The sequence below is a fragment of the Citrobacter sp. MGH104 genome, from assembly GCF_001034485.1.
Classification (GTDB): Bacteria; Pseudomonadota; Gammaproteobacteria; order Enterobacterales; family Enterobacteriaceae; genus Citrobacter; species Citrobacter freundii.
In genome coordinates, this window is sequence record NZ_KQ089819.1 from 518,361 (window position 1) to 633,703 (window position 115,343).

100 protein-coding genes, 5 tRNA genes and 3 rRNA genes (2 of these 108 cut by a window edge) are annotated in these 115,343 nt (G+C 52.6%); 61 read left to right on the plus strand and 47 right to left on the minus strand.

The genetic code is table 11. The annotated features are described in order from the left end of the window. The 17 genes from SK34_RS20800 to nnr form a co-directional block, all read right to left on the minus strand. Nucleotides 1-278 carry the beginning of a YjfK family protein gene (locus SK34_RS20800; protein ID WP_048234110.1) on the minus strand. Its footprint begins 382 nt before the window's first position, so the window shows 278 of its 660 coding nt (coding positions 1-278); it begins with the start codon at nt 276-278; the stop codon falls past the left edge of the window. Between the two features lie 58 nt (nt 279-336). Then, nucleotides 337-1,035, minus strand: coding sequence for a PspA/IM30 family protein (locus SK34_RS20805; RefSeq protein WP_048234111.1), 699 nt, complete (start codon nt 1,033-1,035; stop codon nt 337-339). A 15-nt stretch (nt 1,036-1,050) separates the two neighbouring features. Then, complete coding sequence (locus SK34_RS20810; RefSeq protein ID WP_003025618.1) at nt 1,051-1,455, minus strand: YjfI family protein; 405 nt, start codon at nt 1,453-1,455, stop codon at nt 1,051-1,053. 115 nt (nt 1,456-1,570) lie between these two features. Next, nucleotides 1,571-2,302: a 23S rRNA (guanosine(2251)-2'-O)-methyltransferase RlmB gene (gene rlmB / locus SK34_RS20815; RefSeq protein ID WP_003025615.1), complete on the minus strand. Its 732-nt coding sequence runs from the start codon at nt 2,300-2,302 to the stop codon at nt 1,571-1,573. Between the two features lie 70 nt (nt 2,303-2,372). Next, nucleotides 2,373-4,835 carry a ribonuclease R gene (rnr, locus tag SK34_RS20820; RefSeq protein WP_046670813.1) on the minus strand — a complete coding sequence of 821 codons (2,463 nt, stop codon included), beginning with the start codon at nt 4,833-4,835 and terminating at the stop codon, nt 2,373-2,375. A gap of 156 nt (nt 4,836-4,991) precedes the next feature. Beyond that, complete coding sequence (gene nsrR, locus SK34_RS20825; protein WP_003025609.1) at nt 4,992-5,417, minus strand: nitric oxide-sensing transcriptional repressor NsrR; 426 nt, start codon at nt 5,415-5,417, stop codon at nt 4,992-4,994. Nucleotides 5,418-5,633: 216 nt separating this feature from the next. Next, nucleotides 5,634-6,932, minus strand: coding sequence for an adenylosuccinate synthase (purA, locus tag SK34_RS20830; RefSeq protein WP_003025606.1), 1,299 nt, complete (start codon nt 6,930-6,932; stop codon nt 5,634-5,636). Nucleotides 6,933-7,034: 102 nt separating this feature from the next. Continuing rightward, nucleotides 7,035-7,232: a DUF2065 domain-containing protein gene (locus SK34_RS20835; protein WP_003025602.1), complete on the minus strand. Its 198-nt coding sequence runs from the start codon at nt 7,230-7,232 to the stop codon at nt 7,035-7,037. An 82-nt stretch (nt 7,233-7,314) separates the two neighbouring features. Continuing rightward, nucleotides 7,315-8,319 carry a protease modulator HflC gene (hflC, locus tag SK34_RS20840; protein WP_003025595.1) on the minus strand — a complete coding sequence of 335 codons (1,005 nt, stop codon included), beginning with the start codon at nt 8,317-8,319 and terminating at the stop codon, nt 7,315-7,317. A 2-nt stretch (nt 8,320-8,321) separates the two neighbouring features. Beyond that, nucleotides 8,322-9,575: an FtsH protease activity modulator HflK gene (gene hflK, locus SK34_RS20845; RefSeq protein WP_003025593.1), complete on the minus strand. Its 1,254-nt coding sequence runs from the start codon at nt 9,573-9,575 to the stop codon at nt 8,322-8,324. A gap of 189 nt (nt 9,576-9,764) precedes the next feature. After that, the gene (hflX, locus tag SK34_RS20850; protein ID WP_003025589.1) at nt 9,765-11,045 is read right to left on the minus strand and encodes a ribosome rescue GTPase HflX; all 1,281 of its coding nucleotides are present in this window, start codon (nt 11,043-11,045) and stop codon (nt 9,765-9,767) included. 74 nt (nt 11,046-11,119) lie between these two features. Next, nucleotides 11,120-11,428: an RNA chaperone Hfq gene (gene hfq / locus SK34_RS20855; protein WP_003025584.1), complete on the minus strand. Its 309-nt coding sequence runs from the start codon at nt 11,426-11,428 to the stop codon at nt 11,120-11,122. Between the two features lie 84 nt (nt 11,429-11,512). Continuing rightward, nucleotides 11,513-12,463 carry a tRNA (adenosine(37)-N6)-dimethylallyltransferase MiaA gene (gene miaA, locus SK34_RS20860; RefSeq protein ID WP_003839486.1) on the minus strand — a complete coding sequence of 317 codons (951 nt, stop codon included), beginning with the start codon at nt 12,461-12,463 and terminating at the stop codon, nt 11,513-11,515. Continuing rightward, nucleotides 12,456-14,321, minus strand: a complete 1,866-nt coding sequence (gene mutL, locus SK34_RS20865; protein ID WP_048234113.1) for a DNA mismatch repair endonuclease MutL — start codon at nt 14,319-14,321, stop codon at nt 12,456-12,458. The genes miaA and mutL overlap by 8 nt, the downstream gene beginning before the upstream one ends. Before the next feature lie 9 nt (nt 14,322-14,330). After that, a complete protein-coding gene (gene amiB / locus SK34_RS20870) occupies nt 14,331-15,662 on the minus strand; it encodes an N-acetylmuramoyl-L-alanine amidase AmiB (protein WP_016149446.1) in 1,332 nt (443 codons plus the stop codon). A gap of 16 nt (nt 15,663-15,678) precedes the next feature. Continuing rightward, nucleotides 15,679-16,140, minus strand: a complete 462-nt coding sequence (gene tsaE, locus SK34_RS20875) for a tRNA (adenosine(37)-N6)-threonylcarbamoyltransferase complex ATPase subunit type 1 TsaE (RefSeq protein ID WP_003025570.1) — start codon at nt 16,138-16,140, stop codon at nt 15,679-15,681. After that, complete coding sequence (gene nnr / locus SK34_RS20880; RefSeq protein WP_048234114.1) at nt 16,112-17,659, minus strand: bifunctional ADP-dependent NAD(P)H-hydrate dehydratase/NAD(P)H-hydrate epimerase; 1,548 nt, start codon at nt 17,657-17,659, stop codon at nt 16,112-16,114. The genes tsaE and nnr overlap by 29 nt, the downstream gene beginning before the upstream one ends. Here nnr and queG point away from each other — a divergent pair. Then, nucleotides 17,658-18,797: a tRNA epoxyqueuosine(34) reductase QueG gene (gene queG, locus SK34_RS20885; RefSeq protein ID WP_044699183.1), complete on the plus strand. Its 1,140-nt coding sequence runs from the start codon at nt 17,658-17,660 to the stop codon at nt 18,795-18,797. The genes nnr and queG overlap by 2 nt on opposite strands. Before the next feature lie 269 nt (nt 18,798-19,066). Here the strand turns inward: queG and SK34_RS20890 are convergent. The 4 genes from SK34_RS20890 to orn form a co-directional block, all read right to left on the minus strand. Then, a tRNA-Gly gene (locus tag SK34_RS20890) sits at nt 19,067-19,142 on the minus strand. Nucleotides 19,143-19,297: 155 nt separating this feature from the next. Continuing rightward, nucleotides 19,298-19,373, minus strand: a tRNA-Gly gene (locus SK34_RS20895). Nucleotides 19,374-19,410: 37 nt separating this feature from the next. Beyond that, nucleotides 19,411-19,486 (minus strand) — tRNA-Gly (locus tag SK34_RS20900). 185 nt (nt 19,487-19,671) lie between these two features. Continuing rightward, a complete protein-coding gene (orn, locus tag SK34_RS20905) occupies nt 19,672-20,217 on the minus strand; it encodes an oligoribonuclease (RefSeq protein ID WP_003839477.1) in 546 nt (181 codons plus the stop codon). A 105-nt stretch (nt 20,218-20,322) separates the two neighbouring features. On the opposite strand from orn, the gene rsgA reads away from it, so the two are divergent. From rsgA to mscM, 3 genes are all read left to right on the plus strand, one after another. Further along, nucleotides 20,323-21,375, plus strand: coding sequence for a small ribosomal subunit biogenesis GTPase RsgA (gene rsgA, locus SK34_RS20910; protein ID WP_003025561.1), 1,053 nt, complete (start codon nt 20,323-20,325; stop codon nt 21,373-21,375). 92 nt (nt 21,376-21,467) lie between these two features. Further along, complete coding sequence (gene asd, locus SK34_RS20915; protein WP_003839474.1) at nt 21,468-22,436, plus strand: archaetidylserine decarboxylase; 969 nt, start codon at nt 21,468-21,470, stop codon at nt 22,434-22,436. Between the two features lie 17 nt (nt 22,437-22,453). Further along, nucleotides 22,454-25,768 (plus strand): miniconductance mechanosensitive channel MscM, encoded by a 3,315-nt coding sequence (mscM, locus tag SK34_RS20920; RefSeq protein WP_048234116.1) that lies wholly within the window; start codon nt 22,454-22,456, stop codon nt 25,766-25,768. Between the two features lie 65 nt (nt 25,769-25,833). Here mscM and yjeM read toward each other — a convergent pair whose 3' ends face one another. Further along, nucleotides 25,834-27,336 (minus strand): glutamate/gamma-aminobutyrate family transporter YjeM, encoded by a 1,503-nt coding sequence (gene yjeM / locus SK34_RS20925; protein WP_048234118.1) that lies wholly within the window; start codon nt 27,334-27,336, stop codon nt 25,834-25,836. Nucleotides 27,337-27,550: 214 nt separating this feature from the next. Then, nucleotides 27,551-28,528: an elongation factor P--(R)-beta-lysine ligase gene (gene epmA, locus SK34_RS20930; RefSeq protein WP_016149440.1), complete on the minus strand. Its 978-nt coding sequence runs from the start codon at nt 28,526-28,528 to the stop codon at nt 27,551-27,553. 324 nt (nt 28,529-28,852) lie between these two features. Between epmA and frdA the strand changes: the two genes are divergently transcribed. The 4 genes from frdA to frdD are packed head-to-tail and all read left to right on the plus strand — an operon-like array spanning nt 28,853 to nt 32,143. Then, complete coding sequence (gene frdA, locus SK34_RS20935) at nt 28,853-30,643, plus strand: fumarate reductase (quinol) flavoprotein subunit (RefSeq protein WP_003025543.1); 1,791 nt, start codon at nt 28,853-28,855, stop codon at nt 30,641-30,643. Continuing rightward, a complete protein-coding gene (frdB, locus tag SK34_RS20940) occupies nt 30,636-31,370 on the plus strand; it encodes a fumarate reductase iron-sulfur protein (protein ID WP_003025540.1) in 735 nt (244 codons plus the stop codon). Before frdA ends, frdB begins: the two co-directional genes overlap by 8 nt. Nucleotides 31,371-31,380: 10 nt before the next feature. Continuing rightward, on the plus strand, nt 31,381-31,776 hold the full coding sequence (gene frdC, locus SK34_RS20945) for a fumarate reductase subunit FrdC (protein WP_003025537.1): 396 nt from the start codon (nt 31,381-31,383) through the stop codon (nt 31,774-31,776). Between the two features lie 10 nt (nt 31,777-31,786). Then, nucleotides 31,787-32,143 (plus strand): fumarate reductase subunit FrdD, encoded by a 357-nt coding sequence (gene frdD / locus SK34_RS20950; protein WP_003025535.1) that lies wholly within the window; start codon nt 31,787-31,789, stop codon nt 32,141-32,143. 42 nt (nt 32,144-32,185) lie between these two features. Here the strand turns inward: frdD and ampR are convergent, their stop codons facing one another. Further along, nucleotides 32,186-33,061, minus strand: a complete 876-nt coding sequence (gene ampR, locus SK34_RS20955; protein ID WP_003025533.1) for a LysR family transcriptional regulator AmpR — start codon at nt 33,059-33,061, stop codon at nt 32,186-32,188. A 131-nt stretch (nt 33,062-33,192) separates the two neighbouring features. Here ampR and blaCMY point away from each other — a divergent pair, with 131 nt between their 5' ends. Both blaCMY and SK34_RS20965 read left to right on the plus strand, forming a co-directional pair. Continuing rightward, entirely contained in the window at nt 33,193-34,338 is a 1,146-nt protein-coding gene (gene blaCMY, locus SK34_RS20960; RefSeq protein ID WP_048234119.1) for a CMY-2 family class C beta-lactamase, read from the plus strand. Between the two features lie 92 nt (nt 34,339-34,430). Next, nucleotides 34,431-34,964: a lipocalin family protein gene (locus SK34_RS20965; protein WP_003025522.1), complete on the plus strand. Its 534-nt coding sequence runs from the start codon at nt 34,431-34,433 to the stop codon at nt 34,962-34,964. Here SK34_RS20965 and sugE read toward each other — a convergent pair. Continuing rightward, nucleotides 34,961-35,278: a quaternary ammonium compound efflux SMR transporter SugE gene (gene sugE / locus SK34_RS20970; protein WP_000118520.1), complete on the minus strand. Its 318-nt coding sequence runs from the start codon at nt 35,276-35,278 to the stop codon at nt 34,961-34,963. The two genes, SK34_RS20965 and sugE, sit on opposite strands and share 4 nt — an antisense overlap. A gap of 256 nt (nt 35,279-35,534) precedes the next feature. Between sugE and SK34_RS20975 the strand changes: the two genes are divergently transcribed. Further along, the gene (locus tag SK34_RS20975; protein WP_003025485.1) at nt 35,535-36,134 is read left to right on the plus strand and encodes a helix-turn-helix transcriptional regulator; all 600 of its coding nucleotides are present in this window, start codon (nt 35,535-35,537) and stop codon (nt 36,132-36,134) included. A gap of 30 nt (nt 36,135-36,164) precedes the next feature. Here SK34_RS20975 and ecnB read toward each other — a convergent pair whose 3' ends face one another. From ecnB to efp, 3 genes are all read right to left on the minus strand, one after another. Beyond that, nucleotides 36,165-36,311, minus strand: a complete 147-nt coding sequence (gene ecnB / locus SK34_RS20980; RefSeq protein WP_003025482.1) for a lipoprotein toxin entericidin B — start codon at nt 36,309-36,311, stop codon at nt 36,165-36,167. A 107-nt stretch (nt 36,312-36,418) separates the two neighbouring features. After that, nucleotides 36,419-36,526 (minus strand): entericidin A/B family lipoprotein, encoded by a 108-nt coding sequence (locus SK34_RS24285; RefSeq protein WP_376741890.1) that lies wholly within the window; start codon nt 36,524-36,526, stop codon nt 36,419-36,421. Between the two features lie 84 nt (nt 36,527-36,610). After that, on the minus strand, nt 36,611-37,177 hold the full coding sequence (efp, locus tag SK34_RS20985; protein ID WP_003025478.1) for an elongation factor P: 567 nt from the start codon (nt 37,175-37,177) through the stop codon (nt 36,611-36,613). Between the two features lie 41 nt (nt 37,178-37,218). Here efp and epmB point away from each other — a divergent pair, with 41 nt between their 5' ends. Then, nucleotides 37,219-38,247, plus strand: a complete 1,029-nt coding sequence (gene epmB / locus SK34_RS20990; RefSeq protein ID WP_016149436.1) for an EF-P beta-lysylation protein EpmB — start codon at nt 37,219-37,221, stop codon at nt 38,245-38,247. A 184-nt stretch (nt 38,248-38,431) separates the two neighbouring features. Then, nucleotides 38,432-39,295: a YjeJ family protein gene (gene yjeJ / locus SK34_RS20995; protein WP_048234120.1), complete on the plus strand. Its 864-nt coding sequence runs from the start codon at nt 38,432-38,434 to the stop codon at nt 39,293-39,295. A gap of 179 nt (nt 39,296-39,474) precedes the next feature. Here the strand turns inward: yjeJ and SK34_RS21005 are convergent, their stop codons facing one another. From SK34_RS21005 to SK34_RS21015, 3 genes are all read right to left on the minus strand, one after another. Beyond that, nucleotides 39,475-39,828 (minus strand): DUF4156 domain-containing protein, encoded by a 354-nt coding sequence (locus SK34_RS21005; RefSeq protein ID WP_003025468.1) that lies wholly within the window; start codon nt 39,826-39,828, stop codon nt 39,475-39,477. A 134-nt stretch (nt 39,829-39,962) separates the two neighbouring features. Next, nucleotides 39,963-41,609, minus strand: a complete 1,647-nt coding sequence (gene groL, locus SK34_RS21010; protein WP_003025464.1) for a chaperonin GroEL — start codon at nt 41,607-41,609, stop codon at nt 39,963-39,965. Between the two features lie 43 nt (nt 41,610-41,652). Further along, nucleotides 41,653-41,946, minus strand: a complete 294-nt coding sequence (locus SK34_RS21015; RefSeq protein ID WP_000027827.1) for a co-chaperone GroES — start codon at nt 41,944-41,946, stop codon at nt 41,653-41,655. Nucleotides 41,947-42,221: 275 nt separating this feature from the next. Here SK34_RS21015 and yjeH point away from each other — a divergent pair, with 275 nt between their 5' ends. Next, a complete protein-coding gene (gene yjeH / locus SK34_RS21020) occupies nt 42,222-43,487 on the plus strand; it encodes an L-methionine/branched-chain amino acid transporter (RefSeq protein ID WP_044699201.1) in 1,266 nt (421 codons plus the stop codon). Nucleotides 43,488-43,536: 49 nt separating this feature from the next. On the opposite strand, the gene SK34_RS21025 is transcribed toward yjeH, so the two are convergent. Beyond that, complete coding sequence (locus SK34_RS21025) at nt 43,537-44,013, minus strand: FxsA family protein (RefSeq protein WP_003025457.1); 477 nt, start codon at nt 44,011-44,013, stop codon at nt 43,537-43,539. 338 nt (nt 44,014-44,351) lie between these two features. On the opposite strand from SK34_RS21025, the gene aspA reads away from it, so the two are divergent. From aspA to SK34_RS21060, 7 genes are all read left to right on the plus strand, one after another. Further along, a complete protein-coding gene (aspA, locus tag SK34_RS21030; RefSeq protein WP_003025452.1) occupies nt 44,352-45,788 on the plus strand; it encodes an aspartate ammonia-lyase in 1,437 nt (478 codons plus the stop codon). Between the two features lie 115 nt (nt 45,789-45,903). Next, nucleotides 45,904-47,205, plus strand: a complete 1,302-nt coding sequence (gene dcuA, locus SK34_RS21035) for an anaerobic C4-dicarboxylate transporter DcuA (protein WP_003025449.1) — start codon at nt 45,904-45,906, stop codon at nt 47,203-47,205. A gap of 128 nt (nt 47,206-47,333) precedes the next feature. After that, the gene (cutA, locus tag SK34_RS21040; RefSeq protein ID WP_003025447.1) at nt 47,334-47,681 is read left to right on the plus strand and encodes a divalent cation tolerance protein CutA; all 348 of its coding nucleotides are present in this window, start codon (nt 47,334-47,336) and stop codon (nt 47,679-47,681) included. Next, nucleotides 47,657-49,366, plus strand: a complete 1,710-nt coding sequence (locus tag SK34_RS21045; RefSeq protein WP_048234125.1) for a protein-disulfide reductase DsbD — start codon at nt 47,657-47,659, stop codon at nt 49,364-49,366. The genes cutA and SK34_RS21045 overlap by 25 nt, the downstream gene beginning before the upstream one ends. A 36-nt stretch (nt 49,367-49,402) precedes the next feature. Beyond that, a complete protein-coding gene (locus SK34_RS21050; RefSeq protein ID WP_003844992.1) occupies nt 49,403-49,978 on the plus strand; it encodes a transcriptional regulator in 576 nt (191 codons plus the stop codon). A gap of 152 nt (nt 49,979-50,130) precedes the next feature. After that, nucleotides 50,131-50,206 (plus strand) — tRNA-Phe (locus tag SK34_RS21055). Nucleotides 50,207-50,644: 438 nt separating this feature from the next. Continuing rightward, nucleotides 50,645-52,306, plus strand: coding sequence for a fatty acid--CoA ligase (locus tag SK34_RS21060; protein ID WP_048234127.1), 1,662 nt, complete (start codon nt 50,645-50,647; stop codon nt 52,304-52,306). Between the two features lie 219 nt (nt 52,307-52,525). Here the strand turns inward: SK34_RS21060 and SK34_RS21065 are convergent, their stop codons facing one another. The 5 genes from SK34_RS21065 to SK34_RS21085 form a co-directional block, all read right to left on the minus strand. Next, complete coding sequence (locus SK34_RS21065) at nt 52,526-54,247, minus strand: SulP family inorganic anion transporter (protein ID WP_053064292.1); 1,722 nt, start codon at nt 54,245-54,247, stop codon at nt 52,526-52,528. Nucleotides 54,248-54,549: 302 nt separating this feature from the next. Beyond that, nucleotides 54,550-54,665: ribosomal RNA gene (gene rrf, locus SK34_RS21070) — 5S ribosomal RNA — on the minus strand. A 95-nt stretch (nt 54,666-54,760) separates the two neighbouring features. Further along, nucleotides 54,761-57,666 (minus strand): 23S ribosomal RNA (locus SK34_RS21075). A 221-nt stretch (nt 57,667-57,887) separates the two neighbouring features. Continuing rightward, nucleotides 57,888-57,963 (minus strand) — tRNA-Glu (locus SK34_RS21080). Between the two features lie 85 nt (nt 57,964-58,048). Beyond that, nucleotides 58,049-59,590: ribosomal RNA gene (locus SK34_RS21085) — 16S ribosomal RNA — on the minus strand. The 16S, 23S and 5S rRNA genes sit together here with 1 tRNA gene alongside, the layout of an rRNA operon. A 596-nt stretch (nt 59,591-60,186) precedes the next feature. Between SK34_RS21085 and SK34_RS21095 the strand changes: the two genes are divergently transcribed. The 5 genes from SK34_RS21095 to SK34_RS21115 all read left to right on the plus strand — a co-directional run bounded on the left by SK34_RS21095 (nt 60,187) and on the right by SK34_RS21115 (nt 67,106). Then, complete coding sequence (locus SK34_RS21095) at nt 60,187-61,818, plus strand: sensor histidine kinase (protein ID WP_003841154.1); 1,632 nt, start codon at nt 60,187-60,189, stop codon at nt 61,816-61,818. Next, on the plus strand, nt 61,815-62,534 hold the full coding sequence (gene dcuR / locus SK34_RS21100) for a two-component system response regulator DcuR (RefSeq protein WP_003031875.1): 720 nt from the start codon (nt 61,815-61,817) through the stop codon (nt 62,532-62,534). The genes SK34_RS21095 and dcuR overlap by 4 nt, the downstream gene beginning before the upstream one ends. Before the next feature lie 717 nt (nt 62,535-63,251). Next, a complete protein-coding gene (gene dcuB / locus SK34_RS21105) occupies nt 63,252-64,592 on the plus strand; it encodes an anaerobic C4-dicarboxylate transporter DcuB (RefSeq protein ID WP_003031873.1) in 1,341 nt (446 codons plus the stop codon). Between the two features lie 96 nt (nt 64,593-64,688). Then, entirely contained in the window at nt 64,689-66,335 is a 1,647-nt protein-coding gene (gene fumA / locus SK34_RS21110) for a class I fumarate hydratase FumA (RefSeq protein ID WP_048234129.1), read from the plus strand. A gap of 147 nt (nt 66,336-66,482) precedes the next feature. Further along, on the plus strand, nt 66,483-67,106 hold the full coding sequence (locus SK34_RS21115) for a DUF2238 domain-containing protein (protein ID WP_003031870.1): 624 nt from the start codon (nt 66,483-66,485) through the stop codon (nt 67,104-67,106). A 20-nt stretch (nt 67,107-67,126) separates the two neighbouring features. Here SK34_RS21115 and SK34_RS21120 read toward each other — a convergent pair whose 3' ends face one another. From SK34_RS21120 to melA, 3 genes are all read right to left on the minus strand, one after another. Further along, on the minus strand, nt 67,127-67,381 hold the full coding sequence (locus SK34_RS21120) for a SemiSWEET transporter (protein ID WP_003031867.1): 255 nt from the start codon (nt 67,379-67,381) through the stop codon (nt 67,127-67,129). A 2-nt stretch (nt 67,382-67,383) separates the two neighbouring features. Beyond that, nucleotides 67,384-68,814 carry a melibiose:sodium transporter MelB gene (melB, locus tag SK34_RS21125; protein WP_003844787.1) on the minus strand — a complete coding sequence of 477 codons (1,431 nt, stop codon included), beginning with the start codon at nt 68,812-68,814 and terminating at the stop codon, nt 67,384-67,386. Between the two features lie 92 nt (nt 68,815-68,906). Continuing rightward, nucleotides 68,907-70,262, minus strand: coding sequence for an alpha-galactosidase (melA, locus tag SK34_RS21130; RefSeq protein WP_003031864.1), 1,356 nt, complete (start codon nt 70,260-70,262; stop codon nt 68,907-68,909). Nucleotides 70,263-70,531: 269 nt separating this feature from the next. On the opposite strand from melA, the gene melR reads away from it, so the two are divergent. The 7 genes from melR (at nt 70,532) to pmrB (ending at nt 80,048) form a co-directional block, all read left to right on the plus strand. Then, on the plus strand, nt 70,532-71,464 hold the full coding sequence (gene melR, locus SK34_RS21135) for a transcriptional regulator MelR (RefSeq protein ID WP_003841146.1): 933 nt from the start codon (nt 70,532-70,534) through the stop codon (nt 71,462-71,464). 237 nt (nt 71,465-71,701) lie between these two features. Then, nucleotides 71,702-73,969, plus strand: coding sequence for an arginine decarboxylase (adiA, locus tag SK34_RS21140; protein ID WP_008321469.1), 2,268 nt, complete (start codon nt 71,702-71,704; stop codon nt 73,967-73,969). 311 nt (nt 73,970-74,280) lie between these two features. Beyond that, the gene (locus SK34_RS21145; protein ID WP_044702149.1) at nt 74,281-75,042 is read left to right on the plus strand and encodes an AraC family transcriptional regulator; all 762 of its coding nucleotides are present in this window, start codon (nt 74,281-74,283) and stop codon (nt 75,040-75,042) included. A 127-nt stretch (nt 75,043-75,169) separates the two neighbouring features. Further along, nucleotides 75,170-76,507, plus strand: a complete 1,338-nt coding sequence (gene adiC / locus SK34_RS21150) for an arginine/agmatine antiporter (protein WP_003031853.1) — start codon at nt 75,170-75,172, stop codon at nt 76,505-76,507. Nucleotides 76,508-76,654: 147 nt separating this feature from the next. After that, nucleotides 76,655-78,292 (plus strand): phosphoethanolamine transferase EptA, encoded by a 1,638-nt coding sequence (gene eptA, locus SK34_RS21155; protein ID WP_048234132.1) that lies wholly within the window; start codon nt 76,655-76,657, stop codon nt 78,290-78,292. Between the two features lie 4 nt (nt 78,293-78,296). After that, nucleotides 78,297-78,965: a two-component system response regulator PmrA gene (pmrA, locus tag SK34_RS21160; RefSeq protein WP_003031849.1), complete on the plus strand. Its 669-nt coding sequence runs from the start codon at nt 78,297-78,299 to the stop codon at nt 78,963-78,965. After that, complete coding sequence (gene pmrB / locus SK34_RS21165) at nt 78,966-80,048, plus strand: two-component system sensor histidine kinase PmrB (protein WP_003844779.1); 1,083 nt, start codon at nt 78,966-78,968, stop codon at nt 80,046-80,048. Here pmrB and pmrR read toward each other — a convergent pair. Both pmrR and proP read right to left on the minus strand, forming a co-directional pair. Further along, complete coding sequence (pmrR, locus tag SK34_RS21170; RefSeq protein ID WP_008321468.1) at nt 80,042-80,131, minus strand: LpxT activity modulator PmrR; 90 nt, start codon at nt 80,129-80,131, stop codon at nt 80,042-80,044. The two genes, pmrB and pmrR, sit on opposite strands and share 7 nt — an antisense overlap. A 157-nt stretch (nt 80,132-80,288) precedes the next feature. After that, on the minus strand, nt 80,289-81,791 hold the full coding sequence (gene proP / locus SK34_RS21175) for a glycine betaine/L-proline transporter ProP (RefSeq protein WP_044702152.1): 1,503 nt from the start codon (nt 81,789-81,791) through the stop codon (nt 80,289-80,291). A 698-nt stretch (nt 81,792-82,489) separates the two neighbouring features. On the opposite strand from proP, the gene kdgT reads away from it, so the two are divergent. Continuing rightward, on the plus strand, nt 82,490-83,488 hold the full coding sequence (gene kdgT, locus SK34_RS21180) for a 2-keto-3-deoxygluconate transporter (protein ID WP_003031841.1): 999 nt from the start codon (nt 82,490-82,492) through the stop codon (nt 83,486-83,488). Nucleotides 83,489-83,518: 30 nt separating this feature from the next. Here kdgT and SK34_RS21185 read toward each other — a convergent pair whose 3' ends face one another. After that, nucleotides 83,519-84,412: a diguanylate cyclase regulator RdcB family protein gene (locus tag SK34_RS21185; protein ID WP_032941067.1), complete on the minus strand. Its 894-nt coding sequence runs from the start codon at nt 84,410-84,412 to the stop codon at nt 83,519-83,521. After that, a complete protein-coding gene (crfC, locus tag SK34_RS21190; RefSeq protein WP_032938139.1) occupies nt 84,409-86,766 on the minus strand; it encodes a clamp-binding protein CrfC in 2,358 nt (785 codons plus the stop codon). The genes SK34_RS21185 and crfC overlap by 4 nt, the downstream gene beginning before the upstream one ends. A gap of 539 nt (nt 86,767-87,305) precedes the next feature. Between crfC and SK34_RS21195 the strand changes: the two genes are divergently transcribed. From SK34_RS21195 to phnP, 16 genes are all read left to right on the plus strand, one after another. After that, nucleotides 87,306-87,641, plus strand: a complete 336-nt coding sequence (locus tag SK34_RS21195; RefSeq protein ID WP_003031835.1) for a zinc ribbon domain-containing protein YjdM — start codon at nt 87,306-87,308, stop codon at nt 87,639-87,641. 139 nt (nt 87,642-87,780) lie between these two features. After that, nucleotides 87,781-88,230 (plus strand): VOC family metalloprotein YjdN, encoded by a 450-nt coding sequence (gene yjdN, locus SK34_RS21200; RefSeq protein WP_003031832.1) that lies wholly within the window; start codon nt 87,781-87,783, stop codon nt 88,228-88,230. A gap of 132 nt (nt 88,231-88,362) precedes the next feature. Then, nucleotides 88,363-89,151 (plus strand): phosphonate ABC transporter ATP-binding protein, encoded by a 789-nt coding sequence (phnC, locus tag SK34_RS21205; protein WP_048234134.1) that lies wholly within the window; start codon nt 88,363-88,365, stop codon nt 89,149-89,151. Nucleotides 89,152-89,306: 155 nt separating this feature from the next. Then, entirely contained in the window at nt 89,307-90,323 is a 1,017-nt protein-coding gene (gene phnD, locus SK34_RS21210) for a phosphonate ABC transporter substrate-binding protein (RefSeq protein ID WP_003841122.1), read from the plus strand. A 104-nt stretch (nt 90,324-90,427) separates the two neighbouring features. Continuing rightward, the gene (phnE, locus tag SK34_RS21215) at nt 90,428-91,207 is read left to right on the plus strand and encodes a phosphonate ABC transporter, permease protein PhnE (protein WP_048234135.1); all 780 of its coding nucleotides are present in this window, start codon (nt 90,428-90,430) and stop codon (nt 91,205-91,207) included. A 20-nt stretch (nt 91,208-91,227) separates the two neighbouring features. Next, a complete protein-coding gene (phnF, locus tag SK34_RS21220) occupies nt 91,228-91,953 on the plus strand; it encodes a phosphonate metabolism transcriptional regulator PhnF (protein WP_003031826.1) in 726 nt (241 codons plus the stop codon). Next, complete coding sequence (phnG, locus tag SK34_RS21225) at nt 91,954-92,406, plus strand: phosphonate C-P lyase system protein PhnG (RefSeq protein ID WP_003031825.1); 453 nt, start codon at nt 91,954-91,956, stop codon at nt 92,404-92,406. It begins immediately after the preceding gene. Further along, the gene (gene phnH / locus SK34_RS21230; protein ID WP_048234136.1) at nt 92,403-92,987 is read left to right on the plus strand and encodes a phosphonate C-P lyase system protein PhnH; all 585 of its coding nucleotides are present in this window, start codon (nt 92,403-92,405) and stop codon (nt 92,985-92,987) included. The genes phnG and phnH overlap by 4 nt, the downstream gene beginning before the upstream one ends. Continuing rightward, nucleotides 92,987-94,054 (plus strand): carbon-phosphorus lyase complex subunit, encoded by a 1,068-nt coding sequence (locus SK34_RS21235; protein WP_003844770.1) that lies wholly within the window; start codon nt 92,987-92,989, stop codon nt 94,052-94,054. Before phnH ends, SK34_RS21235 begins: the two co-directional genes overlap by 1 nt. Before the next feature lie 46 nt (nt 94,055-94,100). Beyond that, a complete protein-coding gene (phnJ, locus tag SK34_RS21240; protein WP_224774781.1) occupies nt 94,101-94,892 on the plus strand; it encodes an alpha-D-ribose 1-methylphosphonate 5-phosphate C-P-lyase PhnJ in 792 nt (263 codons plus the stop codon). Next, on the plus strand, nt 94,889-95,647 hold the full coding sequence (gene phnK / locus SK34_RS21245) for a phosphonate C-P lyase system protein PhnK (protein WP_003844769.1): 759 nt from the start codon (nt 94,889-94,891) through the stop codon (nt 95,645-95,647). Before phnJ ends, phnK begins: the two co-directional genes overlap by 4 nt. 89 nt (nt 95,648-95,736) lie before the next feature. Continuing rightward, nucleotides 95,737-96,417 carry a phosphonate C-P lyase system protein PhnL gene (gene phnL, locus SK34_RS21250; protein ID WP_003841104.1) on the plus strand — a complete coding sequence of 227 codons (681 nt, stop codon included), beginning with the start codon at nt 95,737-95,739 and terminating at the stop codon, nt 96,415-96,417. After that, on the plus strand, nt 96,414-97,550 hold the full coding sequence (gene phnM / locus SK34_RS21255) for an alpha-D-ribose 1-methylphosphonate 5-triphosphate diphosphatase (protein ID WP_048234137.1): 1,137 nt from the start codon (nt 96,414-96,416) through the stop codon (nt 97,548-97,550). The genes phnL and phnM overlap by 4 nt, the downstream gene beginning before the upstream one ends. Before the next feature lie 2 nt (nt 97,551-97,552). After that, on the plus strand, nt 97,553-98,107 hold the full coding sequence (phnN, locus tag SK34_RS21260) for a ribose 1,5-bisphosphokinase (RefSeq protein ID WP_003841102.1): 555 nt from the start codon (nt 97,553-97,555) through the stop codon (nt 98,105-98,107). After that, nucleotides 98,094-98,528, plus strand: a complete 435-nt coding sequence (gene phnO, locus SK34_RS21265) for an aminoalkylphosphonate N-acetyltransferase (protein ID WP_003031809.1) — start codon at nt 98,094-98,096, stop codon at nt 98,526-98,528. The genes phnN and phnO overlap by 14 nt, the downstream gene beginning before the upstream one ends. 8 nt (nt 98,529-98,536) lie before the next feature. Next, nucleotides 98,537-99,295 (plus strand): phosphonate metabolism protein PhnP, encoded by a 759-nt coding sequence (phnP, locus tag SK34_RS21270; protein ID WP_048234139.1) that lies wholly within the window; start codon nt 98,537-98,539, stop codon nt 99,293-99,295. A gap of 201 nt (nt 99,296-99,496) precedes the next feature. On the opposite strand, the gene yjdP is transcribed toward phnP, so the two are convergent. Together yjdP and SK34_RS21280 are read right to left on the minus strand one after the other, a co-directional pair. Further along, nucleotides 99,497-99,826, minus strand: a complete 330-nt coding sequence (yjdP, locus tag SK34_RS21275) for a DDRRRQL repeat protein YjdP (RefSeq protein ID WP_003031807.1) — start codon at nt 99,824-99,826, stop codon at nt 99,497-99,499. A 69-nt stretch (nt 99,827-99,895) separates the two neighbouring features. Continuing rightward, nucleotides 99,896-102,160 (minus strand): hybrid sensor histidine kinase/response regulator, encoded by a 2,265-nt coding sequence (locus SK34_RS21280; RefSeq protein WP_048234140.1) that lies wholly within the window; start codon nt 102,158-102,160, stop codon nt 99,896-99,898. Between the two features lie 114 nt (nt 102,161-102,274). On the opposite strand from SK34_RS21280, the gene SK34_RS21285 reads away from it, so the two are divergent. The 6 genes from SK34_RS21285 to SK34_RS21310 all read left to right on the plus strand — a co-directional run bounded on the left by SK34_RS21285 (nt 102,275) and on the right by SK34_RS21310 (nt 108,496). Next, nucleotides 102,275-103,798, plus strand: coding sequence for a sugar ABC transporter ATP-binding protein (locus SK34_RS21285; protein WP_003844755.1), 1,524 nt, complete (start codon nt 102,275-102,277; stop codon nt 103,796-103,798). Next, nucleotides 103,791-104,786, plus strand: coding sequence for an ABC transporter permease subunit (locus SK34_RS21290; RefSeq protein WP_003031803.1), 996 nt, complete (start codon nt 103,791-103,793; stop codon nt 104,784-104,786). The genes SK34_RS21285 and SK34_RS21290 overlap by 8 nt, the downstream gene beginning before the upstream one ends. 88 nt (nt 104,787-104,874) lie before the next feature. After that, the gene (locus SK34_RS21295) at nt 104,875-105,816 is read left to right on the plus strand and encodes an ABC transporter substrate-binding protein (protein WP_003826688.1); all 942 of its coding nucleotides are present in this window, start codon (nt 104,875-104,877) and stop codon (nt 105,814-105,816) included. 120 nt (nt 105,817-105,936) lie between these two features. Continuing rightward, the gene (locus tag SK34_RS21300; protein ID WP_003031789.1) at nt 105,937-106,620 is read left to right on the plus strand and encodes a D-lyxose/D-mannose isomerase; all 684 of its coding nucleotides are present in this window, start codon (nt 105,937-105,939) and stop codon (nt 106,618-106,620) included. A gap of 14 nt (nt 106,621-106,634) precedes the next feature. After that, complete coding sequence (locus SK34_RS21305; RefSeq protein WP_016149417.1) at nt 106,635-107,495, plus strand: ketose 1,6-bisphosphate aldolase; 861 nt, start codon at nt 106,635-106,637, stop codon at nt 107,493-107,495. Then, nucleotides 107,492-108,496: a carbohydrate kinase family protein gene (locus SK34_RS21310; protein ID WP_101740001.1), complete on the plus strand. Its 1,005-nt coding sequence runs from the start codon at nt 107,492-107,494 to the stop codon at nt 108,494-108,496. The genes SK34_RS21305 and SK34_RS21310 overlap by 4 nt, the downstream gene beginning before the upstream one ends. Nucleotides 108,497-108,544: 48 nt before the next feature. Here the strand turns inward: SK34_RS21310 and SK34_RS21315 are convergent, their stop codons facing one another. Continuing rightward, nucleotides 108,545-109,276 (minus strand): response regulator, encoded by a 732-nt coding sequence (locus tag SK34_RS21315; protein WP_003844752.1) that lies wholly within the window; start codon nt 109,274-109,276, stop codon nt 108,545-108,547. Between the two features lie 292 nt (nt 109,277-109,568). On the opposite strand from SK34_RS21315, the gene SK34_RS21320 reads away from it, so the two are divergent. The 5 genes from SK34_RS21320 to SK34_RS21340 all read left to right on the plus strand — a co-directional run. Further along, a complete protein-coding gene (locus SK34_RS21320; protein WP_044714894.1) occupies nt 109,569-111,554 on the plus strand; it encodes an alkyl/aryl-sulfatase in 1,986 nt (661 codons plus the stop codon). 216 nt (nt 111,555-111,770) lie between these two features. Further along, nucleotides 111,771-112,046: a YtcA family lipoprotein gene (locus SK34_RS21325; RefSeq protein ID WP_003844749.1), complete on the plus strand. Its 276-nt coding sequence runs from the start codon at nt 111,771-111,773 to the stop codon at nt 112,044-112,046. A 19-nt stretch (nt 112,047-112,065) separates the two neighbouring features. Next, nucleotides 112,066-113,100 (plus strand): multidrug transporter subunit MdtN, encoded by a 1,035-nt coding sequence (gene mdtN, locus SK34_RS21330; RefSeq protein ID WP_048234142.1) that lies wholly within the window; start codon nt 112,066-112,068, stop codon nt 113,098-113,100. Beyond that, nucleotides 113,097-115,136 (plus strand): multidrug efflux transporter permease subunit MdtO, encoded by a 2,040-nt coding sequence (gene mdtO / locus SK34_RS21335; RefSeq protein ID WP_048234143.1) that lies wholly within the window; start codon nt 113,097-113,099, stop codon nt 115,134-115,136. Before mdtN ends, mdtO begins: the two co-directional genes overlap by 4 nt. Next, nucleotides 115,133-115,343 carry the start of an MdtP family multidrug efflux transporter outer membrane subunit gene (locus SK34_RS21340; protein ID WP_048234144.1) on the plus strand. It continues 1,250 nt past the right edge of the window, so the window shows 211 of its 1,461 coding nt (coding positions 1-211); it begins with the start codon at nt 115,133-115,135; its stop codon lies off the right edge, out of view. Before mdtO ends, SK34_RS21340 begins: the two co-directional genes overlap by 4 nt.

Consider the following 115,343-nt stretch of genomic DNA (forward strand, 5'->3'; position numbering starts at 1 on the left):
ATATCATCAATGTCTGAGCCGCCCGTGGTATTGATTTGCAGAAACTCTTCTCCGGACGTGTAGTAGCGAAAAATCTGGCTTCCGCCGCCTAAATCGATGTGGCTAATCGCGGCGACGGTGTACTCTTCGCCGGGAAATTCGATCAATAAAGCCTCTTCTAACAGGCGAAACGCCAATGTATTGAGCGTAAACCCGGCATTCAGATGTAACCCCAACGGCCCGCGAACTGGCGCAGCAACATCCGCTTTACCAAATAAACGCTGGAAAAAACTCGTCATCATTTATCCTTAATGATGTGCCAGCCTCCGGTCGATGCTGGCATATATCGCCGTATGATTACTCGCCTTGCTGGCGCTGCAATCGTGCCAGCACATCCTGAGCAGAACTTTTATTGCTTGCGCCAATACCTGCTTCGGCCAGCTTCTCGTCAAGGTCACGCCCATCCGCAACTTTTTCCAGCTGTGCGGCAGCATCCAGACGCGCCTGACGCTCTGCCTGGCGCATTTGCAAACGCTTGAGCGACTCCGCGGCGGTAGACACGCTGGAAGACGCGCCCACAGTTGATGTGGTCACGGCCTGTTGGGCGCGCTGCATCGCTTCTGTCGCCTTTACCACCTCCAGCTGCTGCTCAAACTGCGCAATCCGTTGTGTGGTTGCACTAACCGCTTTTTCGACGCCATCACGAGAGCTCTCAAGGTTAGTGAGCACTTGCTCCTCGGCACTTATGGCATTCTCCAGACGCGCAATTTCTTCTGCAACTTCGTTAATCAGAGACGGGTTAGCGTTTTTACTCAGAGCTTCCAGCGCTCGCGTTTCCAGACTACTTTTGCGTGCCTGCAGATCGCTCAACTTGTCATGACTCAGTTTCACGCGCGCCAGCAGGTCAACCCGCGATTTTCCGGCTTTATCCAGTTCACCCTTCGCATCACGAATATGTTGTTCCAGCATCCGCACACCCTGCGCTTCTTCAATTGACTCTTCCGCCTGAGAAAGTACGGACTTGCCGAGGGTAAACAGGCTTTTTAAAATTCCCATAAATAGCGTTCCTTGTTATTCGTGAGTGTATTCTTCAGTGATTTCAGCCAAATCCAGAGCGTTATCCGCAAGCGTCGTCATCTCCAGGACCACATCATCCAACGATGAGTTCAGGGAAAGCGCCCCAAATGCGACGTAATATTCATCATGCTGAACGCGTGAAATCCCCACGGAAGACAGAGGAAGGAGTTTCTGATTACGCAATAAGAAAACATTAAACTCATCTTGCTGATGAATACTGCTGACAGGACAAATAATGGTTTCAATAATAATCTGGCGGGATGTAAATAACACACTGAGCGGCAAATCGCCATAATCATTCATTTTAATAATTAATGACCGCTCATTATTTTCAATATCTATATTTAATTCTTGAAGAGTTTGTAGTGCTTCAGCAAGCACCTGCGGATTCCATGCCATATATTTCCCATATATTAGTTAATTAGAAATAAATATCATTTTTCAGCCTTTATCATACTTGTTTAAGATAAAAAAAAGCCATCCGAATCAGGATGGCTTTTTCCGAAAATTAAGCTTAGCTGCGCTGACGGACTGCTTCAAACAGGCAGATGCCCGTCGCAACTGAAACGTTCAGCGACGAAACGCTACCTGCCATCGGGATGCTGATGAGTTCGTCACAGTGTTCACGGGTCAGACGGCGCATACCTTCACCTTCTGCGCCCATCACCAGCGCCAGACGTCCGGTCATTTTGCTCTGGTAGAGAGTATGGTCGGCTTCGCCAGCGGTTCCGACGATCCAGATATTCTCTTCCTGCAGCATACGCATGGTGCGCGCCAGGTTGGTCACGCGGATCAGCGGTACGCTTTCTGCCGCACCGCAGGCCACTTTTTTCGCCGTAGCATTCAACTGAGCGGAACGATCCTTCGGTACGATTACAGCATGTACGCCAGCGGCATCGGCGCTACGCAGGCATGCCCCCAGGTTATGCGGGTCGGTGACGCCATCGAGGATCAAAAAGAACGGCTGATCGAGCGTAGCAATCAGATCCGGCAGATCGTTTTCCTGATACTGACGCCCAGGCTTCACGCGAGCAATAATCCCCTGATGTACCGCACCCTCGCTTTTCTCATCCAGAAACTGACGGTTAGCCAGTTGAATGACAACACCCTGTGCTTCCAGTGCGTGGATCAGCGGCAGCAGGCGTTTATCTTCACGACCTTTGAGAATAAAGACGTCCTGGAAGCGCTCAGGCGCACGTTCCAGCAGAGCCTGCACCGCATGGATGCCGTAAATCATTTCACTCATGAATGTACTCGTTAATAGTTTATGCATAACGCGGGCAACACGAGATTGCCCGACTTACTGTTTATGGCAGTTATTGTGCGGCTTTCTTTTTCGCCGCACGTTTAGCTTTGGTGGCGGCAGCGATTTTAAGCGTTTTTGCCGATGGCTTTTTCGCTTTTTTGTCGCCTTTCTTCTCAGCCGCATTCTTTTCCGCCTGAGGTTTGGCTCTGCCTTTTTTCTCGCCGCGGAAAGCGCTGTCCGGCTCGAAATTCACCTTTTTGCCCATCTGACGACGTTTACCGGTATTTTTACCCGCATCGCTTTTTTTGGCTTTTTCGCGCGCAGTTTTACCTTCATTACGCGGCGCACGTTCGCTGGAGATCAAGCTAAAGTCGATCTTACGCTCGTCCATGTTGACTGCTTCCACGCGAACTTCCACGCGATCGCCCAGGCGATACATCTGACCGCTGGATTCCCCCGTCAGGCGCTGCCCAACCTGGTCGAAACGATAGTAGTCGTTATCCAGGGAGGAGACATGCACCAGACCGTCGATAAACAACTCATCAAGACGGACAAAGAAGCCAAATCCGGTGACGCTGGCGATCACGCCTTTGAAGACATTCCCTACCTGATCCAGCATGAAGTCGCACTTCAACCAGTCAGAGACATCGCGCGTGGCTTCGTCAGCACGGCGCTCGGCCATCGAACAGTGCTGACCCAGTTGCAGCATCTCTTCCATCGAATAATGGTAGCCACCCGTTTCCGTGGTGTTGCCTTTATGACCCTGCTCCTGCGCCAGCAGATACTTAATCGCCCGGTGCAAGGAGAGATCCGGGTAACGACGGATCGGTGAAGTAAAGTGTGCATAAGATTGCAGCGCCAGGCCGAAGTGACCACGGTTTTCCGGATCGTAAATCGCCTGCTTCATCGAACGCAGCAGCATGGTTTGCAGCATTTCTGCGTCAGGACGGTCAGCAATCGACTCCAGCAGTTCAGCGTAATCGCGCGGCTCAGGTTTGTTGCCACCTGGCAGCTCCAGTCCCAGCTCTGCCAGGACGGAACGGAACGAGTTAATCGCTTCGGTCGTCGGCTTATCGTGAATACGGAACAGCGCGGGCTCTTTGGCTTTCTCAACGAATCGCGCCGCTGAGATGTTCGCCATGATCATGCACTCTTCAATCAGCTTGTGCGCGTCGTTACGCTGCGTCTGCTCAATACGCTCAATACGGCGTTCAGCATTGAAGATAAACTTCGCCTCTTCACTTTCAAACGAGATACCGCCGCGCTCTTCGCGGGCTTTATCCAGCACTTTGTAGAGGTTATGCAGCTCTTCAATGTGTTTGACCAGCGGTGCGTACTGCTCACGCAGCTCCTGGTCGCCCTGCAGCATGTGCCAGACCTTGGTGTAGGTCAGACGTGCATGGGAACTCATGACCGCTTCGTAGAATTTAAAGCCGGTTAAACGGCCTTTCGACGAAATGGTCATTTCACAGACCATACACAACCTGTCCACCTGCGGGTTGAGCGAACACAATCCATTAGAAAGCACTTCCGGCAGCATCGGGACAACCTGCGACGGGAAGTAAACGGATGTGCCACGGCTGCGGGCTTCCTGGTCCAGCGGAGTCGGCGGGCGAACGTAATAGCTTACGTCGGCAATCGCCACCCATAAACGCCAGCCGCCGCCGCGTTTCTTCTCGCAGTAAACCGCATCGTCGAAGTCACGCGCATCTTCGCCATCGATAGTCACCAGCGGCAGGTCGCGCAGATCGACACGTCCTATTTTCGCCTCTTCCGGCACTTCTTCTTTCAGTCCGGCGACCTGTTTCTCAACAGCCTGCGGCCAGATATATGGGATTTCATGAGTACGCAGGGCCATATCAACAGCCATGCTGGTTCCCATGTTGTCACCCAGCACTTCAACAATTTTACCCACCGCTTTGGTGCGGCGAGTAGGACGTTGGGTCAGTTCAACGACGACCACAAAGCCCATACGAGCGCCCATCACCTCTTCCGGCGGGATCAGGATATCGAAACTCAGACGGCTGTCGTCAGGGACGACAAACCCAACGCCAGCATCGGTGAAGTAGCGACCGACAATTTGGCTGGTTTTTGGCACCAGTACGCGCACAATACGCGCTTCGCGACGACCTTTACGGTCCGCGCCCAGCGGCTGCGCCAGCACCTGATCGCCATGAATGCAGGTTTTCATCTGCTCGCTGGACAGGTACAGGTCATCTTTGCGGCCTTCAACGCGCAGAAAGCCGTAGCCATCACGGTGGCCAATAACGGTACCTTTCAGCAGGTCGAGACGCTCCGGCAGCGCATAGCACTGACGACGGGTGAAGACCAGTTGTCCGTCACGCTCCATCGCGCGCAGACGGCGGCGCAGTGCTTCCTGCTGCTCTTCACCTTCAATGTTGAGTTCAGCGGCCAGCTCATCGCGGTTGGCCGGTTTTTCACGTTTAGTTAAATGTTCGAGGATAAATTCCCGGCTTGGGATAGGATTCGCGTATTTTTCAGCTTCGCGTTCCTGGAAAGGATCTTGTGACATTGAGGTTCCTCCATTGTCAGCTCTGATGGAATTCCTTCGTCTTTCACGACGCCTCTTTGTTGGCTGCCTTTGCTCCCACCAGTCACTTACTTTTGTAAGCTCCTGGCGACTCGCTCAGTTGCCGCCGCGATGCGACGCGAAGTACTTTGGACTTCATTACTCCACCAGCAATAATTTATAAAGCGGTTGATTCTCTTCAACCAAATCAGCAAGTGTGTAGTTGTCCAGCTCCGTGAGAAAACTTTGCACTGCCTTAGAAAGCGCCTGTTTGAGTCGACAGGCCGGGGTAATGTGGCAAAACTCGCTGCTACAGTTGACCAACGATAAGGGTTCCAGCTCGCGAACCACATCACCAATACCAATATCCTTAGCGGGTTTACCCAAGCGGATACCGCCATTTTTTCCTCGAATAGCAGTAACAAAGCCCGCCCGGCTAAGTTGATTGATTATTTTGACCATATGATTACGGGACACGCCGTAGACTTCTGTCACCTCAGAAATACTGGTCATACGTCCTTCGGGAAGTGACGCCATGTAGATTAGCGCACGTAATCCGTAATCGGTGAAACTTGTTAACTGCACATCAACCTCAGGAAAAGGGATAAAACGGATAAACCTGGTGGTATTAATTGTATTGATGATAAACCAGCCACCAGCCAGGTCGCTAATTTATTTCAGTTCGGGAAGGAAAAAAGCGAGGAACTTACGTGATTTCAAGCCGGATTCTGATGCAAAGCACCTTATCCGGCTTGAGATATTGCAAGCGCAGCGCCATTCGACGCCACGCTATAACCAGAATTATGCGTCGAACGGGTCGCGCAGGATCATGGTTTCAGTACGGTCTGGGCCAGTTGAGATAATATCAATCGGCACACCGGTCAGTTCTTCAATACGCTTGATGTAGTTCAGTGCAGCCTGCGGCAGACCGCTACGTTCCTTCACGCCGAAAGTAGATTCAGACCAGCCCGGCATGGTTTCGTAAATCGGCTCGATACCTTTCCAGTCGTCTGCTGCCAGCGGAGTAGTCGTTACTTCACGGCCATCCGGCATACGGTAAGCGACACAGATTTTCACCTCTTTCAAACCGTCCAGTACGTCCAGTTTGGTCAGGCAGAAGCCAGACAGGGAGTTAATCTGTACTGCACGGCGTACAGCAACGGAGTCCAGCCAGCCGGTACGACGACGACGACCGGTGGTCGCACCATACTCGTTACCTTGTTTGCACAGGAACTCGCCAACGTCATCAAACAGTTCAGTCGGGAACGGACCCGCACCTACACGAGTAGAGTAAGCTTTGATGATACCCAGAACGTAGTCCACATAACGTGGGCCCAGGCCGGAGCCGGTTGCCACGCCACCTGCGGTGGTGTTGGAGGACGTTACGTACGGATAGGTACCGTGGTCGATATCCAGCAGCGTACCCTGCGCACCTTCAAACATGACGAAATCGCCACGCTTACGCGCCTGGTCCAGCAGATCGGAAACATCAACAACCATCGAGGTCAGGATGTCGGCGATAGCCATCACATCATCCAGCACTTTCTGGTAGTCAACTGCTTCAACTTTATAGAAATTCACCAGCTGGAAGTTGTGATATTCCATCACTTCTTTCAGTTTTTCAGCGAAGGTTGCTTTATCAAACAGATCGCCAACACGCAGACCGCGACGAGCTACTTTGTCTTCATAAGCCGGACCGATACCACGACCGGTAGTACCGATCGCTTTCTCGCCACGCGCTTTCTCACGAGCGTTATCCAACGCAACGTGATAATCAAGGATCAGCGGACAAGCTTCAGACAGCAGCAGGCGCTCGCGAACCGGGATACCACGATCTTCCAGTCCTTTCATTTCTTTCATCAGCGCGGACGGAGACAGAACAACACCGTTACCGATGATGCTGATGACATTCTCGCGAAGAATACCTGATGGAATAAGATGGAGGACGGTTTTTTCACCGTTGATTACGAGAGTATGGCCTGCGTTGTGACCACCCTGGTAGCGCACAACATATTTAGCCCGTTCAGTCAGAAGATCGACGATCTTCCCTTTACCTTCGTCACCCCATTGGGTGCCCAGTACGACGACGTTGTTACCCATTTTTCAAAATCACCGTTTGCTTAAAAATGGATTCTACCACCGCTTTTTCAGATATACAGCACTTTTTGCATGCGAAAATCCGCAAATTAGTCTACTAATTAATCAGCCAATCGTTTTCCTCAACATGTAGTAGACCACAACGCCCGCAACCACAAGACCGCCACCAAAACGACGCAAAATATTTTCGGGAAGTTGCGCCATTGCAGAGATCATTTTCTTCCATGCGCTGGGATAAAGCATCGGACCCAGCCCTTCCAGCACCAAAACCAGCGCGAGCGCCAGCAAAATTGTTGAATTCATCCATCGCCCTTATATAAAAAGAAAACCACCGCATCCCTGGAGATGCCGGTGGTTTTGCTGCTTTAAAACCGCTGGAACGCGATTAGCGTGTCGCGGAACTCGGTGTCTTCATGTAGCGGAAGAAATCGCTGTCCGGACTCATGACCATCACGTCCTGGTTGCCTTCGAAGCTCTTCTCGTAAGCACGCAGGCTACGGATGAAGGCGTAGAAGTCAGGATCCTGACTAAACGCATCGGCAAACAGCTTAGCGGCTTCTGCATCGCCTTCACCGCGCATGATACGACCCTGACGCTCAGATTCTGCCAGCGTTTTAGTGACTTCATAGTCCGCCGTTGCACGCAGTTTTTCCGCCTCTTCCTGGCCTTGTGAACGATGGCGACGTGCTACCGCTTCACGCTCAGCGCGCATACGGTTGTAGATAGCCTCGGACACTTCAGCAGGCAGGTTGATTTGCTTAATACGCACGTCAACCACTTCGATGCCCAATGCCGCCATACTGTTCGGGTTGATGACCGGTACTTTACCGTTCGTTTCAGCCTGAACACGTTCAGCCGCTTCGGCAATCGCGCTATCTGCTGCCGGAGTCGCCACTTCATCTTCCGTGCCAGCAGAACCGGAGTTCAGCGCGTCACGGACTTCCAGGGTCAGACGACCGCGGGAATCGGTAACGATGTCCTTCACGTCCAGACGACCAATTTCAGAACGCAGACGGTCAGAGAACTTACGTTTCAGCAGGACTTCCGCCTGAGAAACATCGCCACCGCCCGTTGCCAGGTAGTAACGGCTAAAGTCACTGATGCGCCACTTAATGTAGGAGTCAACGATCAGATCTTTCTTCTCTTTGGTAACAAAGCGATCGGCCTGGTTGTCCATGGTCTGAATACGCGCATCGAGCATCTTCACAGATTCAATAAACGGAATCTTGAAGTGCAGGCCTGGTGCAACGACCAGCGGCTTGTTTTCATCGTCACGCAGAACTTTACCAAAGCGCAGAGTAATACCGCGCTCGCCTTCTTTGACCACAAAGACAGACATGAACAGAACTACCAGAACGATGATGATAATCGCAATAACTGACTTACGCATCGTTATTCCCCCTGACGCTGGTAGTCGTTACGCTGCGCATTCGCGCGGCGTTGGTCCATAATATCGCCCTGACTGGTGGACGATGTATTGCTTGCTCCAGTGCTGGAAGTCGTTGCTGGCGGCAGACGCAACAGGTTTGAACTGCTGTCAGTCTTTGCTGCTGGCGCACTACCACCTTTCAGCATTTGATCCAGCGGCAGAACCATCAGATTGCTGCCTTTATCGTTAACCAGGACTTTGCGGGTATTGCTCAGCACTTTTTCCATGGTTTCGATATACAGACGCTCGCGGGTAATTTGCGGTGCGGCTTTATATTCCGGCAGAATTTTTGCGAAGCGAGCCACTTCACCCTGTGCTTCCAGGATGGTCTGAGTCTTATACGCACGCGCTTCTTCCAGAATACGCTGAGCCTGACCGTTTGCACGCGGCTGAACTTCGTTGGTGTACGCTTCTGCTTCACGGATGTACTGCTGTTCGTTTTCACGTGCTGCGATAGCATCGTCAAACGCGGCTTTTACTTCTTCCGGCGGACGTGCAGCCTGGAAGTTGACGTCCAGCAAGGTGATACCCATGTTGTACGGACGGATCGTTTCTTCCAGTTCACGCTGGGTATCGCTACGAATAACGGTACGCCCTTCGGTCAGGATACGGTCCATGGTGTATTTACCGATAACCCCACGCAGGGCGCTGTCAGTTGCCTGACGCAGACTGTCATCCGCACTGGTTACGCTAAACAGGTAACGCTGCGGATCGGTCACGCGGTACTGTACGTTCATTTCGACGCGTACGACGTTTTCGTCAGAGGTCAGCATAACGCCGGATGCGGCAAGTTCACGCACGGCTTCAACGTTGACCGGTGTCACTTCATCGATAAAGGTCGGTTTCCAGTTCAGACCCGGTTCAACCAAATGGCTGAATTTACCGAAGCGTGTCACCACGCCACGTTCCGCTTCTTTAATGGTATAGAAACCGCTAGCCGCCCAGATAATGACGATGGCGGCCGCTGCGATAGTAAAGACTCGACCGCCCAGTTGCGGACGCGGGCCTTGCGATGAACTACCGCCGCCAGAACCAGTACCTTTACCGCCACCCAGACCACCGAGCTTTTTACTCAGTTTGCGGAAGATATCGTCCAGATCGGGAGGTCCCTGCTCGCGACCACCTTTGTTTCCATTTCCCTCAGGGTTGCCGCCAGGTTTGCTGCTTCCCCAGGGGTCGCGGTCTTGTCCGTTATTACCGGGCTGATTCCACGCCATTTTTGTGCTCCATATTTGTTATGCGATGCTATACCTGCGTCTTTTGCGCTGCCGATGCGTTGGCTGCGTCCCTCAACTCCAGTCACATAGTTGACTATGCTCCTGGAGATTTCAGGACTTGCCGCCTTCCTGCCGCACAAAATCCACAAGGTATAGAGGCGAAAAAATCTTCAGGCCATATCCGTCAGATCAGACAACATAGTCTTCCAGTGCCGGTTCTTGTTTACAGAGGCGACGCCAGTCTACGATCGGCATACGAACCTGCAGACCTACGCTGCCGTCTTCCTCCATCCACTCTTTTTCTATTGCCTGAAGTTGATAAAACCGGCTTCTCAAACGCCCTTCCTGCGGCGGCAAACGCAACGTATGCTGCGCCACCTCACCGGAAAGTCGCTCAGTCAAAGCCTGAAAAAGTTGTGGTATACCAATCCCCGTTTGCGCAGATACCCAAACGCGAATGGGTTTATTCTCTTCATCTCTATCGATACGCGGCTCAAAGTCATCCAACATATCGATTTTATTCATCACCAGCAGGGTCGGGATCTCATGTGCATCGATCTCTTCGAGCACCGTGTCGACTGCCTCGATGTTTTCCTGCACACGAAAATCTGCAGCATCAATAACGTGCAGCAGCAATGTCGCCTGACGTGTTTCCTGCAAGGTGGCTTTAAATGCCGCCACCAGGTCGTGCGGCAAATGGCGTATAAACCCTACGGTATCCGCCAGCACGGTCTCACCCACGTCCGCCACGTCTATGCGGCGCAGCGTTGGGTCCAGGGTCGCAAACAGCTGGTCCGCTGCATAAACCCGGGCTTCGGTGATCTGGTTGAACAGGGTGGATTTTCCGGCGTTGGTATATCCCACCAGTGATACGGTTGGGACATCCGCTTTCTTGCGCGACTGCCGCCCCTGCTCACGTTGCTTTTCAACTTTTTCCAGGCGCGACTGTATTTGCAAAATGCGATTACGCAGCAAACGACGGTCGGTTTCGAGCTGGGTTTCACCCGGACCGCGCAAACCAATCCCGCCCTTTTGCCTTTCAAGGTGGGTCCAGCCACGGACCAGACGCGTAGCCATATGGCGCAACTGCGCCAGCTCAACCTGCAACTTACCCTCATGGGTGCGCGCACGCTGGGCAAAAATATCTAAAATAAGACCGGTCCTGTCGATTACAAGACACTGGCACAACTGTTCCAGGTTACGTTCCTGGGCGGGGCTCAGAGCATGATCAAAAATCACCACCGCAGCGCCAGTCGCTTTTACGGCTTCGGCAATTTCGATGGCCTTACCTTCACCAACAAAATACTTCGGGTGCGGTGCTTTACGGCTCCCGGTAATCACCTGCATTGCTTCGACACCGGCGGAAGAAACCAGAGATTCAAACTCCTGGAGGTCTTCCATATCTTTGTCTTGCGAAAAATAGATGTGTACCAGTACCGCCTGCTCACCGGCATCATAACGGTCAAACAAGCGTCAACCCCTTAATATAAATCAACGGGGAACGCAGGATCGCTGGCTCCCCGTATGTAAAACAGCTAATAACCTTATTCGGTTTCTTCGCTGTCCTGTTGCGCAGATGAACCTTGCGCGTTGCTACCGTGATGGTAGTTGCTGCCAGTGCCGCCGGTGGCATTATTGCTGTGATGAGAAACCGGACGAGACGGGACAACAGTAGAAATCGCGTGCTTATAAACCATCTGGCTGACCGTGTTTTTCAACAGGATCACGAACTGATCAAAAGACTCGATTTGACCTTGCAGCTTAATACCATTCACCAAATAAATAGAAACTGGAACACGTTCCCGACGCAATGCGTTCAGGAACGGATCTTGTAAAGATTGCCCCTTAGCCATTCTCTCTTTTCCTTATATGCTTATTTGTACTTTGAACCTTTCGATTCTGAAAAATTGCGCACGATACGTTTCAATTGTACACATTCAGTTCGCGATAGCACCAACAACCTGTAATACTTCGTTTCGCGCCTGGTCAGGCTTTTCACTGTCAAGCCAGTGCACCCCTTCCCAACCACGCAACCAGGTTACCTGTCGCTTCGCCAACTGCCTCGTGGCGCAAACACCTCTATAAACCATTTCATCGTATGAAATTTCACCTTCAATGTATGACCACATCTGGCGATACCCTACACAACGAATGGAAGGCAAATCCGTATGCAAATCTCCACGGGCAAAAAGCGCCCGGACTTCTGCTTCAAAACCTGAAGCTAACATCTGATGAAAACGCTGCTCAATTCGCTGATGGAGCAGTTCACGGCTCGCCGGGGCGATTGCAAACTGATGCACCTGATACGGCAAAGCATCTCCTGACGTTTGCGTCAGCTCCGTTAAAGTTTTACCCGAAATGAAAAAAACTTCCAGTGCCCGGGAAAGTCTTTGCGGATCATTTGGATGAATACGCGCCGCAGCCACCGGATCGATGTCCTGAAGCTGTCGGTGTAACGCGTCCCAACCCTGCTCTGCCGCCTGCTGCTCAATTCTGGCCCTGACTTCCGGGTCCGCCGACGGTAACGGCGACAGCCCTTCAAGCAAGGCTTTGAAATATAACATTGTGCCGCCCACCAGCAACGGGATACGCCCCGCGGCGGTGATATCGGCCATCTCGGCTAACGCATCGCGACGGAAATCCGCAGCGGAGTACGCTTGCGACGGATCGCGAATATCCAGTAATCGGTGCGGCGCGGCCTGTAATTCATCTGCATCGGGCTTGGCTGTACCGATATCCATCCCCTTGTAAATAAGGGCGGAATCAACGCTTATCAACTCTATGGGCAAAACTTTACGCAATTCAATTGCGAGTGCCGTTTTACCGGAGGCCGTTGGCCCCATCAAAAAAATCGCCTTTGGCAGGCTCGCCTTACGGGTATCACTCATGTTTCAGGGCATTCATTACCGAATGTAAATCAACAGGTTGTAACAAACCACCCGGCGGTGCCTTCACGAGTTGTGGGCAAAGCCGCTCAACATCCGCTAACAGCGTAATCGCCTGTGCCATACTCCACTGTGGATGCTCGCTAATCAGGTTACGTGCGATCCACTGCGCAATATTGCCCGGCTCGAATACGGATTGCTGCGCCAGGTAGCCTATCAGTTCAGGAATCAAGATTTGTAAATTTTGTTGGCGTAAGGGTAAAGGCACCGCCCGGATGGTCACATGCTGCGCATCCAGTTGAAATTCAATGCCCAGCTCAGCCAGTTGGCTCTGTCCTTTTTGCAGCGCCGCTTTTTCATCGGCGTTGACTTTTAAACGTAAAGGGATCAGCAACGGCTGGGCGCAAACGGTCCCCTGGTCCGGCGTTAATTGCGCCTGACGCAGCCAACGCTCAGCCACCGGTAATGCCAGCAACCGAATATGGCCATCGCACTCGAGTAACGCGCAGTCTGCACCGACAATCGTTAGCACCCGGCCAAAGCCCTGACTACTGCCACTCAGAGGTACCGATGATGTTTCAGAGACCGGCGTTTTACGCGTTGGAGCCGGCGTCTGCATCAGTTTCTGATAAATTTCGCCCTGCTGCTTTTGGTATCCGGGTTGGGCATGAGGCCAACTAGCCCCCGCCTGACGGCCTGCGCCACTACTGCCGTTTCCAGCGACAGCTGAGTACTGCGGTGTCGCAGGTTCACGCGCGGGAGCCGGCTCGGCAAAATGGTTACGTCCGGCAGCAACGCGGTTTTCCGGGATGTGCCTTGGGGCAGGTTCGTCGTCATCAGCCAACGGCAGCGGCGTTTCAAGCTGCTGTTGCAGGACGCTCAACACGCCCTGGTAAATAAAATCGTGCACCAGGCGGGATTGATGGAAACGGACCTCATGTTTAGCTGGGTGTACGTTGACATCCACTTGATGCGGATCGATTTCCAGATATAGCACAAAAGCGGGTTGTTGATCGGCTCCCAGCTTATCTTCACAGGCCTGGCGGATAGCATGGTTGATCAGCCGGTCTCGCATCATCCGACCATTCACGTAGCAGTACTGGATTTCTGCCAGTGCTGCCGTTGTATGGTTAGGATCGGCCACCCAGCCGCGCAGCGTTAAATCACCATGCTGCCATTCAATCGCCAGCGCATGCTCCAGAAACGGCGTGCCGCAAATCGCGCCCAGCCGGCGCTCTTTCTGCCCATCCACGGCCACTGCCCGGTACTGACGCACCACTTTGCCGTTGTGAGACAAATTAATCGTCACATCAAAACGCGCCAGCGCAATGCGGCGAATAATCTCGTCGATATGATTAAATTCAGTTTTCTCGGTGCGCATAAATTTGCGCCGCGCCGGGGTGTTATAGAACAGATCTAACACCTCCAGTGTGGTTCCCACTGGATGCGCAGCAGGTTTTACCGTCACATCCATGTCGCGCCCTTCAGCATAGGCTTGCCAGGCCTCAGGCTGCTCTTGTGTGCGCGATGTCAGGGTTAAACGAGACACGGAGCTGATACTTGCCAGCGCTTCGCCACGAAATCCGAGGCTCACGATGGCCTCAAGATCGTCAAGCGAGGCTATTTTACTGGTGGCATGACGCGCCAGCGCCAGCGCCAGCTCGTCTTTTTTAATCCCGCAGCCGTTGTCACGAATACGGATAAGCTTCGCGCCGCCGCGCTCAATATCGATATCAATGCGCGTCGCACCGGCATCGATGCTGTTTTCCACCAGCTCTTTCACCACTGACGCAGGCCGTTCTACCACCTCGCCTGCGGCAATCTGGTTCGCCAGCTGTGGCGGTAGAACCTGAATCGGCATGGCTAATCCTTAATTTGTTAACGTGTTACCCGGCGATATGGCGCTGGCGGTTTGCGCCGGCGCGCCCTGCGGTCCGGTTTGCATCGGGTGCGCCTGGAAATAGTTACGCAATCCTTTGTATATCGCCTCAGCCAGTTGCTGCTGGTAATCATCGCTCGCCAACAGACGTTCTTCGCTGTTGTTACTGATAAAGCCAGTTTCAACCAGCACAGACGGGATATCAGGCGAACGCAGTACGCCAAGACTGGCGTGTTCCGGACGGCGCTTATGCATCGAACCAATACGTTCTAACTGGCCGATCATGCTGGTCGCCACATCATACCCGACGCGCTGCGAATGACCGAACTGCAGATCCAGTACGGCCTGGCTGAGATAAGGATCGGACTGGCTGTTTGCCAGCACATCGCCCGCGCCGCCCAACAGCTCCGATTGTTTTTCGTGCTGTTCCAGCCAGCCGGCCATCTCACTGTTCGCCCGACGGTTCGACAGCACCCAAACGGAAGCACCTGTGGCATCACGGTTTGGCGCGGCATCCGCGTGAATAGAAACCAAGAAATTGGCGTTTTGTTTACGTGCGACGTCTGAACGCCCCATCACCGAGATAAAGTAATCGCCATCACGGGTGAGTACGCCTTTAAACATTGGGTCATCATTGAGCAAGCTGCGCAGTTTACGCGCCACGGCAATCGTGACGTTTTTCTCACGCGTGCCGCCAGGGCCAATCGCCCCCGGATCCTGCCCGCCGTGTCCGGCATCAATGGCAATAACCACTTTTTCACCGCTGCCGGTGCTGGCGCGCGCCGCAGGTCGTGTGGAGGTATTACTGTTGGTCACCATCGTGGTGCGATCGTTCTCTGCTTTAAACGGGTTACGCGCAGGCTCGGCAGGACGAGGGGCGACAACCGGCGTTTCAACACGCTTAACAACCACTGGAGGTGGAGGCGGTGGCGGTGGCGCATCAGCTTTGATGGTAAACACAACTGTATAATTGCCGCCGTTCTGTCGTTTAACGGCTTCGGCCTTGCCGTTCTCGGTTAAATCCACCACCAGACGCAAGGACTGCGCATCTTTTGGCGTGCCGGAGCGGATAGATTTCACCAGATTATTGCCGCTAAACAGCAGCGGTAATCCTTGAATCACTCCGGTTTGTTTTATATCCAGCGCGACGGTGCGTTTCCCGTCCTGGCTCACGGCGTATTCAGGCTCGCCAATAAAGCTCAGTGTAATCCGCGCCTGTTGATTGCCATTGGAAACCTGAAGATCGGAGAGGCTGGCGGCCCCTGCCTGCGCGCACAGCAGGACCAGGGTTGCCATCAGCCAGTTTCTGATGCGATAAATCATCCCGCCACCCTTAAGGTTATTCGGCTAAACGCGCCAGCAATAATTCACCCGATGAGGAGACTGCGCTTACGCGCGCCTCTCGACCTTGCGCCTGATATTCAATGTGTATTTCGACGTCCGGGTCTGGCAGTACACCTTTACCTTGTTGCGGCCATTCCACCAGGCAGATGGCATCATTGGCAAAATAATCGCGGATCCCCATAAATTCCAGCTCCTCCGGGTCCGCAAGTCGGTATAAATCGAAGTGATAAACCATCAAGTTATCGAGTGAATAGGGTTCAACCAGCGTGTAGGTGGGGCTTTTTACATTACCTTTATGACCTAACGCTTGCAGAAATCCCCGGCTGAAAGTGGTTTTACCCGCCCCCAGGTCGCCGTACAAATATATAACCGTCGCGCCGTCACAGGCTTTGGCTACCCGCAGTCCCAGGTCTAAAGTTGCCTGCTCATCAGGTAGTGGAATTACTCGATTCATCATGATAAACGTCAATCACATCAGGGTTAACAATACGCTGTAGCGTGGTAAAGAGATCTGTCGCCAGCATGCCGCGCGTACCAAAACGCGCCGCCAGCACATCCGCCGCCGCTCCGTGCGCAACACATCCCGCACATGCTGCATCATACGGGGTAAGCTTCTGTCCGAGCAATGCGCCAATAATACCGGAAAGCACATCCCCCATTCCGCCGCTGGCCATCCCTGCATTGCCAGTATCAATAATACCTAACTCAGCTTGTTCAGCAGCAACAACCGTACCCGCGCCTTTCAGCACTACTACGCCTCCGTACCGTTTTACCAGACGTTGTGCACAAAGTAAGCGATCGTCTTCAATTTCTGCAATGGAACAGCCCAGCAGTCGCGCGGCTTCACCTGGATGCGGCGTGATCACGCGATTGTGACGTTTATCGGGGTTGATTGCCAGCAGGTTCAGCGCATCCGCATCCCAGAGCATCGGTTTGCGAAAATTCTCCACTTTTTGCAGCGCTTTTTTGCCCCACTCCTGCTGACCAAGCCCTGGTCCTATCACCACAACATCCGCCCATGCCAGGCTCTCTTCCAGAGTCTGCGGCGTCAGCGCATCGACCATCAGTTCTGGTCTGGCAGTCAGAACAGGCGCAATGTTCTCACTGCGCGTCAATACTTTGACCAGCCCGGCTCCCGCACGCAACGCCGCTTCACCGGCCATACGTATTGCACCTGCCGTGCCGTGGTCGCCGCCGATAATCACCAGCCGACCGTGGGAGCCTTTGTGTGAGGTGGGCCTACGCGGCGTTAGCCAGTGCGCAAGCTGTTGAGCATCAAAACGTTGCAGCGGCGCGTTCTGCCCCGCCAGCCAGTCGTCCAGCCCGAGTGCGTTAACATGCAGACGTCCGGTGACATCGCGTGCTTTACCGGTGAGCAGACCTGGCTTGAGCGCAATAAAGGTAACGGTATGCGCAGCGTTGATGACTGCCCCCGGCGTCGCCCCCGTCTGCGCAAGCAGGCCGGAGGGAATGTCGATTGCAATTGTAGGGGCTGGGTGGCTATTGGCACGTTCGATCAACGCCGGGAGAGGTTCACGCGGCGCGTTTTTTAAGCCAGTACCTGACAGCGCGTCGATAATGACGTCCACACTGTCTGGCCAGTTAATATCAGCAGCATGAATAACGCCACCGGCGTTAAGCCAGGCGTCGTGCGCCTGCTGCGCTTCCTCGGGGAGCGGTTTATCACTCTCGTGCGTCAGCAACGTAACATTAAAACCCTGCGCTTTGGCAAGTCTTGCCACCACGTAACCATCACCGCCGTTGTTGCCGTGACCACATAGCACCAGCCAGTGTTGGGCGTTCGGGTAAGCCTCACGGGTGACCTGAAACGCCGCCTCTCCCGCCCGTTGCATCAGCTCATACAACGTCAGCCCTAAACTGTCTGCCGCCTCTCGCTCCATCCGCCTGATATCATCGGCGTGCCAGATGGAGTGTGGTATACTTGCGGGGTTTTTCTTCATTGTATGGTCCGTCATGTCAGAGCCCCTCGATCTCAATCAGTTAGCGCAAAATATTAAGCAGTGGGGGCTGGAGCTTGGCTTTCAGCAGGTCGGTATTGCCGATACCGACCTCAGCGAAGCAGAGCCCAAACTGCAGGCCTGGCTGGATAAACAATACCACGGCGAGATGGACTGGATGGCCCGTCACGGCATGATGCGCGCCCGCCCCCACGAATTGTTGCCCGGTACGCTACGTGTCATCTGCGTACGTATGAACTATCTTCCTGCCAAAGCGGCCTTTGCCAGCACGTTGAAGAACCCTTCTCTGGGTTACGTCAGCCGTTACGCGCTTGGCCGCGACTACCATAAGCTGCTACGTAACCGCTTAAAAAAGCTGGGAGAGATGATTCAACAGCACTGCGTTTCGCTGAATTTTAGACCTTTTGTCGATTCTGCGCCCATTCTTGAGCGTCCTTTGGCGGAAAAAGCCGGGCTTGGCTGGACAGGTAAGCACTCACTAATCCTCAATCGCGAAGCCGGTTCATTTTTCTTCCTCGGGGAATTACTGATCGATTTACCCTTGCCGGTCGACCAACCAGCAGAAGAAGGATGCGGGAAATGCGTCGCCTGCATGACAATCTGTCCCACCGGGGCCATCGTTGAACCCTACACCGTAGATGCGCGCCGCTGTATCTCTTATCTCACTATCGAACTGGAAGGCCCGATACCGGAAGAGTTTCGTCCATTGTTGGGGAATCGAATTTACGGCTGCGATGATTGCCAGCTCATTTGCCCGTGGAACCGCTATTCACAGTTGACGACAGAGGATGACTTCAACCCGCGCAAGCAGCTTCATGCTCCGGAGTTAATAGAGCTGTTTAGCTGGAGCGAAGCGTGGTTTTTAAAAGTCACGGAGGGGTCTGCCATTCGTCGTATTGGCCACCTGCGCTGGCTGCGAAATATCGCCGTTGCGTTGGGTAATGCTCCCTGGAATGACGCTGTTATTCTCGCGCTGGAAAGTCGCAGAGGTGAGCACCCACTTCTCGACGAACACATAGACTGGGCGGTTGCTCAGCAAATCGAGAAGCGAAATGCCTGCGTAGTTGAGGTGCAGCTACCGAAGAAACAACGTTTGGTCAGGGTCATTGAGAAGGGTCTGCCGCGCGACGCTTAAGTCATCCACAGCTTGTGTATAAAAATAAAAACACATTGATATTCAAGAAGGAAAAAATCGTCAAGTGATCGCATTAACAATTTGAAATGATAATTAAGTCAATAATTTCAATTAATTAAAATGATACTATTTACCCGGCGAAGCTTTTTGCATTCCAGGAATAATACCCGAACCTGTGGATAAGTCTGTTTACAAGAGTATGTCAATGACGAAACAAAACGTCCCCAACGCGATTATTCGTTGTGGATATTTTTATTGAGGTAAGAATTTGGAGCGGGAAACGAGACTCGAACTCGCGACCCCGACCTTGGCAAGGTCGTGCTCTACCAACTGAGCTATTCCCGCATAATCTTCGTCTTTCGAACCGCTACTGCGTTGGCTGCCTTCATTCGCCTGAGTCACTTACTTCAGTAAGCTCCTAAGGACTCATTCAGTTGCCGCCTTGTCGCAATTCGAAATCCTGCGATTGGTGGTCTGTGCTTATAAGCACTTTCAAATTTTGGAGCGGGAAACGAGACTCGAACTCGCGACCCCGACCTTGGCAAGGTCGTGCTCTACCAACTGAGCTATTCCCGCTTGGGTGTGTCTTTGCTTTACAAGCATTTTCAAATTTTGGAGCGGGAAACGAGACTCGAACTCGCGACCCCGACCTTGGCAAGGTCGTGCTCTACCAACTGAGCTATTCCCGCAAATTTGTTGCTGTCGTAATTCGCATTTCTGCGTCGTTACGGGAGGCGCATTATACGAGAAATCCGTTTAGCTGCAACCCCCTTGAATACGTTTTTTTCGAAAATTCGTTCAAGTGATTACTTTGCAATCAAGCTGAACAATTTAGCGTCAAAAAGCCGGTGACGCAAGCCACCGGAGAACAAAATCAAAGCTTAATAAAATGTTCGCGATAGTAAGCAAGCTCAGCAACAGATTCACGAATGTCGTCCATCGCCTGATGTGTTCCCTGCTTGGTGAAGCCAGCCAGGATTTCCGGCTTCCAACGACGCGCCAGTTCTTTGAGCGTGCTGACGTCCAGATAGCGATAATGGAAATACGCCTCCAGCTCCGGCATGTATTTAAACAGGAAACGACGATCCTGGCCGATGCTGTTGCCACAGATAGGTGATTTCCCTTCCGGAACCCACTCTTTCAAAAAAGCCAGCGTGGCCAGTTCTGCTTCACGATCGCCCATGGTGCTCGCCTTCACGCGTTCCACCAGCCCGCTACCGGTGTGCGTACGTACGTTCCAGTCATCCATTAATGCCAGTTGTTCGTCGGACTGGTGCACCGCAATTGTCGGTCCTTCTGCCAGAATATTCAGGTTGGCATCCGTCACCAGCGTGGCGATCTCAATAATGCGATCGCGCTCGGGATCCAGACCTGTCATTTCCAGATCGATCCAAATCAGGTTGTTTTCATTGGCACTCATGCTATTTTCCACCCTTCAGCGTCACATTCAGTGTGACTACATTGATCTAAAATTGTGTGTATCATAAATGTTTTGCCCATCATGGGCGACCAGGAGCCAGTCCGATTGAGTAAGAATAAACTCTCCAAAGGCCAACAGCGCCGTGTGAACGCCAATCACCAGCGTCGTCTCAAAACGTCCACGGAGAAGCCCGACTACGACGACAACCTGTTTGGCGAAACCGCTGAAGGCATCGTTATCAGCCGTTTTGGCATGCATGCCGACGTAGAGTCTGCTGACGGTGAAATTCACCGCTGCAACATCCGCCGTACAATTCGCTCGCTGGTTACTGGCGATCGCGTAGTCTGGCGCCCGGGTAAAGCGGCGGCTGAAGGCGTGAATGTCAAAGGTATCGTTGAAGCGGTACACGATCGTACCTCGGTACTGACACGTCCCGACTTTTACGACGGGGTAAAACCTATTGCCGCCAACATCGACCAGATCGTTATTGTCTCAGCCATCTTACCCGAGCTGTCACTCAATATTATCGACCGATATCTGGTAGCCTGCGAAACGCTACATGTTGAACCAATTATCGTACTGAATAAGATCGATCTGCTTGATGATGAAGGCATGGCCTTCGTTAACGAACAGATGGATATCTATCGCGACATTGGCTATCGGGTGTTGATGGTATCCAGCCGTACTAAAGACGGCCTGAAACCACTTGAAGAAGCATTAACCGATCGCATCAGCATTTTTGCCGGTCAGTCGGGCGTAGGTAAATCCAGCCTGCTCAATAATCTTCTCGGCCTGCAGGAAGAGATCCTGACCAACGATGTCTCCGACAACTCCGGTCTTGGACAGCACACTACCACGGCCTCTCGCCTGTATCACTTCCCGCACGGCGGCGACGTTATCGACTCCCCTGGCGTACGTGAGTTCGGACTGTGGCATCTGGAGCCGGAACAAATCACGCATGGCTTTGTCGAATTTCATGACTACCTGGGCCATTGCAAATACCGCGACTGCAAGCATGATACCGATCCAGGCTGCGCTATCCGTGAGGCTGTAGAAAAAGGGGCCATAGCCGAAACCCGGTTTGAAAATTATCACCGCATCCTGGAAAGCATGGCGCAGGTAAAAACGCGTAAAAACTTTTCTGATACAGACAACTGACAACTAAGCTAAGCATCGCTAGAATCGTCCCCCTTTTTTCAGGATCCGGCCCACATGCCGGATCGGGAACAAATTATGGCCTGGAGGCTACCTTGTTAAACTCATTTAAGCTTTCGCTACAATACATTCTGCCGAAACTATGGCTCACTCGCCTGGCGGGTTGGGGTGCGAGCAAACGAGCGGGATGGCTGACCAAATTGGTTATCGATCTGTTCGTGAAATATTACAAGGTCGATATGAAAGAGGCGCAAAAGCCGGACACCGCCAGCTATCGCACCTTTAACGACTTCTTTGTTCGCCCGCTGCGCGACGATGCTCGCCCGATTAATACCGATCCAAACGTACTGGTCATGCCCGCTGACGGCGTGATCAACCAGTTAGGCAACATCGAAGAAGACAAATTGCTGCAGGCTAAAGGGCACAGCTATACCCTTGAAGCGCTGCTGGCTGGCAACTATCAGATGGCGGACAAATTCCGCAACGGTACGTTTGTAACCACTTACTTGTCTCCACGCGATTACCACCGTGTACACATGCCGTGTAACGGTATCCTGCGTGAAATGATGTATGTGCCGGGCGATCTCTTCTCTGTAAACATCCTGACTGCGCAAAACGTACCGAACCTGTTTGCCCGCAACGAACGCGTAATCTGTTTGTTTGATACCGAATTTGGTCCGATGGTGCAGATTCTGGTCGGCGCGACTATCGTCGGCAGCATTGAAACCACATGGGCTGGCACCATTACTCCACCGCGTGAAGGCGTCATCAAGCGCTGGACCTGGCCGGAAGGCGAAAGCGAAGGGTCGGTAGCGCTGTTGAAAGGTCAGGAAATGGGCCGCTTTAAGCTCGGTTCCACCGTCATCAACCTGTTCGCACCTGGCAAAGTTAACCTGGTTGAGCAGTTGCAGGATCTTTCCGTGACCAAAATCGGCCAACCAATGGCCATCTCGACCGAGACTTTCGTGACGCCAGAGGCAGAACCGACCCCGCTGACGAAAGAAGAGATCGAAGCAGAACACGACGCCAGCCCGCTGGTTGACGACAAAAAAGACGAAAGTTAAACATAGGAATCGCTGCTGTGCGCCTGATTATCACTTTTCTGATGGCCTGGTGCCTCAGCCTGGGGGCGTACGCTGCGACGGCCCCCGATGCCAAACAACTCACCCAGGAACTGGAGCAGGCAAAAGCGGCAAAACCCGCTCAGCCAGAAACCGTCGAGGCGCTCCAGTCCGCGCTGAATGCCCTTGAGGAGCGGAAAGGCTCTCTCGAGCGCGCACAGCAATATCAGCAGGTTATTGATAACTTCCCCAAGCTGTCCGCAACGTTACGCGCACAGCTTAGTAACCTGCGCGATGAACCGCGCAATGTACCAACCGGGCTCTCTACCGATGCATTAAACCAGGAGATCCTCCAGGTTAGCAGCCAACTGTTGGAAAAGAGTCGTCAGGCCCAGCAGGAGCAGGATCGCGCCCGGGAAATCGCCGACTCGTTAAGCCAGCTTCCTCAACAGCAAACCGATGCCCGCCGCCAGCTCAATGAGCTTGAGCGCCGCATTGGTACCGCCAACGGCAATTCCGCGCAGAATCAGGCGATGCAAGCTGAATCCGCCAAACTTAAAGCCCTGGTCGATGAACTGGAGCTGGCACAGCTTTCCGCCAATAACCGTCAGGAACTGGCGCGTATGCGCTCCGAACTGGCAGAAAAGCAGAGTCAACAACTCGACACTTACCTGCAGGCTTTGCGCAATCAACTCAACAGTCAGCGTCAGCGCGAAGCAGAGCGAGCGCTGGAAAGCACCGAACTGCTGGCGGAAAACAGCGCGGGACTGCCGGAAGGTATTGTCGATCAGTTCAAGGTTAACCGCGAGCTGTCTCAGGCCTTGAACCAGCAGGCGCAACGTATGGACCTGGTCGCCTCGCAGCAGCGTCAGGCTGCCAGCCAAACGCTGCAGGTCCGCCAGGCCTTGAATACGCTGCGAGAGCAGTCTCAGTGGCTTGGGGTTTCAAATATGCTGGGAGAAGCGCTGCGCGCGCAGGTATCCCGTCTGCCGGAAATGCCCAAGCCCCAGCAGTTGGATACCGAAATGGCGCAGCTTCGCGTGCACCGTATGCGCTATGAGGATCTCCTCAACAAACAGCCGCAGCTGCGTCAGATTCATCAGGCCGATGGACAACCGCTGACCGCTGAACAGAGCAGCATTCTCAACGCTCAGCTACGCACCCAGCGCGAGCTGCTGAACTCATTGTTACAGGGCGGCGATACGCTGATCCTTGAGCTGACCAAGCTCAAAGTCTCCAATAGCCAACTGGAAGATGCGCTAAAAGAGGTCAACGAAGCGACACACCGCTATCTGTTCTGGACGTCAGACGTCAGTCCCATCTCGCTCTCCTGGCCTGTCGACATCGTTCAGGATCTGCGGCGTTTGATCTCATTAGATACGTTTAATCAGTTGGGTAAAGCCAGCGTCATGATGCTGACCAGCAAAGAAACACTATTGCCGCTGTTCGCGGCGTTGGTGCTGGTTGGCTTTAGCCTCTCTTCGCGCAAGCACTTCACCCGTTTCCTTGAACGCTCGTCCGCGCGAGTCGGGAAAGTCACCCAGGACCATTTCTGGCTGACAATACGCACGGTATTCTGGTCAATACTCGTCGCTTCTCCGTTGCCGGTGTTATGGGCAACGCTCGGTTACGGGTTGCAGGAAGCCTGGCCTTACCCGCTGGCTGTTGCTATCGGCGATGGCGTTACCGCCACGGTGCCTATGCTATGGGCGGTAATGATTTGCGCCACCTTTGCGCGTCCCAACGGTCTGTTCATTGCCCACTTTGGCTGGCCACGTAACCGCGTCGCGAAAGCCATGCACTACTACCTGATGAGCATCGGACTGATTGTCCCGCTGATCATGGCAGTGATTATGTTTGATAATCTCAATGACCGGGAATTCTCCGCCTCACTGGGACGTCTGTGCTTTATTCTGATTTGCGGTGCGCTGGCGGTCGTGACCCTGAGCCTGAAACGCGCCGGGATACCGCTGTACCTCGATAAAGAGGGCAACAGCGAAAACATGGTCAATAGTATGCTGTGGAATATGCTGATGGGCGCGCCGCTGATTGCCATTCTCGCCGCGGCAGTGGGTTATCTCGCCACATCGCAAGCCCTGCTGGCACGTCTGGAAACATCCGTGGCGATTTGGTTCTTATTACTGGTGGTGTATCACGTTATCCGCCGCTGGATGCTAATTCAGCGCCGCCGCCTTGCGTTTGACCGCGCCAAACATCGACGCGCCGAAATGCTGGCGCAACGTGCGCGGGGCGAAGAGGAACCACCTCATTCAACCAGCCTTGAAGGTACGATCGATGTAGATGAAAGCGAAGTGGATCTGGATGCAATCAGCGCGCAATCGCTGCGCCTGGTACGTTCTATCCTGATGCTTATCGCCCTGCTCTCGGTCATTGTGCTGTGGTCAGAAATTCATTCCGCTTTCGGCTTCCTGGAAAACATCTCGTTGTGGGATGTCACCTCCACGGTGCAGGGCGTGGAAAGCTTAGAACCGATAACGCTGGGCGCGGTTCTCATTGCTATTCTGGTGTTTATCATCACCACCCAGCTAGTGCGCAACCTACCCGCGTTGCTGGAGCTGGCGCTACTGCAACATCTGGATTTAACCCCCGGCACCGGTTACGCCATCACCACTATCACTAAGTATCTTCTGATGCTGATTGGCGGCCTGGTGGGCTTCTCGATGATCGGTATTGAGTGGTCCAAACTGCAATGGCTGGTGGCGGCTCTCGGTGTCGGTCTGGGCTTTGGTTTGCAGGAGATCTTCGCCAACTTTATTTCCGGCCTGATTATCCTGTTTGAAAAGCCAATCCGCATTGGCGACACGGTTACAATTCGCGATCTCACCGGTAGCGTGACGAAAATTAATACCCGTGCCACCACTATCAGCGACTGGGACCGCAAAGAGATCATCGTACCCAACAAAGCCTTTATCACCGAACAGTTTATCAACTGGTCGCTATCCGATTCGGTTACCCGTGTGGTGTTAACCATCCCGGCACCGTCGGAGGCTAACAGCGAGGAGGTTACGCAGATCCTGCTGACTGCCGCACATCGTTGCTCGCTGGTTATCGATAACCCGGCGCCAGAAGTCTTCCTGGTTGACCTGCAACAAGGAATTCAAATCTTCGAACTGCGTATTTATGCCGCTGAAATGGGGCATCGCATGCCGCTGCGCCATGAAATCCACCAGCTGATTCTGGCAGGCTTCCGCGAGCATGGTATTGATATGCCGTTCCCACCGTTCCAGATGCGTCTGGAAAGCCTCGGTGGTAAGCAAACGGGGAGAACATTAAGTTCTGCAGGAAGAGGCAGCCGCCCGGCGGGAAGTTTGTAAGCGGAAGGCTTCACTGTATCCGGCCTACTAAGATGCATCTTTGTAGGCCGGATTGGGCAGGTCGTTTATTCCACCGCCCACTCAGGTTCGTTGGCCGCGCGGCGGCTGTAGTTCTCATAAATCGCCATCGCCAGCAGCGAGAAGAAGATCGGGCCGCCGGTCATCCACAAGGCACTGTTCCAGTCCCCGGCTTCAATTACCGGCTGGATGATGGTGAACACGTTGGCAAACGTCACCACCAGAACGACCACACCCGTTGCCAGCAGCGTCGCCGCTCGGGTTTTAAAGACAACAAACGGTCTTTCCAGACCCGGACGGGCTTTAAAGAACGGAAACGCCAGCGCCAGGAACAGATACGGCAACGTCATGGATACGTTCGCCATCAGCGTCAGTTTGTTATAGAACGCTGAAGCCGTATCGCCACCAAATGAAACCAACAGGATAAACAGGCTCACCAGCAGGCACTGTAACCACATTGCCGTCGTCGGCATCCCTACGGCATTCAGTTTGGTCATCAGCGCGGGCCACAACGCTTTCGGCGTACCCTGAATAATCGCTTTCAGCGGTGAGTAGCTGAGGGTGAAAAAAGCGCCGGTATAGGCCAGGAACATGGAAAGCCCGGTAATACGTGCAAACCATACGCCCATCACCATCGCGGTCTCAGGGGAAAGATGCAGCGCATTACCCAACCTCATCCCGAGGCTCTTCATCAGGATATAAGTAATATTGCCGAGGTTGACCGAGCTATTGCTTAATACCTGCTGCCAGTTGGTGCTAACGCCCCATAAAAAGATGGCCAGTGAATAACCAACAGAAATGACAATAGCGGCAAAAACAATGCCTTTAGCAAAGTTCTTTTCTGGTTTTTCTGTTTTATCAACCAGTCCCCCTACAGCTTCAATTCCGCCATAAGCAAAAATGGCAAACACAACAAATGACAACATTGCCAGCCCGGACTGATATCCGGGATTAGGTGAGGAGATAAAATTAATATCCTGTGCAAAGTGGCCACCAGTTAATAACAAAATAGCGACACTCACTAACAACAGAACCAAATTAAGACACATTACGGCAATTCCGCCTACTGCCGTAATACGCGCAATCTTATTAATACCCCGGGATGCCACGCAGGTCACCAGAATCATCCAGCCGACGGCGAGCAGCCCGACAACCTGCGTAGGCTCAAGCCCTGCAATACGCCAGTGCTGCGTCATGTCTGCGCCAAACAAGAAGGTTGAAAAAGGTACCCAGACTTTCGCCGCAGTACTTACCATCCATATCACATAAGAAGAAAACCACATAAACGTGCCGATAAAGGCATAGCGCGGTCCAACGCTATTATTCATCCACGAATAGATTCCACCCTCTTCTTTCCGATAGGCAGAACCCATTTCCGCCATCATTAAAGCAAATGGAATAAAGAATAATAATGCAGAAAATATATACCACGGTATTGCACTATACCCCATTAAATAGAATGCGGAGGGGCTATTAGCAAAACCGAAAACTGACGTAAATATCATGAGAATGAGACCTGGCAGGCTCATCTTTTTTATTGTTTGGGTCATTAAACCATCCCTTACTCTGGCAAGCGTTTAGCAAACGCCGCTCACCGGTTGGCACTGCTCTCTTTGCAGAGTTCAGCGATAAAAAAATCAACACAGAATTGATACCTAAACGCTATCAAATATCCAGGTGTAAATTGTGGCTATTAGAGGGGAAATGAAAAAATATGCTACAAAGTGGCGATTAAGCCACCACTTTGTATTGCGGAAGAGTAAGTTATGCGCGATCGACGGTAAATGCGATAACCTCGGCCAGGCTCTCTGCGCCCAGCGCCAGCATCACCAGACGGTCAACACCCAGAGCCACGCCTGAGCAATCCGGCATGCCTACTTTCAGCGCTTCCAGCAGGTTGGTGTCGATAGGCTGCTGCGGTAAGCCTCGTGTGGCACGTTTGCGGTTATCCTGTTCAAACCGCTGCTGTTGTTCACGCGCGTCGGTCAATTCATGGAAACCATTTGCCAGCTCAATACCTTTGTAATAAACCTCGAAACGTTCAGCCACGCGGTGATCTTCGGTACTGATTTGCGCCAGTGATGCCTGGCTGGCCGGGAAATGATACACAAACGTCGGTTTGTCTTTACCAATATGCGGCTCAACGCCCATCGTAAACAGCAGTTGCAGTAAGGTGTCCCGGTCTTCTTCGGTATCGGCAATATTGCTGAGATCCAATTTCGCCGCCACTTCCCGCAGTTGGGTTTTATCCGCAGACAGCGGGTCTATCTCCAGATGACGCTGGAAGGCTTGCTGGTAAGAGAGGCTTTCCGCAGGCGAACAGTCCAGCACCTGCTGAAGCAAATCGTCCACCTCATTCATCAGCCGATACATATCGTAGTGCGGACGATACCACTCAAGCATGGTGAATTCAGGGTTATGATGGCGCCCCATCTCTTCATTACGGAAGCTGCGGCACAGTTGATACACCGGGCCGCACCCTGCCACCAGCAGGCGCTTCATATGGTATTCAGGGCTGGTCATTAAATAGAGATTCATCCCCTGGGAGTGTCCAGGGCCAACGAAACGCGTTTCGAACGGGAACAGATGGATGTCCGTTACCGTTGCCTGACTCATACAAGGGGTCTCAACCTCAAGCACGCCACGATCGGCAAAAAAGCGGCGAATCTCCGCTATAATTGCTGCACGTTTTAACAGATTGGGGATGGACGCGCTCGGCTGCCAGGTTGCCGTTTCGCTCATGGTTGTTTCTCCGATTTAAGACAAGGGCACGAAGTCTACTCGTATCGCGCTAACGAGACAAATTTCAGGCAGCAGTAATCAGCACTGGCAATTGGATAAAAAAAGCGACATAGGGTGGTTTAGTAATTAAATTAATCAAATTCAATGATAATTCCCCCCTGTGACACGCTAAAAAAATCGAACACGTCAAATTTCCCGCACATCCCTAAGACTATACTATTGTACCTATAAAGGAGCAGTGGAAACGCGTTCATAACCTGTTTGAAGCCGATGAAGCATCTAATTTCAGGCGGGGATGAAATAACAACAATCTGGAGGAATGTCGTGCAAACCTTTCAAGCCGATCTTGCCATTATAGGCGCCGGTGGCGCGGGATTACGTGCTGCAATTGCTGCCGCACAAGCAAATCCCAACGCTAAAATCGCACTGATCTCAAAAGTGTACCCAATGCGCAGCCATACCGTTGCTGCCGAAGGCGGCTCTGCTGCTGTCGCGCAGGATCATGACAGCTTTGACTACCATTTTCACGATACGGTAGCAGGCGGAGACTGGCTATGTGAGCAGGATGTCGTGGATTACTTTGTCCACCACTGCCCAACTGAAATGACGCAACTGGAACAATGGGGCTGCCCATGGAGCCGTCGTGAAGACGGTAGCGTCAACGTACGTCGCTTCGGCGGCATGAAAATCGAGCGTACCTGGTTTGCCGCAGATAAAACCGGCTTCCACATGTTGCATACGCTGTTCCAAACATCTTTGCAGTTCCCGCAGATTCAGCGCTTTGACGAACACTTCGTTCTGGATATCCTGGTGGACGAGGGTCATGCCCGCGGCCTGGTTGCCATGAACATGATGGAAGGCACGCTGGTGCAGATCCGTGCTAACGCAGTCGTAATGGCAACGGGCGGCGCTGGTCGTGTTTACCGTTACAATACCAACGGCGGCATCGTAACCGGCGACGGTATGGGCATGGCGCTGAGCCACGGCGTTCCGCTGCGTGATATGGAATTCGTTCAATATCACCCGACGGGTCTGCCAGGCTCCGGTATCCTGATGACAGAAGGTTGCCGTGGTGAAGGCGGTATCCTGGTCAACAAAAACGGCTACCGTTATCTGCAAGACTACGGCATGGGTCCGGAAACCCCGCTGGGCGAGCCGAAAAACAAATACATGGAACTCGGTCCGCGCGACAAAGTTTCTCAGGCTTTCTGGCACGAATGGCGCAAAGGCAACACCATTTCCACTCCGCGTGGCGATGTGGTTCACCTCGACCTGCGTCACCTCGGCGAGAAAAAACTGCTCGAACGTTTACCGTTCATCTGCGAACTGGCGAAAGCTTACGTGGGTGTCGATCCGGTTAAAGAACCGATCCCGGTACGTCCGACCGCGCACTACACCATGGGCGGTATTGAAACCGATCAGCACTGTGAAACCCGCATTAAAGGTCTGTTCGCTGTCGGCGAATGTTCCTCTGTTGGTCTGCATGGCGCTAACCGTCTGGGCTCTAACTCCCTGGCGGAACTGGTGGTCTTCGGTCGTATGGCCGGTGAACAAGCTGCGGAACGCGCTGCAACGGCTGGCGCTGCAAACAGTGCCGCTCTGGATGCACAGGTTGCTGGCGTTGAAAAACGTCTGAAAGATCTGGTTAACCAGGAAGGTAACGAAAACTGGTCTAAGATCCGTGATGAAATGGGTATCTCCATGGAAGAAGGTTGCGGTATCTACCGTACGCCGGAACTGATGCAGAAAACCGTTGATAAGCTGGCTGAACTGCAGGAACGCTTCAAGCGCGTACGTATCACTGATACCTCCAGCGTCTTCAACACCGACCTGCTGTATACCATCGAACTGGGTCACGGTCTGAACGTTGCTGAATGTATGGCGCACTCCGCGCTGGCGCGTAAAGAATCCCGCGGCGCGCATCAGCGTCTGGATGAAGGCTGTACCGAGCGTGACGACGTGAACTTCCTCAAACACACCCTCGCCTTCCGCGATGCTGACGGCACGACTCGCCTGGAATACAGCGACGTGAAAATCACCACTCTGCCACCGGCTAAACGTGTTTACGGTGGCGAAGCGGAAGCAGCCGATAAGAAGGAGAAGGCGAATGGCTGAGATGAAAAACCTGAAAGTTGAGGTGGTGCGCTATAACCCGGAAACCGATACCGCGCCGCACAGTGCTTTCTACGAAGTTCCTTATGATGAAACCACGTCACTGCTGGATGCGCTGGGCTACATCAAGGATAACCTGGCACCGGACCTGAGCTACCGCTGGTCCTGCCGTATGGCAATCTGCGGCTCCTGCGGCATGATGGTCAACAATGTACCGAAACTGGCGTGCAAAACCTTCCTGCGTGATTACACAAACGGCATGAAGGTTGAAGCGCTGGGCAACTTCCCGATTGAGCGCGATCTGGTCGTCGACATGACGCACTTTATCGAAAGCCTGGAAGCGATCAAACCGTACATCATCGGTAACCCGCGTACACCGGATCAGGGTCCAAACACCCAGACTCCGGCGCAGATGGCGAAGTATCATCAGTTCTCCGGTTGCATCAACTGTGGTCTGTGCTACGCCGCGTGCCCGCAGTTCGGCCTGAACCCTGAGTTCATTGGACCGGCTGCGATTACGCTGGCGCATCGTTACAACGAAGATAGCCGCGACCACGGTAAGAAGGAGCGTATGGCTCAATTGAACAGCCCGAACGGCGTCTGGACCTGTACTTTCGTGGGCTACTGCTCCGAAGTCTGCCCGAAACACGTCGATCCGGCTGCGGCCATTCAGCAGGGTAAAGTTGAAAGTTCAAAAGACTTTCTTATCGCTACCCTGAAACCACGCTAAGGAGTGCACGATGACGACTAAACGTAAAGCCTATGTGCGGCCAATGACGTCCACCTGGTGGAAAAAGCTGCCATTTTATCGTTTTTACATGCTGCGTGAAGGCACGGCAGTCCCGGCAGTCTGGTTCAGCATTGAACTGATTATCGGCCTGTTTGCACTCAAGCATGGTGCAGAGTCCTGGATGGGCTTTGTCGCCTTTTTACAAAACCCGGTGGTGGTAATCCTTAACATTATCGCCCTGGCAGCAGCGCTGCTGCATACCAAAACCTGGTTTGAGCTGGCACCAAAAGCAGCCAACATCATCGTAAAAGACGAAAAAATGGGGCCAGAGCCGATCATCAAAGGTCTCTGGGCAGTCACTGTGGTTGCTACAGTAGTCATACTGTTTGTTGCCCTGTTCTGGTAAGGAGTCCGGAATGATTAATCCAAATCCAAAACGCTCTGACGAACCCGTATTCTGGGGCCTGTTTGGTGCAGGCGGTATGTGGAGCGCAATCATTGCGCCGGTAATGATCCTGCTGGTAGGCATTATGCTGCCGCTGGGCTTTGTTCCTGATGCTTTCAGCTATGAACGCGTACTGGCATTCGCTCAGAGCTTCATCGGACGTGCGTTTCTGTTCCTGATGATCGTTCTGCCGCTGTGGTGTGGTTTACACCGTATGCACCACGCGATGCATGACCTGAAAATCCACGTGCCGGCTGGCAAATGGGTATTCTACGGACTGGCAGCTATCCTGACCGTTGTAACGGCGATTGGTATTCTGACCATCTAAGTACATGCGTTAATTATCAGGCCCGCCATTGGCGGGCCTTTTTTATTTGTGCAGCACCCCGGTCAACCAACGGGAAAATTCACGCATCGCGGGCGTCTCCGGGCGAGATTGCAAACGCGTTATCCAGTAGCTTCCCAAATCAATCTGCGTTAAAAACGGCTGAACGATACGTTCACTGCTGAGTAAATGCGTGAACATTCTGACTGGCGCAATTGCCACACCGATCCCCGCCTGAGCGGCTTCCAGCATGGTGACGGACGAATCAAACACCATCACATTGTGCGTCGGTGACGGAGGCGCCTCTCCGGCCGCCTGCATCCAAAGCGCCCATTCATCCCGCCGATACGATCGTAATAACGGAAATTTCAGGATATCCGCAGGCGTTTGAATCTGCGAAGCCAATGTTGGCGAACACAGTGGAGACATCAGCGCGCTACATAAATATTGCGCATCGGTATCGTGCCAGGCTCCCCCACCGTAGCGAATGGTATAATCCAGCCCTTCGGCGGCGGGATCCACGCGATTGTTATGGGTAGAAATATGCAAATCAATATGTGGGTAACTGCGCTTAAAATCGCTCAACAGCGGGAAAAGACAGCCGATAGCAAAGGTTCCCACTACGCCAATTTTAAGTTTTTCCTGGGTCTGTTTAGTGGCAAAACGATCCAACATCCCCGCCATACGATCGAAGGAGTCATTAAGTACAGGTAACAGACTTTCCCCTTCAGTCGTCAACATTAATCCACGAGAACCGCGCACAAAAAGCTGACAATTCAGCTGCTGCTCCAGCGATTTGACATGCTGGCTGATGGCAGAATGCGTCACGTTGAGCTCAATCGCAGCGCGGGTAAAGCTGAGATGCCTGGCCGCGGCTTCAAAAGCCCGCAGCGAGTTAAGAGGGATATAGCTACGCGTCATCATTAAGCCTGTTAGAAAAACTTATATCTGCTGCTAAATTTAACCGTTTGTCAACACGGTGCAAATCAAACACACTGATTGCGTCTGACGGGCCCGGACACCCTTTTGCTTTTAATTACGGAACTGATTTCATGATGAAAAAATCGATATGCTGCGCGCTGCTGCTGACAGCCTCTTTCTCCACGTTTGCTGCCGCAAAAACAGAACAACAAATTGCCGATATCGTTAACCGCACCATCACACCACTGATGCAGGAGCAGGCTATTCCGGGTATGGCCGTGGCGATTATCTACGAGGGGAAACCTTATTACTTTACCTGGGGTAAAGCCGATATCGCCAATAACCACCCAGTCACGCAGCAAACGCTGTTTGAGCTAGGGTCGGTCAGTAAGACGTTTAACGGCGTGTTGGGCGGCGACGCTATCGCCCGCGGCGAAATTAAGCTCAGCGATCCGGTCACGAAATACTGGCCAGAACTGACAGGCAAACAGTGGCGGGGTATCAGCCTGCTGCACTTAGCCACCTATACAGCGGGTGGCCTGCCGCTGCAGATCCCCGATGACGTTACGGATAAAGCCGCATTACTGCGCTTTTATCAAAACTGGCAACCACAATGGACTCCGGGCGCTAAGCGTCTTTACGCTAACTCCAGCATTGGTCTGTTTGGTGCGCTGGCGGTGAAACCTTCAGGTATGAGCTACGAAGAGGCAATGACCAGACGCGTCCTGCAACCATTAAAACTGGCGCATACCTGGATTACGGTTCCGCAAAGCGAACAAAAAAATTATGCCTGGGGCTATCGCGAAGGGAAGCCTGTACACGTTTCTCCGGGACAACTTGACGCCGAAGCCTATGGCGTGAAATCCAGCGTTATCGATATGGCCCGCTGGGTTCAGGCCAACATGGACGCCAGCCACGTTCAGGAGAAAACGCTCCAGCAGGGCATTGAGCTTGCGCAGTCTCGTTACTGGCGTATTGGTGATATGTACCAGGGATTAGGCTGGGAGATGCTGAACTGGCCGCTGAAAGCTGATTCGATCATCAACGGCAGCGACAGCAAAGTGGCATTGGCAGCGCTTCCCGCCGTTGAGGTAAACCCGCCAGTACCTGCCGTGAAAGCCTCATGGGTGCATAAAACGGGATCCACAGGTGGATTTGGCAGCTACGTTGCCTTCGTTCCAGAAAAAAACCTTGGCATAGTGATGCTGGCAAACAAAAGCTATCCTAACCCTGTCCGCGTCGAGGCGGCCTGGCGCATTCTTGAAAAACTGCAATAACTGACAGAGGGGTCCGGTAAATCGGACCTCCTTTCTTGCTCTTTTTTTCCTGCTGTCATCTACACTTAACAAAAAACAGTAAGGAAAACACTATGCGCATTCTGCCCGTCGTTGCTGCAGTTACGGCTGCATTCCTGGTTGTCGCTTGCAGCTCCCCAACACCGCCGAAAGGCGTTACCGTGGTGAATAACTTTGATGCCAAACGCTATCTGGGAACATGGTATGAAATTGCGCGCTTCGACCATCGTTTCGAGCGCGGGTTGGATAAAGTGACCGCAACGTACAGCTTGCGCGACGACGGCGGCATCAACGTTATTAACAAGGGCTATAACCCTGACAGGGAGATGTGGCAGAAAACGGAAGGGAAAGCCTATTTCACCGGCGACCCAAGCACGGCCGCGCTTAAAGTATCATTCTTCGGCCCCTTCTATGGTGGGTATAACGTAATTGCACTCGACCGGGAATATCGTCACGCGCTGGTTTGCGGTCCGGATCGCGACTACCTGTGGATCCTTTCACGGACCCCAACTATTTCAGATGAAATGAAACAGCAAATGTTAGCCATCGCGACCCGGGAAGGGTTTGAGGTGAATAAGCTGATTTGGGTGAAACAGCCTGGCGCTTAGTGAGTGCTCAGCTTCAGACCAATAATGCCAGCAACGATCAGCCCAAGGCTCAGCAAACGCGCCGGGCTGGCAGATTCACCCAGCAGCAAAATCCCTGTAATGGCCGCCCCGACGGCGCCAATGCCGGTCCAGACCGCATAAGCGGTTCCTACAGGTAATGTGCGCATTGCCCAGGAGAGCATGGCAATACTGACGATCATCGCCGCAATAGTGATAATGCTTGGCGTAAGACGCGTAAAACCGTGGGTATATTTCAGGCCAATCGCCCAGACGACTTCGAGCAAACCTGCAATTAATAAAACGATCCAGGACATATCAGGCTCCAGAACAATGGGGCCGTCCCCGGTGAAAGAAGCGTTTGCAGGTCGTCCTACAAAGCTGATGTGTGAAATGGCATTTTTGCCCGGAAGAAAATGAATTTCAACCTTTTTATTCACTGCCAGCTAAAAGCAAGAATTAAGCATAATTAGCGGCGTAGTTCCCGCATTTGGCACTCATCGGAGTTCTCTATGATGAAGGGCTTTCTGAAACCGGAAAGTCGATTGCCCCTCTTCTGAATGCGAAACGTTTATGCTTAAAATTTTAGTGATTGACCGGTGCCACTTTACCCGCACAGGGATAGAGGCCTTGCTTAATCATTCTGGCAGGTTCAGCTCTTCATTTCTGGTATCAGGAATCAATAATCTCCTGTTAGCAAAAGAGCATATTTTGCAATGGAAACCGCATCTGGTGATCGCGGATTTATACAGTTTTATTAGCGAGACGCACTCCAGTCCGCCAATTAACCCTTTTTTTATGAGTTGTGGCGTCATCCCACTGATTTTACTGCAATCAGCAGATAGACAGCATGCCCCCATCGCACCCTCTCAATCCGTCGCCCATTCGGTCTTGACCAAGCACACCACGCTGAACACACTCTCCCACACAATTCAGGAAGCACTTCAGGTTCGCCCCGCATTAGAAATACCCAAAAACGCCACGCCTTTGCTTACGCCGCAGGAGGAGAAAGTATTATCAATGTGGATGGATGGTGTGAGTAACAATGCCATTGCCGCCGCACTCAGCATACATGGCAAAACGGTCTACACCTATAAGCGGAATATCCGTATGAAACTGCACCTGGGGAACCGCTTCTCGCCGTTTCTGTCACTCCCAGGGAAGGGAGATTAACGGTACGACACGACGTCGTACCGTTCTTCATTATTGCTGAGCTTTTGTCGCTGCACCAGAAATGGCGCTACCGCCTTCAGAAATATCCTGTCCTACGCCTCGTGTGGTATTACACGCGGTTAAAACGGAAGAAAGTACCAACACAGAAAAGATCGCAGCAATTGTCTTCTTAACCATAACGTCTTCCTTTTCTAGCCAATATTGTTTGTGTATAGCTACTTAATAATAGACAAGATCTGGGAGTGTGATGGATAAACAACCGTTTTTAAGACTATATGAAATGATTAGCTGGCAGCGTGAGAGATTGAATTGCCAAGATGTTTGATGTCTTCACCGAAGCCGCGCGCGGTATTGCATCCCGTCAGGAGGGTGCTGGTGAAAAGGAGTAGCATTACAAGACCGAGAAGAGGTTTCATCATTCCTGCCCTGGAAAAAGTATGGCGCAGCAACCTGCGCCATAAGATCAAATGGAAGACTTATTTTACGCGAGAAACGTATTCGCCGGAGCGGGTATCCACTTTGATCACTTCGCCGATCTGTACGAACAGCGGAACTTTAACGACTGCGCCGGTAGACAGGGTAGCCGGTTTGCCGCCAGTACCAGCGGTATCGCCTTTCAGACCTGGGTCGGTTTCAACAACTTCCAGCTCAACGAAGTTCGGCGGAGTTACAGAGATCGGCTGACCGTTCCACAGGGTCACGATGCATTCAGCCTGGTCCAGCAGCCATTTAGCGTTATCGCCTACCGCTTTCTCGTCAGCAGCCAGCTGTTCGAAAGTGGTGTTATTCATAAAGTGCCAGAACTCACCGTCGCTATACAGGAAAGTCAGGTTCATGTCGGCTACGTCTGCGCCTTCAGCGGAGTCAGTAGACTTGAAGGTTTTCTCTACGCGAGTACCGGTCAGCAGGCGACGCAGCTTAACGCGCGCAAACGCCTGGCCTTTACCTGGTTTAACGAATTCGCTGGCTTCAACCGCATAAGGTTCGCCGTCCAACATGATTTTAAGACCAGCACGAAAATCGTTGCTATAGTACGTTGCCATAAGGCCCTCTGAAAATTGTTAACTGGTAGCTAAGCCACAAAATGGCGCATATTGTAACCCTAAATACCCCATCCAGAGAAGATTGGTTATCGCAACTTGCCGATGTTGTGACCGATCCCGATGAACTTCTGCATCTTTTGAATATAGACGCAGATGAAAAACTGTTGGCCGGACGCGATGCGAGACGGCTTTTCGCCCTGCGCGTGCCGCGCGCGTTTATTGCCCGCATGGAGAAAGGTAACCCGGACGATCCGCTTTTGCGTCAGGTACTTACCTCCCAGGAAGAGTTTGTTGCCGCGCCAGGCTACTCAACCGATCCGCTGGAAGAACAGCACAGTGTGGTTCCCGGTCTGCTGCATAAATATCGCAATCGGGCACTGTTGCTGGTCAAAGGCGGTTGTGCGGTGAATTGTCGCTATTGCTTCCGTCGACACTTCCCATATGCCGAAAACCAAGGCAATAAACGCAACTGGCAGGTCGCTCTCGACTACATTACCGCGCATCCTGAGCTGGATGAAATCATCTTCTCTGGTGGCGATCCGTTAATGGCCAAAGACCACGAACTGGACTGGTTGCTCACGCAACTGGAAGCCATTCCGCACATTAAACGCCTGCGTATTCACAGCCGTTTGCCGATAGTGATCCCTGCGCGCATTACCGAAGGACTGGTCGAACGTTTTGCGCGCTCCACGCTGCAGATTCTGCTGGTCAATCACATTAACCATGCCAATGAAGTTGATGAGACGTTTCGCCAGGCGATGAGTAGTCTGCGCGCCGCGGGCGTTACGCTACTCAACCAAAGCGTATTGCTGCGTGGCGTGAACGATAACGCACAAACCCTGGCTAACCTTAGCAACGCACTATTTGATGCCGGTGTGATGCCCTATTACCTGCACGTGCTGGATAAAGTACAGGGTGCCGCCCACTTTATGGTCAGCGATGATGAAGCGCGTCACATTATGCGTGAACTGCTGACACTGGTTTCCGGTTACATGGTCCCCAAACTGGCGCGTGAAATTGGCGGAGAGCCAAGTAAAACGCCGTTGGACCTGCAGTTACGCCAACAATAACCATTATTGAGTGTCCGATTCCGGACACTCGCTATCGATCACGATTATTTAATATCCCTGCAGGTGGAGCCGCACTTTTAATATGTGCTATTTTAATTAGCGCTGTAAAATCATTCATTCGTAAATTTTATCAATAGTTTCAAATGCAGAGCATTTATAAATATATGGTTAGGGAGAACCTTTTATGGCTATAAGTATTAAGGGCGTTAATACCGGCGTTATTCGTCAAAAGAATGAATTTGTTGCTTTGGCATTAAAGATAAAAGAGCCAAGAAATAAGGAGTCGTTGTTTTTTCTTTCTCCGCTTGGGCTAAGAGACTTGCTTATTGCTCTGGAAAGCAGGCTATCCACCAAACATCAACTAAGCGAAGACAAGCGTGTGCAGTATGAGAAAGAATGCGAGAAAGCCAGCAAAAAGATGCACGAAAACATTCCGTTAATTCAGGAAGATGAGCTAAAAAATGCGGATATTAACCGTCGCATAGATTCACTGACGTTAGTGGATGATAAAGGGGAAAACTTAGCATTTTCTCTGACGCTGCATGACGGGAAAACAGATGAATTACTGGTTAATGAATTACAGATTCAGGTGTTGGCGCATGCAATTATTCATGCAATAAATAATGCTGGCATGCGGGATTTAGCGCTACGAATTACATCGCTGCTGGATTTCCTGCCGCTGTACGATGTGGATTGCCAGCAAAACGACAATCTGGAATACGACTCTTATACACAACCCGAATGGAAACATAACCTGTTTAATCATTATCTGGCGATTATTTACCGCTATACGGATGATAAAGGAAAAGCCCATTTCTGTGGTTCGGTAGTAAAAACTCGCGCCGCTTCCGGCAGCAAAGAGGCCGAAGCCATTACTCGCCGCCTGCTCGATTTCAGCCCACGGCTGAAAAAACTTGCCGGTGTACCGTGCCAGGTGTTTATCAGAACGTTGACGGGTGATAAGACGCAAAAGCTCAATCAGGATCAGTGCCTGCGAGCACTGCATCATTTACGCGTTCAGTCTGCACATAAGACTCAGAATGCCTGATGGCGCTGCGCTTATCAGGCCTACGATTGCATGAGTCTGTCCAGGCCACTTTATTACACAAAATCATTCAATCTGCATCGCGGCGGCAAGCGAAGAAAATCCCCAGGAGCATAGATAACTATGTGACTGGGGTTTCACAGCGCAGCCAACAAAGAGGCTGGTTGAAGGATGAAGTGTAATCAGTTAGGGCACTTATAAACCTGTCCAATCATCTCACTGGCGGTAGGAACAAAGCTGGACAGCATTCCCTGCGATGGGCTGCTGACACCATAAATCACGTTACCGCCCATTGCCGCAGCCTGGTTACGCAGATCGTTTGCTGCGCCACGCATTGAGCCGCCCTCTTCGCCGTGCTGGCCAGAAAGCCAGTTGCTTTGCTTACCGGTTGCCGTGCCTATCAGTTGGCACTCTGCGCCAGGCTTGTCTTCGACAAAGCGTACGCTTTGCCCGGCTGAACTCAGTTCGTTGCTGGAGCTACAACCCGCCATCAGTAGCGCGGCACCAACGATCCCTGCTAAATATTTCACGTGCATGTCATTCCCCATGATCAATTAGTTGGACGTTATGTCCGTAGCTGAATCATATACTAAAAAGATGACCAAAAGAAAAACCCCCGGACATTTCTGCCCAGGGGTTTCTCAATTCTGAGAGGTTCAGAACAACATGATTACATCATGCCGCCCATTCCACCCATGCCGCCCATACCACCAGCAGCACCTAAGTCAGGAGCATCGCCTTTCGGCAGGTCGGTAACCATGCACTCGGTGGTGATCATCAGACCCGCAACAGAAGCCGCGTACTGCAGAGCAGAACGAGTTACTTTGGTTGGATCCAGGATACCCATGTCGATCATGTTGCCGTATTCTTCAGTTGCAGCGTTGTAACCGTAGTTACCGTCACCGGCTTTCACGGTGTTAGCCACTACAGACGGCTCTTCGCCGCAGTTCAGTACGATTTGACGCAGTGGAGATTCCATTGCGCGCAGCGCAACTTTGATACCTACGTTCTGGTCTTCGTTCTGACCTTTCAGGCCGGCAATTTTAGACGCTACGCGAATCAGCGCAACCCCACCACCAGCAACCACGCCTTCTTCTACCGCAGCACGGGTAGCGTGCAGGGCATCTTCAACGCGGGCTTTCTTCTCTTTCATTTCAACTTCAGTCGCAGCACCAACTTTGATAACCGCAACGCCGCCTGCCAGTTTCGCTACGCGCTCCTGCAGTTTTTCACGGTCATAGTCGGAAGTTGCTTCTTCGATCTGCTGGCGAATCTGAGTCACGCGACCCTGGATTGCAGCTTCGTCGCCCACGCCATCGATGATGGTGGTGGTATCTTTGTTGATAACAACGCGTTTCGCCTGGCCCAGATCTTCCAGAGTTGCTTTTTCCAGCTCCATACCGATCTCTTCAGAGATAACGGTACCCCCGGTCAGGGTAGCGATATCCTGCAGCATTGCTTTACGACGATCGCCGAAGCCAGGTGCTTTAACCGCAGCGACTTTCACGATACCGCGCATGGTGTTAACAACCAGAGTTGCCAGCGCTTCGCCTTCAACATCTTCAGCGATGATCAGCAGCGGTTTGCCTGCTTTCGCTACAGCTTCCAGAACCGGCAGCATTTCGCGGATGTTGGAGATTTTCTTGTCAGCCAGCAGGATGAACGGGCTTTCCAGTTCTACTGCGCCAGTTTCCGGCTTGTTGATGAAGTAAGGAGACAGATAGCCACGGTCGAACTGCATACCTTCAACCACGTCCAGTTCGTCCTGCAGACCGGTACCGTCTTCAACGGTGATCACGCCTTCTTTACCGACTTTGTCCATCGCTTCAGCGATCAGTTTACCTACGGTTTCGTCGGAGTTAGCGGAGATGGTACCAACCTGAGCAATAGCTTTAGAGTCGGAGCACGGTACGGACAGTGCTTTCAGTTCTTCAACAGCAGCAGCGACAGCTTTGTCGATACCACGTTTCAGATCCATCGGGTTCATGCCCGCAGCAACGGCTTTCAGACCTTCAGTGATGATGGACTGAGCCAGTACGGTTGCGGTGGTGGTACCGTCACCTGCAGCGTCGTTCGCTTTAGAGGCAACTTCTTTCACCATCTGCGCACCCATGTTTTCGAACTTGTCTTCCAGTTCGATTTCACGTGCTACGGAAACACCATCTTTAGTGATGGTCGGTGCACCGAAAGATTTATCCAGAACTACGTTACGGCCTTTTGGACCGAGGGTAACTTTCACTGCATCTGCCAGTACGTTTACGCCGCGCAGCATTTTCACACGAGCGTCGTTACCGAATTTTACGTCTTTAGCTGCCATTTTCTCTTTCCCTTAAATTCGTATGTTCAGTGTCGTTCGCGGATTAGGCTTCAACAATTGCCAGGATGTCGCTTTCAGACATGATCAACACTTCTTCATTGTCGATCTTCTCAGATTTAACACCGTAGCCATCGTTGAAAATAACGATATCGCCGACTTTCACGTCCAGCGGCTGTACGGTACCGTTGTCCAGGATGCGACCCTTACCGACAGCGATGATTTCGCCACGAGTTGATTTACCTGCTGCAGAACCAGTCAGTACGATGCCGCCAGCAGATTTGGATTCAACTTCTTTACGTTTGACGATCACACGATCATGTAACGGACGAATACTCATTGATAGCTCTCCTTTGAGAAAGTCTTTATCAGTTATGGGTGACGCCGGCCCGTAAACGGTTTCCCGGCTAGTGACCAGAGAGATGGGGATGGGGTTTTGTGCCTTCAAGGGGGCAAGCGAAAAAAAAATTTTATCAGCAGAAAATCCCGTCAAAATGCCGACCTGCCTCACATTCCATAACGATTTCAGTCGCGTCGTCATAAGCAAATCCGATTGTGATACCATCAAAAATCTGCGTTGTAGCCCGGTCAATGGGCATAATCGGATAACCACTTATGAGCGGACTGAAACAAGAGCTGGGACTGGCTCAGGGCGTTGGCCTGTTGTCGACATCATTGTTAGGTACAGGCGTTTTCGCCGTCCCCGCGCTGGCCGCACTGGTTGCGGGCAATAACAGCCTGTGGGCCTGGCCGGTGCTGATTGTTTTGGTCTTTCCGGTGGCAATTGTCTTCGCCGTACTGGGTCGTCATTTCCCCAGCGCAGGCGGTGTGGCGCATTTTGTCGGCATGGCCTTTGGTTCACGACTGGAGCGCGTCACCGGATGGCTATTTTTGTCGGTCATTCCTGTCGGCTTGCCTGCGGCGTTGCACATCGCCGCCGGATTTGGTCAGGCGATGTTTGGCTGGCATGACGAGCAACTTCTGCTGGCTGAGCTGGGTACGCTGGCATTGGTTTGGTACATCGGCTCCCGCGGCGCAAGCTCAAGCGCTAATCTGCAAACGGTCATTGCCGGACTGATTGTTGCCCTCATTGTTGCTATCTGGTGGGCGGGCGATCTGAAACCAGTCGAAATCCCCTTCCCTGCAATTAGCGATATTGAACTCCCCGGTCTGTTCGCCGCGCTGTCGGTGATGTTCTGGTGTTTTGTTGGCCTCGAAGCGTTTGCTCACCTGGCATCTGAATTCAAAAATCCGGAACGAGACTTCCCACGCGCGCTGATGATTGGCCTGCTGCTGGCTGGATCTGTTTATTGGGCATGCACCGTCGTCGTTCTCCATTTTGGTGCCTACGGCGAGCAAATGGCCGCCGCAGCATCGCTGCCAGAAATCGTCGTGCAACTGTTTGGTGTACAGGCACTGTGGGTCGCCTGCATCATTGGTTATTTGGCCTGTTTTGCCAGCCTCAACATTTATATTCAAAGTTTCGCTCGACTGGTCTGGTCGCAAGCGCAGTATAAGCCTGAGAGTTATCTGGCTCGTCTGTCCCCCCGCCACCTTCCGCGCAATGCGCTAAACGCCGTATTGGGCTGCTGCGTAGTCAGTACTCTGTGCATCTATATGCTGCAAATCAATCTCGATGCGTTAATCGTCTACGCCAACGGCATCTTTATTATGATTTATTTGCTGTGCATGTTGGCGGGTTGTCGATTACTGAAAGGGCATTACCGCGCACTGGCGGTCATTGGTGGTCTGCTGTGCCTACTACTACTGGCAATGGTCGGCTGGAAGAGTTTGTACGCGTTGATTATGCTGGCAGGGCTGTGGCTGTTTTTACCCCGCAGGCCGGATAAGGCAACGTTGACGCCATCATCCGGCCTATAAACACTTTTGCCGGATGGCGCCAACGCTTATCCGGCCTACATACTGAGCCTTAATCCCGACGATCGTCTTTATGTTCGATGCTGTCGCGCTTGTCATCCTTGCGCTGAAATTCACCATCAAAAGTCTCACCGCCACCGGTTCCGGCGCTAAAACCACCGCCAGGCATACGCGAAAAACGTAAATGTGGCAGCAGTTTCATCGTCAGATGTTTTTGCACCGGGGGTAATAAAAGAAGAAGACCGAGGAAATCGGTGAAAAAACCAGGCAGTACCAACAGCAGACCGGCGATAATCAGCGATACGCTTTTGATCATTTCTGCAGCCGGACTTTCACCAGCCGCCATTTTTTGTTGCATCAGTAAAAAGTTCTTAAATCCCTGATTACGAACCAGAGACATACCGATAACCGACGTAAAAATAACCAAAATCAGCGTCATCAGGACGCCCATCACATGGGCAACCTGAATAAAAATAGATATCTCTATGTAAACATAGAGAAAAATGGCAAGTAATGGTATCCAGCGCAAAGGGATCTCCTGTTAATAACAGCCGTTTTGTTCAACTTCTGTTCGAAAAATTATGTTAATCGCATCGATTTGATATTGTGGTGGTTAGCAAAATTTCAAGTGGCTTGTACACTAATATTTAGGGTTAATCACAAAGGGGTGATCCATTTCACAGAATAATAAATAAGGGGTAAATTCCACGCTTTAAGTGATCCAGATTACGGTAGAAATCCTTAACCAGCATATGATCTCGGGTATCAGACCGATGCAGGGGATAATCGTCGGTCGAGAAACAATCGAAATCACATATATCCTGTGTGTTTAGTCAAATCATTGGCAGCTTGAAAAAGAAGGTTCACATGTTAAACAACATTCGTATCGAAGAAGACTTGTTGGGTACCAGGGAAGTTCCAGCGGACGCCTACTACGGTGTCCACACTCTGAGAGCGATTGAAAACTTCTACATTAGCAACAGCAAAATCAGCGATATTCCTGAATTTGTTCGCGGTATGGTAATGGTTAAAAAGGCAGCGGCAATGGCCAACAAAGAGCTGCAAACCATTCCTAAGAGTGTGGCAAATGCCATCATCGCGGCGTGTGATGAAGTCCTGAATAACGGAAAATGCATGGATCAGTTCCCGGTAGACGTTTACCAGGGTGGTGCGGGTACCTCCGTCAACATGAACACCAACGAAGTTCTGGCCAATATCGGTCTGGAACTGATGGGTCACCAGAAAGGTGAATATCAGTACCTGAACCCGAACGACCACGTTAACAAATGTCAGTCTACCAACGATGCATACCCAACTGGCTTCCGTATCGCTGTATACGCATCCATCATCAAACTGATTGATGCACTGAACCAGCTGCGTGAAGGCTTTGAGAAAAAAGCCGATGAATTCCAGGACATCCTGAAAATGGGTCGTACCCAGCTGCAGGATGCTGTACCGATGACTCTCGGTCAGGAATTCCGTGCTTTCAGCGTACTGCTGAAAGAAGAAGTGAAAAACATTGGGCGTACCGCTGAGCTGCTGCTGGAAGTTAACCTCGGCGCAACAGCAATCGGTACTGGTCTGAACACGCCGAAAGAGTACTCTCCGCTGGCAGTACAGAAACTGGCTGAAGTCACTGGCTTCGCCTGTGTTCCGGCAGAAGACCTGATTGAAGCAACTTCTGACTGTGGCGCATACGTTATGGTGCACGGCGCACTGAAACGTCTGGCTGTGAAGATGTCCAAAATCTGTAACGACCTGCGTTTGCTCTCCTCTGGTCCGCGTGCGGGTCTGAACGAGATCAACCTGCCGGAACTGCAGGCTGGGTCTTCTATCATGCCAGCTAAAGTGAACCCGGTTGTTCCGGAAGTCGTAAACCAGGTGTGCTTCAAAGTCATCGGTAACGACATCACTGTCACCATGGCATCTGAAGCTGGTCAGCTGCAGCTGAACGTAATGGAGCCGGTCATTGGTCAGGCAATGTTTGAATCCATTCACATTCTGAGCAACGCTTGCTACAACCTGCTGGAAAAATGCGTTAGTGGTATCACTGCTAACAAAGAAGTCTGTGAAGCGTTTGTATTCAACTCCATCGGCATCGTTACTTACCTCAACCCGTTCATCGGTCACCACAACGGCGACATCGTCGGTAAAATTTGTGCCGAAACTGGTAAGAGCGTACGTGAAGTTGTCCTGGAACGCGGTCTGTTGACCGAGTCTGAACTGGACGATATCTTCTCTGCACAGAACCTGATGCACCCTGCTTATAAAGCAAAACGTTATACTGATGAAAGCGAACAGTAATCGTGTAGGGTAGTACCGGAGAAGGCACGTCATGATGACGTGCCTTTTTTCTTACTCGAAGTTACTTAAAAACAACAATTTAATATCAACTTGTTAAACAACAAGGAAGGCTAATATGATAGTTTTAGAACTTATCATCGTTTTGCTGGCAATCTTTTTAGGTGCCAGACTTGGGGGTATCGGTATTGGATTTGCAGGTGGGCTGGGTGTTCTGGTTCTTGCCGCTATCGGCGTAAAACCCGGTAATATCCCGTTCGATGTTATTTCCATCATCATGGCGGTTATCGCTGCCATTTCAGCTATGCAGATTGCAGGTGGTCTGGACTATCTGGTTCATCAAACTGAAAAACTGCTGCGTAAGAACCCGAAATACATCACGATCCTTGCACCTATCGTGACCTATTTCCTGACTATCTTTGCCGGTACTGGCAACATCTCTCTGGCAACGCTGCCGGTTATCGCTGAAGTTGCGAAGGAACAAGGTATCAAGCCTTGCCGTCCGCTCTCTACCGCAGTGGTTTCTGCACAGATTGCGATTACGGCTTCTCCAATCTCCGCAGCCGTGGTTTACATGTCTTCCGTCATGGAAGGTCATGGCATCAGCTACATTCACCTGCTGTCCGTGGTCATTCCGTCCACCCTGCTGGCCGTTCTGGTGATGTCCTTCCTGATCACCGCACTGTTCAACTCCAAACTGTCTGACGACCCGATTTATCGTAAGCGTCTGGAAGAAGGCCTGGTTGAACTGCGCGGTGAAAGACAAGTTGAAATCAAAGCTGGCGCGAAAACCTCCGTTTGGTTGTTCCTGCTGGGCGTGGTTTGCGTAGTTGTATACGCCATCATCAACAGCCCAAGCCTTGGCCTGGTGGCTAAACCGCTGATGAACACCACCAACGCAATCCTGATCATCATGCTGAGCGTCGCGACGCTGACCACGATCGTCTGCCGCGTTGAAACTGACTCCATCCTGAACTCCAGCACCTTCAAAGCCGGTATGAGCGCCTGTATTTGTATCCTTGGTGTTGCATGGCTGGGTGATACCTTCGTATCTCACAACATTGACTGGATCAAAGATACTGCAGGTAGCGTAATTCAGGGTCATCCGTGGCTGCTGGCGGTCATCTTCTTCTTTGCTTCCGCGCTGCTGTACTCTCAGGCTGCAACCGCTAAAGCACTGATGCCGATGGCTCTGGCTCTGAACGTTTCCCCACTGACTGCTGTTGCATCTTTCGCCGCGGTTTCTGGTCTGTTCATTCTGCCAACCTACCCAACTCTGGTTGCGGCGGTTCAAATGGATGACACCGGTACAACTCGCATCGGTAAATTCGTCTTTAACCATCCGTTCTTCATCCCAGGTACTCTGGGTGTGGTTCTGGCTGTCTGCTTCGGCTTCTTGCTGGGCAGCTTCATGCTGTAAGACTTTACTGCAGGGTGCCTTCGCGCCCTGCAGTTCCTCCTCCCCACCCCGCTTTAGCTAACATCCTTTCCTCGTCCGTTGTATAGTGACCATTCTTTTGCTGGTTACTCTGTTCTTTCGAGGTGTTTATGCTTGATGTAAAGAGTCAGGATATTTCCATCCCCGATACCGTTGTGGTGCTCTGTACCGCCCCGGATGAAGCAACCGCCCAGGATCTCGCCGCCAAAGTGCTGGCGGAAAAGCTGGCTGCCTGCGTGACCCTGCTACCCGGTGCGACCTCCCTCTACTATTGGGAAGGCAAACTGGAACAGGAATATGAAGTGCAGATGATTTTAAAAACCACCGTCACACACCAGCAAGCCCTTCTCGATTGCCTGAAGTCACATCATCCATATCAAACGCCTGAACTTCTGGTTTTACCCGTCACTCACGGAGACTTTGATTACCGCTCATGGCTCAACGCATCCTTACGCTGATCCTGCTGCTGTGCAGCACATCTACCTTTGCTGGATTATTTGACGCGCCTGGCCGCTCGCAGTTTGTACCTGCCGATCGGGCGTTTGTTTTTGATTTTCAGCAAAACCAACACGATCTGAACCTCACATGGCAGGTTAAAGATGGCTATTATCTGTATCGCAAACAGATAAGCATTACGCCATCTCAGGCCGATATTGCCGAGATAAAACTACCGCCAGGCGTCTGGCATGAAGATGAGTTTTACGGCAAAAGTGAGATTTACCGTAAACAGCTGACTATCCCGATCACGGTCAATCAGGCTAAGTCTGGCGCAACATTAACGATCACATACCAGGGCTGCGCCGACGCCGGATTTTGCTATCCACCAGAAACAAAAACGGTGCCATTAAGTGAAGTGTCTGCCGGTGCCGCGGCCTCCCCTGCGCCAGCCCCAGCCACTACAGATCCGCAAGAGAAACCGCAGCCCGCGGCTCAACTTCCCTTTACCGCTCTGTGGGCATTGCTGATCGGAATAGGCATCGCGTTTACGCCCTGCGTACTGCCGATGTATCCGCTGATTTCCGGGATCGTACTGGGCGGCAAGCAACGCTTATCAACCGGACGGGCACTGCTGCTGACGTTTATCTACGTTCAAGGGATGGCGCTCACCTATACCGCGCTGGGTTTGGTTGTTGCAGCCGCCGGTTTACAGTTCCAGGCCGCGCTACAACATCCTTACGTCCTGATTGGCCTTGCCGTCATCTTTACGCTGCTGGCTCTGTCGATGTTTGGCCTGTTCACACTGCAACTGCCTTCATCGCTGCAAACGCGCCTCACGCTAATGAGTAACCGCCAGCAAGGCGGAGCTCCCGGCAGCGTCTTTGCGATGGGGGCGATTGCTGGCCTCATCTGTTCTCCTTGCACAACGGCCCCGCTAAGCGCGATTTTGCTGTATATCGCTCAGAGCGGGAACATGTGGCTGGGAGGCGGCACGCTGTATCTGTATGCGTTGGGGATGGGATTACCTCTGATGCTGATTACCGTATTTGGCAACCGCCTGCTGCCTAAAAGTGGCCCATGGATGGAACATGTCAAAACCGCTTTTGGCTTTGTCATTCTGGCGCTTCCCGTCTTCTTACTCGAACGTATCGTTGGCGACGAGTGGGGCGTTCGCTTATGGTCACTGTTAGGCGTCGCGTTCTTTGGCTGGGCGTTCATTACCAGCCTGCAGGCAAAGCACGCCTGGATGCGTATCGTGCAGATTGTCCTGTTAGCCGCAGCACTGGTATGCGTGCGTCCACTGCAAGACTGGACGTTCGGCGCGCCGCATACTCAACCCCAGGCACACCTTAACTTCACGCCGGTGGCATCGGTAGATGCGTTAAATCAAGCGCTGGAGCAAGCTAAAGGCAGGCCAGTCATGCTGGATCTGTATGCCGACTGGTGTGTAGCCTGTAAGGAATTTGAAAAGTACACGTTCAGTAATCCGCAGGTTCAGCAAGCGCTAGGCAACACGGTGCTGTTGCAAGCGGATGTGACAGCAAACAATGCCCAGGATGTCGCTCTGCTGAAACATCTACAGGTTTTAGGTTTGCCGACTATCTTGTTCTTTGATGCCGAGGGAAAAGAGCATCCGGAGGCCCGGGTAACGGGTTTTATGGATGCCGCTAGCTTCAGCGCACATTTGCGCGATCGCCAACCGTGAGCGACACTTGCAACAGGAAATACGGAGGAGAATACCGTGCAACGTGAAGATGTCCTGGGAGAAGCCCTGAAATTACTTGAGGTGCAAGGGATAGCCAATACCACGCTGGAAATGGTGGCCGAACGTATCGATTATCCTCTGGATGAACTGCAGCGCTTTTGGCCCGATAAAGAGGCCATTCTGTACGATGCGCTACGTTACCTCAGCCAGCGGGTGGATGTCTGGCGGCGTCAGCTTTTGCTGGATGACACCCTGAGCGCTGAGCAGAAATTGCTGGCGCGCTACACCGCACTGTCCGAATGCGTGAGCAATAATCGCTATCCCGGCTGTCTGTTCATCGCCGCCTGTACGTTTTACCCTGATCCCGGGCATCCGATCCATCAGTTAGCCGATCAGCAAAAAAAGGCTGCACATGACTTCACCCATGAACTGCTCACGACGCTGGAAGTTGACGACCCGGCAATGGTCGCCAAACAGATGGAACTGGTGCTGGAAGGCTGCCTGAGCCGCATGCTGGTTAATCGTAGTCATGCTGATGTCGAAACGGCACACCACCTGGCTGAAGATATCCTACGCTTTGCCCAGTGCCGAATGGGCGGTGCGCTGACCTAAGCGAGCATTATCTGTTTTAGCCGCATCTGTCGGGGAGATTTGTGCAAACTTCAGGCATAACCATGCAGATTGCCGCAATATTAAGCGGTTGAACAATGTTTCCAGAAATTTGATTGACTGACAGACGTGAATACGGTTTAATGCGCCCCGTTGCCCGGATAGCTCAGTCGGTAGAGCAGGGGATTGAAAATCCCCGTGTCCTTGGTTCGATTCCGAGTCCGGGCACCACTATTCAGAAGAACCCGCCTATGGCGGGTTTTTTGCTTTCAGGTTCTGCTAGATTTCTGATCGTTCTGTCCACAGCGACTCCTACCCTACCTCATCACGCCAGTTAAACCTTTCAGTGAGACCACGATGGTACTGCAAAAAATATAGCGGTATCAGGCACACCTCTTTTTCTGACGTGCTTAACCGTAGGCCAGATTTGAGTAATTTATCTGAACAGCCTTGGGCACTGAACCAGCGGGTGAAGGAACTGGGCATAGAGTAGCCAGGATTCTGCAGGTAGCGAATAACCCGATCGCGTTGCAAGGTACGCACATTCATCCCCAGGAGCTGGAACTGGTCGCCGCCTCGATATCTGAAGCAAACGCCAGGGAGTAAAGGCCAACCTTAATCTACAATTGCCATCATACCGAGCAAATAGTGAGTCAACGAGGAATCTGGATGGTGAAAACAAAAATCATACAGCCAGCGCAGGGGGCTCATGCCTATCCGTTGCTGATCAAGAGCCTACTGCTGTCGGGTGGGCGTTCTCATCCCGAGCGAGAAATCGTCTACGCCGATAAGCTCCGTTACGACTATCGTACCCTCAAACAGCGCATTCATCGCCTGGCAAACATGCTGACAGCGGCCGGTGTCATGCCTGGAGACACCGTCGCCCTGCTAGATTGGGACAGCCATCGCGCCCTCGAGTGCTTCTTCGCGGTACCCATGATTGGGGCCGTGCTGCACACGGTGAACGTCCGCTTCTCGGCGGACCAAATCGCTTACACCATGAATCATGCCGAGGACAACCTGGTACTGGTGCACGACGACTTCTTGCCGGTTGTCGAGTCACTGGCAGAGACACTGACCACTGTCCGGGGATACATCCAGCTTAGTGACGAAGAATCGAAGGCGACCAGCCTGTCGGTGCTCGGGGAATATGAGACCCTGCTGGCCGCAGCGGGAGAACTCTTTGACTTCCCCGACTTCGATGAAAACTCGATAGCTACCTTGTTCTATACCACTGGAACCACGGGCAATCCCAAGGGAGTCTACTTTAGCCATCGCCAACTGGTCCTGCACACGCTCAATGAGCTGGGTCTCCTGGCTGCCCACGAGGGACAGTCGCTGCTACGATCGAACGATGTCTACATGCCGATCACCCCTATGTTCCACGTGCATGCCTGGGGCGCTCCTTATGTCGCAACAATGCTGGGTGTGAAGCAGGTATACCCCGGTCGTTACGACCCCAACAAACTGGTGCGGTTTTATCACGATGAGGGTGTGACCTTCTCGCATTGTGTGCCAACCATTTTGCAGATGATCCTTGAGTGCGAAGAAGCCACGCAGACTGATCTGTCAGGATGGAAGATGTTACTCGGTGGCAGTTCACTGTCCCTTGGACTGGCGACACAGGCCCACCATAGGGGCATACGCATTCACGCCGGCTATGGCATGTCTGAGACCTGTCCCCTGCTCTGTATGACCCACTTAAGCGATGCCGAGCTGGCCCTTCCCATGGATGAACAGTTACCCCTGCGGATTCGGACCGGCCTGCCTGTCCCGTTGGTGGATCTGCGTATCGTCGATGGCGAAGGTCGGGAGGTGGTGCACGACGGAGAAGCCCTGGGCGAAATAGTGGTACGAGCCCCTTGGTTGACTCAGGGCTACCTGAAGGAACCCGAGAAAGGAGCTGAGCTATGGAATGGCAGTTGGCTGCACACCGGCGACATAGCCTCTATCGATCCCCATGGGATAGTGGAAATCAAGGATCGCATCAAAGACGTAATCAAGACGGGCGGTGAGTGGATAAGCACGCTGGAGCTTGAGAGCCTCATCAGCTCACACGCGGCGGTCAGGTCGGTAGCCGTCGTCGGGATACCTGATGAGCAGTGGGGCGAACGCCCCCTGGCTCTGGTGGTTTGCAAGGAAGGGGAGGACCTGGAGCCGCAAGCCATAGCGACACATTTACAAGGATTCGTCGACCGCGGCCACATCACTAAATGGGCGATCCCACGACAGATAAGGATAGTCCCGGATATTCCTAAAACCAGCGTTGGCAAGATCAACAAGCGCCTGATTCGGGAGCTCGAAGCCAGCAATGGGAAGGATATCATTTAAACGATCTGTCGCATTCACAGCGTAAGGTTAACAACAGTCACACTGCTTATATTTCAGGTAGCTTGCCGATATCAATGCTCTGCCGGGGAACTCACCGTCCCCGCGCGGATGCTGATCTCCCCTTTAGCAACATGGGGTTCTGGTCGAGGTCAGGTCCTGCTGGACGAAAACCCGTCATCAGCGCCTTCCATCCAGCCTGATCATTTACCTAAATCTGCTTTATTCAACAACGCCAGATTCACCCTCACTCATGCTTTCTTTGCTTTGAATAAACCGCAGCGCCAAATAAAGGTCTGGTGCCATAATCATGTCGTCGTCCTTCATTGTCGGTCGACTCTCTTTAAACCAGCGTGTTAACTCCGTTTTCCGGCCCGCAAGAATTAACTTAATCTGCCGCCCCTTCAGGTCCCGTTTTAACTCATTAATGGTTGCCAGGACGCTGATATCTGAATAGGTAAAGCAAGAAACGGCGTCAATGACCACCCATTTAGGTTGTAGTACTGCACCATCGACTAAATTCAAAACGCGACGCTTAAAATAGGCCACATTAAAATAGGTCAGCGGTGAGTTAAATCGGTACATCAACACGCCAGGGATCATTTTCACATCAGTTGAATTACCTAGTGAGTGAATCATCCCATTTTCGTCAATTCCCAATAAGTGTTCAGTAGGACGAAAAACTGTGCGCAGGAACTGCAACAGACCCAGCAATACCGCAAGGCCAATCCCCTGAATAACACCAATAATCAGAACACAACCAAAGGTGAAGAATGCCAGGCGAAATGCGGATTTATTTCTTCGTCTCAGATTCCAGAGCCCGCGTAAATCAATCAATGACCACGATGCATAAATTAGAACAATACCTAATGCAGATACCGGAATAAATGGTAATGGCTGCGTGAAAAATACTACGACGATTCCGATGATTAAGGCTGCAACAACGGAAACCAGCTGGCTTTTCCCTCCGGTGGAGTCATTTACCGCAGTCCGGGAATCGGCTCCGCTAATCGCAAACCCCTGAGATAAGCCAGACATCAGATTCGCAACACCCAAAGCCCTGAACTCAGCATCAGCATTTATTTCGTATCCATTTTTCGCGGCAAAACTGCGAGCGGTTAGCATCAGGCTAACAAAACTGACTAATGCCAGGTTCAGCGCAGGGATCAATAAATCACGTGCCAGACCAGGCTGAAATGAGCCCCAGTGAACAACAGGCAAACCAGACTGGAAGCCCGATCCCCCAATAGTGGCAATACCATACTGCTGTGCAGATGTGATCCATACCAGCGCCGTTGTTATCACAATTGCAATCAACGGTGCTGGCCATTGGCTACGAAACGTTTTGATAGCTATTAAAATCGCTAACGTTAGGATGGAGATCCCTAAGGTTAATAAATGAATTTCCGAGAGTCGGCCTGGCAGGGCAATAATCTTCTCTATCACTTGCTCTTCATCAAGCGTAATCCCCAGCACCTTACCGAGTTGCCCGACAATAATCGTCACGGCAACGCCGTTAAGCAGCCCCGTTAGAATGGGATGAGAAAGCAGATCAGCAAGCGCACCCAGGCGAAACTTACTGGCAAGTAGACACCATCCTCCCATCATCACGGTCATGACGATTGTTAACTGCCAGTGGAGTTCTGGATTTCCGGCAGAAAGAGGAACCACAACTGCCGCAATTACCGCGCAGGTCGTGGCATCAGGGCCAACAATCAATTGGCGGGAAGAACCAAACAGTGCATAAGCTAGCATTGGCAAAACGCAGGAATATAACCCGACGATAGCCCCGACTCCCGCCAACTCAGCGTAAGCAATCGCAACCGGTAGTGCTACGGCAGCAACGGATAACCCGGCTTTAACATCATGTTTTAGCCAGCTTTTATCGTACGCTAATAAATTTTTTAGACCCGGCATGTAGTTTAATACCATTTTTCCGAACACTTTATTCTCCGGATTGACCCTTACTAATAGATAAAGGTACACGTAACTGCCGCAGGAGATCCTGATATTTTCGGGAGGTAATACAGATAATTCAGATTGGGTGTTTATCGCGTATGCCGCAGAATGGCTTGTGTTATGGAGACTCAGGATATTGCTCTGCACCCGATGGTGCGGTGTCGTGATCTGCCTGATGCGCTGCGCTTATTAGCGCCTGCAAATACGTTCCCGTCCGCCGTTTTTTTTACCCCGCACACACGCAAAAAAGCCCATCCGTCAGGATGGGCTTCTTCACTTTATTTGATGCCTGGCAGTTCCCTACTCTCGCATGGGGAGACCCCACACTACCATCGGCGCTACGGCGTTTCACTTCTGAGTTCGGCATGGGGTCAGGTGGGACCACCGCGCTACAGCCGCCAGGCAAATTCTGTTATTAACCCGCTTTTCGCCGGTTAATGTAATCTGTAATCAATGCTGAAAATCGTCTCAATTTCGCCAAAACATCTTCGGCGTTGTAAGGTTAAGCCTCACGGTTCATTAGTATCGGTTAGCTCAACGTATCGCTACGCTTACACACCCGACCTATCAACGTCATCGTCTTTAACGTTCCTTCAGGACTCTCAAGGAGTCAGGGAGAACTCATCTCGGGGCAAGTTTCGTGCTTAGATGCTTTCAGCACTTATCTCTTCCGCATTTAGCTACCGGGCAATGCCATTGGCATGACAACCCGAACACCAGTGATGCGTCCACTCCGGTCCTCTCGTACTAGGAGCAGCCCCCCTCAATTCTCCAGCGCCCACGGCAGATAGGGACCGAACTGTCTCACGACGTTCTAAACCCAGCTCGCGTACCACTTTAAATGGCGAACAGCCATACCCTTGGGACCTACTTCAGCCCCAGGATGTGATGAGCCGACATCGAGGTGCCAAACACCGCCGTCGATATGAACTCTTGGGCGGTATCAGCCTGTTATCCCCGGAGTACCTTTTATCCGTTGAGCGATGGCCCTTCCATTCAGAACCACCGGATCACTAAGACCTGCTTTCGCACCTGCTCGAGCCGTCACTCTCGCAGTCAAGCTAGCTTATGCCTTTGCACTAACCTCCTGATGTCCGACCAGGATTAGCTAACCTTCGTGCTCCTCCGTTACTCTTTAGGAGGAGACCGCCCCAGTCAAACTACCCACCAGACACTGTCCGCAACCCGGGTAACGGGTCCACGTTAGAACACCAGCCATTAAAGGGTGGTATTTCAAGGATGGCTCCATGCAGACTGGCGTCCACACTTCAAAGCCTCCCACCTATCCTACACATCAAGGACCAGTGTTCAGTGTCAAGCTATAGTAAAGGTTCACGGGGTCTTTCCGTCTTGCCGCGGGTACACTGCATCTTCACAGCGAGTTCAATTTCACTGAGTCTCGGGTGGAGACAGCCTGGCCATCATTACGCCATTCGTGCAGGTCGGAACTTACCCGACAAGGAATTTCGCTACCTTAGGACCGTTATAGTTACGGCCGCCGTTTACCGGGGCTTCGATCAAGAGCTTCTCCTTACGGATAACCCCATCAATTAACCTTCCGGCACCGGGCAGGCGTCACACCGTATACGTCCACTTTCGTGTTTGCACAGTGCTGTGTTTTTAATAAACAGTTGCAGCCAGCTGGTATCTTCGACTGATTTCAGCTCCACGGGTAAACCGCTTCACCTACATATCAGCGTGCCTTCTCCCGAAGTTACGGCACCATTTTGCCTAGTTCCTTCACCCGAGTTCTCTCAAGCGCCTTGGTATTCTCTACCTGACCACCTGTGTCGGTTTGGGGTACGATTTCGTGTTACCTGATGCTTAGAGGCTTTTCCTGGAAGCAGGGCATTTGTTACTTCAGCACCGTAGTGCCTCGTCATCACACCTCAGCGTTAAAAGGTACCGGATTTACCTGGAACCTCCGCCTACATGCTTAAACCGGGACAACCGTCGCCCGGCTAACATAGCCTTCTCCGTCCCCCCTTCGCAGTAACACCAAGTACAGGAATATTAACCTGTTTCCCATCGACTACGCCTTTCGGCCTCGCCTTAGGGGTCGACTCACCCTGCCCCGATTAACGTTGGACAGGAACCCTTGGTCTTCCGGCGTGCGGGTTTTTCACCCGCATTATCGTTACTTATGTCAGCATTCGCACTTCTGATACCTCCAGCATGCCTCACAGCACACCTTCAACGGCTTACAGAACGCTCCCCTACCCAACAACACATAGTGTCGCTGCCGCAGCTTCGGTGCATGGTTTAGCCCCGTTACATCTTCCGCGCAGGCCGACTCGACCAGTGAGCTATTACGCTTTCTTTAAATGATGGCTGCTTCTAAGCCAACATCCTGGCTGTCTGTGCCTTCCCACATCGTTTCCCACTTAACCATGACTTTGGGACCTTAGCTGGCGGTCTGGGTTGTTTCCCTCTTCACGACGGACGTTAGCACCCGCCGTGTGTCTCCCGTGATAACATTCTTCGGTATTCGCAGTTTGCATCGGGTTGGTAAGTCGGGATGACCCCCTAGCCGAAACAGTGCTCTACCCCCGAAGATGAATTCACGAGGCGCTACCTAAATAGCTTTCGGGGAGAACCAGCTATCTCCCGGTTTGATTGGCCTTTCACCCCCAGCCACAAGTCATCCGCTAATTTTTCAACATTAGTCGGTTCGGTCCTCCAGTTAGTGTTACCCAACCTTCAACCTGCCCATGGCTAGATCACCGGGTTTCGGGTCTATACCCTGCAACTTAACGCCCAGTTAAGACTCGGTTTCCCTTCGGCTCCCCTATACGGTTAACCTTGCTACAGAATATAAGTCGCTGACCCATTATACAAAAGGTACGCAGTCACCTAACAAGTAGGCTCCCACTGCTTGTACGTACACGGTTTCAGGTTCTTTTTCACTCCCCTCGCCGGGGTTCTTTTCGCCTTTCCCTCACGGTACTGGTTCACTATCGGTCAGTCAGGAGTATTTAGCCTTGGAGGATGGTCCCCCCATATTCAGACAGGATACCACGTGTCCCGCCCTACTCTTCGAGTTCACAACCTGTGCATTTTGGTGTACGGGACTATCACCCTGTACCGTCGGACTTTCCAGACCGTTCCACTAACACACAAGCTGATTCAGACTCTGGGCTGCTCCCCGTTCGCTCGCCGCTACTGGGGGAATCTCGGTTGATTTCTTTTCCTCGGGGTACTTAGATGTTTCAGTTCCCCCGGTTCGCTTCATTACGCTATGTATTCACGTAATGATAGTGTGTCGAAACACACTGGGTTTCCCCATTCGGAAATCGCCGGTTATAACGGTTCATATCACCTTACCGACGCTTATCGCAGATTAGCACGTCCTTCATCGCCTCTGACTGCCAGGGCATCCACCGTGTACGCTTAGTCGCTTAACCTCACAACCCGAAGATGTTTCTTTCGATTCATCATCGACTTGCAAAAATTTGAGAGACTCGAACACACCGCTTTTCATTTCTTATTACGGAGAAATGAAACAGTGTGTCGTTTCAATTTTCAGCTTGATCCAGATTTTTAAAGAGCAAATATCTCAAACGTCACCCGAAGGTAAGTTTTGAGATATTAAGGTCGGCGACTTTCACTCACACATACCAGCAAGTGGCGTCCCCTAGGGGATTCGAACCCCTGTTACCGCCGTGAAAGGGCGGTGTCCTGGGCCTCTAGACGAAGGGGACACTGAAGTCTCAATCGCAAGACGCCTTGCTATTTACTGTTCATCAGACAATCTGTGTGAGCACTTCAAAGGCAGGTTCTTTAAGGTAAGGAGGTGATCCAACCGCAGGTTCCCCTACGGTTACCTTGTTACGACTTCACCCCAGTCATGAATCACAAAGTGGTAAGCGCCCTCCCGAAGGTTAAGCTACCTACTTCTTTTGCAACCCACTCCCATGGTGTGACGGGCGGTGTGTACAAGGCCCGGGAACGTATTCACCGTGGCATTCTGATCCACGATTACTAGCGATTCCGACTTCATGGAGTCGAGTTGCAGACTCCAATCCGGACTACGACATACTTTATGAGGTCCGCTTGCTCTCGCGAGGTCGCTTCTCTTTGTATATGCCATTGTAGCACGTGTGTAGCCCTACTCGTAAGGGCCATGATGACTTGACGTCATCCCCACCTTCCTCCAGTTTATCACTGGCAGTCTCCTTTGAGTTCCCGACCGAATCGCTGGCAACAAAGGATAAGGGTTGCGCTCGTTGCGGGACTTAACCCAACATTTCACAACACGAGCTGACGACAGCCATGCAGCACCTGTCTCAGAGTTCCCGAAGGCACCAAAGCATCTCTGCTAAGTTCTCTGGATGTCAAGAGTAGGTAAGGTTCTTCGCGTTGCATCGAATTAAACCACATGCTCCACCGCTTGTGCGGGCCCCCGTCAATTCATTTGAGTTTTAACCTTGCGGCCGTACTCCCCAGGCGGTCGACTTAACGCGTTAGCTCCGGAAGCCACGCCTCAAGGGCACAACCTCCAAGTCGACATCGTTTACGGCGTGGACTACCAGGGTATCTAATCCTGTTTGCTCCCCACGCTTTCGCACCTGAGCGTCAGTCTTTGTCCAGGGGGCCGCCTTCGCCACCGGTATTCCTCCAGATCTCTACGCATTTCACCGCTACACCTGGAATTCTACCCCCCTCTACAAGACTCTAGCCTGCCAGTTTCGGATGCAGTTCCCAGGTTGAGCCCGGGGATTTCACATCCGACTTGACAGACCGCCTGCGTGCGCTTTACGCCCAGTAATTCCGATTAACGCTTGCACCCTCCGTATTACCGCGGCTGCTGGCACGGAGTTAGCCGGTGCTTCTTCTGCGAGTAACGTCAATCGTTGCGGTTATTAACCACAACGCCTTCCTCCTCGCTGAAAGTACTTTACAACCCGAAGGCCTTCTTCATACACGCGGCATGGCTGCATCAGGCTTGCGCCCATTGTGCAATATTCCCCACTGCTGCCTCCCGTAGGAGTCTGGACCGTGTCTCAGTTCCAGTGTGGCTGGTCATCCTCTCAGACCAGCTAGGGATCGTCGCCTAGGTGAGCCGTTACCCCACCTACTAGCTAATCCCATCTGGGCACATCCGATGGCAAGAGGCCCGAAGGTCCCCCTCTTTGGTCTTGCGACGTTATGCGGTATTAGCTACCGTTTCCAGTAGTTATCCCCCTCCATCGGGCAGTTTCCCAGACATTACTCACCCGTCCGCCACTCGTCACCCAAGGAGCAAGCTCCTCTGTGCTACCGTTCGACTTGCATGTGTTAGGCCTGCCGCCAGCGTTCAATCTGAGCCATGATCAAACTCTTCAATTTAAGTTTGATGCTCGTGAATTAAACTTCGTAATGAATTACGCATGTTCACTCAGAGACTTGGTATTCATTTTTCGTCTTGCGACGTTAAGAATCCGTATCTTCGAGTGCCCACACAGATTGTCTGATAAATTGTTAAAGAGCAGTTGCGACGCGCTTTAGCGCTCTGTCGCGAGGTGGCGTATATTACGCTTTCCTCTTTCAGAGTCAACCCTCATTTTCAGGTTTTTTCTTCAACCGAACCGGCTGTTTGTGTGAAGTGATTCACATCCGCCGTGTCGATGGAGGCGCATTATAGGGAGTTTCCTGTGGCCCGCAACCCTTAAATTGCAGAAAAATGACTGACTGCTGCATTCCACAGCAAAACCCCGCCTTATACCCATTTACACACAGAGTTATCCACAATCGTAAGCAAATTATCTGTCAGCGTCCCTGAAAAGGGAGAGAACCGATATGAAAACCTCTATATAGAAAGAAATTCACTCTACGCTATATAAAGAAGAAGGGCTGACAACTTAAGCTCCATAATCCCTACCACCTTTGAATTACGCCCCCCATCAGGCGATAATACCCGCACAAACCGTGATTCCAGGACCGTGATGAGACACTCACTGCAACGTACTGCTATACGCAAACGCCCGATGAAGCTTGGCACCACCGTGATCCTCATGGTTAGTGCAGTTCTCTTCTCCGTGCTGCTTGTCGTTCATCTGATTTATTTCTCGCAAATTAGCAACATGACGCGCGATGCGTTAGCGAGTAAAGCGCTTGCCGTCGCGCGAACGTTGGCCAACTCTCCGGAGATCCGCCAGGGACTAATGAAAAAGCCCGAGGAAAGCGGTATTCAAGCGATTGCCCAGGCGGTGAATAAGAGCAACGATTTTTTGTTCATCGTCGTCACCGATATGCAAAGCATTCGTTACTCCCATCCCGAAGCACAGCGTATCGGCCAGCCATTTAAAGGCGATGACATTTTGCTGGCCCTGCAAGGTAAAGAGAATGTCGCCATTAATCGCGGGTTTCTGGCTAAAGCCCTGCGGGTATTCACCCCTATATACGACGAACATCACCAGCAAATTGGCGTGGTGGCGATCGGTCTTGAGCTAAGCAGAGTTGCTGAACAGATCAATAACAGCCGCGGCAGCATCATCTGGTCAATCTTATTTGGCGTGCTGGTTGGGCTGCTCGGTACATGGATATTCGTTAAGGTCCTCAAGCGCATTCTGTTTGGTCTGGAACCTTATGAAATCTCCAATCTGTTCGAACAACGCCAGGCGATGCTGCACTCTATAAAGGAAGGAGTCATTGCCGTTGACGAGTGCGGTGAAGTGACGTTGATTAACCAAGCTGCGCAGGAGCTGCTGGATTATCACAAATCACAAGATGATGCCCAGCTCTCCACGCTCAGCCATGCGTGGTCACAAGTGGTCGATTTTTCACAGGTACTACATGACGGAACGCCGCGCCGCGATGAAGAGATCATGGTGAAGGATCGGCTGCTCTTAATTAACACGGTCCCGGTACTCAGCAACGGTAAAATCATCGGCGCCATTTCAACCTTCAGAGATAAGACTGAAGTCCGAAAGTTAATGCAACGCCTGGACGGTATGGTCAACTATGCCGATGCACTTCGTGAACGATCCCACGAATTCATGAATAAATTGCACGTGATTCTGGGATTATTGCATCTGAAAAGTTATAAGCAGCTTGAAAATTACATCCTAAAGACCGCGAACAATTATCAGGAAGAAATTGGCTCACTGTTAGGAAAAATAAAATCTCCGGTGATCGCAGGATTTTTACTCAGTAAGATTAATCGCACATCTGATTTAGGCCATAGCCTGGTCATCAGCAATGAAAGCCAGCTACCGGAGAATAACAACGAAGATCAGGTGGCGGTGCTGATTACCGTTCTGGGGAATCTGATTGAAAACGCCCTGGAGGCGCTAGGTCAAGAACCTGGTGGTGAAATCAGCATATCCTTGCATTATCGACACGGCTGGTTGCATTGCGAAGTGAATGACGATGGTCCGGGGATCGCCCCCGAAAACATTGAGCACATCTTTGAGAAGGGCGTTTCGTCAAAAGGAACCGAACGGGGCGTAGGTTTAGCGCTTGTTAAACAACAGGTTGAAAACGTTGGCGGCAATATATCCGTCGAGTCTGAACCTGGGATCTTCACCCAATTTTTTGTACAGTTACCGTGGAATAGTGAGAGGGCCAGCAGATGATCAATGTCTTAATTGTCGATGACGATGCAATGGTAGCGGAATTAAACCGTCGTTATGTCGCGCAACTCTCCGGTTTTCACTGCTGCGGCACAGCCTCCACGCTGGAGAAAGCAAAAGAGATAATCTTTCATAGCGGTCATCATATCGATCTGATTTTGCTAGATATTTATATGCAAAAAGAAAACGGCCTGGACCTGCTACCGGTTCTGCACAGTGAAGGTTGCAAGTGCGATGTCATCGTCATCTCTTCTGCAGCCGATGCCACCACCATTAAAGATTCACTTCACTACGGCGTCGTTGACTACTTGATCAAACCTTTCCAGGCGTCCCGGTTTGAAGAGGCGCTCACCGGCTGGCTACAGAAAAAAACTGAGATGGAAAAGCATCAGTACTATGAACAGTCTGAGCTTGACCAGTTGATTCACGGCAGCTCCTCCAATGAACAAGAAACGCGGCGCTTACCCAAAGGATTAACGCCACAAACGTTGCGCACGTTGTGCCAGTGGATTGATGAGCACCAGGATCAGGAGTTCTCCACGGATGAGCTGGCTAACGAGGTCAATATCTCGCGCGTCTCTTGCCGTAAATACCTTATCTGGCTCGTCAATTGTCACATCTTATTTACCAGCATCCATTATGGCGTGACCGGCAGACCTGTTTATCGTTATCGCGTGCAGGCTGAACACTACTCATTGCTTAAACAATATTGCCAATAAATACACTTGGGATTATTTGTTATTTGAAAGTAACAATTATTAAAATAATGAAAAATCCCCTATTTCACCAGCTGACACTGCAAAATTATAAATTTGCGTTAGATCAAATATATTTGTATCCGGCATGTTAAATGTATTATTTTAATATTGACAAACATCACACTGTTTTTAATTTCAAAATCGCTAACAAAAGTTAATTAAGTATTATCTAACTCGCAGAGTGTGTATTTTTACCCATAAAGGATTAGTCTGAAATTAACCAGACATAAAAAATCTAGACTGGTAGCAATGGAGACCATGCTACGTACCATGGACACCGTACATTTTTGTGAGCAAATAAAAGTATCCGCACGCCGACTTCATCACATCATGAAATGGCGTGACCGTGATCACATAAATAACCCACTCACTCATTCTGTCGGTGGTTCATGTAATAGCGGAAAACGCAAAATAGATAAATTACAGCGTCAACCGCGGCTCTCCATGTTCAGCTCTGCTTCCCATCGCCTGAGGATTCTCTCCTCTGATCAAAGCCACAGAAAAAACCAAATATCGCCATAAATTTAAAAAAAAATTCTAGCAAGACATTTGAACATTAATCGCAAATACGGACATATCGAATACTGACCATTTTTTGATGCTTATTCTGGCAAAAAAGAATGTGGCACAGATCCATTTTTCAAAAAATTGACTGGGTTTTTCGCGAGGGTAAATAAAATGTTATTTAGTATACAACTTCTCATAATATTAATATGTTTGTTTTATGGTGCCAGAAAGGGCGGTATCGCGCTGGGTTTATTAGGCGGTATCGGCTTGGTCATTCTGGTTTTCGTTTTCCATCTCCAGCCGGGTAAACCACCTGTAGATGTCATGCTGGTTATTATTGCCGTGGTGGCCGCATCGGCAACCTTACAAGCCTCCGGCGGTCTTGACGTTATGCTGCAAATCGCTGAAAAGCTGCTGCGCCGTAACCCAAAATATGTTTCCATCGTCGCACCTTTCGTTACCTGCACCCTGACGATTCTCTGCGGTACAGGGCACGTGGTATACACCATCCTGCCAATCATTTATGACGTTGCCATTAAAAACAATATTCGCCCGGAACGTCCGATGGCGGCGAGTTCCATCGGTGCGCAGATGGGTATTATCGCCAGCCCGGTTTCTGTAGCCGTTGTGTCACTGGTGGCAATGCTGGGTAACGTAACGTTTGAAGGCAAGCATCTCGAATTCCTCGACCTGCTCAGCATCACCATCCCGTCTACCCTGTTGGGTATCCTGGCGATCGGTATCTTCAGTTGGTTCCGTGGTAAAGATCTGGATAAAGATGAAGAGTTCCAGAAGTTCATTTCTGTACCTGAAAACCACAACTATGTGTATGGCGATACCGCCACGCTGTTAGACAAAAAGCTGCCGAAAAGCAACTGGCTGGCCATGTGGATCTTCCTTGCCGCTATCGCCGTTGTTGCCGTACTCGGCGCGTTCTCTGAGCTGCGCCCTACCTTTAGCGGCAAACCACTGTCAATGGTGCTGGTTATCCAGATGTTCATGCTGCTGACCGGTGCGCTGATTATTATCCTGACGAAGACCAATCCCGCTTCAATATCTAAAAACGAAGTCTTCCGTTCCGGTATGATCGCGATTGTGGCGGTGTACGGTATTGCCTGGATGGCCGAAACAATGTTCGGCGCGCACATGACAGAAATCGAAGGTGTGCTGGGCAATATGGTGAAAGAGTATCCGTGGGCCTATGCAATTGTTCTGCTGCTGGTATCCAAATTTGTAAACTCCCAGGCAGCAGCGCTGGCAGCGATTGTTCCGGTCGCACTGGCAATCGGGGTTGATCCAGCGTACATCGTGGCTTCCGCTCCGGCATGTTACGGTTACTACATTCTGCCGACCTACCCGAGCGACCTGGCGGCTATTCAGTTTGACCGCTCTGGCACCACCCACATCGGCCGCTTCGTTATCAACCACAGCTTCATTCTGCCTGGTTTGATCGGCGTAAGCGTATCCTGTGTCTTTGGTTGGATCTTCGCCGCAATGTACGGTTTCCTGTAATCACAGTTCGCGTGCCGTCCGCGTTGGTACGGCACGCCACCATTAAGACACAGAGAATTTTAAAATTCCTGAGAAAAATGAAAAGGCTGGAAGCAAATGTCAAAAGTTGAATTCACTTACCAGGCGGCTTTCCCACTGGGGGAAGACAAAACTGAGTACTACCTGCTGACATCCGATCACGTCAGTGTCGGCGAGTTTGAAGGCGAAACAATCCTGAAAGTAGCTCCTGAAGCACTTACGCTACTGGCCCAACAAGCCTTCCACGATGCCTCCTTCATGCTCCGCCCAGAACACCAACAGCAAGTCGCCTCAATTCTCCATGATCCCGAAGCCAGCGAAAACGATAAGTACGTAGCGCTGCAGTTCCTGAGAAACTCCGAAATCGCCGCCAAAGGCGTGTTGCCAACCTGCCAGGACACCGGTACGGCAATTATCATGGGTAAAAAAGGTCAGCGCGTTTGGACCGGCGGCGGCGATGAAGCGGCCCTCTCCAAAGGCGTATTTAATACCTATATTGAAGATAACCTGCGCTACTCGCAAAACGCGGCGCTGGATATGTACAAAGAAGTGAATACTGGCACCAACCTGCCCGCACAAATCGATCTGTACAGCGTGGACGGTGACGAATACAAATTCCTGTGCGTGGCCAAAGGCGGCGGCTCAGCCAACAAAACCTATCTGTATCAGGAAACCAAAGCGCTGCTGACTCCCGGCAAACTGAAAAACTTCCTGGTTGAGAAAATGCGCACGCTGGGTACTGCAGCTTGCCCGCCGTACCACATCGCATTCGTCATTGGCGGGACGTCAGCGGAAAGTACCCTTAAAACGGTGAAATTGGCCAGCACACACTACTATGACGCGCTGCCGACTGAAGGTAATGCTCACGGCCAGGCGTTCCGCGATCTGCAACTAGAACAGGAACTGCTGATCGAGGCACAGAAACTCGGCCTTGGCGCTCAGTTTGGCGGGAAATACTTCGCACATGATATCCGCGTGATCCGCCTGCCTCGCCACGGCGCATCCTGCCCGGTTGGTATGGGCGTTTCTTGCTCCGCAGACCGTAATATTAAAGCCAAGATTAACCGCGAAGGGATCTGGATTGAAAAACTGGAACATAACCCAGGTCAGTACATTCCGGAATCTCTGCGCCAGGCGGGTGAAGGTGAAGTGGTTAAAGTTGACCTTAACCGCCCGATGAAAGAGATCCTCGCTCAGCTCTCTCAGTACCCGGTTTCTACTCGTCTGTCACTGAGCGGTACTATCATTGTCGGTCGTGACATTGCCCACGCGAAGTTAAAAGAACGTATTGAGTCCGGCGAAGGTTTACCGCAGTACGTGAAAGATCATCCGATCTACTACGCGGGTCCGGCCAAAACGCCTGCAGGCTATCCGTCCGGTTCTTTAGGCCCAACCACCGCGGGTCGTATGGACTCCTACGTTGACCTGTTGCAGTCTCACGGCGGCAGCATGATCATGTTGGCGAAAGGTAACCGCAGTCAGCAAGTGACTGACGCCTGCCACAAACACGGCGGCTTCTACTTAGGCAGCATCGGTGGTCCGGCAGCGGTACTGGCGCAGCAGAGCATTAAGCATCTGGAATGCGTGGAATACCCGGAGCTGGGAATGGAAGCTATCTGGAAAATCGAAGTAGAAGATTTCCCTGCTTTCATCCTAGTCGATGACAAAGGCAACGATTTCTTCCAGCAAATCGTCAGCAAACAATGCGCTAACTGCACGAAGTAACCCATTCGGCCCGGCACTGGACTGGCACTAAATTTTTGGCGTCAGTCCAGCGATCCCCCCGGGCCAACTTTATCCCCCCATTTACTGGTATTGAATTTTTGCCGTTCACAGGGAATAGTGACCTTTTCCATTACGTGTGAATTCGCAATGCTCCGCACTCTGAACCCCACAATCTTGCACACTGGCGCAGTATTCCTGGCGCTGATCCTTATCTACACCGGTATCTCTGCCTCGGAGAAAATCACCTGGCTGATGGAAGTCACGCCGGTCATTATTGTCGTACCGCTGTTGCTGGCTACCATGAAGCAGTACCCATTGACGCCGCTGCTTTATACGTTGATTTTCTTGCACGCCATCATTCTGATGGTAGGCGGGATGTATACCTACGCCAAAGTTCCCGTCGGTTTTCAGGTTCAGGAATGGCTGGATCTCAGTCGTAACCCCTATGACAAGTTGGGTCACTTCTTCCAGGGGCTGGTACCAGCCCTGACGGCAAGAGAGATTTTAGTGCGCGGCAATATTGTCCGTGGTCGTAAGATGCTGGCATTTTTAGTCTGCTGCGTAGCACTGGCGATTAGCGCAATGTATGAACTGATCGAGTGGTGGGCAGCGCTGGCAATGGGACAAGGTGCGGAAGACTTCCTTGGCACGCAGGGTGATCCGTGGGATACCCAGTCGGACATGTTCTGCGCCCTGCTCGGTGCGTTAACAACGATCCTCGCGTTGGCGGGCTGGCACAATCGGCAGTTGAAAACGGCCGGAGAGCGCTAACACTTCTCCGGCAATCTGCGCTACCTACTGCGATACTTGATAACCAGAATCGGCAAGGCGAACAACAGTGTCAGAAAGTTCGCCATGCTGACAGCGGTATCTTCAATCAATAACCCATAAGCCAGCCACAACACCAGCCCGCACACAAACATCACATACATTAAACCGGAGATACCCTGGGTGTTGCGGGTGGTAATAACCTTAATCGCCTGCGGCAAAAAAGAGAGCGTCGTCAGCGTTGCCGCCAGATAGCCAATCCAGGAATGCCACTCCATAGCTAGGCCTTCACATCGCTGGCCACTACCACCGGAATCTCCGGAGTATTCGACTGTTTGACGGGCGACGGCACTTTTCGGTACTTATCCAGCAGGTGGATCTGAATCTTACGCAGCATATCGCCATTCAACCGGTAGTAACGGAAATAGAGCACCAGTGTCACAACGAAAAAAAGCGTGGGCAGCGCGATCATGATGAACTGCATGCCGAGGATGGTCTCAGCAGATTGCGTCGCATTCGGAACATAACCAATCAATCCCAGCACCACCGCAATAAAGAAAGCGGAAAACGCCGAGCCACCTTTGACCACCATTGTCTGCACGGCATAGGCAATACTCTCGCAGCGGACGTTAAACTTGTATTCACCGTAATCTACGGTGTCCGCCACCATAATCACCTGCAGTACCCAGAACAGCGCCGTACCAATGTTCAGAAGGATCCCTGCGGTAACAATCAGGAAAGTATTGTGGAATGCCCCCAGAGCCATAATCAGCAATACGCCTGCGCTGAGAACTGGCATAACCGAAGCGCCAGCCCACAGTACCCGGCGAGAAAGCGCCTTTGACAGACGGGGAAAGAGAATCAATGTCAGCAAGTTAGCTGCTCCGGCATAGGAGAGGTAGTATGGGAAAAGGTCAGCATCACCCACCACGTAGGTGAAGTAGTAAATCGCAAAACCTGTAATGATATTGGACGCCACGTTGTAAGCCAGCGCCATCCCCAGCAGGCAGGAAAGCTGATCGTTTTTGTAGATAAGCGCAAGGATTGATTTCAGCGTCAGCCGGGTGCTGTCTGCGGTAGCTTCGCTGTCAGAGGAATACACTTCATGCACATTGCGCAAGGTTACGAGGGTAGAAACAATAAAAAATGCGATCAGCACCAGCGTAAACATCTGAAAACCGAACCCGCGATCCGCGCCGCCAACATAGTTTACAAAGGGTAGCGTCACGCCCGCGGTGACAAACCCTGCAAGGCTGGCAAAAAAACGAGGGAACGGCACCAGTTGTTCACGTTCGCGTTTATCCAGCGTAATCGTGGGGACCAGCGACCAGAATGGAATATCCATAATGGTGTAGGTCATCCCCCACAATATGTACGTCACACAAACAAAAACGATTTGCGCCGTCCCCTCAAACAGATGTGCGCTAAAGAGCAAAAACAGCACCAACGAGTTCGCCAGCGTACCGAGTAAGATCCAGGGTTTAAATTTTCCCCAACGCGACCGGGTGGCATTCACTATCCACCCCATCACCGGATCGTTAAACGCGTTCCATATTTTTGCCACCAGGAACAAGGTTCCGACGACGCCCACCGATAATCCCACCACGTCGGTGTAGTAATACATCAGGTACATGTACACGATACCGATAGCGAAATCCTTACCGAACGCTCCAAATCCGTAACTGAGTTTTGTTGTCAGAGAGATGCTCATAGGGTATCGGGTCGCTGTTACCAGCGCCCGCCTTCTGTAAGAGGAAACGTCAGAGGTTAAACGCCGGATGCTCTGCCCGGCGTGATTGTGTATTAACGGTGCAGCCAGGCCGGCAGCCAGTCGCCGTGAGACGCGATCAGGTCGTCCACCAGCGCATAAATCTCTTCAATCCCCAGTACCGCGGCGGTATGCGGATCCATCATCGCCGCGTGATAAACACGATCGCGGTTCTCCGTCAGGATGGCTTCCGTTAGCAGAGTCTGAACATTGATATTGGTTTGCATCATAGCCGCCAAATGTGACGGGAGAGCACCGACTTTCGTTGGCTGAATACCATTCGCATCAACCAGACAAGCGACTTCAACACAGCAACCTTGCGGCAGGTTATCGATCAGATTGTCATTGCGAACGTTGCCATACACGACGCTCGGTTCACCGGTCCAGATAGCGTTCATGATAGTGCTGGCATATTCGCGCGACGGTTTAATGTCGATCCGCTCAGCCGTTTTGTACTCTTCCAGCTCTTTTTTCCAGTTCGCCAACTGTTCCACACAACGTTTCGGATATTCATCCAATGGCACCTTATAGCGCTCAATCAGATCTTCACGCCCCGGTTTGATAAACCACGGCGTATATTCGGCGAAGTGTTCCGACGATTCGGTGACGAAATACCCCAGTTTTTTGAACATTTCATAGCGCACAATGTTCTGGCAACGGGTATTTCCGTGAATATTCGGTTTCGGCGCCTGACCGGATTCATAGGCCGCCAGCAGCTCCGGGTAGAGATTCACATAGGCGCCGTCCGCCGTTTTGCGCTCCAGCTCCAGATAAAATGCCATATGGTTGATCCCGGCACTGCGATAGCGCAAAGAGGCAGGGTCAATGTTCAGATCGCGGGCCAACTCCTCCGCCGTCCCCTGCACCGAATGACACAGCCCAACCTGCTTAATATGCGGATAGCGCGCATACATTGCCCAGGTGTTCATCGCCATCGGGTTAACGTAGTTAAGCATGGTGGCCTGCGGACAGACTTCGGTCATATCCTCACAAATCTGCCATAAATGCGGAATGGTGCGCAGCGCGCGCATAATGCCGCCCGGCCCCAGCGTGTCGGCAATCGTCTGCTCCAGACCATGGCGTTTACACACCGTAAAATCGGTGACGGTACAGGGTTCATAGCCGCCGATCTGGAAAGCGACCACCACAAAATCAGCATCCTGTAATGCTGCTTTTTGATCGGTATAGCAGGTGATTCGTCCAGACGCGCCCGCAGAATCCATCAACTTGCGCACAACAACGTGTGACTCTTCCAGACGCGTAGGATCGAGATCCATCAAGGCGATATGCGCAGATTTAAGCGCATCGCGGTGAAAGACGTCCCCAAGAATATTTTTGACGAAAATCGTGGAACCGGCGCCGATAAAGGTAATTTTGGGTGCAGACATCATGACTCTCCAGAACATTAGTAAACACAGTCATGGTGGCACAGCGTATAGCTGAAAACTTCCGACTTCTCTGCTGAGCATTCCCATAAACTCAGATCATCACTCTGCACCCTATTGGATCTGAGTTTATGGGACAAAATTACCCAAAAAGCAGAGTATGTGGCCGCAAAATGTCGCTATGCTCAATGGTAACGGTCCAATTTGTGTCCTGATTCTCAGCCTTAATACGTGTTAAATGACATGATTCTGATAATTCAGGAAATGGAGCAACCATGAGCACATTACCGACATCGCCTCTTCCTCCCGATCCGCACATGTGCAGTAGCGATGAAGAACAAACCCGCAGCCCGCTATCGCTGTACTCAGAATATCAACGGATGGATATCGAGTTGCGCTCACCGCATGCTATGCCAGCCAGCCATTGGCATGGGCAGGTGGAGATCAATGTGCCGTTTGATGGTGACGTCGAGTATCTGATCAACAACGAAGTCGTACAGATAAAACAGGGACACATCACGCTATTCTGGGCCTGCACACCGCATCAACTCACGCGTCCGGGCAGTTGCCAAAGTATGGCTATCTTCAATTTACCGATGCACCTTTTCCTCTCCTGGCCGCTGGATCGCGAGTTGATCAACCATGTTACCCATGGAATGGTCATCAAATCGCTGGCGTCGCAGCAGTTGAGCACCTTTGAAGTTCAGCGCTGGCAACAGGAACTGAACAACCCGAACGAACAAATTCGCCAGCTCGCCATTGATGAAATTGGTCTGATGCTCAAGCGGTTTAGCCTTTCCGGCTGGCAGCCTATACTCGTCAATAAAACCTCGCGGACCCACAAAAACAGCGTGTCGCGGCACGCCCAGTTTTACGTCAGCCAAATGCTGAGCTTTATTGCCGATAACTACGATCAGGCGCTCACCATCAACGACGTCGCGGAACACGTGAAGCTCAACGCCAACTACGCGATGGGGATTTTCCAACGCGTGATGCAACTCACCCTGAAGCAGTACATCACGGCAATGCGGATCAATCACGTCCGCGCATTGCTTAGCGATACCGATAAAACCATTCTCGACGTTGCATTGACCGCCGGATTCCGTTCCAGCAGCCGTTTTTATGACACCTTCAGCAAGTTTGTCGGCATGTCGCCGCAGCAGTACCGCAAACTAAGTCAGCAGCATCGGCAAACAATGGCTGGTTGATATCATTCGGCCATATCAGTATCAGCCAAAAAAATATTCCCCCTGTCGATAAACGGTGGTGAAAAACCGCCAACAAGCAAACGTAACCATATGTTTAAAAACAAATTAAACATAAATCAGACTATTTTTCACCCGCTTTACAGCCCGTTTTGACAGGATAATACTTGCCTGCGTCACATTCATACGGTGTGTCTGCAATTCATAGATTGCAACCTTTCCACAACCGGGTAAAAGATGATGAAAGTATTAATTGTTGAAAGTGAGTTTCTGCATCAGGACACCTGGGTCGGTAGCGCTGTCGAACGTCTGGCTGACGCATTAAGCCGCCAAAATGTTACCGTCATTAAGTCCACCTCATTCGACGATGGCTACGCAATCCTCGCCGCCAATGAAGCCATTGATTGCCTGATGTTCAGCTATCAAATGGAACAACAAGACGAACACCTGAACGTCAGGCAATTGATCGGCAAGCTCCACGAGCGCCAGCAAAACGTTCCCGTATTCCTGCTGGGCGATCGCGAAAAAGCCACCGCATCGCTGGATCGCGACCTGCTGGAGCTTGTCGATGAATTCGCCTGGATTCTGGAGGACAGCGCTGACTTTATCGCTGGCCGTGCCATCGCAGCGATGACTCGCTATCGTCAGCAGTTGTTACCACCGCTGTTCAACGCCCTGATGAAATACAGCAATGTCCATGAGTATTCCTGGGCTGCACCGGGTCACCAGGGCGGTGTCGGTTTCACCAAAACACCTGCCGGTCGACTGTACCATGACTACTACGGTGAGAATCTCTTCCGTACCGACATGGGGATTGAACGTACCAATCTCGGTTCTTTACTCGACCATACAGGCGCATTTGGGGAAAGTGAAAAAAATGCTGCCCGCGTGTTCGGTGCCGACCGTTCCTGGTCCGTAGTGGTCGGGACTTCCGGCTCTAACCGCACCATCATGCAGGCCTGTATGACCGACAACGACGTCGTGGTGCTGGATCGTAACTGCCATAAATCCATCGAACAGGGGCTGATCCTCACCGGGGCAAAACCGGTGTACATGGTGCCAAGCCGCAACCGGTACGGCATTATCGGGCCTATCTACCCGCAAGAAATGCAGCCTGAAACTTTACAGAAAAAAATCAGCGAAAGCCCGCTGACCAAAGGCAAAGCTGGGCAAAAACCGTCTTACAGCGTTGTGACCAACTGTACCTACGACGGTGTTTGCTACAACGCCAAAGAGGCGCAGGATCTGCTCGCACAAACCAGCGATCGCATCCACTTCGATGAAGCCTGGTACGGCTATGCTCGCTTCAACCCAATTTATGCCGATCACTACGCCATGCGTGGCGCGCCGGGCGATCATAACGGTCCTACCGTTTTTGCCACCCACTCGACCCACAAACTGCTGAATGCGCTCTCTCAGGCATCTTACATTCACGTTCGTGAAGGGCGTGGGGCCGTGAACTTCTCCCGCTTTAACCAGGCGTACATGATGCACGCCACCACCTCTCCGCTGTATGCTATCTGCGCCTCAAACGACGTGGCGGTCTCCATGATGGACGGTAACAGCGGCCTGTCGCTCACTCAGGAAGTGATCGACGAAGCAGTCGATTTCCGTCAGGCCATGGCACGGTTGTACAAAGAGTTCACCGCCGAAGGCGACTGGTTCTTCAAACCGTGGAACAAAGAAGTGGTAACCGATCCGCAGACCGGTAAAACCTATGACTTTGCCGACGCGCCAGCCACATTGCTGGCTACCGATCAGAACTGCTGGGTGATGCGTCCGGGTGAATCCTGGCACGGCTTTAAAGACCTGCCGGATAACTGGAGCATGCTGGACCCGATCAAAGTCAGCATTCTGGCACCGGGGATGGGCGACGATGGCGAACTGGAAGAGAACGGCGTACCGGCCGCACTGGTTACCGCCTGGCTTGGCCGCCACGGCATCGTGCCGACCCGAACCACCGATTTCCAGATTATGTTCCTGTTCTCCATGGGGATTACCCGCGGGAAATGGGGCACACTGATCAACACACTGTGCTCTTTCAAACACCACTACGATGCCAATACCCCGCTGGCACAGGTGATGCCAGAACTGGTTGAGGAACATCCTGACACTTATGCCAACATGGGTATTCACGATCTGGGCGACACCATGTTCGCCTGGCTGAAAGAAAACAACCCAGGCAGCCGTCTCAATGCAGCCTACTCCGGTCTGCCGGATGCGGATATTACTCCGCGTGACGCTTACAACGCGATAGTCAGTGACAACGTTGAGATGGTGGCGATTGAAAATCTGGCGGGACGTATTGCGGCAAACTCCGTGATCCCTTACCCACCGGGAATTCCGATGCTGCTGTCCGGTGAAAACTTTGGCGATGCCAACAGCCCGCAAATTGGGTACCTGCGTTCGTTGCAGTCCTGGGACCACCACTTCCCTGGATTTGAACATGAAACCGAAGGAACGGAAATTATTGACGGTGTTTATCACGTTATGTGCGTGAAAGCATAAGGTCTCTTTTTAGATAGTCCGATGTTTAAGGTAGACATGTCATTCTTGAGTAATTCCTGAGTATTGCTGCAAAACAATAACACTGTCATACCTTTTTGCGCGGGACCACCCCGCGCTTTTTTTATACGCAAATAGCATCTTTCCACTTGCGTAAAAAAATCTGTACATAAGAAAAATCCCACCAAACATTGTAATTAATTTCAGACACGTTATTTTATTGCGGTCCTGGTTTCATCATACAATTTCAATTTAGCCGATTTGGCTCATCTGATGTTGAGCTACGGTGTTTTTTCATATTCCTGGAGTTGGGTATGAAGCTTTGCAGCAAAGAAGCTTGTGTTGTTGTATTAACGGAGAAGGATGTTTGGTTAAGGATTAACGGTAAAGACGCCATCAGTTTAAAAGCTAATCATATGGCACTGGTGGCATGCGATAATAATATTATCGATTTTTCATCACTTAATAACGCATTGGTTGTACATATTAGCCGCGATATCATTAAAGACTATCTGCGCTTTTTAAATAAAGACCTTTCACAGATCCCACTCTGGCAACGCAGTGCCAGCCCAGTGATGACCTCAGCGTGTCTGACGCCGGATGTCTTCAGGGTGGCTGCCCAACATAGCGTAATGGACACAGTGAACGAAGCTGAAAGAGAGCGTACGCGCTCGCTACTGTTCACGGTGTTATCACGCTTTCTCGACAGCAAAAAGTTTATCTCTTTGCTCATGTATATGCTGCGCAACTGTATCAGCGACAGCGTTTATCACATTATTGAGAGCGATATACATAAAGACTGGAATTTAAGCATGGTTGCCAGTTGCTTATGCCTGAGTCCCAGTTTGTTAAAGAAAAAGCTCAAAAGTGAAAATACAAGTTACAGCCAAATAATTACCACCTGTCGCATGCGATATGCCGTCAATCAATTACTGATGGACGGCAAAAACATTTCCCAGGTCTCTCAACTATGTGGATATAACAGTACCTCATACTTTATCTCCGTATTCAAAGAGTTCTATGGGATGACGCCTCTGCATTATGTTAGTCAACATAGGGAGCCATCCGCCGCCTGATTTTTAATCAGTTAGCGATAAGCCATAATAATATCAGCATTAGCGATACCCCAGCTCCGCCATCATTAAACAGACTTTTGACGAGGTATGATAAGGCGTCATTTATCCTTATCAGGAGTTAGAAAATATGTCGACGGATGCTGATGCTCACAAAGTGGGCTTAATCCCCGTCACCCTTATGGTGTCGGGGAATATTATGGGTTCCGGTGTATTCCTGCTACCCGCAAACCTTGCGTCAACTGGCGGGATTGCAATCTACGGATGGTTGGTCACGATTATCGGTGCTCTGGCACTGTCGATGGTGTACGCCAAAATGTCGTCCTTAGACTCCAGTCCCGGTGGTTCTTATGCTTACGCCCGCCGCTGCTTCGGTCCTTTTTTGGGCTACCAGACCAACGTGCTGTACTGGCTGGCCTGCTGGATTGGTAACATCGCCATGGTGGTCATTGGCGTCGGTTACCTGAGCTACTTCTTCCCCATCTTAAAAGATCCGCTGGTCCTGACGCTGACCTGTGTCGTAGTGCTGTGGATCTTCGTATTACTGAACATTGTCGGACCGAAAATGATCACCCGCGTGCAGGCCGTCGCAACGGTACTGGCGCTGGTACCAATTGTCGGGATTGCCGTCTTCGGCTGGTTCTGGTTCCGCGGTGAAACCTATATGGCGGCCTGGAACGTCAGCGGCATGAACACCTTCGGCGCGATTCAAAGCACTCTGAATGTTACCTTATGGTCATTTATCGGGGTAGAAAGCGCCTCCGTCGCGGCTGGCGTGGTTAAAAACCCCAAACGTAACGTACCTATCGCCACCATGGGCGGCGTGCTGATTGCCGCTGTTTGCTACGTGCTCTCCACCACCGCGATCATGGGTATGATCCCTAACGCGGCGCTACGTGTTTCAGCCTCTCCGTTCGGTGATGCCGCACGCATGGCGCTGGGTGACACCGCAGGGGCAATTGTCTCCTTCTGTGCTGCGGCCGGGTGTCTTGGTTCTCTGGGCGGCTGGACGCTGCTTGCCGGGCAAACCGCCAAAGCCGCAGCCGATGACGGCCTGTTCCCACCGATTTTTGCCCGCGTGAACAAAGCCGGTACACCAGTGGCCGGGTTAATTATCGTCGGCATTCTGATGACCATCTTCCAGTTCAGCAGCATGTCGCCGAACGCAGCGAAAGAGTTTGGTCTGGTCTCTTCGGTCTCCGTTATCTTCACCCTGGTGCCGTATCTGTACACCTGCGCCGCGCTGCTGCTGCTCGGCCATGGTCACTTTGGTAAAGCACGCCCGATGTACTTACTGGTGACCTTTATCGCCTTTGTCTACTGCATCTGGGCGGTTGTCGGTTCCGGAGCCAAAGAAGTGATGTGGTCGTTCGTCACGTTGATGATCATCACCGCGCTGTACGCACTGAACTACAACCGGATCCATAAAAACCCGTATCCACTGGATGCCCCGGTAAACAATAACTAACACCAACAATCGTCGTGGCCCGATGGCGTAAGCTCATCGGGCCAACGTTCTCCCACCGCTCTTCGAAAAATCAACATTAAGAACTTAAGGTTGGCTTAATTTTACTTTGAGAGGATTTGCGCCACATAGTCGATGGAACCCCCCTTAATGTTAAAGCTCTTGTTTAAAAGGCCCACTCTCGGGCTAATCAGCTGGCTTCTGCTGATCTCATTTTATCTTGCGACCTTCCTGAACATTGCGTTCTATAAACAAGTGCTGCAAGACCTGCCTCTGGACTCTGTGCGTAACGTGCTGGTGTTTTTATCAATGCCAGTGGTCGCGTTCAGCGTCATGAACATTGTGCTGACACTGGCCTCATTCCTGTGGCTTAATCGCCTGGTGGCGTGCATTTTCATTCTGGTTGGCGCATCGGCCCAATATTTCATCATGACCTACGGCATCATCATCGACCGCTCAATGATCGCCAATATGATGGACACCACCCCCGCCGAAACCTTTGCTTTGCTGACGCCACAACTGCTCATCACGCTCGGGGTGAGCGGCATTCTGGCCGCACTTATTGCCTGCTGGGTAAAAATCAAACCGATCACGTCTGTCATGCGCAGCATACTGTTCCGTGGCGCGAACATTCTGATCTCCGCACTGCTGATCGTGCTGGTCGCTGCGTTCTTCTATAAAGATTACGCTTCACTGTTTCGCAACAACAAAGAACTGGTGAAATCCCTCAGTCCATCCAACAGCATTGTGGCGACGTCATCCTGGTATTCACACCAGAGGCTGGCCCACCTGCCGCTGGTACGCATTGGCGAAGATGCACACCGCAATCCGTTGATGGTGAAAGAAAAGCGTAAGAACCTGACGATTGTGGTTCTCGGCGAGACTTCACGTGGCGATAACTTCTCGCTGTCAGGCTATTCGCGCCAGACCAACCCGCTGCTGGAAAAAGATAATGTGGTCTATTTCCCCCGCACAACGTCCTGCGGAACGGCAACGGCAGTATCAGTACCCTGCATGTTCTCGGATATGCCACGCGCGCACTACGACGAAGAACTGGCGCAGCATCAGGAAGGCATGCTCGACATTATTCAACGGGCGGGAATTAACGTTCTGTGGAACGATAACGACGGCGGCTGCAAAGGGGCTTGTGACCGGGTTCCACACCAGAATATGACTAAGCTGAACCTGCCGGGGCAGTGTATTGACGGTGAATGCTACGATGAAGTCCTGTTCCACGGGCTGGAAGAGTACATTAATAACCTGAAAGGCGACGGCGTGATTGTGTTGCATACCATCGGCAGCCACGGTCCGACCTATTACAACCGCTATCCTGCGCAGTTTAAGAAATTTACGCCAACCTGCGATACCAACGAAATCCAGACCTGTTCACAGCAACAGTTGGTCAATACTTACGACAACACTATTCTTTACGTTGACTATATTGTTGATAAAGCAATCAATATACTGAAAGAGCACCAGGATAATTTCACCACCAGCCTGGTCTATCTTTCCGATCACGGCGAATCCTTAGGGGAAAATGGCGTCTATTTGCACGGCCTGCCGTATTCGATTGTACCTGATACGCAAAAACATGTGCCGATGCTGCTGTGGCTCTCCGAGGATTATCAGCAACGCTATCAGGTCTCTCAGACATGTTTGCAAAAACGGGCAAGCTCAGAAGATTTCTCACAGGATAATCTCTTCTCGACCCTGCTGGGATTAACGGGCGTACAAACACAGAAATATCAGGCGGCGGATGATATTCTGCAACCCTGCCGGGGAGGCTAAACGAATGAAAATCCTGATTGTTGAAGATGATACGTTGTTATTACAGGGACTGATACTCGCCGCGCAAACAGAAGGCTACGCCTGCGACGGCGTATCAACGGCCCGCGCAGCGGAGCAGTGTCTGGAGAGCGGACATTACAGTCTGGTGGTCCTCGACCTGGGCTTACCGGATGAAGACGGCCTGCACTTTCTGAACAGAATCAGACAGAAAAAATACACCGTGCCGGTACTTATCCTCACCGCCCGCGACACGGTGAAAGACCGTGTCAGCGGACTGGACGTGGGTGCTGATGACTATCTGGTCAAACCGTTCGCACTGGAAGAACTGCATGCCCGCATCCGGGCGCTGCTGCGTCGGCATAACAATCAGGGTGAAAGTGAACTCATTGTCAGCAACCTGACGCTGAATATCGGTCGGCGCCAGGTGTGGATGGACGGGCAAGAGGTTATCTTAACGCCAAAAGAATACGCACTCCTGTCGCGCCTGATGCTCAAAGCGGGCAGTCCGGTACACCGGGAAATTTTGTATAACGACATCTACAGCTGGGATAACGAACCGTCGACCAATACGCTGGAAGTGCACATTCACAATCTGCGCGACAAAGTCGGAAAATCTCGCATCCGCACGGTCAGGGGATTTGGCTATATGCTGGTTGCCACTGAGGAAAGCTAAGTGAAGCTGCTGCAATATCTAAAACAACCGCTCCCGCTTCGTCATCGCCTGATGCTGACGATTGGTCTTATTCTGCTGGTCTTTCAGCTGATTAGCACTTTCTGGTTGTGGCATGAAAGTACCGAGCAAATACAGTTATTCGAACAGGCATTGCGCGAAAATCGCAACAACGATCGCCACATCATGCATGAGATCCGCGAGGCCATCGCCAGTCTGATCGTCCCCGGCATCTTTATGGTCAGCCTGGCGCTGCTGATTTGCTACCAGGCAGTGCGACGTATTACTCGTCCGCTGGCAGATCTGCAAAAAGAGCTGGAGGCGCGGGCAGCCGATAACCTGACCCCGATTGAAATTCACAGCTCAACCATTGAGATCCAGGCGGTTGTCTCCGCGCTCAACGACCTGGTAACGCGGCTAACCAGCACGATTGAAAACGAACGCTTATTTACCGCCGATGTCGCTCACGAACTGCGCACACCGCTGTCAGGCGTGCGCCTGCATCTGGAATTATTATCCAAAACCCATAAGGTCGACGTTTCGCCGCTAATTGCCCGGCTAGATCAAATGATGGACAGCGTATCGCAACTGCTGCAACTCGCCCGCGTCGGACAGTCGTTTTCGGCCGGGAGCTACCAGCATGTCAAGCTGCTGGAGGATGTTATTCTGCCCTCCTACGATGAACTCAGCACCATGCTGGACCAACGTAAACAGACGCTGCTCCTGCCACAAAGCGCGGCGGACGTTGTCGTGCCTGGTGATGTTACGCTGTTGCGGATGCTACTACGAAATCTGGTGGAAAACGCGCATCGTTACAGCCCGGAAGGCACCCATATTACGATTAGCCTGAACACAGAGCAGGATGCCGTCCTTGCCGTTGAAGATGAAGGGCCGGGCATTGATGAAAGTAAATGCGGGGAGTTGAGTAAAGCGTTTGTGCGTATGGACAGCCGCTTTGGCGGAATTGGACTGGGGCTGAGCATTGTCAGTCGCATCACCCAGTTACATCAAGGGCATTTCTATTTGCAAAATCGCCAGGGAGCCAACGGCACTCGCGCATGGGTGGAATTGGCGAAAATTCAGTAAGAGCTCACCCATACATACAAAAAGCTGCTGACGATCAGCAAACTGCACACGGTGGTCAAACTTTCATAAATACGGGTTTTCATGACACTCTCCTCCGAAACTATGGAGGAGAGTTTGCCTGAAGGATATTAAGCCAACCTTAAGGCCACGCGCCGGATGGCGGCTGACGCCTTATCCGGCCTACAAAGTACAATGCTACCCGTAGGCCTAAAAGCTGCGTGCCATCAGGCAATGACACGATTACTCATCAATACGCGGATGCTGCTGCACCAGACGCGTGCGCTTAACCTGTAGTTCAGCAATTTCCTGATCGATATCTTCGATTTTCTGTTCAATGTTATCGTAGTGTTCGCCGAGGATCTCTTTCGCTTCCTGAATATCCGAAGCGGCAGGCGTGGCCCCTTTCAGCGGCTGATTGGCGGTCTCTTTCATGGTCACGCCGGTAATTAAACCAACCACCGCAATCACCATCAGATAATAAGCAGGCATCATCAGATTCTGCGAGCTTTCCACCAGCCATGCGGCCAATGTCGGAGTCAAACCAGCAATCAATACCGAGATATTAAACGCGGCGGCCAGTGCACTGTAGCGAATATGCGTCGGGAACATCGCCGGTAACGTTGACGCCATCACCCCGGTAAAGCAGTTGAGGATCACCGCCAACATCAGCAACCCGGCGAAAATCAGACCGATAACATTACTGTTAATCAGGATAAATGCCGGAATCGCCAGCACAAACAGCGCAATACTGCCCATGATCACAAACGGACGGCGCCCGAAGCGGTCGCTGAGCAACCCCATAATCGGCTGCACAAACAGCATACCAATCATGATGGCGATAATAATCAACACACCGTGGTCTTCGGAGTAATGCAGGTTATGCGACAGGTAGCTCGGCATATAGGTGAGCAGCATGTAGTAGGTGACGTTGGTAGCAATCACCAGACCAACACATGCCAACAAGCTGCGCCAGTGCTTAGTCGCAATCTCTTTAAACGAAACCTTCGGACCTTCCTGTAGACCCTGACGATCGCCCTGCTCCAGTTTATCCACGTGCTGCTGGAACGCCGGCGTCTCTTCCAGCGCATGACGCAGGTACAGACCAATCAGCCCTAACGGTAGCGCCAGGAAGAACGGAATACGCCAGCCCCAGTCAAGGAAATTTTCCTCGCCGACGACGGTTGAAATCAGAACCACCACGCCCGCACCCAGCACAAACCCGGCAATCGAGCCGAAGTCCAGCCAACTGCCCATAAATCCACGCTTACGGTCCGGCGAATATTCCGCGACAAAAATCGACGCCCCGGTGTACTCTCCGCCGACCGAGAATCCCTGCGCCATCTTACACAGCAGCAGCAGAATCGGCGCCCAGATACCAATCGAGGCATACGAGGGAATAAGACCGATACAGAAGGTACTTATCGACATAATCACAATGGTGATAGCCAGTATCTTCTGACGACCGTATTTATCGCCGAGCATACCGAAGAACAATCCGCCAAGCGGTCGAATCAGAAAGGGAACAGAGAAGGTAGCGAGTGCAGCAACCATCTGCACGCTGGGGTCAGCCCCCGGGAAGAACACTTTACCTAATGCGTAAGCAACAAATCCATAAACACCAAAATCGAACCATTCCATCGCATTACCTAACGACGCTGCGGTAATGGCTTTTCGCAATTTACCGTCATCAATGATGGTAACGTCGCGCAGCGTTATCGGTTTTATTTTTTTCCTTTTTAGCATACTCGTCCTCATAGACTTAGCCCTGTCACGCTCCAGTTCGAGTCCCCCAACGCCCATGCGTCAAGGTCATCACCGAGCGGGGAACGCACAGGCGCATTCCCTGTAACAAGCGTAGCAGGTTTACTTACACTGACGAGAAACGCACAGTACAACCGAACCTGTTGACGCCTGATTGGGCGGTTAATGACCTCTTTACCCTAACAGCGTTTAAATTTGTGATCAACTTCACATATGGTTTTTCATTTCGTCAACATGCGTAAATTAGGTCATTCTTAGTCATCTTTTTTACATGTAACGCTTGTGATTTACTGACAATTAAATACAAGAATAAATCGCTTTATTGCACCAACAATCACAGCGGTCATTATTATTCTGCTAGCAAAAAAACACCTAATCCCTTCACAAAAAGATCACAGCTTTTTTAATAATCAGAGCGACCGGGAACTTTTGCTCGGAATATGTGATGAAGATAACTAAAACATCGTTTTATTTTGATTGAATCAACGTTCCCATGAATGCAAACTAATTCCAGACGCAATATCCCTGGGAGCAGCAACACGCTCAATGTATGCCGCGTTAGATTTTATAAAACAAAGAGATAGCGATTTTCTTTGTTAAGAGAAACCAGTAACCATTTGAATTTATTAATTTTTACCCTCTTGCGCTAGTGTTAGCGGCGACAAGACATGAGGACGTTTATGAAAATTAAAGCCACGATTGAACGCATCCCCGGCGGAATGATGTTGATTCCTCTGTTATTAGGCGCAGTGTTAAATACGTTAGCTCCGGATACCGGTGCGTATTTCGGTTCGTTTACCAAAGGAATGATCAGCGGAACGGTACCGATTCTGGCAGTGTGGTTTTTTTGTATCGGCGCATCTATTGATTTACGGGCAACCGGCACGGTATTACGCAAGTCCGGTACGCTGGTAATAACCAAAATAGCCGTGGCGTGGGTAGTGGCAATGATTGCGGCTTCATTCATTCCTGATACCGGTATTCAAACCGGGTTCTTTGCAGGCCTCTCAGTTTTGGCAATTGTCTCCGCCATGGACATGACCAACGGTGGTTTGTACGCCAGCCTGATGAACCAGTACGGCACCAAAGAAGAGTCTGGCGCATTTGTGTTGATGTCTCTGGAATCCGGCCCGTTAATGACCATGGTGATCCTCGGCTCCGCGGGTCTGGCCTCCTTCGAGCCACACCATTTTATCGGCGCGGTATTACCGTTCCTGATTGGCTTTACATTAGGCAACCTGGATCATGACCTGCGTTCTTTCTTCAGCAAAGCCACACCGGTGCTGATCCCGTTCTTCGGCTTCGCATTGGGTAACACCATTAACCTGAGCGTAATCGTTGATACCGGTCTGCTGGGTATCTTGCTGGGTGTCGCGGTTATCGTCATCACCGGTATCCCGCTGATTATTGCAGACCGTGTTATTGGTGGCGGGAACGGTACGGCAGGCGTGGCAGCCTCTTCAGCAGCAGGCGCTGCGGTGGCAAACCCGGTGATTATCGCCCAGATTAACCCGGCGTTCGAACCGGTTGCCGCATCCGCTACGGCGCTGGTTGCCGCCAGCGTAATTGTCACCGCCATTCTGGTGCCGATTATCACCGCGCTGTACGCCAAACGTTTTAATAAAAACCTGGTCGCCAACGAGACGGTGTCCACCCCGGCAGACTCTCTGCACCATTAACTCTGTCTTAGCCCCACTGACCGTCCCTGCTCAATTGATGAGTAGGGACGGTGCAAAAATCTCCTCAACCATCGCATCAGCCAGTCGTTTCGCCGAACACAATCGCGGCATTCCTAACGCCACATTTTGCCAACGCTGCGTCACCGACCAGCTCACCGGATGACGCTGCGCATCGCACCAGTCGCCTAACCAGCTCAGCATATCGTTATACTCGCCCGATCCGCCGACAACTGGCGTGCTGAGCCAATGATGATAGTAATGACGCGTAGCAGGCGCCGCATTCACGCTGTCCGCCAACGCCTGAGCGGCCATGGTTCGCAGGTTGTCTTTTAGCATTAACACCACATCGGCATTCGCTAACCGGCAGGCGTCACCGAAGGCTCCCCAGCGCAACTCCTCCAGCGCAACAAAACAGCGTCCAGGTAACGACCAACCGTCATATGCGCCAGCCCGCCAGCGGGTAAAAATTTGTTCGCTGTGTTCGCCCGCCTGAACCGTCAGGCCACGCTGGGTCAGCGCCTTCTCTTTATACGCAGCGCGTTGGGTAAACCAGTCAGTCAGTGAATTTATTTGTTGTAAAAGACCGGGGGTTGAAAGCCCACGCGGGTGTTCGGTTTGTTGTAAAAACTTCAGCCCTTCGGCAATACGCACCAGCGCCAGATGGCCTGGGTCGATCATGCCCGCCAACTTTTCTACCAGCTTAAGACGCATCACCAGATGCTCGCTGGACACTCCCGCCATCACCCACGCCCGCAGTTGTGTCTGGGATAACACCTCCTGCGTCAGACGCGCACGCAACCGCTGCTGCTGTTGCAGAAAACCGCCGGAACGTTTGGTTTCATCTCCCTGAACCAGATCGACCATAAACTTCGGGTAGACACACTCCAGCGTCCTCCCGGGGCCTTCCAGTAAAACGTTAGTCATGTGTGCTCGGTTGCAAAAAGGGTATTGATATCGTCACGCAGCAAACGGGAATCTTCATAAAGCCATGCCGCAATCGTAATGCGCTGCTGCAATTGCTCATTCATTGCATTCACCGCGGATTCATTTTGTTGGCGTAGCGTCAGACTTTCACTCAGGCTCGCCTGTAATTGCGCCAGACACAGTGAAAAATCTGCAAAAAACGTGGCCATGCCTGCCGTAACGGAAATATCGACCTGAGCAACTAAAGCTTTACGAATTTGTTGGCAAAACTGGGAGACATACTGCACAAGGTTCTTATGCAAAGCGCCCATATCAATGAGATAACGCGTTTTTGTTTCGACGTAATCATTCCATCCCCAGTTGGGTTGATTTAGCCAACGAGAGAAAGTGTCACGTACCGCACCACCAGTAGACGGCGCATTTTCTGCCGGAATATCCTGCTCAATGGCCTCGTTAAACAATTGGCGGGTATTGAAATTAAACATCGCTGTATGGAACGCTGGAAAACGGATCCGCGCACGAAAACCGGCGTGGTTTAGCTCCTCTTTCACCCTTTGCTCAATTGGCCGCATCGCGTCATTTAGCGCCCGGGAGAGTGTCGACTCAAGCTGTTCAAAACGCAGGGCTAAGTCACGGCTGATGCTTTCCTGCGCCGCCAGCAATACCCCCTCACAGGACGAGCGAATTTTATCTAACACAATTTTCGCCTGGCCTTCATCGTGCAGCACCAGCATTTCTCCGGCCATTTCTGCCGAGGAGACGCCAGTTCCCAGACTATGTTGTGACATCATCAGGACGTTTTCTTTGACAAAGAACGTGTTGATACCGCAAAGAATCTCGGTTTGTTGCTCTCTGAGATAGGCTGCAGCAGCTTCCAGCGCCAGTTCTACTTCATGGCTGACTTCATCGCTCACCCGCCCCTGGCTCACTTCTAACTGCTGCATATCCTCTTCAATATGCGTGATGTTCAGCCGTAGTTCGTCATAGGCGACCGTTAACCCGTGGGCACGAAACTCCAGATATTCGTGCACGCTTTGCGCATAGTTCAATAACTTATGTGACGCTGAGCGTAGCGCATACAGCGATGCATTGGCGTAAGCGGCGTGAATCACTTTCTGGATAGGCTGTTCAAACAGCGAGTCTTCCCACAACAGGTCGGCGGCATGACGGATATGCTCCGTATCTTCAAGATCGGTGGTGCGCCAGCGTCTGCCAAGCGCCGCTTCGGCAAAATCCTGCACCCAACGTTGCACCTGATGATCCGGCAGTCGCCCACGGGCCGTCAGCTCATGACGCGCCCTGTTTGCCAGATAGCCCCACATTGAGGAAACCGGATAGATTCTTTCAGGGGCAATGCCACCTTGCATCAACGTGCCAGAAATTAACGCCCGCACCTGCTCTTCATCGTCACTGTTGCGGTCTTTCTGATCGAACTTGTTCACCAGCGCATACAGCGGTACTGACTTGCCAACCGCCATAATCGCCTGACGCACTTCCTCATCAGAAATAGATTTCAATTGGGTGTAATCCAACACTGCCAGCACCGCAGAGGCCCGTACCAGCTGTTCATTAAGCATTTTTTGTAAGTGCGGTTGTCCCGCCTCGTTCGGCCCCGGCGTATCCAGCAACGTTAATTGCCCTGGGTAGCTTGCTTGTCCGGCCAAATGGACAAACTCAACCTCAATAACCGGAATATGCTCAATCGCGGCATAGGCAGCAAAAGGAAAATCAACATCCAATGCTTTTGACAGGCGCACCAGGTCGTTCAGGCTTTTAAGGCAATGGAAAATAGGCTGTGCGCCAAGATAATACCGTTCAAATGCCACGCCGGTTTCAATATGCTGCAGCAGGACATTCATATCCTTGTCAATTTCCAGGGTCTGTGTAAGACGCTGGCGATCGCACTCGCGCACACGCTGCTGTAAAACCTTCATTAAGGCATCAATCGGCGCGACATGTGAAAAATGCAGGACCGGCTCTTTCTGCCCCGGCGTATGACGAATTAGCGTTGGTAACGCCGTCATGGGGCGATTACGATTAGGTAAAACTTCTGTCCCTACAATCGCGTTAATCGTCGTCGATTTTCCCGCTTTCATCGTGCCAACAATCGCCAGCACCATTTCCAGACGCGTAATCTTGCGCAACTCATTATTGAGCGTTGCTTGCTGGACATCCATGCCACGCGCGCTGAAGTGCAGGGGCTGAACAACCTGACTGCTATGCTCTCCTTGTTTTAGCGCGACATCATCCAACGACGTCATGGGCAATTTTTGCAATTGCCTGAGATGTTCAAGCGAGAGCATCAGCAAGCGTTCCGCTTCCTGACTTAATTCATATATTGTCTGTGTGTGCATGGAAAATCTTTCCTTAACGCAAATAGCATTGCTTTTATTTAGCCCAATCGTTTTATTTATAGATTTTTTGGCTTTTATAATTACGTGTGGAAATAATTAAAATCAAAACAACCAATTGATATTATTAAAATAAGTTTGGCGTACAACCGCTGGCCTGAAACCTCTCACTTATCTAATAAGTAAGAAAGATAAACAGCGTAGTTCAGTTTTAAAAAATGCCAGCTTAATCCCCCTACTAAAATTAAGGGGGATTGAGATATTCAATCACAATGACTTAGACATCCGCAGGCGATGTTACCTATGAATATCAGATATTTCGCCTCACCTTATCTTAAATAACCTGACGTAGCAATTTCCCTTAAAAAATATTACCCCATACTTTCATTGAGGTAAAAGCAAAGGGTCTTTACAGCAGATCATTTGCGTAATCACGCAGTAGTCCCGACAAAAGCAGGGATTTTATGTATAATTGCGGCCTTTTTCGGCAATCTGCCATTTTTTGGGCGCATTTGCCCCTGCTGACTTTTGAGGAAATCCACATGTCATTACCACACTGCCCACAATGCAACTCCGAATACACTTACGAAGATAACGGCATGTTCATCTGCCCGGAATGCGCGCACGAATGGAACGATGCTGAACCGGCACAGGACAGCGACGAACTGATCGTTAAAGATGCTAACGGCAACCTGCTGGCCGATGGCGACAGCGTTACCGTCGTGAAAGACCTGAAGGTAAAAGGTAGCTCTTCCATGCTGAAGATCGGTACCAAAGTGAAAAACATTCGCCTGGTTGAAGGTGACCACAACATCGATTGCAAAATCGATGGCTTTGGCCCAATGAAGCTGAAATCTGAGTTTGTGAAAAAGAACTGATGCAAATTGCCTGATGGCACTACGCTCATCAGGTCTACACCAGCTCATCTGCCAGGCGGGAAGCTCATACTTCCCGCCTGGTTTATTTATGCAGACGATAACTACACTTAACTGGTTTCTTTTACCTGAGGTAAAGATTATGCCGTTAAGTCCCTATATCTCCTTTGCAGGCAACTGCGCTGACGCTATCGCCTACTATCAAAAAACGTTAGGCGCTGAACTGCTCTACAAAATCAACTTCGGTGAAATGCCCAAATCGGCGCAGGATAGTGAAGATGGTTGCCCTTCAGGCATGAAATTCCCCGATACCGCCATTGCCCACGCCAACCTGCGCGTTGCGGGCAGCGACATCATGATGAGCGATAGCGCCCCGGACGGAAATGCTCACTACTCTGGCTTTACGCTAGTGCTCGACACGCAAAACGTCGATGAAGGCAAACGCTGGTTTGATAACCTGGCAGCAAACGGAAAAATCGAAATGGACTGGCAGGAAACCTTCTGGGCCCACGGTTTCGGTAAAGTGAGCGACCAGTATGGCGTGCCGTGGATGATCAACGTCGTCAAACAACAGCAACCCCCTACAGAGTAATCCAACGGGAGGCCAGCCCTCCCGTACTGTCATCAAATAGCGCTCAACTCTTCATCATCGAGTAACTATCCCTTAACGAAAACGTCACATTGATCCGCCACGATGGGGCCACTTTTTTAGGGAGACCGCAGCATGCAAACGATTATTCGCGTCGAAAAACTCTCCAAGTCCTTCAATCAACATCAGGCGCTCAATGCGGTTGATCTGAACATCTGTTCCGGTGAGATGGTGGCTCTGCTTGGGCCGTCCGGCTCCGGCAAATCCACCCTTTTACGTCATTTAAGCGGCTTGATCGTCGGTGATAAATCACCCGGTAGCCGCGTCGAGCTGCTGGGCCGCACCGTTCAACATGAAGGCCGCCTGGCGCGCGATATCCGCAAAAGCCGCGCCCACACCGGCTACATCTTCCAGCAGTTCAATCTGGTGAACCGCCTGACAGTGCTGGAGAACGTCCTGATTGGCGCGCTCGGCAGCACGCCGTTCTGGCGTACCTGTTTTAGCTGGTTTAGCCAGGAACAAAAACAGCGTGCATTACAGGCGCTGACCCGCGTGGGCATGGCGCATTTTGCATACCAGCGTGTTTCCACGCTTTCGGGCGGACAACAGCAGCGCGTCGCAATCGCCCGCGCGCTGATGCAGCAGGCCAAAGTGATCCTTGCCGATGAGCCGATTGCCTCACTGGACCCGGAATCCGCACGCATCGTGATGGACACCCTACGCGACATCAACCAGACCGACGGCATCACCGTGGTCGTCACGCTGCATCAGGTGGATTACGCCCTGCGCTACTGCGAACGCATCGTCGCGCTGCGCCAGGGCAACGTCTTCTTTGATGGCAGCAGCCAGCATTTTGATAACGATCGTTTTGACCATCTTTACCGCAGCATGAACCGCGTCGAACAGAACGCGCAGGCTGCATAGTTCTAAAAAACCAGGCGTTATTGGCGCAGCCAGGCTGGAGACGGCCAGCGCGGAAAAACCGGAGCGTACACGCAGTACGTGAGGATTTTGAGCACTGCCCGGATTCAGGCTGGCAAGTGAAATAGCCTGGAACAATGACTAATTAAGGAAACGACATGAGCTATAAGACAGTTGCCGCGCTGGCTTTCACCAGCATGTTTAGCGTCAGTACCTTGTTAAGCCCGGCGCATGCCGAAGAGCAAGAAAAAGCGCTGAACTTTGGCATTATTTCGACCGAGTCACAGCAAAACCTGAAGCCGCAGTGGGAACCGTTCCTGAAGGACATGGAAAAATCACTGGGCGTGAAAGTGAACGCCTTCTTCGCCCCGGACTACGCCGGGATCATCCAGGGCATGCGCTTTAACAAAGTGGATATCGCCTGGTACGGCAACCTCTCGGCAATGGAAGCGGTGGATCGCGCTAACGGGCAAGTGTTTGCCCAGACCGTCGCCGCCGACGGATCCCCGGGTTACTGGAGTGTGTTGATCGTTAACAAAGACAGTCCGATCAATAACCTGAACGATCTGATCGCCAAACGTAAGGATCTGACCTTCGGCAACGGCGATCCCAACTCAACGTCAGGCTTCCTTGTTCCCGGCTACTACGTCTTTGCCAAAAACAACATCTCCGCGAGCGATTTCAAACGCACCGTTAACGCCGGACACGAAACCAACGCCCTGGCAGTCGCCAACAAGCAGGTCGATGTCGCCACCAACAACACCGAAAACCTCGACAAGCTGAAAACTTCCGCGCCGGAAAAGCTGAAAGAGCTGAAGGTGATCTGGAAGTCACCGCTGATCCCGGGCGATCCGATCGTCTGGCGTAAAAACCTCTCCGAAACCACCAAGGACAAGGTGTACGACTTCTTTATGAATTACGGCAAAACGCCGGAGCAGAAAATCGTACTGGAACGCCTTGGATGGGCACCGTTCCGCGCCTCCAGCGATCTGCAACTGGTGCCGATTCGCCAGCTGGCACTGTTTAAAGAGATGCAGGGTGTGAAGGACAACAAAGGGCTGAACGAGGAAGAGAAAACCAGCAAAACCTCGGCGTTGAAAGCGCAGCTCGATGACCTTGACCGTCTGACAGCCGCACTGGGCGCCATGACCAGCGTCACCAAAGCGGTGCAGTAACCCTGGTGCCCGGTGGCGCTTCGCTTACCGGGCCTACGGTGTTTTGTAGGCCGGATAAGACGCCTGCACCGCCATCCGGCAATAACCTATGCACGGAGCTAAACATGCAAACCATCACCGTCGCCCCGCCCAAACGTAGCTGGTTCTCGCTGCTGAGCTGGGCCATTCTGCTCGCCGTACTGGTGGTCTCGTGGAAAGGTGCCGAAATGGCTCCGCTCACGCTGATCGAAGATTCCGGCAATATGGCAACCTTCGCCGCCGACTTCTTCCCACCGGACTTCAGCCAGTGGCAAGACTATCTCGGTGAAATGGCCGTCACCCTGCAAATTGCCGTCTGGGGGACTGCCCTCGCCGTGGTGCTATCGATTCCCTTCGGCCTGATGTGCGCCGATAACCTGGTGCCGTGGTGGATTTACCAGCCGATGCGCCGCCTGATGGACGCCTGCCGCGCCATCAATGAAATGGTCTTCGCGATGCTGTTCGTGGTCGCCGTCGGGTTAGGGCCATTCGCCGGGGTGATGGCGCTATTTATCCACACCACAGGGGTACTCTCCAAGCTGCTTTCTGAAGCGGTAGAAGCCATTGAACCGGGTCCGGTAGAAGGTATTCGCGCCACCGGAGCCAACAAAATTGAAGAGATTCTGTACGGCGCTCTGCCACAGGTCATGCCGCTGCTGATCTCCTACTCGCTGTATCGCTTTGAATCCAACGTTCGCTCGGCCACGGTAGTCGGCATGGTGGGCGCAGGTGGTATTGGCGTGACCTTATGGGAAGCGATTCGCGGCTTTCAGTTCCAGCAAACCTGCGCCCTGATGGTGTTAATCATCGTCACCGTCAGCCTGCTGGATTTCCTTTCCCAGCGTTTGCGTAAGCACTTTATCTGATTAGCGAGGCATTGATTGCTATGCACTTGTCTACACATCCGACCAGTTATCCAACGCGTTATCAGGAAATTGCCGCGAGACTTGAGCAGGAGCTACGTCAACATTATCGCTGCGGTGACTATCTGCCCGCCGAGCATCAGCTTGCCGCGCGCTTCGAGGTAAACCGCCACACCCTGCGCCGCGCCATTGACCAGTTGGTTGAACGCGGTTGGGTTCAGCGTCGCCAGGGAGTCGGCGTACTGGTGCTGATGCGCCCGTTCGATTACCCGCTTAATGCCCAGGCACGCTTTAGTCAGAACCTGCTGGACCAGGGCAGCCACCCCACCAGCGAAAAACTGCTGGCGGTGCTGCGTCCGGCCTCCAGCCACATTGCCGATGCGCTCAGCATAAACGAGGGCGATAACGTGATTCACCTGCGCACCCTGCGTCGGGTTAACGGGATCGCACTGTGCCAGATCGACCACTATTTTTCCGACCTCACGCTGTGGCCGCTGCTGCAAGGCTTTAACAGCGGCTCACTGCACGACTATCTGCGCCAACAATCAGGTCTGACGCTGCTGCGCACGCAAACGCGCATCAGCGCCCGCCGCGCGCAGGCCAAAGAGAGCAAGGTGCTGGAAATCCCCAATATGGCGCCGCTGCTGTGCGTGCGCACCCTGAACCACCGTGAAGGCGAAGAACACGCGGCGGAATACTCCGTCAGCCTGACCCGCGCCGACATGATCGAATTCACTATGGAGCACTGAATGCATTTCGATACCGCCACCCGCCAGCGCTGGATGCGCGCGCTGGCTTACAGCAATGCCGATGCCCTGAACGCCCGCATCAACGCGCTCAAACTGACGCCGGACTATGAACTTATCCGCGCACCGGAAAGCGGACTGATGCAGATCCAGGCCCGTATGGGCGGTACCGGTAACCGCTTCTTTGCCGGTGACACCACGCTTACCCGCGCAGTGGTACGCCTGAAGAGCGGCACGCTGGGTTACAGCTACCTGCTGGGACGCAATAAACAACATGCCGAGCAGTGCGCGGTAATTGACGCGCTACTGCAGGAACAAACGCATTTCCAGAACCTAATGGAAACCTTAATTGCCCCGCTGGAAGCGGAACGCGATGCGTTGATTAACGCACGCTGTGCCGAAGTCAACGCCAGCCGGGTCGACTTCTTCACGCTGGTACGCGGAGATAACGCATGACCTTACAGACCGCATTTAATTTACCCGTTCAGGATGCTCAGCAGAGCTTTCGTCGCCTGCTGAAAGCCATGAGCAAACCGGGCGTAATCGTCGCCCTGCATCAGCTGAAACACGGCTGGCAGCCGCTGGGTCTGGCGACCACCAGCGTGCTGCTGACCCTGGTCGATGGCGACACGCCGGTCTGGCTGGCGCCGTCGATGGATAACGATATCGCCCGGCAGAACCTGCGTTTTCACACCAACGCGCCGCTGGTGGATCAACCACAGTTGGCGGCCTTTGCCGTCGCCGACGAACGTATCAGCAGCGAACAGCTTAACGCCCTCTCCGCCGGTTCAGCCGTCGCACCAGAAACCAGCGCCACGCTGATTGTGCAGGTCTCTGGCTTAAGCGGCGGACGCATGCTGCGTCTGACCGGCGCGGGCATCGCCGAAGAGCGCATGATCGCGCCACAGCTGCCGGAATGCCTGATTCACGAACTCACCGAACGCCCGCATCCGTTCCCACTGGGGGTCGATCTGATCCTCACCTGTGGCGAACGCCTGCTGGCTATTCCGCGAACCACCCATGTGGAGGTGTGCTGATGTACGTCGCCGTCAAAGGGGGCGAAAAGGCGATAGCCAACGCCCACGCCCTGCAGGAAAACCGACGCCGGGGCGATGAGACCATTGCTGAACTGAGCGTGGCGCAAATCGAACAGCAGATGAACCTGGCCGTTGATCGGGTGATGACCGAAGGTGGCATCGCTGACCGCGAACTGGCTGCACTGGCGCTCAAACAGGCCAGCGGCGATAACGTCGAGGCCATCTTTTTGCTCCGCGCCTACCGCACTACGCTGGCAAAGGTAGCTGTCAGCGAACCGGTTAACAGCGCAGAAATGCGTCTTGAGCGCAGAATCTCCGCGGTCTACAAGGATATTCCCGGCGGGCAGCTGTTGGGTCCAACCTATGACTATACCCATCGCCTGCTGGATTTTACCTTACTGGCCAATGGCGAAACCCCGCCTCTGCGCAGCGCAGACGGCGCGCAGGATGCCTCCCCGCACGTCTTTTCCCTGCTGGCGAACCAGGGCCTGGCAAAACGTGAAGAGGATGATGGCGCGACACCCGACGACATCACCCGCACGCCGCCGGTTTACCCCTGCTCACGCGCTTCACGTCTGCAACAGTTGATGCGCGGTGACGAGGGATATTTGCTGGCGCTGGCCTACTCCACCCAGCGCGGCTACGGGCGCAACCACCCGTTTGCCGCCGAAATCCGTAGCGGCTATGTGGCACTGGAAACCGTACCGGAAGAGCTGGGATTTGCGGTGAACGTCGGCGAACTGCTGATGACGGAATGTGAAATGGTCAACGGTTTTGTCGCGCCAGAAAATGAATCGCCCCATTTTACCCGCGGCTACGGGCTGGTGTTCGGTATGAGCGAACGTAAAGCAATGGCGATGGCGCTGGTGGACCGCGCCCTACAGGCAGCCGAATACGATGAAACGGTCACAGGACCGGCGCAGGACGAAGAGTTCGTGCTGGCGCATGCGGATAACGTCGAGGCGGCGGGTTTTGTTTCGCACCTCAAACTTCCCCATTACGTCGATTTCCAGGCCGAACTGGAACTGCTCAAACGCCTGCAACAGGAGGCCACCCGTGACCACTAACCTCTCCGGCTACAACTTTGCCTATCTTGATGAGCAAACCAAACGCATGATCCGCCGCGCAATTCTGAAAGCGGTAGCGATCCCCGGTTACCAGGTACCGTTTGGCGGACGTGAAATGCCGATGCCATACGGATGGGGAACCGGCGGCATTCAACTTACCGCCAGCGTGATTGGCGAGCCGGACGTGCTGAAAGTGATTGACCAGGGCGCGGACGACACCACTAACGCCGTATCGATTCGTAATTTCTTCAAGCGTGTGACCGGAGTGAATACCACTGAGCGTACGGAAGATGCGACGCTGATCCAGACCCGCCACCGCATCCCGGAGACGCCGCTGGTGGAAGATCAAATAATCATCTTCCAGGTACCGATCCCCGAGCCGCTACGCTTTATCGAACCGCGTGAAACGGAAACTCGCACCATGCACGCGCTGGAAGAGTACGGCATCATGCAGGTGAAACTGTATGAAGATATCGCCCGCTTTGGTCATATCGCCACCACTTACGCCTATCCGGTGAAGGTCAACGACCGCTACGTCATGGACCCGTCGCCCATCCCGAAATTCGACAATCCGAAGATGGACATGATGCCGGCCCTGCAACTGTTTGGCGCAGGCCGCGAAAAACGTATCTATGCCGTTCCACCTTACACTCGCGTGGAAAGCCTCGATTTCGACGATCACCCGTTTACCGTGCAGAGCTGGGATGAACCTTGTGCCATCTGCGGCTCAACCCACAGCTATCTCGATGAAGTGGTGCTCGATGACAGCGGCAAACGCATGTTTGTCTGCTCCGACACCGATTACTGCCGCCAACAGAGCGAGGCCCTCAGCAAATGACGCAACCGCTGCTTTCAGTCAACAACCTGACCCATCTCTACGCGCCGGGCAAGGGCTTCAGCGATGTCTCTTTTGACCTGTGGCCAGGCGAAGTGCTGGGTATCGTCGGCGAGTCCGGTTCTGGCAAAACCACGCTGCTGAAATCGATCTCTTCACGGCTGACGCCGCAGAGCGGTGAGATTTTGTATCAGAACCGTTCGCTGTACGGCATGAACGAGGCCGACCGTCGCCGTCTGCTGCGCACCGAATGGGGCGTGGTGCATCAGCATCCGCTGGATGGCCTGCGCCGTCAGGTCTCCGCAGGCGGCAATATCGGCGAACGCCTGATGGCCACTGGCGCGCGTCACTACGGCGACATCCGCGCCACCGCGCAGCGCTGGCTGGAGGAGGTGGAGATCCCTGCCTCGCGTATCGACGACCTGCCAACCACCTTTTCCGGCGGTATGCAGCAGCGCCTGCAGATCGCCCGCAACCTCGTCACCCATCCCAAACTGGTGTTTATGGACGAACCCACCGGCGGGCTGGACGTTTCGGTACAGGCCAAACTGCTGGACCTGCTGCGCGGCCTGGTGGTGGAACTGGATCTTGCAGTGGTCATTGTCACCCACGATTTGGGTGTGGCGCGTCTGCTGGCAGATCGTTTGCTGGTGATGAAGCAGGGTCAGGTGGTGGAAAGTGGGTTAACCGACCGCGTGCTCGACGACCCGCACCATCCGTACACCCAGTTGTTGGTGTCGTCCGTTTTGCAAAATTAAACATCGGATGCCGGATGGCAGCTTACGGGGCGCTTTTTGTAGGCCGGATAAGCACAGCACCATCCGGCAATAAGAACCATGAGGCTCAAATGATCCGCGTTGAAAATGTCAGTAAAACCTTTGTCCTGCATCAGCAAAACGGCGTGCGTCTGCCGGTGCTGCAAAACGCCACGCTGGAAGTGAAAAACGGCGAATGCGTGGTGCTGCACGGTCACTCGGGTAGCGGCAAATCCACGCTGCTGCGATCGCTGTACGCCAACTATCTGCCGGATGAAGGACACATCCACATTCGCCACAGCGATGAGTGGGTCGATCTGGTGCAGGCCCCGGCGCGCAAAGTGTTGGAAGTTCGCCGTTCAACCATCGGCTGGGTGAGCCAGTTCCTGCGCGTAATCCCGAGGATTTCCGCGCTGGATGTGGTGATGCAACCGCTGCTGGATCTGGGTGTCTCCCGTGAGGAGTGTGCAGCCAAAGCGGCTAACCTACTTACCCGCCTGAACGTGCCGGAGCGGCTGTGGCACCTGGCACCGTCGACCTTCTCCGGTGGCGAACAGCAGCGCGTCAACATCGCCCGCGGGTTTATCGTCGATTACCCGATTCTGCTGCTCGATGAACCCACCGCCTCGCTGGACGCCAAAAATAGCGCCGCCGTCGTCGCATTGATTGAAGAAGCAAAAGCCCGCGGCGCAGCAATTGTCGGTATTTTTCACGATCAAACCGTGCGCGACCGCGTAGCGGATCGTCTGCATCTGATGGGAACAACAGCATGATTATCAATAATGTAAAGCTGGTACTGGAAGATGACGTGGTGCAAGGATCGCTGGAAATCGAGGGCGGGGTCATTCGCGCCTTTGCTGAAAGTCCGAGCAGCCTACCTGAGGCGCTGGACGGCGAAGGCGGCTGGCTGCTGCCAGGGCTTATCGAGCTGCATACCGATAATCTCGACAAATTTTTTACCCCGCGCCCGAAGGTAGACTGGCCTGCCCACTCGGCAATGAGCAGCCACGACGCGCTAATGGTCGCCAGCGGCATTACCACCGTGCTGGACGCAGTGGCGATTGGCGATGTGCGCGACGGTGGTGACCGTCTGGAAAATCTGGAGAAGATGATCAACGCGGTGGAAGAGACGCAAAAGCGTGGGGTCAATCGCGCCGAGCACCGCTTGCACCTGCGCTGCGAGCTGCCGCATCACACTACCCTGCCGCTGTTTGAAAAACTGGTCGGTCGTGAGCCGGTGACGCTGGTGTCGCTGATGGATCATTCCCCCGGCCAGCGTCAGTTCGCCAATCGTGAGAAGTACCGCGAGTATTATCAGGGCAAGTATTCGCTCACCGACGAGCAGATGGCCCGTTATGAAGAAGAACAGTTAGCGCTGGCTGCGCGTTGGTCACAGCCCAACCGCACGGCGATTGCCCAGATGTGCTGTGAGCGCCAGATTGCGCTGGCAAGCCATGACGATGCCACCTGCGATCATGTGCTGGAATCGCATCAACTTGGCAGCGTGATCGCCGAATTTCCCACAACTTTCGAAGCCGCCGATGCCTCACGCCAGCATGGCATGAACGTGCTGATGGGCGCACCTAACATCGTGCGCGGCGGTTCTCACTCCGGCAACGTGGCGGCACATAGGCTGGCTGAGCTGGGGCTGCTGGATATTCTCTCCTCCGACTACTACCCCGCCAGCCTGCTCGATGCGGCATTTCGCGTAGCGGATGACGACGCTAACCGCTTTACGCTGTCGCAGGCTATTCGTCTGGTGACCCGCAATCCGGCGCGGGCCTTAAATCTCGACGATCGCGGCGTTATTGCCGAAGGTAAACGCGCGGATCTGGTGCTGGCGCATCGCAAAGGCGGCAACATCCATATCGACCACGTCTGGCGTCAGGGCAAAAGGGTATTCTGACTATGGGTAAACTGATCTGGCTGATGGGGCCGTCCGGCTCCGGTAAGGACAGTCTGCTGGCAGAATTGCGCCAGCAGGAACCGGCACAACTGCTGGTGGCGCATCGCTACATCACCCGTGCCGCCAACGCCGGGAATGAAAATCATATTGCGCTAAGTGAACCAGAGTTTTTTACCCGCGCCGGGCAGAATCTGCTGGCGCTGAGCTGGCACGCCAACGGCTTCTACTACGGCGTCGGCGTGGAGATAGACCTCTGGCTGCACGCTGGTTTTGATGTGGTGGTCAACGGCTCGCGTGCGCATCTGCCCCAGGCGCAGGCCCGTTATGGCGCTTCTTTGCTTCCCATTTGCTTACAGGTTTCTCCGGCAATTCTCCGCCAGCGCCTGCAGGCTCGTGGGCGGGAGAGCGAAACGGAAATCGCCGCCCGTCTTGAACGCGCAGCCCGCTACGCCCCGTATGACTGCCACGTCCTGAATAACGATGGTAGTTTGCTACAGTCTGTCGATACACTGCTCGCACTGATGGGACGCAAGGAGAAGAAACATGTCTGTCTGTGAATTACGCCGCGCCACGCTCTACGATACCGATGCGGTTTACGCGCTCATCTGCGAGTTGAAACAGGGTCAATTTGACCTGCAGGCTTTTAGCGCTGGTTACGCCGCTAATCTGCAAGATGCCAATATGCACTACCAGTTGGCACTGATCGACGGACAGGTCGTCGGCTTGATCGGTCTACACCTGCAGTTTCATCTGCACCACGCCAACTGGATTGGCGAAATCCAGGAACTGGTGGTGATGCCGCAGGCGCGAGGGTTAAGGGTCGGCAGCCAGCTACTGGCCTGGGCCGAAGCCGCCGCACGCGAAGCGGGCGCAGAAGTCACCGAGCTTTCCACCAGCACCCAACGCCTTGACGCACACCGTTTTTACCAGCGCGAAGGCTATACCATGAGCCATTTTCGCTTCACCAAACCGCTGTAGGGGGAGCCATGAGTCTGACCATTACGCTAACGGGAACGGGCGGCGCACAGCTGGTGCCGACATTTGGCTGCGACTGTGCGGCCTGCCAACGAGCACGCTTACAGGCGCAATATCGTCGACGCCCTTGTAGCGGGGTGGTCAAATTCAACAATGCGGTGACGCTGCTGGACGCGGGGATCCCGCATCTGATGGACGACTGGCCAGCGGGCAGCTTCCAGCAGTTTCTGTTGACCCACTATCATATGGATCACGTGCAGGGGCTGTTTCCGCTGCGCTGGGGCGTGGGGGCGACTATCCCGGTGTACGGACCGCCGGATGAACAGGGTTGCGACGATCTGTTTAAGCATCCCGGCATCCTCGATTTTAGCCCTACCGTCGCGCCATTCGTAGTGTTTGACCTGCAAGGATTGCAGGTCACGCCGCTACCACTCAACCATTCAAAGCTGACGTTTGGTTATCTGCTGGAGACCGCACATAGCCGCGTGGCGTGGCTCTCCGATACCGCCGGACTTCCCGACAAGACGCTGAAGTTTCTCCACAATAACCAACCCCGGGTGATTATCATCGACTGCAGCCATGCCCCGCGCACCGAGCCACCGCGCAATCACTGTGATTTAAATACCGTTATCGCGTTGAACGACGTTATCCGCTGTCCACGGGTGATCCTGACGCATATCAGCCATCAGTTCGACCTGTGGATGATGGAAAACCAGCTTCCCGCAGGGTTTGAGGCAGGATATGACGGTATGGAGATTATGCTGGAGTAAGGAAATTTGCCGGATGCGATGAAAACATCTTATCCGGCCGACAAGACGACAGCCAGGCGACTTTTCCATAAGCATAGAGAGATTGCAATGCCTACATGCACTGTGCTCAAGTGCATGTATTGACATAAAATGGCGAGATGTTGAGCTGACAGCGAAATCCCTTACAGGGGATAAAATATTCTTACATTTAGATAGTTACAGTTAACGATCGTAATCTTCTTCCATTCTGCGTTCTTCGTCTTCTAACTGACGCCGTTCTTGATCAAGCTGGCGCTGACGGTCATCCAGTTGGCGACGTCGATCTTCAAACTGGCGGCGGCGATTGTCATATTGCCTGCGCCGGTCGTCACTCATCTGGCGCTGCCAACTTTCATCACGGGAATCATCATAATCCCGCCCGTTGTCCGGTTTGTATGCGTCGTTTATCGCCTGCTGAATATTACCAATGGCGTCATCGATAATATCCGCCTGCGCCGATACGGTGGTCAGCATCAGCAAACTAAAAAGAAGGAATGTCGCGGAGCGTTGCATAAAACCAGCCTCATCAAGAAACTCGCCCCACGGTAACCAAAGCGTATTTGCTCGGGTAGCGGAGGAATCTCAATTACGCGAATGCCGCAGCGCCTGCGCCAGTTCTCCCCGGGTAAAAGGCTTACGCAATAGTGCCACATCCGGCAGCGCCGGGTTATGCGCCGGGCGTAAATCCTGACCGCTCATCAGCAGGATGGACAACTGCGGATAATGTGCCTGGGCATGGTTAACCACATCCACGCCGCTTAAACCACCTGGCAGCATTAAGTCGCTGATAAAAATATCAATCTCGGATGAAGCCGCCAGCATATGCATCGCCTGTTCGCCGTTGGCGGCCTCTAACGTCAGGTAGCCCAGCAGGTGTAATTGCTCGCACAACGTCTGGCGTACATCGTCCTCATCCTCGAGCACCAACACCAGTTTTTCATCGTTGGTCGTTGTGTGTTGCGCTACCGCTTCCACTTGAGCCTGCACCGGAACAACGGCGCGAGGCAGTTGCAGCCGGACAGTCGTTCCCTGCCCGGGGGCGCTTTCAATCTCCACCCGGCCCCCGGACTGGCGCACAAAACCGTAAACCATCGACAGCCCCAGCCCACTGCCGCTGCCGGTCTGTTTGGTGGTGAAAAAGGGCTCGAAGACCTGCGCTTTCACTGCCTGCGACATCCCACTTCCCTGGTCGGCTACCTCCAGCATCACCATGTCCTGCTTACGCCCATCGCTGCGCGTAACCCGTTGATTCCAGGTACGGATTTTTATCGTGCCCGCCTGCCCGTCCATGGCGTCACGGGCGTTCATCACCAGATTGATAATGGCGTTTTCCAGTTGGCTGACGTCAATCCACGCGGGCCAGGCAGGCGACTGGGCTTCAATCTCCAGCGTCAACGTGGCCGGAAGAGAGTGGCGCATCAGTTCGCCCAGGTTTTCCAGCAGCGTTTTCAGCTCCACCGCATGAGGGTGCAATGACTGTTTGCGCGAAAAGGCCAGCAGCCGTTGGGTAAGCAGCGCCCCGCGCTCGGCGGCTTTTAGCGCCCGATTGACCCGTGGCGCATCGGGCGACTCCGGATTCACCAAATCCAGACTGCCAATAATCACTGCCAGCAGGTTATTGAAATCATGCGCTAATCCACCCGTAAGTTGCCCCACCGCCTTCAGCTTTTGGCTGTGCAACAGCGCTTCTTCCAGCCCCTGACGCTCGGTGCGATCGATTTCCATCTGGCTGGTTTTTTCTTTTAGCAGTCGGGTGGTGTGCTCCAGCGATGCCGTATTGCGGGCAAAGACGCTAAAGGCGCGGGCCAGCTCGCCCAGCTCATCGCGCCGCTGCAGGGCCGGGACACTGACGTCTGATTCACCGTGCGCCAGCCGGGTCATCGCCCGCGAAATGGCCGTTAGGTTGGAGCCGAGATTACGGTAGATATACCACCCGGCAAAACCGGTGATCACCACCGCCAGCAGCGCAAACACTAAAATAAACAACGCGCCGGATTGCAGTTCCTGATGGCTTTGCGCCACCCGCTGCTCTGAGATCAGCGCCACCTGCGAGGCATACTGGTTGATATCGCTGTTGAGGATCGCCACCAACGCTTTGATGTGGAACATATACCAATTGATGGCCAAATCGCTTTGCTCCAGCGCGGAAGAGAGCGGCTCCAGCTTATGCAGCTCCTGGTTGAAGTCGTTGAGGATACCGCTAATCAGCGGATTGGCATGCTGCAAGGGAAGAGCGGGCATCACCGCATCCAGTTGTTTCACCACCGAACGCGGCGTGGGCGTGTCGATGGCGGCAACAATTAAGCGGTCCATCTGCCCCAGCAGCACATCATCCTGCGCGCCGGTGAGCTTTTGCAGATGACGTAAATAGCTTTGATTCTGATACAGCGAACTGAGCAGCGCGTTACGTTCCAGGTGCCGCCGCTGACCGCGCTGCAACATACCTTCTACGCTGCTTTGTAACTCCTGGCTGCGCTGGATAATTCGCTCGACCAGCACCGGCTCCTGCTGTGCCAGCGGCGCGGTAGCCAGTTGTTCCAGCGACTGCTTCAGCGCCCTTTGCGTCTCCTGCAGCCGCTCCGCTTCCCCTTTGTATTCCAGCGCCCCGACTACCTGCGACAGCCGCACCGCCGCTGTCGCGACGTTCGCCGTATCCCGTGCCAGGTTCATGCTGCCGGTCATATCGTCAACGGTTTGCTGCTGCACCTGCTCCTGGATCTGGCTTGCGTGCTGAAACCCCAGCACCGCCACGCCGCTCACCATCAGCGTGACCGCCACCACCAGCAGATTGAAGAACAGCAATCGTCCACGCGCACTGGCGAAAAAGTGACGTCCCGGTTGCGGCATATCACGCTCCGTGAAGAAAAATCGCAATATGACAAATATGAACGGCTTCTGACATTTTGCATTTACATTCCTGTGATGGACTGCTGATATCGGCCACCCCACAGGAGATCCGCCATGAGCAGGACACCGGTTCTGGAGATGCGCAACATTGCTAAAGCGTTTGGCAAATTTTACGCGCTGAAAGGGGTCGATTTAACGGTCTGGCCGGGCGAGATTCATGCCCTGATGGGCGAGAACGGTGCGGGGAAAAGCACCCTGATGAAGATCCTCGCGGGCGCCTATACCGCCACCAGCGGTGAAATCCTGATTGACGGTCAGCCGTTTCACATTCGCGGTCCCAAAGATGCACTCAGCGCAGGCATCACGCTGATTTATCAGGAGATGCAGCTCGCGCCGAACCTGACGGTGGCAGAAAATATCTTTCTTGGCAGCGAGCTGTCGCGCGGCGGTCTGGTCCAGCGTAAAGAGATGGTCATGCAGTCACAGAAAGTCATCGATCGACTCGGCGCCCAGTTTAAGGCCAGCGACCGTGTGATGACGTTGACCATCGCCGAACAGCAGCAGGTTGAAATTGCCCGTGCCCTGCACCGTAACAGCCGCATTCTGGTGATGGATGAACCCACCGCCGCCCTCTCCTCACGTGAAACCCACCGCCTGTTTGAACTGATCATGCGCCTGCGCGATGAGGGGATGGCGATTATCTACATCAGCCACCGCATGGCGGAAGTGTACGAACTCTCCGATCGCGTCAGCGTCCTGCGCGACGGGCAATATGTTGGCAGCCTGACCCGCGACAAGCTCAACGCCTCGGAGCTGGTGCGCATGATGGTGGGCCGTCCGTTGAGCGATCTGTTCAACAAAGAGCGCGATATTCCCTTAGGTAAAGCACGCCTCAACGTCCATCACCTTACCGACGGCCATAAAGTCCAGCCGTGCAGCTTGCTGGTGCGCTCCGGGGAGATCGTCGGCCTGGCCGGGTTAGTCGGCGCAGGGCGTTCTGAACTGGCGCAGCTGATTTTTGGCGTGCGCAAAGCCATCGGCGGCATGATTGAAGTGGACGGTGAACCGGTGGTGATCCACTCCCCGCGCGAAGCAATTGACCACGGCATTGGCTTTCTGACGGAAAACCGCAAAGAGCAGGGATTATTTTTAGAGCTGGCAGCGGCAGAAAACATCACCATGGCAACGCTGGAACGTGACGCGAACTGGGGCATGCTCGATCGCAAAAAGGCGCAGGCGATTTCTGATGACGCCATCAAATTGCTCAATATTCGCGTCCCGCATGCCCAGGTCCGCGCAGGCGGCTTGTCCGGCGGCAACCAGCAAAAGCTGCTGATTTCGCGCTGGGTGGCGATCGGGCCACGCATTTTGATCCTCGATGAACCCACGCGCGGTGTGGACGTCGGCGCCAAAAGCGAGATCTACCGGATCATGAACGATATGGCGCGCAAAGGCGTGGCGATCCTAATGATCTCCAGCGAACTGCCGGAAGTGGTCGGGATGAGCGACCGCGTGTACGTCATGCGCGAAGGCAGTATTGCCGGCGAGCTGAACGGACAAAGTATTACCCAGGAAAATATTATGACGCTGGCAACCGGCGTGAACGACTCCCATCATCAGGCGGTACCCCATGAATAATCCAACCACTCCCCAGCAGGTGGCGAAATCCGCCTCCGCAAAAAAAATGCTGATGAGCGATCTGATGCAAACGGTCGGTATCTTACCGATTCTCATCCTGATAGTGGCGGTGTTTGGCTTTATCGCGCCTAACTTTTTTACCGAGAGTAACCTGCTGAATATTACCCGTCAGGCGTCGATCAACATCGTGCTGGCCGCTGGCATGACCTTCATTATTTTAACCGGCGGCATCGATCTTTCGGTTGGTTCGATTCTCGGCACCACCGCCGTCGCAGCCATGGTGGTTTCTCTCATTCCTGAGTTTGCCATGCTGTCAGTCCCTGCTGCACTGTTGCTCGGCATGGTGCTGGGGTTGTTTAACGGCGCGCTGGTCGCTTTTGCCGGCCTGCCGCCGTTTATCGTCACGCTTGGAACCTATACGGCGCTGCGCGGCGCAGCTTACCTGCTGGCCGACGGCACGACGGTGATTAACTCCAACATCAGCTTTGAGTGGATCGGTAACAACTATCTCGGTCCGGTTCCGTGGCTGGTGGTCATTGCGCTGGCGGTGGTGGTGGTGTGCTGGTTCATTCTTAGGCGCACCACACTCGGCGTTCATATCTATGCGGTTGGCGGCAATATGCAGGCCGCGCGCTTAACCGGTATCAAAGTGTGGCTGGTGCTGCTGTTCGTCTACGGCATGAGCGGTTTGCTCTCAGGTCTTGGCGGGGTGATGAGCGCCTCGCGGCTGTACAGCGCCAACGGCAACTTAGGCATGGGTTACGAGCTGGACGCCATCGCGGCGGTGATCCTCGGCGGCACCAGCTTTGTTGGCGGGATCGGCACCATCACCGGCACGCTGGTGGGGGCGTTGATCATTGCCACGCTCAATAACGGCATGACGCTGATGGGCGTCTCCTATTTCTGGCAATTGGTGATCAAAGGGGCGGTGATCATCATAGCGGTGCTGATCGACAAATACCGTACCCGACACCATCAAAGTGCATAGACAAGCTTACTGGCCTACTCATTCGTAGGCCTGATAAGCGCAGCGCCATCAGGCGTATAACAACAATACCCTACGTGAGGAAACGAGTATGCGTTTGAAGCCATTAGTGACCGCGCTCTGTGCTGGCGCCCTGCTTGCTGCAGCTCCATTTGTGCAGGCAAAAGAACTGAAATCCATCGGCGTTACGGTGGGCGATCTGGCCAACCCGTTCTTCGTGCAGATCACCAAAGGCGCGGAGCTGGAAGCACGCAAACTGGCAGGTGATAGCGTTAAAGTCACGCTGGTTTCCAGCGGCTACGATCTGGGGCAACAGGTGTCGCAAATCGACAACTTTATTGCCGCCAAAGTCGACATGATTATCCTTAACGCCGCCGACTCCAAAGGCATCGGCCCGGCGGTTAAACGCGCGAAAGACGCCGGGATCGTGGTGGTTGCCGTTGACGTAGCGGCGGAAGGCGCAGACGCGACCATTACTTCCGATAACACTCAGGCAGGCGAAATGGCCTGTAAATACATTACCGACCGTCTGAAAGGGAAAGGCAACGTCGTCATCATCAACGGGCCGCCGGTTTCCGCCGTCCAGAACCGTGTGGAAGGCTGCCAGACTGAGTTTAAACGCCACCCGGACATCAAGGTACTGTCGCATAACCAAAACGCCAAAGGCAGTCGCGAAGGCGGGCTGGAGATCATGACCGCGTTGCTGGCGGCGAATCCGAAGATCGACGGCGTATTCGCCATTAACGATCCCACGGCGATCGGCGCCGATCTGGCGGCAAAACAGGCGCAGCGTAGCGAATTCTTTATTGTCGGCGTAGATGGATCCCCAGACGGTGAAGAAGCGCTGAAGCGCGAAAACTCACTATTTGTGGCGACTCCGGCACAAGATCCGCAGGTGATGGCTGCCAAAGCGGTTGAAATCGGCTATGACATATTGCAGGGGAAACCAGCCCCGAAAGAACCCGTGCTGATCCCAGTGACGATGATCGATAAAAACAACGTCGGCAGTTATAAGGGTTGGACGGTGAAATAGCCCGCCACAACAACGCCGGTTGGCGGCAAAGATGCCTTATCCGGTCTACAAGATCGCTATGAATTTGTAGGCCGGATAAGCGCGGCACCATCCGGCATTATATTAAGGAGGATTCAGCCGATGAAACGCTCCGCAATAAACGAGATCCTTGGCCACACGCGCCAGTTTTTCTCTCAGCACGACGTGCATCTCCCCCCTTTTGCCAGCTTCCCCCCGACCCAATGGCGCAAGCTTGATGCCGCTGCCTGGAGCGAAGTGTTCGACCTTAAGCTCGGTTGGGATGTCACCGCGTTTGGCGGCAATAATTTCGCCGCGCAAGGATTAACGCTGTTCACCCTGCGTAATGGTTCGCCGAAAGGCATGCCTTACGAGAAATGCTACGCCGAGAAAATCATGCATGTTCGTGATGCACAGGTCACGCCGATGCATTTTCACTGGCGCAAACGCGAAGACATTATCAATCGCGGCGGCGGCAATCTCATTGTAGAACTGTGGAATGCAGGGATCCGCGAGCAAACGGAAGACAGCGACGTTAGCGTGGTAATTGACGGCTGTCGGCAAACCCATGCCGCAGGCAGTCAACTGCGCCTGACGCCGGGTGAAAGCATCTGCCTGCCGCCGGGCCTGTATCACAGCTTCTGGGCGGAAGAAGGTTTTGGCGACGTGCTGGTTGGCGAGGTCTCTTCTGTTAATGACGACGACCACGACAACCATTTTCTGCAACCGATTTCCCGCTACAACGACATTGAAGAAGACGAACCGGCGCTGCTGGTGCTGTGTAACGAATATCGCCTGTTCCGCTAACCAAGGAGCACATTATGCCGTTGATCTCACTCGCTGATGGCCTTGCCCATGCCCGCGAGCACCGCTATGCCTTAGGGGCGTTTAACGTTCTGGATTCACATTTCCTGCGCGCGTTGTTTGCCGCAGCAAAGCAAGAACGTTCGCCGTTTATTATCAACATTGCCGAGGTGCATTTTAAATATATCTCGCTAGATTCTCTGGTCGAAGCGGTCAAATTCGAAGCCGCGCGGCATGACATTCCGGTAGTGCTGAATCTTGACCACGGCCTGCACTTTGAGTCGGTGGTGCGAGCGTTACGCTTAGGTTTCAGCTCAGTGATGTTCGATGGCTCCACGCTGGAGTACGAAGAAAATATCCGTCAGACCCGCGAAGTGGTGAAGATGTGCCACGCCGTCGGCGTGTCGGTGGAAGCTGAGTTGGGCGCAGTCGGTGGCGATGAAGGCGGTGCGCTGTACGGTCATGCCGACGAATCACTGTTTACCGACCCAATGCTGGCGCGTGATTTCGTTGACAGAACCGGGATTGACGCGCTGGCGGTCGCCATTGGCAACGCCCACGGCAAATATAAAGGCGAACCGCTGCTCGACTTCCCGCGTCTGGACACCATTCGCCAGCAGGCGGCAATCCCGCTGGTACTGCACGGTGGCTCCGGCATCAGCGACGACGATTTCAAGCGCGCTATTGAACTCGGCATTCACAAAATCAACTTCTATACCGGCATGTCGCAGGCGGCGCTGTCGGCAGTGGAGACGCGGATGGCGAATCGTCAGCCCTTATATGACGAATTCGCCGAACTGCTGCTCGGCATTGAGGAAGCCATTACCGATACCGTTTCAGAACAGATGCGCATTTTTGGCAGCGCGGGACGGGTCTGATGGAACGCAAAGGCGTTATCGCCGCAGGCAACATGCTGGTCGATCATGTGCATCAAATTGTGCAGTGGCCGGAACGCGGCTGGTTGGCGGAAATCACCCGTAGCGAACGCGCCACGGGTGGTGCGCCGCTTAATGTGCTGCTGACGCTGGCAAAAATGCACACTGGGCTGCCGTTGCAGGCGGTGGGGTTAATCGGTCAGGATAGCGATGGCGACTACATCATGGCGATGCTGGAGCAGTATCACGTTAATCGCCAACACGTGCAGCGCACGACATTCGCGCCCACGTCAATGTCGCAGGTGATGACCGATCCCAGCGGTCAGCGCACCTTTTTCCACTCGCCGGGCGCCAACACACTGCTGGATTTGCCCGCTTTTGAGCAACTGGATACCTCGATGAAAATCTTCCATCTGGGATATCTGCTGCTGCTCGACAGTCTGGACATGCCGGATAAGGAGTACGGGACGCGTAGCGCAAGGCTGCTGGCGCAAATGCGCGACAACGGCTTTGAAACATCGCTGGATCTGGTCTCACGCAAGGGCGACCCGCGCTACCAGCCACTGGTGATGCCAGCCTTGCGCCATCTCGATTATCTGGTGATTAACGAGCTGGAAGCCGGAGAATTTAGCGGGCTGGAGATCCGCCAGCCCAACGGCGAGCTGCATATCCCGCATATCGCTACCGCCGCGCGCGAATTATTGGATGCAGGCGTACGCCAGCGGGTGGTTATTCACTGTCCGGAAGGTGCCTGGGGTGAAGCGCCGGATCTGCCGGGCACCTGGATCCCGTCGCAGTACCTGGCGCAGGAAGAGATCGTTGGCAGCGTCGGGGCGGGTGATGCGTTTTGCGCCGGATTTTTGTATGGCTGTCATGAGCGCTGGTCGCTGACGGACAGCGTCAGGTTGGCACACGCCTGTGCGCGGGCAAGCTTGCTGTGCGCCAATGCGATAGACGGCGCGAAGACGCTGGCAGAGTTAAAAGCAGAAATGGTTGACGCCTGATGCGCTGCGCTTATCAGGCCTACGACCGCATCCGGCAACTGCGCACGATCACGCCGCCTTATCGTGATGCTGCACGTCGGCGGCAAACACATAACCCAACCCGCGCAGGGTTTTGATCAACATCGGTTGATGCGGGTTAATCTCTATTTTTCGCCGCAAGCGCATGATTAACACGTCAATAGTGCGGTCAAACACCTCAACGCTGTCGCTGCGCGTCAGCTCCAGCAGTTGTTCCCGGCTCAGCACCCGGCGGGCATTTTGGGCCAGCGCCAACAGCAGGCTGTATTCCCCCTGCGTCAGGTCCACCTTCAATTGCTGAGGATTACGAAGCTGGCAACCGGCGGTATCGAGATGCCAGCCATTGAAAGAAAGCCCCGTGGTCTGTGGGCCGCCGCTTTCTGCCGTTAACACGCCAACGCGTCTGAGCACCGCCTTTACCCGAGCCACCAGCACCCGCGCATTGAACGGTTTACCGATATAGTCGTCAGCGCCCATTTCCAGCCCGACCACCACATCCGACTCGCTACCAAGCCCGGTCAGCATCACCACCGGTAATCCGGGCCTCATCTTTTGCACCTGCTGCAGCACCATCAGACCGTTGATATCGGGCAACATCATATCCAGCAATACCAGCGCGATCTCCGGCTGAGTCTCAATGCAGCGCAACGCCTCCTGCCCGGTGTGACAAGCGGTCACCGCAAAGACGTGTTCGTTCAGCACATCCTGTAAAAGCGAGCAGACTGCCACGTCATCATCCACAACCAGAACAACGGGTTTCATCATTCGACTCCGTCCACTTCGTTATCATCTTATTGTGAGTAATATCAGGCGAAGTGAAAGAGCACACATGATCTATCTGATAAAAATATAATCCTTGTCACACTATTCAGTAAACATAATAGGTTTTCCTCTGCTCAGCACTTTGGGCACAAATACCTAATAAGAATAACTACGCAGATCACACTTCCTTTCTTTAAAATAAACCATTCGAACTTATGATAATGACAAAATTAAAGCAGCGATATTTACTATTTTAATAAATTCACAGTACATATGATAAATGGAGATTCATATGAATAAATCTCAGCCGTTCCGCCTGAGCAGGATTTTTATTGCATTGGTCGCGACTACCGGAATATTAGTTAATCCTGTATTTGCCAGTGAATCATCCCAACCAGCGTCACAATATACAAAGCAACAGAATCAGCGTTATTTAACATCATTACCTTTTGCCGATCGCCAGGATTTTGACGATGCGCAGCGTGGTTTTATCGCACCACTGCCTAACCAAGGTATTCTTAAAAATGCCGACGGAAAACCCTTTTATCGCGCAGAAGATTATAAGTTTGATATCAATGCCCCTGCACCAGAAACAGTAAACCCCAGCTTATGGCGACAGTCGCAGATCAACGGTATTTCGGGCTTGTTTAAAGTCACTGAACGGATGTATCAGGTACGCGGCCAGGATATTTCCAATATCACTTTTATCGAAGGTGATACAGGTATTATCGTTATCGACCCATTGGTTACCGCTGGGGCAGCAAAAGCCAGCCTGGACCTCTACTATCAACATCGTCCGCAAAAACCGATTGTTGCCGTTATTTATACCCATAGCCATACCGATCACTATGGCGGTGTGAAAGGCATTGTCTCTGAAAATGACGTGATATCTGGCAAAGTGCAGATTCTCGCCCCGGCAGGCTTTATGGAAGAAGCCATCAGCGAAAACGTATTGCTGGGCAATATTATGAGTCGCCGTGCTCTGTTCTCCTACGGCCTGCTTCTGCCTCGTAACCCACAAGGAAATATCGGCAACGGTCTGGGCGTCACGCTGACAACAGGTCTGCCGACTATCATTGCCCCAACCCAATCAATCATCAAAACCGGTGAGAAAAAAGTCATCGACGGCCTGGAGTTCGATTTCCTGATGGCGCCAGGCAGCGAGGCGCCTTCCGAAATGCACTTATATATTCCGGCGCTCAAAGCGCTCTGTACGGCAGAAAATACGACGCACACGCTGCATAACTTCTATACGCTACGCGGTGCAAAAACACGCGATACCAGCAAATGGACCGAGTATCTGAACGAAACACTTGATATGTGGGGCAGCCAGGCAGAAGTGTTGTTTATGCCGCATACCTGGCCCGTCTGGGGTAATCAGCATATTAACGACTATATCGGTAAATATCGCGACACCATCAAGTATATCCACGATCAAACTCTGAATATGGCTAACCAAGGCTATACGATGAATGAGATTGGCAACATGATTCAACTACCACCAACGCTCGCCAATAACTGGGCCAGTCGTGGCTACTACGGTTCGGTCAGCCATGACGCGCGTGCGGTCTACAACTTCTACCTCGGCTACTTCGACGGCAACCCGGCAAATCTGGATCCTTACGGACAGACAGATATGGGTAAACGCTACGTCAAAGCGTTGGGTGGTGCAAAACAGACCATTGAGCTGGCTCAGGAAGCCTATGACAAGGGTGATTATCGCTGGACGTCAGAACTGCTCAAGCACGTGATTTCCGCTGAACCAGACAACCAGGCGGCTAAGAATCTGCAAGCGAATGCGTTTGAACAGCTGGGCTATCAGGCCGAGTCCGCCACCTGGCGCGGTTTCTACCTCACCGGCGCGAAAGAACTGCGTGAAGGCGTGCGCAAATTTACACACGGCACCACCAATTCTCCGGACACCATCAACGGCATGAGCGTAGAAATGCTGCTCGATTACATGGCCGTTCGTCTGGACAGTGAGAAAGCATCAGGTAAACACATCAGCCTGAACTTCAACCTGGACAAAGGCGAGAACCTGAATCTGACGCTCAACAACAGCGTGCTCAATCATCGTCAGACCCTGCAACCAGATGCCGACACTTCATTCTATATCAGCCGTACAGATCTGCACGACGTGCTGACAGGCCAGGTGAAAATGAGCGATCTGGTACACGCGAAGAAAGTCAAAGTGATTGGCAAAGCCGCGAAGTTGGATGAAGTGATAGCGATGCTGGATCAATTTGATTTGTGGGTTAATGTCGTTACACCCAATTAATAACAAGCCGCTTCCAGAGATATTTTCAATCTCTGGAAGCATATTTATTCACACAACAATGTGCAATCGCAAAAACAATAGAATAAATAAATGAATTATGAACTCGGTGAGCATGCAAAGATATTTTATCTCGTTAAAAAATTGCCATACTGCTGACGCTTTATATTTTTACATTCACTCATGATATTGTTCGCGATAAACAGGATGTATTTTGTTATGCAAACGGTTAACTCCAGCATTGTGATACCGCTGAGAATAATAGGCTGGTTTCTCTCGCTGCCATTATTAACAGGATGCAACTTCTCTCCCGCCATTCCGGTCATCGGTGCTTACTATCCCGACTGGCTGTTCTGCCTTATTGGCGGTGTCATCCTGACACTCATAACCCGAAAATTCATTCTGCATAAATATAGCGGATTGGCCTTTATCGGGATTATTTATACCGCCCTTTTTGCCCTCTACTCCATGCTGTTCTGGCTGGTATTTTTCTAACTTATTTTGAGACGCCCCTATGGAAAGCTCGTCGAACAAAGCTCCGCGTAACAAACTTCCCGCGCTGATGCTGTTGGTACTTGCGCTGGTTATTTTGGTCTTCGTCATCTGGAAACTGGATAGCTCACCCGCGACCAATGACGCCTACGCCTCAGCCGACACCATTGATGTCGTGCCAGAAGTCAGTGGTCGCATTGTCGAACTGGCTGTTTCCGATAACCAGCAGGTCAAGCAAGGTGATGTGCTGTTTCGTATCGATCCCCGTATCTATGAAGCGAATCTGGCAAAAGCACAAGCGTCGCTCGCCGCTCTGGATAAACAGATCATGCTGACCCAGCGCAGCGTAGATGCACAACAATATGGTGCTGACTCCGTACGGGCTACGGTAGAAAAAGCGCGAGCAGCCGCTAAGCAAGCCAGCGATACTCTGCGCCGTACCGAACCACTACTGACGGAAGGTTTTGTCTCCGCGGAAGATGTTGATCGCGCCAGAACGGCACAACGCGCCTCAGCGGCAGATCTTAATGCGGTGTTATTACAGGCGCAGCAGGCTGCCAGCGCGGTGAGTGGCGTTGATGCCCTGGTAGCTCAGCGCATCGCCGTAGAAGCCGATATCGCCCTGACCAAACTGCATCTTGAAATGGCAACAGTACGCGCACCCTTCGATGGCCGCGTGGTGGCATTAAAAACCTCCATCGGGCAGTTTGCTTCCGCCATGCGACCCATTTTTACCCTGATTGACACCCGTCACTGGTACGTAATCGCCAATTTTCGCGAAACAGAGCTGAAAAACATCCATGCAGGCACACCAGCCAATGTTCGCCTGATGAGCGACAGCGGCAAAGTGTTTGTCGGTAAAGTGGATTCAATCGGCTACGGTGTATTACCTGATGATGGCGGTATGGTGCTGGGCGGTTTGCCGCGTGTTTCCCGCTCTATCAACTGGGTTCGCGTTGCCCAACGCTTCCCGGTAAAAATCGTGGTAGATAAACCGGATGAAGAGATGTTTCGCATCGGCGCATCGGCGGTTGCTACCCTTGAGCCACAGAAATGAAAGCACTTAACTGTTTGCCTCTGCCACTGGTCAGGCTATTGGCGTTTTTTCACGAAGAATTAAGCGAACAACGTCCCGGAAGACTCCCACAAATCATGCAGCTCTGGGCGGGTTGCCTGCTGGTGGTACTGATCTCGATGACCTATGAGATCCCCTTCCTGGCGCTTTCGCTTGCCGTACTCTTTTATGGTATCCAGTCCAATGCTTTCTATACCAAATTCGTGGCGATTCTCTTCGTCGTCGCCACAGCATTAGAGATAGGTAGTTTATTTCTGATCTACAAATGGTCTTATAGCTACCCTCTGGTCCGTCTGATCATTGCCAGCCTGATCGTTCTGGCCTGCATGTTCCTGATGCGAACCCATCGTCTGGGGCTGGTTTTCTTTGCCGTGTCGATTGTTGCAATATACGGGCAATCTTTCCCCGGCATGCTCGACTACCCCGAGGTCGTCGTTCGCCTGACGTTATGGTGCATCGTCGTTGGTCTGTACCCCACGCTACTGATGACGCTGACCGCCGTTTTGTGGTTTCCCAGCCGCGCTGTCAACCAAATGCGCGAAGCCCTGCGTGCCAGGCTGGGTGATGCCCTCAATCGCCTGACGGCACCGACAACACCGCTTGCGGAAAAATACATCGAACGAGAAGTGCTGGCGCTGCAAAAGCTGAACATCTTTTGTCTGGCAGATGACGCAGACTGGCGAGAAAAAAGTGCCTGGTGGCAGGCTTGCGTTGCCACAACCACCTATCTGTACACTACTCTCAATCGCTACGATTTCACGGCACATAACCCGGCAACCCGCGATCTCCAGCAGAAACTGTGCCGTGAAATAACCGCACTGCAAGATGCGGTTGCTCGAGGTATGCCCTGGCAAAGTGAATGGGAACTCAGTCAGGCAGAAGCCGCAACGGCCCGCGAATGCGGCCTGGAACCCCTGTGCCAAACCCTGCTACAGCTTGGTCACATGGACCCTAATACGCCGCCAGCTCCTGTCGCTAAACCGCCCTCAATGGTATCTGACGCGTTCACCAACCCAGGCTATATTCGCTACGCGTTAAAAACACTGCTGGCATGTCTGATTTGCTATGTCTTTTACTCCGGTACCGACTGGGAAGGCATTCACACCTGTATGCTGACCTGCATTATTGTCGCGAACCCCAGTATCGGCTCGTCATACCAGAAGATGGCACTGCGCTTCGGCGGCGCATTTTTCGGCGCAATTCTGGCCCTGCTGATGACGATTTTTGTCATGCCCTGGCTGGACAATATCGTCGAACTTCTCCTGGTGCTGGCGCCACTTTTCCTGATGGGTGCCTGGATTGCCACCGGCTCAGAACGTTCCTCTTATATCGGAACCCAAATGGTCGTCACCTTCGCGCTGGCAACGCTTGAAAACGTCTTTGGCCCAACCTACGACCTGGTGGAAATCCGCGATCGCGCCTTCGGCATTTTGATCGGCACCCTTGTTTCCGCGGTGATCTACACCTTTGTCTGGCCGGAAAGCGAAGCCAAAGCGCTGCCACAAAAACTGGCAAGCTCGCTGGGACTGCTCAGCAAATTACTGCGGATCCCACGTCAGCAGGATGCTGTTCTCATGCGCACTTATCTTCAGATGCGTATTGGTCTCCATGCGACGTTTAACGCCTGTGATGAAATGTGCGAGAGGGTCGCGCTGGAACGCCAACTCCCCGGCGATGAACGCATAGCGCTTATTCAACGTAGTCAGCGCGTTATTCACCTGGGCCGTGACATTCTCTATACCTGGGATACCACCCGAAATGACGCCCCGACGCTGGATAACGCGGTATTGCTGGAGAGCGCAACACACCTGGCCGATGCGCTGGAAAAATACGCAGCCGACCTGGCGACAGCATCCAGCCTTCCGCCGTCGATTGAAAACCTGTCCCCATCTCAAGACATTTTACCAACGTTACCCAAACAGGAGCGCTGCATCATACAGCAGATAACCTGTTTACCCGACTGGACTCACCCGACGCTAATACCAGCAAGCGAGCAGGAGCAAGGAACCTCCCAATAATGAACCGATATCTCCCTCGATTACTCCTCTGCGGCATACTCAGCGGCGCAACGGTCCTTTCCGGCTGTGCACTGATCCGCAAAGATTCTGCACCACATCCGCAATTACAGCCTGAGCAGATCTCACTGGCTAAAGACATTCATCTGGCAAGCTCAGGATGGCCACAGGCACCGTGGTGGCGGCAGTTTAACGACCCACAGCTAAACT

Bases quoted from the DNA above. Each gene is read 5' to 3' on its own strand.
- SK34_RS20805 (WP_048234111.1), bottom strand. From the start codon at position 1,035: ATGGGAATTTTAAAAAGCCTGTTTACCCTCGGCAAGTCCGTACTTTCT.
- SK34_RS20810 (WP_003025618.1), bottom strand. From the start codon at position 1,455: ATGGCATGGAATCCGCAGGTGCTTGCTGAAGCACTACAAACTCTTCAA.
- rlmB (WP_003025615.1), bottom strand. From the start codon at position 2,302: ATGAGTGAAATGATTTACGGCATCCATGCGGTGCAGGCTCTGCTGGAA.
- rnr (WP_046670813.1), bottom strand. From the start codon at position 4,835: ATGTCACAAGATCCTTTCCAGGAACGCGAAGCTGAAAAATACGCGAAT.
- purA (WP_003025606.1), bottom strand. From the start codon at position 6,932: ATGGGTAACAACGTCGTCGTACTGGGCACCCAATGGGGTGACGAAGGT.
- SK34_RS20835 (WP_003025602.1), bottom strand. From the start codon at position 7,232: ATGAATTCAACAATTTTGCTGGCGCTCGCGCTGGTTTTGGTGCTGGAA.
- hflC (WP_003025595.1), bottom strand. From the start codon at position 8,319: ATGCGTAAGTCAGTTATTGCGATTATCATCATCGTTCTGGTAGTTCTG.
- hflK (WP_003025593.1), bottom strand. From the start codon at position 9,575: ATGGCGTGGAATCAGCCCGGTAATAACGGACAAGACCGCGACCCCTGG.
- hfq (WP_003025584.1), bottom strand. From the start codon at position 11,428: ATGGCTAAGGGGCAATCTTTACAAGATCCGTTCCTGAACGCATTGCGT.
- miaA (WP_003839486.1), bottom strand. From the start codon at position 12,463: ATGAGTGATACCCGTAAGGCGAGCCTGCCAAAGGCGATTTTTTTGATG.
- mutL (WP_048234113.1), bottom strand. From the start codon at position 14,321: ATGCCGATTCAGGTTCTACCGCCACAGCTGGCGAACCAGATTGCCGCA.
- amiB (WP_016149446.1), bottom strand. From the start codon at position 15,662: ATGATTTATCGCATCAGAAACTGGCTGATGGCAACCCTGGTCCTGCTG.
- tsaE (WP_003025570.1), bottom strand. From the start codon at position 16,140: ATGATGAATCGAGTAATTCCACTACCTGATGAGCAGGCAACTTTAGAC.
- queG (WP_044699183.1), top strand. From the start codon at position 17,658: ATGTCAGAGCCCCTCGATCTCAATCAGTTAGCGCAAAATATTAAGCAG.
- nnr (WP_048234114.1), bottom strand. From the start codon at position 17,659: ATGACGGACCATACAATGAAGAAAAACCCCGCAAGTATACCACACTCC.
- orn (WP_003839477.1), bottom strand. From the start codon at position 20,217: ATGAGTGCCAATGAAAACAACCTGATTTGGATCGATCTGGAAATGACA.
- yjeM (WP_048234118.1), bottom strand. From the start codon at position 27,336: ATGACCCAAACAATAAAAAAGATGAGCCTGCCAGGTCTCATTCTCATG.
- epmA (WP_016149440.1), bottom strand. From the start codon at position 28,528: ATGAGCGAAACGGCAACCTGGCAGCCGAGCGCGTCCATCCCCAATCTG.
- frdB (WP_003025540.1), top strand. From the start codon at position 30,636: ATGGCTGAGATGAAAAACCTGAAAGTTGAGGTGGTGCGCTATAACCCG.
- frdC (WP_003025537.1), top strand. From the start codon at position 31,381: ATGACGACTAAACGTAAAGCCTATGTGCGGCCAATGACGTCCACCTGG.
- frdD (WP_003025535.1), top strand. From the start codon at position 31,787: ATGATTAATCCAAATCCAAAACGCTCTGACGAACCCGTATTCTGGGGC.
- ampR (WP_003025533.1), bottom strand. From the start codon at position 33,061: ATGACGCGTAGCTATATCCCTCTTAACTCGCTGCGGGCTTTTGAAGCC.
- blaCMY (WP_048234119.1), top strand. From the start codon at position 33,193: ATGATGAAAAAATCGATATGCTGCGCGCTGCTGCTGACAGCCTCTTTC.
- SK34_RS20965 (WP_003025522.1), top strand. From the start codon at position 34,431: ATGCGCATTCTGCCCGTCGTTGCTGCAGTTACGGCTGCATTCCTGGTT.
- sugE (WP_000118520.1), bottom strand. From the start codon at position 35,278: ATGTCCTGGATCGTTTTATTAATTGCAGGTTTGCTCGAAGTCGTCTGG.
- SK34_RS20975 (WP_003025485.1), top strand. From the start codon at position 35,535: ATGCTTAAAATTTTAGTGATTGACCGGTGCCACTTTACCCGCACAGGG.
- ecnB (WP_003025482.1), bottom strand. From the start codon at position 36,311: ATGGTTAAGAAGACAATTGCTGCGATCTTTTCTGTGTTGGTACTTTCT.
- SK34_RS24285 (WP_376741890.1), bottom strand. From the start codon at position 36,526: ATGCTACTCCTTTTCACCAGCACCCTCCTGACGGGATGCAATACCGCG.
- efp (WP_003025478.1), bottom strand. From the start codon at position 37,177: ATGGCAACGTACTATAGCAACGATTTTCGTGCTGGTCTTAAAATCATG.
- epmB (WP_016149436.1), top strand. From the start codon at position 37,219: ATGGCGCATATTGTAACCCTAAATACCCCATCCAGAGAAGATTGGTTA.
- yjeJ (WP_048234120.1), top strand. From the start codon at position 38,432: ATGGCTATAAGTATTAAGGGCGTTAATACCGGCGTTATTCGTCAAAAG.
- SK34_RS21005 (WP_003025468.1), bottom strand. From the start codon at position 39,828: ATGCACGTGAAATATTTAGCAGGGATCGTTGGTGCCGCGCTACTGATG.
- groL (WP_003025464.1), bottom strand. From the start codon at position 41,609: ATGGCAGCTAAAGACGTAAAATTCGGTAACGACGCTCGTGTGAAAATG.
- SK34_RS21015 (WP_000027827.1), bottom strand. From the start codon at position 41,946: ATGAGTATTCGTCCGTTACATGATCGTGTGATCGTCAAACGTAAAGAA.
- yjeH (WP_044699201.1), top strand. From the start codon at position 42,222: ATGAGCGGACTGAAACAAGAGCTGGGACTGGCTCAGGGCGTTGGCCTG.
- aspA (WP_003025452.1), top strand. From the start codon at position 44,352: ATGTTAAACAACATTCGTATCGAAGAAGACTTGTTGGGTACCAGGGAA.
- dcuA (WP_003025449.1), top strand. From the start codon at position 45,904: ATGATAGTTTTAGAACTTATCATCGTTTTGCTGGCAATCTTTTTAGGT.
- cutA (WP_003025447.1), top strand. From the start codon at position 47,334: ATGCTTGATGTAAAGAGTCAGGATATTTCCATCCCCGATACCGTTGTG.
- SK34_RS21045 (WP_048234125.1), top strand. From the start codon at position 47,657: ATGGCTCAACGCATCCTTACGCTGATCCTGCTGCTGTGCAGCACATCT.
- SK34_RS21060 (WP_048234127.1), top strand. From the start codon at position 50,645: ATGGTGAAAACAAAAATCATACAGCCAGCGCAGGGGGCTCATGCCTAT.
- SK34_RS21095 (WP_003841154.1), top strand. From the start codon at position 60,187: ATGAGACACTCACTGCAACGTACTGCTATACGCAAACGCCCGATGAAG.
- dcuR (WP_003031875.1), top strand. From the start codon at position 61,815: ATGATCAATGTCTTAATTGTCGATGACGATGCAATGGTAGCGGAATTA.
- dcuB (WP_003031873.1), top strand. From the start codon at position 63,252: ATGTTATTTAGTATACAACTTCTCATAATATTAATATGTTTGTTTTAT.
- fumA (WP_048234129.1), top strand. From the start codon at position 64,689: ATGTCAAAAGTTGAATTCACTTACCAGGCGGCTTTCCCACTGGGGGAA.
- SK34_RS21115 (WP_003031870.1), top strand. From the start codon at position 66,483: ATGCTCCGCACTCTGAACCCCACAATCTTGCACACTGGCGCAGTATTC.
- SK34_RS21120 (WP_003031867.1), bottom strand. From the start codon at position 67,381: ATGGAGTGGCATTCCTGGATTGGCTATCTGGCGGCAACGCTGACGACG.
- melB (WP_003844787.1), bottom strand. From the start codon at position 68,814: ATGAGCATCTCTCTGACAACAAAACTCAGTTACGGATTTGGAGCGTTC.
- melA (WP_003031864.1), bottom strand. From the start codon at position 70,262: ATGATGTCTGCACCCAAAATTACCTTTATCGGCGCCGGTTCCACGATT.
- melR (WP_003841146.1), top strand. From the start codon at position 70,532: ATGAGCACATTACCGACATCGCCTCTTCCTCCCGATCCGCACATGTGC.
- adiA (WP_008321469.1), top strand. From the start codon at position 71,702: ATGAAAGTATTAATTGTTGAAAGTGAGTTTCTGCATCAGGACACCTGG.
- SK34_RS21145 (WP_044702149.1), top strand. From the start codon at position 74,281: ATGAAGCTTTGCAGCAAAGAAGCTTGTGTTGTTGTATTAACGGAGAAG.
- adiC (WP_003031853.1), top strand. From the start codon at position 75,170: ATGTCGACGGATGCTGATGCTCACAAAGTGGGCTTAATCCCCGTCACC.
- eptA (WP_048234132.1), top strand. From the start codon at position 76,655: ATGTTAAAGCTCTTGTTTAAAAGGCCCACTCTCGGGCTAATCAGCTGG.
- pmrA (WP_003031849.1), top strand. From the start codon at position 78,297: ATGAAAATCCTGATTGTTGAAGATGATACGTTGTTATTACAGGGACTG.
- pmrR (WP_008321468.1), bottom strand. From the start codon at position 80,131: ATGAAAACCCGTATTTATGAAAGTTTGACCACCGTGTGCAGTTTGCTG.
- proP (WP_044702152.1), bottom strand. From the start codon at position 81,791: ATGCTAAAAAGGAAAAAAATAAAACCGATAACGCTGCGCGACGTTACC.
- kdgT (WP_003031841.1), top strand. From the start codon at position 82,490: ATGAAAATTAAAGCCACGATTGAACGCATCCCCGGCGGAATGATGTTG.
- SK34_RS21185 (WP_032941067.1), bottom strand. From the start codon at position 84,412: ATGACTAACGTTTTACTGGAAGGCCCCGGGAGGACGCTGGAGTGTGTC.
- crfC (WP_032938139.1), bottom strand. From the start codon at position 86,766: ATGCACACACAGACAATATATGAATTAAGTCAGGAAGCGGAACGCTTG.
- SK34_RS21195 (WP_003031835.1), top strand. From the start codon at position 87,306: ATGTCATTACCACACTGCCCACAATGCAACTCCGAATACACTTACGAA.
- yjdN (WP_003031832.1), top strand. From the start codon at position 87,781: ATGCCGTTAAGTCCCTATATCTCCTTTGCAGGCAACTGCGCTGACGCT.
- phnC (WP_048234134.1), top strand. From the start codon at position 88,363: ATGCAAACGATTATTCGCGTCGAAAAACTCTCCAAGTCCTTCAATCAA.
- phnD (WP_003841122.1), top strand. From the start codon at position 89,307: ATGAGCTATAAGACAGTTGCCGCGCTGGCTTTCACCAGCATGTTTAGC.
- phnE (WP_048234135.1), top strand. From the start codon at position 90,428: ATGCAAACCATCACCGTCGCCCCGCCCAAACGTAGCTGGTTCTCGCTG.
- phnF (WP_003031826.1), top strand. From the start codon at position 91,228: ATGCACTTGTCTACACATCCGACCAGTTATCCAACGCGTTATCAGGAA.
- phnG (WP_003031825.1), top strand. From the start codon at position 91,954: ATGCATTTCGATACCGCCACCCGCCAGCGCTGGATGCGCGCGCTGGCT.
- phnH (WP_048234136.1), top strand. From the start codon at position 92,403: ATGACCTTACAGACCGCATTTAATTTACCCGTTCAGGATGCTCAGCAG.
- SK34_RS21235 (WP_003844770.1), top strand. From the start codon at position 92,987: ATGTACGTCGCCGTCAAAGGGGGCGAAAAGGCGATAGCCAACGCCCAC.
- phnJ (WP_224774781.1), top strand. From the start codon at position 94,101: ATGATCCGCCGCGCAATTCTGAAAGCGGTAGCGATCCCCGGTTACCAG.
- phnK (WP_003844769.1), top strand. From the start codon at position 94,889: ATGACGCAACCGCTGCTTTCAGTCAACAACCTGACCCATCTCTACGCG.
- phnL (WP_003841104.1), top strand. From the start codon at position 95,737: ATGATCCGCGTTGAAAATGTCAGTAAAACCTTTGTCCTGCATCAGCAA.
- phnM (WP_048234137.1), top strand. From the start codon at position 96,414: ATGATTATCAATAATGTAAAGCTGGTACTGGAAGATGACGTGGTGCAA.
- phnN (WP_003841102.1), top strand. From the start codon at position 97,553: ATGGGTAAACTGATCTGGCTGATGGGGCCGTCCGGCTCCGGTAAGGAC.
- phnO (WP_003031809.1), top strand. From the start codon at position 98,094: ATGTCTGTCTGTGAATTACGCCGCGCCACGCTCTACGATACCGATGCG.
- phnP (WP_048234139.1), top strand. From the start codon at position 98,537: ATGAGTCTGACCATTACGCTAACGGGAACGGGCGGCGCACAGCTGGTG.
- yjdP (WP_003031807.1), bottom strand. From the start codon at position 99,826: ATGCAACGCTCCGCGACATTCCTTCTTTTTAGTTTGCTGATGCTGACC.
- SK34_RS21280 (WP_048234140.1), bottom strand. From the start codon at position 102,160: ATGCCGCAACCGGGACGTCACTTTTTCGCCAGTGCGCGTGGACGATTG.
- SK34_RS21285 (WP_003844755.1), top strand. From the start codon at position 102,275: ATGAGCAGGACACCGGTTCTGGAGATGCGCAACATTGCTAAAGCGTTT.
- SK34_RS21290 (WP_003031803.1), top strand. From the start codon at position 103,791: ATGAATAATCCAACCACTCCCCAGCAGGTGGCGAAATCCGCCTCCGCA.
- SK34_RS21295 (WP_003826688.1), top strand. From the start codon at position 104,875: ATGCGTTTGAAGCCATTAGTGACCGCGCTCTGTGCTGGCGCCCTGCTT.
- SK34_RS21300 (WP_003031789.1), top strand. From the start codon at position 105,937: ATGAAACGCTCCGCAATAAACGAGATCCTTGGCCACACGCGCCAGTTT.
- SK34_RS21305 (WP_016149417.1), top strand. From the start codon at position 106,635: ATGCCGTTGATCTCACTCGCTGATGGCCTTGCCCATGCCCGCGAGCAC.
- SK34_RS21315 (WP_003844752.1), bottom strand. From the start codon at position 109,276: ATGAAACCCGTTGTTCTGGTTGTGGATGATGACGTGGCAGTCTGCTCG.
- SK34_RS21320 (WP_044714894.1), top strand. From the start codon at position 109,569: ATGAATAAATCTCAGCCGTTCCGCCTGAGCAGGATTTTTATTGCATTG.
- SK34_RS21325 (WP_003844749.1), top strand. From the start codon at position 111,771: ATGCAAACGGTTAACTCCAGCATTGTGATACCGCTGAGAATAATAGGC.
- mdtN (WP_048234142.1), top strand. From the start codon at position 112,066: ATGGAAAGCTCGTCGAACAAAGCTCCGCGTAACAAACTTCCCGCGCTG.
- mdtO (WP_048234143.1), top strand. From the start codon at position 113,097: ATGAAAGCACTTAACTGTTTGCCTCTGCCACTGGTCAGGCTATTGGCG.